The 115343-nt window shown below is 48.4% G+C and carries 104 protein-coding genes and 1 pseudogene (1 of these 105 running past the window's edge); 90 read left to right on the top strand and 15 right to left on the bottom strand.

The features are described from left to right. The 4 genes in view from MUB35_RS18670 to MUB35_RS18655 are tightly spaced (at most 54 nt apart) and all read left to right on the top strand, a layout consistent with a single transcriptional unit that may run on beyond the window. On the top strand, positions 1 to 747 hold the 3' portion of the coding sequence (locus tag MUB35_RS18670) for a hypothetical protein (RefSeq protein ID WP_244806611.1). It extends 552 nt beyond the left edge of the window; the window shows 747 of its 1299 coding nt (coding positions 553-1299); its start codon lies off the left edge, out of view; its stop codon occupies positions 745 to 747. 32 nt (positions 748 to 779) lie between these two features. Further along, on the top strand, positions 780 to 1454 hold the full coding sequence (locus MUB35_RS18665; protein ID WP_244806610.1) for a PHP domain-containing protein: 675 nt from the start codon (positions 780 to 782) through the stop codon (positions 1452 to 1454). Further along, positions 1451 to 2005, top strand: coding sequence for a GNAT family N-acetyltransferase (locus MUB35_RS18660; protein WP_244806609.1), 555 nt, complete (start codon positions 1451 to 1453; stop codon positions 2003 to 2005). The genes MUB35_RS18665 and MUB35_RS18660 overlap by 4 nt, the downstream gene beginning before the upstream one ends. A 54-nt stretch (positions 2006 to 2059) precedes the next feature. Then, on the top strand, positions 2060 to 2800 hold the full coding sequence (locus MUB35_RS18655; RefSeq protein ID WP_244806608.1) for a DNA alkylation repair protein: 741 nt from the start codon (positions 2060 to 2062) through the stop codon (positions 2798 to 2800). Here the strand turns inward: MUB35_RS18655 and MUB35_RS30500 are convergent. The 4 genes from MUB35_RS30500 to citC form a co-directional block, all read right to left on the bottom strand. Further along, positions 2797 to 2931 (bottom strand): hypothetical protein, encoded by a 135-nt coding sequence (locus MUB35_RS30500; protein WP_255611251.1) that lies wholly within the window; start codon positions 2929 to 2931, stop codon positions 2797 to 2799. The genes MUB35_RS18655 and MUB35_RS30500 overlap by 4 nt on opposite strands. A 67-nt stretch (positions 2932 to 2998) precedes the next feature. Beyond that, positions 2999 to 3517, bottom strand: a complete 519-nt coding sequence (locus MUB35_RS18650) for a GNAT family N-acetyltransferase (RefSeq protein WP_033143922.1) — start codon at positions 3515 to 3517, stop codon at positions 2999 to 3001. 25 nt (positions 3518 to 3542) lie between these two features. After that, positions 3543 to 5003 (bottom strand): citrate lyase holo-[acyl-carrier protein] synthase, encoded by a 1461-nt coding sequence (gene citX, locus MUB35_RS18645; RefSeq protein ID WP_244806607.1) that lies wholly within the window; start codon positions 5001 to 5003, stop codon positions 3543 to 3545. Continuing rightward, positions 5000 to 6046, bottom strand: a complete 1047-nt coding sequence (gene citC, locus MUB35_RS18640; RefSeq protein WP_244806606.1) for a [citrate (pro-3S)-lyase] ligase — start codon at positions 6044 to 6046, stop codon at positions 5000 to 5002. Before citC ends, citX begins: the two co-directional genes overlap by 4 nt. A 205-nt stretch (positions 6047 to 6251) precedes the next feature. On the opposite strand from citC, the gene MUB35_RS18635 reads away from it, so the two are divergent. From MUB35_RS18635 to MUB35_RS18595, 9 genes are all read left to right on the top strand, one after another. Beyond that, positions 6252 to 6716: a (2Fe-2S)-binding protein gene (locus MUB35_RS18635; protein WP_033143933.1), complete on the top strand. Its 465-nt coding sequence runs from the start codon at positions 6252 to 6254 to the stop codon at positions 6714 to 6716. Continuing rightward, complete coding sequence (locus tag MUB35_RS18630; RefSeq protein WP_244806605.1) at positions 6713 to 7573, top strand: FAD binding domain-containing protein; 861 nt, start codon at positions 6713 to 6715, stop codon at positions 7571 to 7573. Before MUB35_RS18635 ends, MUB35_RS18630 begins: the two co-directional genes overlap by 4 nt. Further along, positions 7573 to 9840 (top strand): xanthine dehydrogenase family protein molybdopterin-binding subunit, encoded by a 2268-nt coding sequence (locus tag MUB35_RS18625; protein WP_244806604.1) that lies wholly within the window; start codon positions 7573 to 7575, stop codon positions 9838 to 9840. The genes MUB35_RS18630 and MUB35_RS18625 overlap by 1 nt, the downstream gene beginning before the upstream one ends. A gap of 1 nt (position 9841) precedes the next feature. Next, on the top strand, positions 9842 to 11338 hold the full coding sequence (locus tag MUB35_RS18620; protein ID WP_033143927.1) for an HAL/PAL/TAL family ammonia-lyase: 1497 nt from the start codon (positions 9842 to 9844) through the stop codon (positions 11336 to 11338). Between the two features lie 106 nt (positions 11339 to 11444). After that, positions 11445 to 13052: a BCCT family transporter gene (locus MUB35_RS18615; RefSeq protein WP_054353703.1), complete on the top strand. Its 1608-nt coding sequence runs from the start codon at positions 11445 to 11447 to the stop codon at positions 13050 to 13052. 74 nt (positions 13053 to 13126) lie between these two features. Continuing rightward, entirely contained in the window at positions 13127 to 13447 is a 321-nt protein-coding gene (locus tag MUB35_RS18610; RefSeq protein ID WP_033143993.1) for a hypothetical protein, read from the top strand. Then, entirely contained in the window at positions 13416 to 14000 is a 585-nt protein-coding gene (locus tag MUB35_RS18605; protein ID WP_244806603.1) for a HutD family protein, read from the top strand. The genes MUB35_RS18610 and MUB35_RS18605 overlap by 32 nt, the downstream gene beginning before the upstream one ends. Before the next feature lie 127 nt (positions 14001 to 14127). Further along, positions 14128 to 17112 carry an AAA family ATPase gene (locus MUB35_RS18600; protein ID WP_244806602.1) on the top strand — a complete coding sequence of 995 codons (2985 nt, stop codon included), beginning with the start codon at positions 14128 to 14130 and terminating at the stop codon, positions 17110 to 17112. 148 nt (positions 17113 to 17260) lie between these two features. Beyond that, positions 17261 to 19303: a urocanate hydratase gene (locus MUB35_RS18595; RefSeq protein ID WP_186971063.1), complete on the top strand. Its 2043-nt coding sequence runs from the start codon at positions 17261 to 17263 to the stop codon at positions 19301 to 19303. A gap of 147 nt (positions 19304 to 19450) precedes the next feature. Here the strand turns inward: MUB35_RS18595 and MUB35_RS18590 are convergent, their stop codons facing one another. Continuing rightward, on the bottom strand, positions 19451 to 20323 hold the full coding sequence (locus MUB35_RS18590; protein ID WP_033141359.1) for an AraC family transcriptional regulator: 873 nt from the start codon (positions 20321 to 20323) through the stop codon (positions 19451 to 19453). Between the two features lie 321 nt (positions 20324 to 20644). Between MUB35_RS18590 and MUB35_RS18585 the strand changes: the two genes are divergently transcribed. From MUB35_RS18585 to MUB35_RS18575, 3 genes are all read left to right on the top strand, one after another. Further along, positions 20645 to 21988, top strand: coding sequence for an ABC transporter substrate-binding protein (locus tag MUB35_RS18585; protein WP_033141360.1), 1344 nt, complete (start codon positions 20645 to 20647; stop codon positions 21986 to 21988). 78 nt (positions 21989 to 22066) lie between these two features. Then, positions 22067 to 22915 (top strand): carbohydrate ABC transporter permease, encoded by an 849-nt coding sequence (locus tag MUB35_RS18580; protein ID WP_052099451.1) that lies wholly within the window; start codon positions 22067 to 22069, stop codon positions 22913 to 22915. Positions 22916 to 22936: 21 nt separating this feature from the next. Next, entirely contained in the window at positions 22937 to 23785 is an 849-nt protein-coding gene (locus MUB35_RS18575; RefSeq protein ID WP_033141362.1) for a carbohydrate ABC transporter permease, read from the top strand. Positions 23786 to 23852: 67 nt separating this feature from the next. Here the strand turns inward: MUB35_RS18575 and MUB35_RS18570 are convergent, their stop codons facing one another. From MUB35_RS18570 to MUB35_RS18540, 7 genes are all read right to left on the bottom strand, one after another. Next, complete coding sequence (locus tag MUB35_RS18570; RefSeq protein WP_244806601.1) at positions 23853 to 25280, bottom strand: HAMP domain-containing sensor histidine kinase; 1428 nt, start codon at positions 25278 to 25280, stop codon at positions 23853 to 23855. 17 nt (positions 25281 to 25297) lie between these two features. Further along, positions 25298 to 25990, bottom strand: coding sequence for a response regulator transcription factor (locus MUB35_RS18565; protein ID WP_033141364.1), 693 nt, complete (start codon positions 25988 to 25990; stop codon positions 25298 to 25300). 24 nt (positions 25991 to 26014) lie between these two features. Continuing rightward, a complete protein-coding gene (locus MUB35_RS18560; protein WP_244806600.1) occupies positions 26015 to 26794 on the bottom strand; it encodes a lantibiotic immunity ABC transporter MutG family permease subunit in 780 nt (259 codons plus the stop codon). Further along, positions 26791 to 27561, bottom strand: a complete 771-nt coding sequence (locus MUB35_RS18555; protein ID WP_033141366.1) for a lantibiotic immunity ABC transporter MutE/EpiE family permease subunit — start codon at positions 27559 to 27561, stop codon at positions 26791 to 26793. The genes MUB35_RS18560 and MUB35_RS18555 overlap by 4 nt, the downstream gene beginning before the upstream one ends. Then, entirely contained in the window at positions 27542 to 28261 is a 720-nt protein-coding gene (locus MUB35_RS18550; RefSeq protein ID WP_033141367.1) for a lantibiotic protection ABC transporter ATP-binding protein, read from the bottom strand. The genes MUB35_RS18555 and MUB35_RS18550 overlap by 20 nt, the downstream gene beginning before the upstream one ends. A gap of 88 nt (positions 28262 to 28349) precedes the next feature. Beyond that, the gene (locus MUB35_RS18545) at positions 28350 to 29891 is read right to left on the bottom strand and encodes an ABC-F family ATP-binding cassette domain-containing protein (protein WP_244806599.1); all 1542 of its coding nucleotides are present in this window, start codon (positions 29889 to 29891) and stop codon (positions 28350 to 28352) included. A 594-nt stretch (positions 29892 to 30485) separates the two neighbouring features. Beyond that, entirely contained in the window at positions 30486 to 30875 is a 390-nt protein-coding gene (locus tag MUB35_RS18540) for a hypothetical protein (RefSeq protein ID WP_103731430.1), read from the bottom strand. Between the two features lie 278 nt (positions 30876 to 31153). On the opposite strand from MUB35_RS18540, the gene MUB35_RS18535 reads away from it, so the two are divergent. The 18 genes from MUB35_RS18535 to trxB all read left to right on the top strand — a co-directional run bounded on the left by MUB35_RS18535 (position 31154) and on the right by trxB (position 51729). Then, entirely contained in the window at positions 31154 to 32698 is a 1545-nt protein-coding gene (locus tag MUB35_RS18535) for an alanine/glycine:cation symporter family protein (protein WP_227210027.1), read from the top strand. A gap of 252 nt (positions 32699 to 32950) precedes the next feature. Further along, a complete protein-coding gene (locus MUB35_RS18530) occupies positions 32951 to 33919 on the top strand; it encodes an ATP-binding protein (protein WP_244806598.1) in 969 nt (322 codons plus the stop codon). A 29-nt stretch (positions 33920 to 33948) separates the two neighbouring features. Next, a complete protein-coding gene (locus MUB35_RS18525; protein WP_244806597.1) occupies positions 33949 to 36804 on the top strand; it encodes an AAA family ATPase in 2856 nt (951 codons plus the stop codon). A gap of 151 nt (positions 36805 to 36955) precedes the next feature. Beyond that, on the top strand, positions 36956 to 37336 hold the full coding sequence (locus MUB35_RS18520) for a RidA family protein (protein ID WP_227247049.1): 381 nt from the start codon (positions 36956 to 36958) through the stop codon (positions 37334 to 37336). A 14-nt stretch (positions 37337 to 37350) separates the two neighbouring features. Next, positions 37351 to 38742: a trimethylamine methyltransferase family protein gene (locus MUB35_RS18515; RefSeq protein ID WP_227210024.1), complete on the top strand. Its 1392-nt coding sequence runs from the start codon at positions 37351 to 37353 to the stop codon at positions 38740 to 38742. Positions 38743 to 38811: 69 nt separating this feature from the next. After that, positions 38812 to 40233, top strand: coding sequence for a sodium:solute symporter family protein (locus MUB35_RS18510; protein WP_033141373.1), 1422 nt, complete (start codon positions 38812 to 38814; stop codon positions 40231 to 40233). Positions 40234 to 40245: 12 nt separating this feature from the next. Then, positions 40246 to 40524 carry a hypothetical protein gene (locus MUB35_RS18505; RefSeq protein ID WP_033141374.1) on the top strand — a complete coding sequence of 93 codons (279 nt, stop codon included), beginning with the start codon at positions 40246 to 40248 and terminating at the stop codon, positions 40522 to 40524. Positions 40525 to 40663: 139 nt separating this feature from the next. Next, positions 40664 to 41200, top strand: coding sequence for a hypothetical protein (locus MUB35_RS18500; protein WP_033141375.1), 537 nt, complete (start codon positions 40664 to 40666; stop codon positions 41198 to 41200). A gap of 12 nt (positions 41201 to 41212) precedes the next feature. Continuing rightward, on the top strand, positions 41213 to 42745 hold the full coding sequence (locus MUB35_RS18495; protein ID WP_244806596.1) for an HAL/PAL/TAL family ammonia-lyase: 1533 nt from the start codon (positions 41213 to 41215) through the stop codon (positions 42743 to 42745). A 19-nt stretch (positions 42746 to 42764) separates the two neighbouring features. Beyond that, the gene (locus MUB35_RS18490) at positions 42765 to 43973 is read left to right on the top strand and encodes an aconitase X catalytic domain-containing protein (RefSeq protein WP_033141377.1); all 1209 of its coding nucleotides are present in this window, start codon (positions 42765 to 42767) and stop codon (positions 43971 to 43973) included. Between the two features lies 1 nt (position 43974). Beyond that, positions 43975 to 44400, top strand: a complete 426-nt coding sequence (locus MUB35_RS18485; RefSeq protein WP_033141378.1) for an aconitase X swivel domain-containing protein — start codon at positions 43975 to 43977, stop codon at positions 44398 to 44400. Further along, positions 44397 to 45698, top strand: coding sequence for an aconitase X (locus MUB35_RS18480; protein ID WP_033141379.1), 1302 nt, complete (start codon positions 44397 to 44399; stop codon positions 45696 to 45698). Before MUB35_RS18485 ends, MUB35_RS18480 begins: the two co-directional genes overlap by 4 nt. Continuing rightward, positions 45686 to 46114, top strand: coding sequence for an aconitase X swivel domain-containing protein (locus MUB35_RS18475; RefSeq protein WP_148393618.1), 429 nt, complete (start codon positions 45686 to 45688; stop codon positions 46112 to 46114). Before MUB35_RS18480 ends, MUB35_RS18475 begins: the two co-directional genes overlap by 13 nt. 68 nt (positions 46115 to 46182) lie before the next feature. After that, positions 46183 to 47568: a trimethylamine methyltransferase family protein gene (locus MUB35_RS18470; protein WP_148393619.1), complete on the top strand. Its 1386-nt coding sequence runs from the start codon at positions 46183 to 46185 to the stop codon at positions 47566 to 47568. A gap of 48 nt (positions 47569 to 47616) precedes the next feature. Then, positions 47617 to 48645 carry an Ldh family oxidoreductase gene (locus MUB35_RS18465; protein WP_244806595.1) on the top strand — a complete coding sequence of 343 codons (1029 nt, stop codon included), beginning with the start codon at positions 47617 to 47619 and terminating at the stop codon, positions 48643 to 48645. A 54-nt stretch (positions 48646 to 48699) separates the two neighbouring features. Continuing rightward, positions 48700 to 50223, top strand: coding sequence for an HAL/PAL/TAL family ammonia-lyase (locus MUB35_RS18460; protein ID WP_148393621.1), 1524 nt, complete (start codon positions 48700 to 48702; stop codon positions 50221 to 50223). A gap of 248 nt (positions 50224 to 50471) precedes the next feature. Continuing rightward, positions 50472 to 50798 (top strand): thioredoxin, encoded by a 327-nt coding sequence (trxA, locus tag MUB35_RS18455; protein ID WP_033141384.1) that lies wholly within the window; start codon positions 50472 to 50474, stop codon positions 50796 to 50798. Between the two features lie 19 nt (positions 50799 to 50817). After that, positions 50818 to 51729 (top strand): thioredoxin-disulfide reductase, encoded by a 912-nt coding sequence (trxB, locus tag MUB35_RS18450; RefSeq protein WP_227210019.1) that lies wholly within the window; start codon positions 50818 to 50820, stop codon positions 51727 to 51729. A gap of 68 nt (positions 51730 to 51797) precedes the next feature. On the opposite strand, the gene glsA is transcribed toward trxB, so the two are convergent. Beyond that, complete coding sequence (gene glsA / locus MUB35_RS18445) at positions 51798 to 52718, bottom strand: glutaminase A (RefSeq protein ID WP_052099447.1); 921 nt, start codon at positions 52716 to 52718, stop codon at positions 51798 to 51800. Positions 52719 to 52957: 239 nt separating this feature from the next. Here glsA and MUB35_RS18440 point away from each other — a divergent pair, with 239 nt between their 5' ends. The 32 genes and pseudogenes from MUB35_RS18440 (at position 52958) to MUB35_RS18290 (ending at position 88491) form a co-directional block, all read left to right on the top strand. Next, positions 52958 to 53677, top strand: a complete 720-nt coding sequence (locus tag MUB35_RS18440) for a DUF5058 family protein (protein ID WP_244806594.1) — start codon at positions 52958 to 52960, stop codon at positions 53675 to 53677. 13 nt (positions 53678 to 53690) lie between these two features. Further along, complete coding sequence (locus tag MUB35_RS18435; protein ID WP_052099449.1) at positions 53691 to 54455, top strand: hypothetical protein; 765 nt, start codon at positions 53691 to 53693, stop codon at positions 54453 to 54455. A gap of 11 nt (positions 54456 to 54466) precedes the next feature. Continuing rightward, entirely contained in the window at positions 54467 to 55642 is a 1176-nt protein-coding gene (locus tag MUB35_RS18430; RefSeq protein ID WP_033141387.1) for a M20 metallopeptidase family protein, read from the top strand. An 83-nt stretch (positions 55643 to 55725) separates the two neighbouring features. After that, on the top strand, positions 55726 to 57036 hold the full coding sequence (locus MUB35_RS18425) for an HTH domain-containing protein (RefSeq protein ID WP_103732965.1): 1311 nt from the start codon (positions 55726 to 55728) through the stop codon (positions 57034 to 57036). A 12-nt stretch (positions 57037 to 57048) separates the two neighbouring features. After that, entirely contained in the window at positions 57049 to 58839 is a 1791-nt protein-coding gene (locus MUB35_RS18420; protein ID WP_227247058.1) for a S9 family peptidase, read from the top strand. Positions 58840 to 59016: 177 nt separating this feature from the next. Then, positions 59017 to 61059: a urocanate hydratase gene (locus tag MUB35_RS18415; protein WP_118743533.1), complete on the top strand. Its 2043-nt coding sequence runs from the start codon at positions 59017 to 59019 to the stop codon at positions 61057 to 61059. 23 nt (positions 61060 to 61082) lie between these two features. Then, positions 61083 to 62336, top strand: a complete 1254-nt coding sequence (gene hutI, locus MUB35_RS18410; RefSeq protein ID WP_054352853.1) for an imidazolonepropionase — start codon at positions 61083 to 61085, stop codon at positions 62334 to 62336. 35 nt (positions 62337 to 62371) lie between these two features. Beyond that, positions 62372 to 63265 (top strand): glutamate formimidoyltransferase, encoded by an 894-nt coding sequence (gene ftcD, locus MUB35_RS18405; protein ID WP_033142736.1) that lies wholly within the window; start codon positions 62372 to 62374, stop codon positions 63263 to 63265. 56 nt (positions 63266 to 63321) lie between these two features. Further along, complete coding sequence (locus tag MUB35_RS18400; RefSeq protein WP_033142737.1) at positions 63322 to 63957, top strand: cyclodeaminase/cyclohydrolase family protein; 636 nt, start codon at positions 63322 to 63324, stop codon at positions 63955 to 63957. Positions 63958 to 64089: 132 nt separating this feature from the next. Then, positions 64090 to 64362 (top strand): citrate lyase acyl carrier protein, encoded by a 273-nt coding sequence (gene citD / locus MUB35_RS18395; protein ID WP_033142738.1) that lies wholly within the window; start codon positions 64090 to 64092, stop codon positions 64360 to 64362. Then, positions 64359 to 65237 (top strand): HpcH/HpaI aldolase/citrate lyase family protein, encoded by an 879-nt coding sequence (locus MUB35_RS18390; protein WP_033142739.1) that lies wholly within the window; start codon positions 64359 to 64361, stop codon positions 65235 to 65237. Before citD ends, MUB35_RS18390 begins: the two co-directional genes overlap by 4 nt. Beyond that, positions 65230 to 66633 (top strand): citrate lyase subunit alpha, encoded by a 1404-nt coding sequence (citF, locus tag MUB35_RS18385; RefSeq protein WP_244806593.1) that lies wholly within the window; start codon positions 65230 to 65232, stop codon positions 66631 to 66633. The genes MUB35_RS18390 and citF overlap by 8 nt, the downstream gene beginning before the upstream one ends. A gap of 20 nt (positions 66634 to 66653) precedes the next feature. Beyond that, entirely contained in the window at positions 66654 to 67091 is a 438-nt protein-coding gene (gene glmS, locus MUB35_RS18380) for a methylaspartate mutase subunit S (RefSeq protein ID WP_018594830.1), read from the top strand. A gap of 15 nt (positions 67092 to 67106) precedes the next feature. Then, positions 67107 to 68495, top strand: coding sequence for a methylaspartate mutase accessory protein GlmL (gene glmL, locus MUB35_RS18375; protein WP_033142741.1), 1389 nt, complete (start codon positions 67107 to 67109; stop codon positions 68493 to 68495). After that, complete coding sequence (locus MUB35_RS18370; protein WP_033142742.1) at positions 68479 to 69927, top strand: methylaspartate mutase subunit E; 1449 nt, start codon at positions 68479 to 68481, stop codon at positions 69925 to 69927. The genes glmL and MUB35_RS18370 overlap by 17 nt, the downstream gene beginning before the upstream one ends. Before the next feature lie 90 nt (positions 69928 to 70017). Next, positions 70018 to 71268 (top strand): methylaspartate ammonia-lyase, encoded by a 1251-nt coding sequence (locus MUB35_RS18365; RefSeq protein WP_033142743.1) that lies wholly within the window; start codon positions 70018 to 70020, stop codon positions 71266 to 71268. An 89-nt stretch (positions 71269 to 71357) separates the two neighbouring features. Continuing rightward, on the top strand, positions 71358 to 72296 hold the full coding sequence (locus tag MUB35_RS18360) for an alanine-tRNA synthetase second additional domain-containing protein (RefSeq protein ID WP_033142744.1): 939 nt from the start codon (positions 71358 to 71360) through the stop codon (positions 72294 to 72296). 33 nt (positions 72297 to 72329) lie between these two features. Further along, the gene (locus tag MUB35_RS18355) at positions 72330 to 73175 is read left to right on the top strand and encodes a fumarate hydratase (RefSeq protein WP_033142745.1); all 846 of its coding nucleotides are present in this window, start codon (positions 72330 to 72332) and stop codon (positions 73173 to 73175) included. Positions 73176 to 73207: 32 nt separating this feature from the next. After that, positions 73208 to 73744, top strand: a complete 537-nt coding sequence (locus tag MUB35_RS18350; protein WP_244806592.1) for a Fe-S-containing hydro-lyase — start codon at positions 73208 to 73210, stop codon at positions 73742 to 73744. Between the two features lie 216 nt (positions 73745 to 73960). Continuing rightward, complete coding sequence (locus tag MUB35_RS18345; RefSeq protein ID WP_244806591.1) at positions 73961 to 75568, top strand: sensor domain-containing diguanylate cyclase; 1608 nt, start codon at positions 73961 to 73963, stop codon at positions 75566 to 75568. Between the two features lie 161 nt (positions 75569 to 75729). Continuing rightward, positions 75730 to 76596, top strand: a complete 867-nt coding sequence (locus tag MUB35_RS18340; RefSeq protein ID WP_244806590.1) for a hypothetical protein — start codon at positions 75730 to 75732, stop codon at positions 76594 to 76596. A 12-nt stretch (positions 76597 to 76608) separates the two neighbouring features. Then, positions 76609 to 77433, top strand: a complete 825-nt coding sequence (locus MUB35_RS18335; protein WP_244806589.1) for an MBL fold metallo-hydrolase — start codon at positions 76609 to 76611, stop codon at positions 77431 to 77433. Between the two features lie 276 nt (positions 77434 to 77709). Beyond that, on the top strand, positions 77710 to 78501 hold the full coding sequence (locus tag MUB35_RS18330) for an SseB family protein (protein WP_244806588.1): 792 nt from the start codon (positions 77710 to 77712) through the stop codon (positions 78499 to 78501). 14 nt (positions 78502 to 78515) lie between these two features. Next, positions 78516 to 79322 (top strand): amidohydrolase family protein, encoded by an 807-nt coding sequence (locus tag MUB35_RS18325; protein ID WP_033142749.1) that lies wholly within the window; start codon positions 78516 to 78518, stop codon positions 79320 to 79322. A gap of 45 nt (positions 79323 to 79367) precedes the next feature. Next, positions 79368 to 80201 (top strand): PHP-associated domain-containing protein, encoded by an 834-nt coding sequence (locus tag MUB35_RS18320; protein ID WP_033142750.1) that lies wholly within the window; start codon positions 79368 to 79370, stop codon positions 80199 to 80201. A 2-nt stretch (positions 80202 to 80203) separates the two neighbouring features. Next, positions 80204 to 81496, top strand: a complete 1293-nt coding sequence (locus MUB35_RS18315; protein WP_033142751.1) for a homoserine dehydrogenase — start codon at positions 80204 to 80206, stop codon at positions 81494 to 81496. Positions 81497 to 81498: 2 nt separating this feature from the next. Continuing rightward, entirely contained in the window at positions 81499 to 82704 is a 1206-nt protein-coding gene (locus tag MUB35_RS18310) for an alanyl-tRNA editing protein (protein WP_244806587.1), read from the top strand. 7 nt (positions 82705 to 82711) lie between these two features. Next, positions 82712 to 82843: pseudogene (locus tag MUB35_RS31035) on the top strand (hypothetical protein); the annotation flags it as partial. Further along, positions 82794 to 83858, top strand: a complete 1065-nt coding sequence (locus MUB35_RS18305) for a phosphotriesterase (RefSeq protein WP_353964000.1) — start codon at positions 82794 to 82796, stop codon at positions 83856 to 83858. The pseudogene MUB35_RS31035 and the gene MUB35_RS18305, both read left to right, overlap by 50 nt. Positions 83859 to 84248: 390 nt before the next feature. Then, positions 84249 to 85226, top strand: a complete 978-nt coding sequence (locus tag MUB35_RS18300) for an Rpn family recombination-promoting nuclease/putative transposase (protein WP_244806586.1) — start codon at positions 84249 to 84251, stop codon at positions 85224 to 85226. Positions 85227 to 85620: 394 nt separating this feature from the next. After that, complete coding sequence (locus tag MUB35_RS18295; RefSeq protein WP_244806585.1) at positions 85621 to 87423, top strand: ABC-F family ATP-binding cassette domain-containing protein; 1803 nt, start codon at positions 85621 to 85623, stop codon at positions 87421 to 87423. A 132-nt stretch (positions 87424 to 87555) separates the two neighbouring features. Beyond that, a complete protein-coding gene (locus MUB35_RS18290; RefSeq protein WP_244806584.1) occupies positions 87556 to 88491 on the top strand; it encodes a tocopherol cyclase family protein in 936 nt (311 codons plus the stop codon). On the opposite strand, the gene MUB35_RS18285 is transcribed toward MUB35_RS18290, so the two are convergent. Beyond that, on the bottom strand, positions 88461 to 88844 hold the full coding sequence (locus tag MUB35_RS18285; protein WP_225305343.1) for a winged helix-turn-helix transcriptional regulator: 384 nt from the start codon (positions 88842 to 88844) through the stop codon (positions 88461 to 88463). The two genes, MUB35_RS18290 and MUB35_RS18285, sit on opposite strands and share 31 nt — an antisense overlap. 234 nt (positions 88845 to 89078) lie before the next feature. Here MUB35_RS18285 and lon point away from each other — a divergent pair, with 234 nt between their 5' ends. Together lon and MUB35_RS18275 are read left to right on the top strand one after the other, a co-directional pair. Then, positions 89079 to 91346: an endopeptidase La gene (gene lon / locus MUB35_RS18280; protein ID WP_244806583.1), complete on the top strand. Its 2268-nt coding sequence runs from the start codon at positions 89079 to 89081 to the stop codon at positions 91344 to 91346. A 116-nt stretch (positions 91347 to 91462) separates the two neighbouring features. After that, positions 91463 to 92089: a flavodoxin family protein gene (locus tag MUB35_RS18275; RefSeq protein WP_033142757.1), complete on the top strand. Its 627-nt coding sequence runs from the start codon at positions 91463 to 91465 to the stop codon at positions 92087 to 92089. A 51-nt stretch (positions 92090 to 92140) separates the two neighbouring features. Here MUB35_RS18275 and MUB35_RS18270 read toward each other — a convergent pair whose 3' ends face one another. Continuing rightward, on the bottom strand, positions 92141 to 94603 hold the full coding sequence (locus MUB35_RS18270) for a cation-translocating P-type ATPase (protein ID WP_118594059.1): 2463 nt from the start codon (positions 94601 to 94603) through the stop codon (positions 92141 to 92143). A 289-nt stretch (positions 94604 to 94892) separates the two neighbouring features. On the opposite strand from MUB35_RS18270, the gene MUB35_RS18265 reads away from it, so the two are divergent. The 22 genes from MUB35_RS18265 to MUB35_RS18160 all read left to right on the top strand — a co-directional run. Further along, positions 94893 to 95423: an aminoglycoside 6-adenylyltransferase gene (locus tag MUB35_RS18265; protein ID WP_244806582.1), complete on the top strand. Its 531-nt coding sequence runs from the start codon at positions 94893 to 94895 to the stop codon at positions 95421 to 95423. 16 nt (positions 95424 to 95439) lie between these two features. Further along, complete coding sequence (locus MUB35_RS18260) at positions 95440 to 96162, top strand: YobA family protein (protein ID WP_244806581.1); 723 nt, start codon at positions 95440 to 95442, stop codon at positions 96160 to 96162. Between the two features lie 56 nt (positions 96163 to 96218). Next, a complete protein-coding gene (locus MUB35_RS18255) occupies positions 96219 to 96485 on the top strand; it encodes a DUF1905 domain-containing protein (RefSeq protein ID WP_033142759.1) in 267 nt (88 codons plus the stop codon). A gap of 189 nt (positions 96486 to 96674) precedes the next feature. After that, positions 96675 to 97760, top strand: coding sequence for a hypothetical protein (locus tag MUB35_RS18250; RefSeq protein ID WP_244806580.1), 1086 nt, complete (start codon positions 96675 to 96677; stop codon positions 97758 to 97760). A gap of 287 nt (positions 97761 to 98047) precedes the next feature. Next, entirely contained in the window at positions 98048 to 101101 is a 3054-nt protein-coding gene (locus tag MUB35_RS18245; RefSeq protein ID WP_244783574.1) for an SrtB-anchored collagen-binding adhesin, read from the top strand. 234 nt (positions 101102 to 101335) lie between these two features. Beyond that, a complete protein-coding gene (locus MUB35_RS18240) occupies positions 101336 to 101662 on the top strand; it encodes a YdcP family protein (RefSeq protein WP_005339720.1) in 327 nt (108 codons plus the stop codon). A 15-nt stretch (positions 101663 to 101677) separates the two neighbouring features. Beyond that, positions 101678 to 102061 (top strand): YdcP family protein, encoded by a 384-nt coding sequence (locus MUB35_RS18235; RefSeq protein ID WP_008787611.1) that lies wholly within the window; start codon positions 101678 to 101680, stop codon positions 102059 to 102061. A gap of 116 nt (positions 102062 to 102177) precedes the next feature. After that, positions 102178 to 102819 (top strand): DUF3796 domain-containing protein, encoded by a 642-nt coding sequence (locus tag MUB35_RS18230; protein WP_017143883.1) that lies wholly within the window; start codon positions 102178 to 102180, stop codon positions 102817 to 102819. Between the two features lie 3 nt (positions 102820 to 102822). After that, entirely contained in the window at positions 102823 to 103026 is a 204-nt protein-coding gene (locus MUB35_RS18225) for a helix-turn-helix transcriptional regulator (protein ID WP_008787613.1), read from the top strand. Between the two features lie 68 nt (positions 103027 to 103094). Further along, a complete protein-coding gene (locus MUB35_RS18220) occupies positions 103095 to 104489 on the top strand; it encodes an FtsK/SpoIIIE domain-containing protein (protein ID WP_008787614.1) in 1395 nt (464 codons plus the stop codon). Between the two features lie 183 nt (positions 104490 to 104672). Then, the gene (mobT, locus tag MUB35_RS18215) at positions 104673 to 105869 is read left to right on the top strand and encodes a MobT family relaxase (RefSeq protein ID WP_008787615.1); all 1197 of its coding nucleotides are present in this window, start codon (positions 104673 to 104675) and stop codon (positions 105867 to 105869) included. A 12-nt stretch (positions 105870 to 105881) separates the two neighbouring features. After that, entirely contained in the window at positions 105882 to 106016 is a 135-nt protein-coding gene (locus MUB35_RS18210; RefSeq protein WP_017143882.1) for a DUF3789 domain-containing protein, read from the top strand. Next, positions 106017 to 106238: a hypothetical protein gene (locus tag MUB35_RS18205; protein ID WP_002323342.1), complete on the top strand. Its 222-nt coding sequence runs from the start codon at positions 106017 to 106019 to the stop codon at positions 106236 to 106238. Positions 106239 to 106327: 89 nt separating this feature from the next. Further along, a complete protein-coding gene (locus MUB35_RS18200; protein ID WP_008787617.1) occupies positions 106328 to 106948 on the top strand; it encodes a hypothetical protein in 621 nt (206 codons plus the stop codon). 109 nt (positions 106949 to 107057) lie between these two features. Continuing rightward, complete coding sequence (locus MUB35_RS18195) at positions 107058 to 107354, top strand: hypothetical protein (RefSeq protein WP_008787618.1); 297 nt, start codon at positions 107058 to 107060, stop codon at positions 107352 to 107354. Continuing rightward, positions 107273 to 107776 (top strand): antirestriction protein ArdA, encoded by a 504-nt coding sequence (locus tag MUB35_RS18190; protein WP_008787619.1) that lies wholly within the window; start codon positions 107273 to 107275, stop codon positions 107774 to 107776. Before MUB35_RS18195 ends, MUB35_RS18190 begins: the two co-directional genes overlap by 82 nt. A 17-nt stretch (positions 107777 to 107793) precedes the next feature. Next, the gene (locus MUB35_RS18185) at positions 107794 to 108297 is read left to right on the top strand and encodes an antirestriction protein ArdA (RefSeq protein WP_002323345.1); all 504 of its coding nucleotides are present in this window, start codon (positions 107794 to 107796) and stop codon (positions 108295 to 108297) included. Between the two features lie 116 nt (positions 108298 to 108413). Further along, the gene (locus tag MUB35_RS18180) at positions 108414 to 108812 is read left to right on the top strand and encodes a conjugal transfer protein (RefSeq protein WP_009243016.1); all 399 of its coding nucleotides are present in this window, start codon (positions 108414 to 108416) and stop codon (positions 108810 to 108812) included. Further along, the gene (locus MUB35_RS18175; protein WP_008787620.1) at positions 108790 to 111240 is read left to right on the top strand and encodes an ATP-binding protein; all 2451 of its coding nucleotides are present in this window, start codon (positions 108790 to 108792) and stop codon (positions 111238 to 111240) included. The genes MUB35_RS18180 and MUB35_RS18175 overlap by 23 nt, the downstream gene beginning before the upstream one ends. Continuing rightward, positions 111240 to 113444 (top strand): CD3337/EF1877 family mobilome membrane protein, encoded by a 2205-nt coding sequence (locus MUB35_RS18170; RefSeq protein WP_008787621.1) that lies wholly within the window; start codon positions 111240 to 111242, stop codon positions 113442 to 113444. Before MUB35_RS18175 ends, MUB35_RS18170 begins: the two co-directional genes overlap by 1 nt. Continuing rightward, the gene (locus MUB35_RS18165; RefSeq protein WP_244806579.1) at positions 113441 to 114448 is read left to right on the top strand and encodes a C40 family peptidase; all 1008 of its coding nucleotides are present in this window, start codon (positions 113441 to 113443) and stop codon (positions 114446 to 114448) included. The genes MUB35_RS18170 and MUB35_RS18165 overlap by 4 nt, the downstream gene beginning before the upstream one ends. Before the next feature lie 17 nt (positions 114449 to 114465). Further along, on the top strand, positions 114466 to 115343 hold an 878-nt coding region (locus MUB35_RS18160; protein WP_244806578.1), incomplete at its 3' end, for a conjugal transfer protein.

Here is a 115343-nt window from a genome sequence, read left to right as displayed (position 1 = left end):
TTTATTGAAAATATTGCGTGTGATCATTTTAAAAAGACTTATGAAGCGGAGGCGTTTCAGACAGAGTGGAGTGAAACAAAGGAGAACGGAACCGAAGGATACCATCTTATTGTGAAAAAGGAATCGGAGATAAAGCAGGCGTCAAAAGAAGCTGCCGCGATGATCTCCGATGCCATGGAAGACCCCATATTTGAGAAATTTACCGGTGATCTGCAGGTACAGATCGAGGTAAAAGAGAATAAAAGAGTATGCAGCCTGTACTTCGGAGGTACATCGGAATCTTCGGATCAGGAAAAACGCAGTGATTATTATACGGATGCCGAAAATATCGGAAAAACGCTGGCGCAGACTTACAATGAACTGCTGGAATCCCTGGAAGAAAGTGAAAGGATAGACCAGATCACAGAAGACACGGAGGATGAAAATAAAGAATATTTTGACCGGATGGAGCGCTCCTATGACCTTCTGTATGAGAAAAAACTGTCAGAGCAGTATACAACATCAGAAAAAACGTATAATGCAAAAGGAAACTTTTACGCTATTTTGGGAGGCGATACTGCTGAGTACGAAAATGAGGCGGACAGGCCATACGAAGTGACGGTAGTGTATGACAGAGTTTCAGATGACGGGAAGTCTCTTCTGTTTGTCATGTATAAAAAGTATCATGAAAAATCGGATACAGCTACAGGGTATTCTGTTGATCTGGATGCGGAGAAGGTGGAGGAGTATGATGTTCCGTGGTTTTGATCATGATATTATACTGAAAAGGAGGACGTTAAATGAAATTGGAAATGCACACCCACACAGCAGAAGGAAGCCCCTGCGCCCGGATTTTGGCAAGGGAAGTAGTAAAGGCGTACAGCCAGACGGATTATGACGGTATAGTTATAACGAATCATTTTGATAAGGATCTTTTAAAGAATTTCGGAAGTACGGACCGTGAGCGTATGGAGCGTTACCTCCTGGGATATGACATAGCACATGAGGCAGGCAGAGAGTGCGGACTAACGGTGATACTGGGAATTGAAATCCGGCTGGAGCCTTATGCCGAGGATTTCCTTATCTATGGGGCGGATAGAGAGTTTTTGTTTGCCCATCCCAATCTGTGCTTTCTCACTCAGCAGGAATTGTACGAGTTATGCCATGAAAATGGAGCACTTCTGTATCAGGCACATCCATTCCGTCCACCATGCAGTCCGCAGAATCCTGCATATCTGGACGGAGTGGAATTTAATCAACGACCGAATGGAAATAATCACAATGACCTACTGGAGAAATGGATCTGTGACCATCCTGATTTGAAACGGGTGTCCGGCAGTGATTTCCATGTTATGGACAATCTGGGATTTGGGGGCATTATACTGGAACAGCAGGTGAAGGATTCCGGAGAACTTGCAGATTATCTGAAACACCACAAACCACATCTGATCATAGAAGGGAAAGAAAGTTCATGAATAGAAAGAATATCTACATAAGAATGGCAGTACCGGAGGATGCCGGAACACTGCTTAAAATTTACGAGCCATATGTAAAAAATACCTGCATCACATTTGAATATCAGGTACCTTCTGTGGAGGAATTTACACAGAGAATCCGGGAAACCCTGAAAAAATATCCATACCTTATAGCAGAGCAGAATGGCGAAATCCTGGGCTATGCCTATGCATCACCTTTTAAGGGAAGGCCGGCTTATGACTGGGCTGTGGAGACAACGGTATATCTCAAGGTAAATGTAAGAGGAAATGGAATAGGCCGGCAGCTCTATACTGCTCTGGAGGATATTCTCAGAAGACAGAATATAACAAATGCCAATGCCTGCATCACATATCCGAATCCCGAGAGTATAGGATTCCATGAAAAAATGGGGTATCGGACAGTGGGACATTTTACGAAATGCGGATATAAGGGCGGACACTGGCTTGATGTGGTGTGGATGGAAAAATTTTTGCAGGAACATTCAGATAAACCGGGGGCGGTGATCCCGGTGGGGGAACTGCAGTTGTGAAAATCTCAGACAAAAACCTGTCGAAAAACTACATATCAAAGGGGGAACAAAAGCATGACAAGTGATGAAATCCTGTCAGAATTAAGAGCAATGAGTTCAGAAAAATACAAAGCCAACGTGGTGAAACTGGGCATACCGGAGGCGTGCAGCATAGGCGTATCCACTGCGGATGTGAGAAAACTTGCAAAAAAGGCGGGCAAAGACAATGCTCTGGCTCATGAATTGTGGAACACAGGTTACCATGAGGCGAGGCTGCTTGCCGTATTGGTAATTGACAAAAAGAAGTTTACACTGCAGGAGGGAGAGGCATTCATGCATGATGTCATCTCCTGGGATTTGTGCGACCATCTGTGCAAGAATCTGCTGATCAAGCTGAAAGGATACGAGGATCTCATTGAAAAATGGTGCGACGCGGAGGCAGTATACGTCAAACGTGCCGCCTATACCCTTATGGCATCCGCTGCCATCCATGAAAAGAATCTGGAAAACGAGACACTGGACCATTACCTTTCCCTCATCCGCACATATTCGGATGATGAGAGAGAGCATGTGAAAAAATCCGTATCCTGGGCATTGAGAGAGATCGGAAAAAGAGATTTTGATTACCAGGAAAAAGCAGTGCTGCTGGCCCATGAGCTGATAGAAAACGGAGACAAGGCCCAGAAATGGATAGGAAAAGATGCCCTGAAAGAATTGGAAAAGCTGGTCAAAGTGGAGGGGCGCGGCCGTCTGATCGCTTCCGATTCAAAGATGGGGAAGGAAAACGCAGCGCCTCTTCCGGCACAGCAGCTTTAGTCGTCTGCTTTAGACTGATAAGCGATAAGTACAATATCCTTATCCGTCTCTTTATTTAATCTGTTCTGAAGCTCATTGATTTCAGAGACACAGTCCTCTGAAATAGAAGCTACCTGATAATCATTTTCCATTTGTGATCACCTCCATGCATATAGTTTGCGGAGAATGTGATAAATTATAACAAATGCGGAATGAAATTTACAATATTTTTTGAAGCACATGCCTTGGCAGGCCGCCGTATAGGCGGGTGGTCTTTACAATCTCATAGCCACTATTCAGCATATTGTTCAGACTGAAACGATTGTCAGGATGTACGGTTGCCAGAAGCCGGTTCCTCAAAACAGGGGAGCCGGCAAGAACCTCCTCAGCTTTATGAAGCATACGGGACTGAAGGCGGTTTCCCTGATATGCCGGATGCACCACCGCCATATCCATATGAACGGTTTTCTCCAGTTCTTCTTTCGTATAGCCAAGTAAATGACCGAGGTTTTCCTCTGCAAGCCCCGGGAATTTTATAAGAAAGAATCCTGCCAGGGAAGACTGGGAGATAGGTTCTGCGACAATGGTAAAGCCGCATGTCTCAATGTGTTTTTTCATATATTCTTCACAGTCGGAACAGAACCACTCCGGGTGTTCCATGGCCTTCTGAGCTTCGGCCATCACCTGCATAATGGCAGGAATATCACGGTAATCTGCTTTTCTTATTTGAAACTCCATTTCATTTTCCTTTCTGCGCAGCCTCTCAATTCCATCTGCAGGGCAAAATGCCTGTAAAATATAAAAAATATGTGAGGGCCAGCATATCCGCGCTTCCGCCCGGACTGATATGGTTTGATACAAAATGATCATCCAGCCGGGGAAGAACGGCAAGCTGTTCTTCGTAAGAGGCATGTTCTAAGAATCGTTTTAATTCTCTCCGGATTTTCGCCGCTGTTTCATAGCCGGAGCGGGTGATCAGATTGGAATCTTCTGTCTCTGCCATATAGTGCAGAAGTGTGATGCATCCCGCCTCATTCAGGGAACCGCCATGGGCCAGTACCCGGAGAAAGAGGGGATATCCCATGTGAAAGAGGGATGGGAAACCAAGATGAGCCTCCCCGCGGATTCCGGTGATGCCATACTGTCTGTACAGCCGCTCTCCGTGGCTTGCGGCATGGGAGGTGTCAAGCCTCTGAAAGTCATCCGGAAGATGAACCAGCATCTGCCGCACTGTGGTTTCCAGATGGGGAAAGGCCTCCCCGGGATTGGCGTATTTCAGGCGGAAAGAGCCGCCCGCGTCTCTGGAAACCATATCATAGCCAAGCGCACAGCAGAGAATGCCCCCGGAAAAGATCATGCCTTTATGGGTGTTGACCCCGCCCGTAGCCTGTTTCATAGCCGTCTCCGCAGCTATGCCCAGCGGACGGATGGATGCGAACAGCTCCGGCAGGTCCTCCTCCTTTCCCTCCTTAAGGGCGAATTCCATCCCCTGCCTGGTCACCTCAATAAAATAAGAAGTAAGAGCATAGGCACTGTCACGGAAGGTATACCGGTCCATATCTGTGTGCGCACCGTTATGCATAAGGTCCACAAGGCCGGGCTTTAAAGTGGTATTGACCTCATAAAAAAGCGCTTTCTGCATCAGCAGTCCGATATGGACGGAAAAACGTTCCACAAAAAAATTTCTCATAAGAGAAATCTCCCGCTCCACCAGCTCCTGAGCTGTATGTGTCCGGGAGCGTCCGCACAGAAAGGCAGGTCTGTCACAGAGCAGACAGGTGCGCCCGGCATATCCGAGGGATTCCCTGGAGACTTTAGTTCCGTCGGGCATCAGCACGTCAATGTCAAAGAGACGTCCGAGAGGATGGGTTTCCTCCAGTTCTGTGAGATGTGTTTTACATATACGGGCAAGACCGGACTCCTTTTTAACAGAAAAGAATGCCTCATATCCTGTAACTTCCCGAACCTCCCGAAAAGCGGTGATATCCGCTTCCAGCCAGAGAAGGCATTCCCGGATGGCTTCCAGACCTGCTTCAAAGGCCAGAATGGTATAGGGGAAGACCTTGATTGGCCCTACGATATTCAATGTAAAGCTGATCAGAGCAGTGTTATCACGCTGTATATCTTTCAGCATTTCTCTTTGAATGGCTGCCCGCCGTTCTCTGGCATCCAGCACCTGATCCAGGGTAATGGGAGTGCCGGAGCATAAATCTGTATGGTTCATGACTGTCTCTCCAATAGTTGTTTTCTGAGGGCAATCCCCTCCTGTGATACCAGATAGCGGTAAGTATTGTCCGGCACCAGCGGACGAAGGGATTCCATATGGCCTGCCAGGAATTTCTCCCGAACAAGGGTTGCACTGATAATTGTATCTCCGCATGTCTTCCGTGGAATTTCCACAACCTCGATCCCACAGGCCGGAAGGGTCTGCTTCATCTGTTCATTATACGCTCTTGTGACCGGGGAAAAGGGTTCCTCCCCAACAAAACGCTTTTTAATATGAAAGGCATCCCTGAAATAGTCTGCAAAAATTTTCAAATCCAGCTCCGCGGCTTTGTCCGAAGCCCCTGCCTTATCTTTCAGGAAATAGTCGGGAAAGGTGGCATGGGAGATGAGATATTCGGAACTGCCGTGGACCATGACATTTTCAAGATCCCTGCATCCCTCCCTGACAAGGCGAAGCCTGACATCAGCGGGAAACTCCGAAGCGTCAGCGGAGAGCACAAAGACATGGAGCACGTCACACGCCTGTGCCGCGGTTTCGATCAGATAACGGTGCCCCCTGGTGAAGGGATTGGCATTCATGACAATGGCACCCGCGTCTTTGCAGGGAGGGAGAGGAAATTTGGCAAGCTCCTCCTCCAGATAATGGGAGATACCATCCTTTCTGTTCTCCAGCAGCAGCATGGTATCTGTTTCCGTTATGGGGTAGAAGCCCATATCCTCAAAAACAACCCGGTATTTTGGTTTGGTAAATAAAAACAGATGCGGAATGCCGCAGGTATAAGCCTGTTTGATAAGCTGTGTGACGATTCGCTGCAGAAGCCCTTCCCCCTGATAAGTTTCATCCACAGCAATGCATTTCAAAATATTTTCATGTCTGGAACCGCAGCCTATGATCTCCCCGTCCCCCCTGCACAGCAGGACAGAGTAGATGATCTGCGCGTCATAGGTCAGGCCGCTTTTTTCCAGAAACTGTTCCATTTTTTTTCTCTTTCGGCCCCGGAAGGGAAAGCCCTCCTCCAGGTAACTGTTTGCCAGTTCCATAGTAAAACCTCCTGTCTGTTACTCATTATTTAAGAAAAAACCATTTCCGTCAAGAGTTTCTTGGAAAATAGACAAAAAACCAGAGGGATTTCAACGGTTTTTCAACGGAAGTGATATACAATAGACTCATCAGACAATGGACAGACTGAAAAACGCACAAAGAGGCGTAAAAGATATAAGAAAAAAGCAGGAGAGGGTGAATAGAATGCTGCTCAGATGTATGATCAACGGAGAACAGGTAGAGAAAGAGACAGAGCCGACAAAACGTCTGCTCGATTTTCTGCGTGAGGACTGCGGACTGACCGGTGTGAAGGAGGGCTGCAGTGAGGGTGAATGCGGTGCCTGTACGGTACTGCTGGACAGAAAAGCTGTGACAAGCTGTACGGTTTTTGCAGGCCAGGTCATGGACCGGGAGATCACCACCATTGAGGGCCTGGAGCAAAACGGTGAGCTGGACGCGCTGCAGAAGGCGTTTATCCGGATGGGAGCTATCCAGTGCGGTTTCTGCACACCGGGTATGATATTGTCCTGTAAGGCACTGCTCTATGAGAATCCCCACCCCACAGTGGAGGAAATCAAGAGAGCCATCGAGGGAAATCTGTGCCGCTGTACAGGGTATGAGAAAATCGTGAAGGCTGTGAATGCCGTGGGAGAGGGGGAAATCAAGTGAGTTTCCGAATACCGCAAAATCTGGATGAACTGGCTGCTGCCCTCAGGGAAAAAGATGAGAATACTTATCTCTGCGCAGGGGGAACAGACCTTGTCATCCACTTGAGAAAAGAAAAAAAATTTCATTATTCATTGATTGACCTGACACATCTGCCGGAGCTGTCACAGATCACAGAGACAGAGGATTCTGTGATCATCGGCGCAGGTGTCACCATGACAGAGCTGGAACAGTGTCCCCTTGTCAGGACATGGATACCGGCTCTTTCTAAGGCCGCATCCATGGTAGGCTCCACCCAGATCAGGAACCGGGCCACCCTGGGAGGAAATGTGGCAAACGCATCCCAGAGTTCAGATACTACCCCGGTGCTGCTTGCCTATGGCGCAGAGGCAGAGATTCTGGACGGGACAGGTGCAGTGACAAAACGTCTGGTGGATGATTTTGTGGAAGGCCTGGAGAAGACCACCCTGGGAGAAAGAGAAGTCATCCTTAAGTTTATTGTGAAGAAACAGCATGTGCTTTCAGCATTTGCAAAAGTAGGTGCCAGAAAAGCAGTTACCATTTCAAAGATAAACGGCTGTATCTGTACAGAGATAAAAGAAGGATGTATGATGCACCCTGTGGTATATCTGGGGGCCGTGGGCGCAAAAGCGGGCCGTGCCCGTCTGATTGAAGCGTGCCTGGAGGGACAGACACTTTCCGGCTGTGACGAGGAAAAGATTCGGGATGCCGTGTACGCCCAGATAGAGGAGAATATTCCGAACCGGCCGTCAAAGCATTATAAAAAATCAGCCGCTTTCGGGGTTATTGACCAGATACTGGATGACCTTCGCAGGGCAGAAGAGGAGGTGGGCAGATAATGGATACAAATAAAAGCGATTTGAAATATGTGGGAAAGAGCTATATCCGTGAGGATGTGTATGACAAGGCCAGGGGAAAGACAAAGTACACCTGTGACAGGCAGATTGCCGGCATGCTCTATGCCAAGCTGGTTCTGAGTGAAAAAGCCAATGCGGATATTTCAATCCGTACGGAGAAGGCAAAACAGGTACCGGGCGTCCGGGCAGTGTTTACCCATGCGAATGTGCCGAAAATACCTTACAACCCGCACAACTGGTCTGCCTGTCTGGATGCTCCCATGGACCAGTATATTTTAAGCGAAAAGGCCCGTTATGTGGGAGACCATCTGGCCCTTGTCGTAGGGGAAACCAAGGCAGCCGTGGAGGAGGCAGTCAGTCTGGTGGAGATCGATTATGATGAAGCTGCCCCCGTCATCGGCCTTAATGCTGCCAGGAAAACAGAGGGTATGCTTGCATTTGAAAAAGAGGTTAGCTGCGGGGATTATGAGGCGCTTACCGGAGATGGGGAAGCAAAAGATGAGCTGATCGTGGTGAGCACAGAGGGAAGTACCCAGAAAATCCACCACAGCGCCATCGAACCCCATATTGCACTGAGTGAGATTGACGAGAACGGCAATCTGGTACTCTGGACCCCGTGCCAGACGGTTTACCAGGTCAGATACCATATCAGCCATCTGCTGGGCATCCCTTATACAAAGGTCCGTGTTATAAAAGCTGTGATGGGCGGTTCTTTTGGAGGAAAGGGGCAGACCGTGGTGGAGCCGGCCTGTGCATTTGCCACATGGATACTGAGATGTCCGGTCATGCTGTATATGGACAGGCAGGATGCAGTCATGGGAACCAGAAGCAGAAATGCCACGGAAACCCGTGTAAAAACAGCGGTTACCAGAGATGGCGTCATTAGAGGACGCAGAATAGATGCGGATATTGACGGAGGTGCCTATTATACCAATGCTTCGGCAATTGCCATGGCGTACTGTAAAAAACTGTTCCGCATGTATCATGTTGAGAACCAGACCTGCCATGTGCGGACCTTCTATACAAATACCATTTCCGGGGGCGCCTGCAGAGGCTACGGTTCTCCCCAGGCTCATGCTGTCACGGAGGTAAATCTGGACCAGGCAGCAAATGCCATCGGTATGGACCCTTGTGAACTCAGGCTGAAAAACATTGTACATCCTATGGATGATGACCCCACAGGGGGAACGAATCTGGGAAATGCCAGGATAAAGGAATGTATCCGGAAAGGCATGGAGGCCTTTTCCTGGAAAGAAAAAAGAGAACATATCCATGAGAAGGATACCAGACGGTACGCGTATGGAGTAGGCATGGCCTGCGGTGCCCATGGAAATGGCTATAAGGGCGCGTATCCGGAGTTTACAAATGTGACCATATCCCTGCATCCGGACGGAACCGTGGAGGTGCAGATCGGAATCCATGACCAGGGCTGCGGAACGGTTATGACCATGCAGCAGATAGCAGCAGAAGCGCTGCATATGGATGTATACCGGATCAAGATCCACGAGGCCGACACTTTTATCACCCCATATGACGCGGCAGGAACACAGGCCAGCCGTGTCACCTATGTGTGCGGACGGGCAGTGCAGAAGGCAGGAGAACAGCTTCTGGACAAGATGAAACAGGCTTGTGTGGAGATGTATCAATGGGATCAGGACAAGATAGAGGCCGATGACGGAATCCTTCGCTGCGAAAAGGAGGAGAAGTCTTATAAACAGATAGCGCTTGACTATGAACTTAAGTGCTGCCGTTACATGCACACAGAGCTGGAATACGAGCCGCCGTCCAACCCGGGAACTTACTGCTGTGCCTTTGCTGAGGTGCGGGTGGATAAGTATACGGGGCAGACAGAGGTGCTGGACCTGCTCTGCGTACATGATGTGGGACAGGTCATGAACCGGACGCTGTCTGAAGGCCAGGTGGAGGGCGGTGCCCAGATGAGTCTGGGGCAGGCTCTCTTTGAAGAGATTTCCTATGATGCAAAGGGAAGGGTCAAGACCAAAAACTTCTCCAAGTATCATATTATCAATGCGCCGGATATGCCAAAGGTGCGCTCCATCTTTGTGGAGGATGGGGAGCCGGATGGCCCATACGGAGGAAAGAGTTTGGGAGAGATCGCAGCCGTGGCACCGGCGCCGGCAGTGGCCAATGCCATAAACTACGCGCTGGGGAGCTGCTTTGCAAGTTATCCCATCACACCGGAGAAGGTAGTGGCATATCTGGAAGAGAAACGTAAGGAGGGCAATTAACATGCAGGAGAAGGTAATTCGGCTGACCGGAAGTGAGCTGACGATTTCCCAGATCAAGGAAATCGCATTTGAAAATGCAAAAGTGGAAGTGGATGCAGAAGCCATGGACAAGGTCAGGAAAGCCAGAGAGCTGATTTTTGAGCTGGATAAACGCGGTGTTGCAGTTTACGGGCTGAATACAGGTGTGGGCTGGAACAAGGACAAGGTGGTGTATGCAGACCGATACGACGCCTACAACAAGAATCTTTTGAGAAGCCATATGATCGGTGTGGGGCCGGAGTGCAGCATTCCGGAGACAAGAACCATCATGGCTGTCCGTTTGAACGGTTTTCTCTGCGGTCACACAGGTGTGGCCCCGGAGATTGTGCAGTATTATGTGGAATTTTTAAACAGAGGCGTCCATCCGGTCATGAAGAGCCGGGGCAGCGTGGGGGAAGCAGATATCGCAACCCTTCCCGCCATTGGACTGACAGCCATCGGGGAAGGCGAAGCTTATTACCAGAACCAGCGCATGGAAAGTGCGAAAGCGCTGGAGCTGGCAGGTTTGGAGCCGCTGAAGCTGGGACCAAAAGACGGCCTGGGCATTGTCTCCTCCAATGCCCAGGGAGCCGCTTTCGCAGCCATGGGAGTCATTGAGGCGGAACAGTTTATTGAGCGTTACAGAAGGGTATTCTGCCTGGCGCTTGAGGGGCTGAACGGCGTGCTTGACCCCATGGACGAGAGCGTGAACCGGGAGAGGGGCTATCAGGGCCAGATAGAATCAGCCAGAAAATGTAAGGAGCTCTTAAAGGGCAGTTATCTGGAAAAACCCTGGGAGGGCAGAGCCCTTCAGGACCCATTGAGCTTCCGGTGCCAGAGCGCCATCACAGGTTCTGTGATGGATGCCCTGGGCTACCTGAAACAGCAGCTTAGTGTGGAGTTAAATGCCACAGATGACAATCCATGCCTGCTTCCTGAGGAGGACAGAATGTGCGGAAGCCCTAACTTTGAACCGCTTACCTGGGTACTGGCTGTGGAGATGGCGAGCACGGGACTGGCACATATGTCAAAGATGATCTCCCAGCAGATTTTAAGGATCGGTGACCCGGGCTTTACAAAGCTGAACCGTTTCCTGACACCTGTGGAGGGCGCGGTCATTGCCTACGGAACCATTCAGAAGACCGTGTCTTATCTGGATACGGAGAACCGCATGTATGCCAATCCATGTTCCCTTGATTTCCTGAGCATGGCAGGCCATATAGAGGATACCGCAAGCAATTCCACCATGGCAGCGGCAAATATGCGCAGGATCATTGACAACCTGTACTACATGGCAGCCATTGAGCTGATGCATGCAGCCCAGGCCGTGGATTTAAGAGAGAATCCCATGCTTGGGGAGGGGACAAAGCCATTGTTTGAGTCCTACAGGAAAGTGGTCCCCTATCTGGACAATGACAGGAACATGTCGGTGGACATCCAGAAGACTTATGAGTTCCTGAAATCTTATAAGACAGAGTAAATAAGACTGCAGTAAAGCGGAAAGACCAATCCGCATTACATAAGCGGCTGTCCGGTCATATACCGGGGAGCCGCGGGAAAAAATTATATCACCAGGAGGGTATTCTATGAGTGGAGAAAAGAAACAACAAAAAGCTGTTCGATGGAGTGTGTTTATTCCTGCGTTCATTATCATCGGCGGCGGAGCACTTCTGGGAATCCTGAAAAATGAGTGGCTGACGGAAGTCTGCTCAGCTATTTTCGGATGGTCCCTGAAGAGCTTTGGATGGCTGTATCAGCTGGTAGCTATTTTCTGTCTGGTTGTGGTAATGATACTTACATTTTCCAAACTGGGCAAGGTCAGGTTCGGAGGCCGCAATGCCAAGGCAAAGCACTCCTTTGGTTCATGGTTCGCCATGACGCTGACAGGCGGTATCGCTACAGGATGTATCGTGTACGGTGCCAATGAGGTAATGATTTATTACGGCAGTATTTACGGGGAACTGGGAGGCTACGGCATTGAGCCGCTGACCCAGGAGGCTGCCATGTTCGGTATGGGCCGTGTGTTCTACAACTGGACATTTATCCCTTACGCAATGTACTCCATCGTTGGATGTGCAATGGCTTACATTTATTTCAACAAGAAGGAAGAACTGTCTGTGGCAGCTTCCCTGACTCCTCTATTTGGACAGAGAGTCAAATACGGTGTACTGAGAAGCATCATCGACGTAATTTCCATCGTGGCTCTGGCACTGGGACTTTCCAGTAATCTGGGTATGGGACTGGCTCTGATCGGTTCCGGTCTGGAGGCAGCTTACGGTATCAAGCAGGGACCGGTTGTGTGGATCACCTTGTTCGTGATCATTACGGCCACCTTTACCATTGCCTCTGTGGCTGGCCTTGATAAAGGTATCAAGTGGCTGGCGAACGGAACTTCCAAGATCTTCTATGTGCTTCTTGTATTCCTGTTGATCGCAGGACCGACGGTGTACATACTGAACATGATGAATACAGGTATCGGATACTGGGGCGACCACTTCCTCTCATGGGGACTTGACCCCGGAAATGTAGGCGGTGAGGCACTGGTTACCTGGTGGACCATGTTTGACTGGGCGTGCTGGATCGCTTATGCGCCGCTGATGGCTATCTTCTTTGCTATGATTTCCTACGGAAGAACCATTCGCCAGTTCATGATCGTAAACTGGATCATGCCGTCTACCTTTGGCCTTATCTGGTTCTCCGTATGGAGCGGAACTGCACTCAACTGGCAGGATATCGGAAAGGCGGATCTGATTGGGGCGATCCAGAACGGCATTGCGGTGTCCGGTCTGTGGGAGCTGCTTAAGAAGATGCCGATCAGTTTTATCCTCATTCCTCTTATCATGATCACCATGATAGCGGCGTTCTCAACCACGGCGGATACCATGTCCACCACCATCTCCCAGATTTGTACGGAGGGTTCCAGCTACGATGAGGAGCCTGCAAACTGGCAGAAGATCGTATGGGGCGTTTCTATCGGTATCATTTCCGTGATCATGGTAATCTTCGGCGGAGGACAGCAGGGCGTGGAAGGCGTGAAATATCTGTCGGGTGTAGGCGGATTCTGCGTACTGCCTATCTTCATCCTGCAGCTTGCGTCCACCTTTAAGATTTTCTTTATTGATAAGATCATTGAGGATGTGGATGATGTGGTCGATGTGGAGCCTCAGGTGCTTGAGGAACATGCAAAAGCCTGAACTTGAGTTTTTGTCTGCTGCTTTACAGATAAGATTTTTTGCGGTATAGTTTAAAGGATAGGAGTAGTGAGCGTATGAAAAAAGAACCGGAAAGAGTGGAGATGGATCTCCAGAAGATATTTTTGACACCGCCTAACACCATGAAAGAAAAGATAACGCTGGTGATCATGATGGTTGTCGTATTTGTGATGTTTTTCGGGCCGGTTACATTTACGGAAATATCTCCCGTAAAAGGGATTATTTTATCAGCATTTCCCGCCCTTACAATTTCCTGGGGCTGGATGGTGCTTTTAAGAAGCCTGTTTCGGAAGAGGGAATTCTGTAAGAACCCTGAGCCGAAGGCAAAGAAAGGGGAAAAACGTCATGAATGCCAGTATCACTGTAAGAAACGCTGAGCAGTATCAGACTTCTGTCTGGTCAGGAGGAACCACAACACAGCTCTTTATCTATCCTGAGGATGGGGATTACAAGGAGGGCACCTTTCAGGCACGCATCAGCAGTGCCACAGTGGAACTGCAGAAATCCAGTTTCACAAGCCTTCCCGGAGTAAAACGCTATCTGATGACTCTGAAGGGACATCTGGATATGATTCACGGTGTCAACACCAAAGCAGAGCTGGAGCCATATGAGGTAGACTGCTTTGACGGAGGTGTGCCCACAGTCAGCTACGGGAAAGTGACAGACTTTAACCTGATGCTGAAAAACGGCGCGGACGGCAGGATGGAGGCCGCTATACTGGAGGCCGGACAGTCCTGTATGCTGGAGCCGGAAGGCATGTTTGACCTGCTGGCTGTCTACGTGGGTGAGGGATGTATCTGTGTTTCGGATCATACGGTGAAAGAGGACGAACTGCTTCTGTGCCAAAACTGGGAAGAAGCGCTTGCCGTACAGAGTACGGGTGATACCGCCGCAAAACTCGGTATCTGTAAAGTAAAAAAAGCAGAATAAAGATGATCGGCAGCAGGGCCGCCGCTTTGGTGAATTTCCGAAGCGGCGGCCTTTTTGCTTTACTTTATGTCGGATTTTGTATAAAATGGAGTGCAGAAGCAACAGGTTTTTCGGAAAGGAGAAAATTGTGTCAACAGTTCAGATATATGTGTTACAGACACCGCAGATTTTACTGGATGGGGAACAGGTCATACTGCCTTATAAGAAGGCAGAGGCGCTTCTGTTCTATATGGCCATTGAGAAAAAGGCCACAAGGGACCAGATTGCGGCCCTTCTCTGGGATTCCTGTGATGAGGCCACCGCAAAGAAGAATCTGAGGCATGCACTGTACACCATTCGCAAAATATTTCATACAGATCTTGTCTCCTCACCGACAAGGCAGACCCTGGAGCTGAATCCGGAACTTATGTTTCTTGTGGATTACGATGCATTCATGGAAAAAAGAGATCCGTCTCTCTACCGGGAGGAGCTTCTGGGCGGATTTTATATAAAAAATGCGTACCCTTACGAAGAATGGCTGACCATGAAAAGAGGGCTGGCAAAAGAGGCATTTTTGAGAGCCATTTATGAGAAGATGCAGAGCGAAGCAGATCTTTCCGTGGCGGAAGGGGAAACCCTGTTCGAGCGCTATGTACAGGAGGACCCTTTAGACGAGCGGGTATATCTGCGCATGATGGAGATATATGAGAGTGCGCATCTTTACTACAAGGGCATCCGCCTGTACCAGCAGCTTGTGAATCTGCTGAATACAGAGCTCAGGGTGGCGCCCCGCAGGGAAATACGGGAACTTTACAGGAAGCTTCTCCACGTCTGGTCAGAGGAGGGGGAGAAGGAGGAGGAACATTCAGGGGAAGTATGTACAGGCCGCGAGCGCGAACTGCAGCTTCTCCAGGCCTCATACCGTCAGTTCTTGTCCGGTTCGCCCACCTCTGTTCTGCTTTCCGGCAAAAGCGGTGTGGGCAAAACTTATCTGGCAGAGCGGTTCCTGGAAGAGATCACAGAGGAAAACACAGTCATTTTACGGGCCGTCTGTCTGGAAAATGAACAGAATATCGTGCTTCAGCCATGGAATACCATTATGATGCAGGTAAATTCCCTTCTGAAAAAGCAGGATTTTGCTCTGGACAAAAAATATCTGCAGGCAGCAGAGCTTTTGTTTCCGCTTTTCGATACCCAGGATGTGAAAGAACCGGTATTGGGTGATACCACGATTTCCTACAGCTACCGGGCAACCAGGAATCTGCTCATAAAATTATTTGAGGAGATCGGGGAACAGGTGCTGGTGGTACTTTTTTTCGACAATATACAGTTTATGGATGAGACGAGCCTGGAATTTCTCTCCCTGCTCATACGGGCCAAGAATCCCAATATTATGGTACTGGCCACCAGTCCCTGTATCTTTACCCAGCCTTTGCGGACAGCCCTGAAGCCTCTTTTGAAGGAGGAATGTCTTCAGGAGATCACGCTGTTTCCTTTTACCAGGGAGGCTGTCAGAAAAATTCTGGCAGGGAGACTGGGGGAGGAGCGGGTCAGCGAAGAGTTTTTAGACACTATTTACAGCGAGACATCCGGAAATGCCCTGTATCTGAAGACGCTGCTGGACTGCTGCGGGGACGGAAGGCTGGAGGCCGGTGATATCACGCCTCTGAACCAGGTGTGGGAGCAGAAGATGGCAGCGCTGCAGAAAAAGACAAGACAGGTGCTGGAACTCATATCCTCCTGCCAGGCCTGGGCGGATATGGATGCCTGCATGCAGATTCTTAAATGTGATGAGATGGAGATCCTGGATGCTGTGGATGAACTGAAGGAGCAGGGATTTATAAAAGAACAGCAGGACAGTGAGAAAGTGCGGTTCTTTTTCTGCCATGACAGCATACAGAAGTTTGTACATACAAAAATGTCCCCCTCCAAACGCCGTGTATTCCACAGAAAACTGGCAGAATATATTGAGGGGCTGCCGCTCTATGAAGCCAACAGATACGAGCGTCTGATTTACCACTATACTCTCTGCGGGGACAGGGAGAAGGCGCTGGAGTACAGGATTCGGGCACTGACAGAATATTCTTACAGGTATTATGAGCTGTATCCTCTCTTCCCTGCCGGAGGGAAAAAGGAAGTGCAGATGGATTCCGTGCTGGATTACTGCAGGCAGCTTGAGGAAGAACTTCTGGAGCTGAGCCAGAGAAATCCCCAGAAGGAGTCATATCTGAAGCTGCATGTGAGCCTTATGCAGGCTACAGCCCAATACTGCATTCCTCAGGGATATTACGAGGAGGGGGCACAGTATATTGAAAAGGCCCTGAAGTCCAATGTCCTTGCAGGAGATGACCCGGCAGAAAAGATCAGATGTCTGCGTTTTCTCATATATCAGCAGACCAATCTGTGGAAGGTAGAGCACACGGAAGAGTATCTGGAGGAAAGCCTTGTGCTGGCAAAAAAGAACGGACTGCAGGAGGATCATGCCATAACCTGCCGTCTCTATGGACTCTATCTGTCTATGAAGGGCAGGTTTGAGGAGGGGATGGAGTATCTGGTAAAATCCCTGGAATTTTTTAAGAATGCTCCGCTTAAGTCCAGAATTTATGCGCTGAATATTGCTGCGTGCTATAATTACATGGGCGAAATACGGAGAAAACAGAGGGATTTTGAGGAGGCAAACAGATATTACAGACAGGCGGTTGCCACCTGCGACAGCAACCACTGTCCCTGCAACGCCACGTTCTATTCCAATATGGGGCGCTCCTATCTGGCAATGGGGAAGACGAGACAGAGCGAGGAAGCTCTTTATCAGGCAGACCGTGTGTACGAGGAGTCCTTTACCCTTATCGGGCGTTCCATTACCAAAGGGTATCTGGCGGTTTTGGAGGCAGAAAAGGGAAATAAGGCGGAAGCGGTCCGGTATCTGGAGGAAGCCATGAAGAGCGCGCACCAGTTTGCCTCACCCTATGCGAAAGGGCTTCTGGCACTGACTGAGGCAGAACTGCTGGTACGTTTTCCGGAGGATTTCAGGGATATCCTGACAGAGCCTGTGGAGGTGTACAAAGAGAGGGCAAGACGGTGTCTGGAGGAAATACCGGGGGCCTATGAAATCCGCTGGCTGGAGGATATTTGAAAAATTCGACGAAATTAAGGCAAAAATAGTTGATAATTCACAAAATTTTAATAGTTTCGGCGTCTTCTTCGACGCTTTCTTGACTAACTGTATGGTAAAGTCTATATAAAGATTCGATGTAATAAACAGGAAAAGGAGAAGATGAGAGATGAACAATGCGGAAATCGGAAAAGCAATGGTAATCAAACTGGATCCCGTTCTGCCGGAGTACCCGACCTTTAAAGAAGGTGTCAGAAGAGCCCCGAAAAGAGAGCTGACCCTGAACAAAAGAGAGATCAAGCTGGCGGTAGCAAACGCCCTCAGATATGTGCCGGAAGAGCTGCACGAACAGCTCGCACCGGAATTTTTAGACGAACTTCTGACAAGAGGACGTATCTACGGATACCGTTTCATGCCGAAGGAAAGGATCTACGGAAGACCGATCGATGAATATAAAGGAAAATGTGTGGAAGGAAAGGCATTCCAGGTCATGATCGACAACAACCTGGACCATGATGTTGCCCTTTACCCCTACGAGCTTGTTACATACGGAGAGACCGGCCAGGTATGCCAGAACTGGATGCAGTACCAGCTCATCAAGAGATACCTGGAGGAGCTCACAGACGAGCACACCCTTGTGATGATGAGCGGCCATCCCATGGGCCTGTTCAAATCCCACAAGACCAGCCCCCGTGTCATCGTGACCAACGGCCTGATGGTGGGAATGTTCGACAACCCGGAGGACTGGGCAAAGGCCACAGCCATGGGCGTATCCTCCTATGGACAGATGACAGCCGGCGGCTGGATGTACATCGGCCCGCAGGGCATCGTGCACGGAACCTTTAATACTATCCTGAATGCAGGACGTAAGTTCTTAGGCGTACCGCAGGACGGGGACCTGGCAGGCCATCTGTTCGTTACGAGCGGCCTGGGCGGCATGAGCGGTGCACAGCCAAAAGCCATAGAGATCGCAAGAGGAGTGGGTATCGTAGCAGAGGTGGATGCCTCCCGTATCGAGACCCGCCACAGCCAGGGCTGGGTGAGCCTGGTGATCGAGGATGCCGCTGAGGCATTCCGTGTGGCAGAGGAATATATGGAGAAGAAAGAGACCGTATCCATTGCCTACCATGGAAACATCGTTGACCTGCTGCAGTACGCAGTGGACAACAACATCAAGATAGAGCTGTTATCTGACCAGACAAGCTGCCATGTGCCGTACGACGGAGGCTACTGCCCGCAGGGCCTGACCTTTGAGGAGCGCACGGAGATGCTGGCAAACGATAAAGAGAGATTCTGCGAGCTGGTGGACCAGACCCTGGTAAAACACTACCACCTGATCAAGACCCTGGTGGAGAGAGGCTCCTACTTCTTCGATTACGGAAACTCCTTCATGCGTGCCGTGTTCGATGCGGGAGCAAAGGACATCGCCAAGAACGGCGTGGACACAAGCGAAGGATTCATCTTCCCGTCCTATGTGGAGGATATCCTGGGACCGGAGCTGTTTGACTACGGATACGGCCCGTTCCGCTGGTGCTGTCTGTCCGGCAAGCCGGAGGACCTGCGTGCCACAGACCATGCAGCCATGGAAGTGATCGACCCGAACAGAAGGAGCCAGGACAGGGATAACTACATCTGGATCCGTGACGCAGAGAAGAACAAACTGGTAGTGGGCACCCAGTGCCGTATCCTGTACCAGGATGCCCTGGGAAGAAGGGACATCGCGCTGAAGTTCAACGAGATGGTAAGGAAGGGAGAGATCGGACCGGTGATGCTGGGCCGTGACCACCACGACACAGGCGGAACAGACTCTCCGTACAGAGAGACCTCCAATATCTATGACGGATCCAACATCACAGCGGACATGGCAGTACACTGCTATGCAGGAAACGCAGCCAGGGGAATGAGCCTGGTAGCCCTGCACAACGGAGGCGGAGTCGGCATCAGCAAATCCATCAACGGAGGATTCGGAATGGTGCTGGACGGAAGCGAGAGAGTGGATGAGATCTTACGGGCAGCGATCCCGTGGGATACCATGATCGGTGTATCGAGAAGGAGCTGGGGAAGATGCGAGCACTCCATCGAGACCGTAGCAGAGTACAACAAGACAAGGGAAGGGCAGGATTACATCACCATGCCGTACCTTGCAGATGAAGATATGATCGAGAGAGTATGCAAAGACGTTGCAGTGGAAGAGCATCACGCACACCACTGATTTGAAAAATAAAGGCCACAATATTCATTCCTAAATAAACAAAAGAGGCTGCCGGCTTGCCGGCGGTCTCTTTTGTTTATGGTCAGCACTACATCAACAAAAACCGCACCGGATACGAGGCGTAGGAGCCAACGGAGAATCAGGCTGTCATAGCTTATTCTGCTTCCGCCACGTACTCGGTGATATACCCATCTGTTTCTTAAACGCTCTTAAGAAGTTCAATTCATTTTCATATCCCACATGATAAGCAATCTGGTAGACCGGAAGATTGGTACTCGCCAGGAGATCCAGAGATTTGTTGATCCGAAACTGGATCAGATATTCCTGCAGGGACATATGCAGGTTGGCGCGGAATAATTTGGTCAGGTGGCTTCTGCTCACATTACAGTAGTTGGATATTTCGTCCAGAGAGCGGATGCCGGCGTATTCTGCGCCTATGTAGCGTACCGCCTCGGATATGTATAGGTCGGCGATGCGGATATTGGCGTGCCCGGATTTGATGGAGCCTGCCGCGTTTTTGATCAGGGTGTCAAAAAACAGGTGCAGATGCCCTATGATAAATGCCTTGGAGGCGTGGGGATGCTGCAGGATGGCGGACAGATGCTCTTTTATGCTTGTGGTGGTCTGTGCGCTGTAATCCTTGGGATGATAGACGGGCGAACCGTGGTTCAGTCCGCAGGCACGCAGGTACTGGGGAACGCATAACCCCTTGAAGAGAATCCAGATGTAATGCCACGGTTCCTTCTCATCCGCATGATATATGTGTTTGCTGTGCGGCTCAAAAAGAAATCCCTCCCCTGCATTGATCTCGATACTGCCGGATATGTCTGCCAGGATCTTGTTGTCAGAGCAGGTGGACGGCGCGTAAGAGATATAGCCTTTTCCGGAAAGCACATAATGGAAAATATATTCATTCCTGATGTACGGACCAAAAGAATAAAGCGGGGTACATTGCTGGTCGCCGATTTCCAGTAAATTTAAGTCCTGGTATTCATTAAAGTTAAAGATGTAGCTTTCCATATGTATGCCTCCTGAGTAAAAATGAATTTTCGCAAAAGCGGAGATTGCATTGTTATTTTATAGACTGAAAAGAAAACTGTAAAGTAGAAAAAAATAATGAAAAAATGCGAAAAATAGAGGCTGTAATTTAAATATACTATCAAAATCGCGCATGTATATACAAAATACTACTTTGTACATCCAAATTGTACACATATTGCCAGCTTATGATGTTTTGTGGAAAATGACGAAATGTTATAATGATAAACATCATATATGAGACATATTTCCTTAATGCAAAAAGAAATGTGTAAAAAATAATGACATATGGGAGGAAAAGTTATGAGAAACAAAAAACGTTATTGGGCATTAGGTTTAACAGCATGTATGCTGGCGTCCGTCATGGCCGGATGCGGCTCCGGGGGAGGTACGGATTCCAAGGGAAGTTCCGGCGGCAGCAAGGACAGCGGTACTGAGGCATCGGGAACCTCTTCCGACAAAGAAGTGAAGCTCACCATGCTGGGCTGGGAGATCTACCAGCAGGCAGGTATGGAGGCACTGGCAAAGGCTTATCACGAGCAGCATCCCAATGTGACCATTGACGTACAGATTTCCACATGGAGTGAATACTGGACAAAACTGGAGGCAATGGCAAACAGCAACTCTCTCCCCGACATTTTCTGGATGCACACAAATGAATTCAGCAAATATGCGGAAGCAGGCATTCTGGCAGATCTGACAGACCTGTACGATGAGGGAAAAGATTATTACACCAAGAACTTTGCAGAGAATCTGGTCCAGAACTTTACCTATGAGGACAAGGTTTACGGTGTTCCGAAAGATGTAGATACTGTGGCGCTTGTCTACAATAAGGACATTTTCGATGAGGCAGGTGTCTCCTATCCGGATGATACATGGACATGGGATACGTTGGTGGAAGCATCTCAGACCATTCACGACAAGACAGGAAAATACGGTATTATGGCTGATCACAACGAGCAGGAGGGCTGGCTGAATACCATTTACCAGGCAGGCGGTTTCTATGTAAATGAGGACAAGACAAAAGCGGGCTTTGAAGACCCGGGTACCCAAAAAGGCTTAAAAGAGTACATGGACTGGCAGCTTGCCTATGATTTCTCACCGAATCAGTCAGAGCTTTCCGACCTGGGAAAGGCAGAGCGCTTCTTTGCAGGCGAGGGTGCCATGATGTATTTCGGAAGCTGGGGCATCAACAACCTGTATATCAATTATCCTGACCTGAACTGGGATGTGGCAGTGCTTCCAAAATGCCCGGATCCGGTCAAAGGCGACGGACGTGCCAGCATTTCCAACGGACTTGCATACGCCACAGCAGCAGATAACCCGAACCTGGATGTGGTAAAAGATGTCCTGAAATTCCTGGGAACCGAGGAGGCAGCCATTATCCACGGAGAAAACGGAGCAGCGATCCCGGCCTTCAACGGAACAGGCGAATCCTGGTCCAAAAACTATGAGGGTAAGAATGTACAGGCATATGTAGACCAGCTTGCGTACAGCGTACAGTATCCCTATTCCAAGACAAAATCCACCTGGTTCCCGGAGGTTGAGGCAACACTTCTGGAGGTATACAGCGGAAATATGAGTTTTGAGGATGCATGTAAACAGTGTCAGCAGCAAGTGGATGAGAGCCTGGCTACAGAACACTGAGAATGAGAGGTGGACGAGGTGGCAAGACAGCAGAAAACAAAGACAAAATACAGCAAAGGTGCGGCAACGGGATTCTTTATGGTGATGCCAACCGTCATCGGATTGATCATCCTGAACATTTATCCGCTGCTTCGGACGGTTTATATGAGCTTTTTCAAATCAGGAGCCTTCGGAAAGTGGACATTTGTGGGACTGGACAATTATATTAAAATGTTCCAGAGCGCCGGCTTCTGGACCATCACGAAAAATACACTGGTATTTATGGTCCTTACGGTTCCGGTGACCGTGATCTTCGGCCTTATCATCGCGGTTCTGCTGGACCAGAAGATCAAGGGAAAAACAGTATTCAGAGCCATTTACTTTCTCCCCATGGTAGTTGCTCCGGCGGCGGTAGCCATGGTGTGGAAGTGGTTGTTTAACTCTGAGTACGGAATCATCAATACCGTACTTGGGGCGCTGCATCTTCCCTCGGATATCAACTGGATCGCAGACCCTAAGACAGCGCTTCTGACCTGCGCCATCGTGACGATTTGGAGCAGCGTGGGATATGATGCCATCCTGCTTCTTTCAGGGCTGCAGAGTATATCCAGAACCTATTATGAGGCGGCAAGGATAGACGGCGCCACAGGATTCCAGCAGTTTCGGAAGATCACGGTTCCCCTGGTTTCACCAACCCTGTTTTTTGTCCTGATGATGCGTGTGATGGCATCCCTGAAAGTATTCGATATTGTCTATATGATGATTGAGAAGACAAACCCTGCGATCCGCAGTGCGGAGACAATCCTTTATAATTTCTATCAGGAAACATTTGTGAAAAATAATAAGGGATACGGTTCTGCGCTGGTTGTCTGGTGTGTGATATTGATCGCCGTTATAACGATCATTCAGTTTATCGGACAGAAAAAATGGGTTACTTACGATGTGTGATGCAGGAGGAGGTTACAGGTGATGGCTGGAGCAAGCAGAAATGGCAGAAAGATCAGCAAAGCCAATATTTTTATATATCTTGTGCTGATACTCGGCAGTGTAATAATGATTTTTCCATTTTTATGGATGATTTTGACAAGTTTTAAGAGTGTACCGGAGACGACATTGGTGCCGCCTACATTTTTCCCGGAGTCGTTTCAGAATACAGCGGCATATATACAGGTGACGAACAGTCTTCCGTTTTTGAAACTGTATTATAATACGCTGATGATGATCTTCATCCGCGTGGTCTGTGCAGTCGTATTTTCGTCCATGGCGGCATACGCCTTTGCAAAAGTACATTTTCCCATGAAGAATCTGTGCTTTGCGCTGGTGGTATCACAGCTTATGTTCCCGGCGCAGGTGTTTATTCTTCCCCAGTATGAAATGATCTCTGCCATAGGCAGGACGGATTCCATCTTCGCGCTGGTGTTCCCGGGACTTGTGAGTGCCTTTGGTACTTTTTTCCTCAGGCAGACGTATATGGGAATCCCGGATGATCTGATCGAGGCAGCCAGAATAGACGGATGCGGGCAGTTCAGAACCTTTGTGAGCATTGCATTTCCGCTTACGAAGACGGCAATCGCGGCACTCGCAGTGTTCACGGCATTGTTTGCCTATGCGGACCTGATGTGGCCGCTGATCGTAAATACCAAGCTGGATATGCTGACGCTTTCCTCAGGATTGTCGACGCTTCGCGGACAGTTTTCCGTGAATTACCCCAACCTGATGGCAGGGTCTGTGCTGGCTATGGTGCCTATGATCGTGATCTATCTGATTTTCCAGAAACAGTTCATTGAGGGCATTGCGCTGACAGGTACAAAAGCATAAAAATATCTGCGCACAGCAGAACAGAAAAAGAAGGCTGGTCTCGCGAAGATCAGCCTTCTTCTTATGATTAAATGCTGTGCCAGAAGGTCACACATGCGCCGCCGGCTTTGGTGTTTCCGATTTCAACAGATCCGCCAAGCTGCCCGGCCAGCTGCGCGGCAATGTACAGGCCCAGGCCGGAGTGGCCTCCTTTACTCTGCCGGGATTCGTCACCGCGGTAAAATTTATCCAGCGCCTTTTTCAAATCTTTCGGGGCAAAGCCGCTTCCTGTATCGCAGACAATATAGCGCAGCCGGTCTTTTTCCGCCTTTACGGAAATGTCTATTCGGCCGCCCTGCGGGGTATACTGCAGGCTGTTGGAGATGACGTTGTCAAGGATACGTGCCAGTTTATCCGCGTCAGTGCAGACAGAACGTGGTATCCGTTCAGGCAGGTGAAGGGAGAGGGTGATCCCCTTTTGGCGGGCAGGCAGTTGGTAGTCCTGAATTTTTTGTGTGAGAAATACAGCGATATCAAGTGGGGACGGTTCCAGTCGGAGGCCGGATCTTTCAAGATCGGAGGCATACTGCATCTGCTGGACCAGGGCAGTGCTTTTCTTTGTGTTGTTCCTGATGACAGTCAGGTATCTGCGGAGCTTTTCCGTGTCGTCCGGTGTGTTTTCAAGCAGGGAGTCTGTATACCCCAGTATGATCGAAAGGGGGGATTTTAAATCGTGCGCCAGGGATTCCGCCATCCAGACACGTTCCTGTTCCATTTCCCACTGGGCGGACAGGGATTTTTTCAGTTCCTCCTTCATCTCTGAAAAGGCACTGCACAGCCTGCCAAGTTCATTGTCTGAAGAATAGTTGATTTCAAAATCCAGATTTTTTTCTTTGATCTTTTTAGAGGCTTCCGTCAAAAGCTGCAGAGGCGCATTTACATTTTTAGCAAAGATTCTTGAAAACAGCAGGGTAAAACCAATCATGTAGAAAAACGGAGAGAGCAAAGCCAGAAGAAGAACGGCAGAGACCATCCATCCTTTATGATTGGCAAATGTGGGGCTTATATGGTAGAAGAGGAGTACAGCACCTGCATATTCTCCGCTTTCCTCTGTGATGGGGACTGTATAAATGTAATACCCCTGACGGATGACGGTTTCATCCGCGAAGCTGTCAAAAAGTTCCTCAGCTGAGGCAAAGGGTTTTTGGACATTGGTGCCGTACAGGAGATTACCCCGGCAATCCACCACCTGATAGAGCATGCCGTCCCCCTGAAAAGAATGTTTTAATCCACTTTCCTCTGATGGGGACAGCAGTGCCCTGTTTTTTTCACGAACGTATGCGGCCACATCGGAAACCTGCTGCTGATAATAATTTGCCGGTAAAATATACCTGTCAAGAGCATAGGCAAACAGGGCGGCAGCCAGCACATAAGTCAGCACGGTGGCTGTCAGGCAGGCTGCCAGGGTCATAAGAAATGTATGCCTGAACTGGGCGGCAAGTGATTTGTTCTTCATTTTATTTTCCCGCCTTTTCACATTTTGTTCCATTTATATCCGATCCCCCAGACTGTGGAAATGTATTCTCTGCCGGGGGTCACTGCGGCAAATTTTGCGCGTATATTTTTGATCCGCTCCACAACCGTTGCGGAATCCCCCTCGGAATCATAGCCCCAGACTTTTTCATAGATCTGTTCTCTTGAGAAGACCTGGCCTGCGTGGAGGGCAAGGAGCTCCACAATGTCGTATTCCCGTCTGGTCAGATCGATCCTGCTGCCCTCAATTTTGACAGCGCGTTCTTTCAGGTACAGGCAGAGCGTTCCGAAATAGAGTTTGGAGCGTTTATGCTCTGCATTGATATATTGTGAGCGCTTTTCCCTTCGCAGATTGGCGTCAATCCGTGCCATCAGTTCCCGAAGACCAAAGGGTTTTGTCACGTAATCGTCACCGCCAAGGGTCAGTCCCCTGACTTTATCCGTCTCGGACTGTCTGGCACTCAAAAAAATAATGGGGCACAGGACCTCGTCCCGGATTGCCCGGCAGACTTCAAATCCATCAGTTCCGGGCATCATAATGTCCAGTATAATAAGATCAGGCTGTTTTTTGGAGAGCTCTATGCCGGTCTGTCCGTCATAGGCAGTGAGTACGTCATGGCCTTTTGCGCGCAGCTCGTCCTCCAGCAGCATGACCAGGTCTGTTTCATCGTCAATGATCAGTATTCTGCTCAAGATAGTTTTCCTTTCTTTTTTTGGTTACTCGCAGTTTTTCCTTCCTTCCCATAAATGAAACCACATCATTCCGCCTGCCAGGAAGAGAAGCAGGCCGGCTGCGGCTGCACTGAATCCCACGGCGGCTGTGTGCATGATACCGGAAAAAATCTCTGTGGATCGGATGGCAGCGCTTTCTTCCGGAATCAGAGCACCCGGCAGCATACCTAATTTTACCGGCCATGTCCAGGGAATCAGGGGCCAGATCCGGGATCCCATGCCGGTGAGTCCCAGAATGGCTGCCATGAGCAGACCGCCCATGCTGATGCCGATGGAAGCGCCCATGCCCCATGCAAAACTTATCCACAGGTGGAGGGCAAGGAGGGGAAGTGTTCCCACCACCATAAGGGCAGCAGCCGGAAGAAACAGCCGGAATGAGACAACTTCCGGCATTATCGGCTTTACGCAGACGCAAAGTGTCAGCACCGCTGTAAAGGTACAGGCGGTCAGGCAGAACAGCAGAAGCGAGAACTTTCCCATATAAAGTTTGATTCTGGAAATACCGGTTCCTAAAAATCCGTTAAAACTGCCGGCAAGCTCTTCCTCATGTACAAGAAATCCTGCGAAGACACCTGCCCCTATGGGAATGAAAAATACGGTCCATATGGTAAAAAATCCTTCAAAGGCAAATGCCTGTGTACTGCCGGGATGTGATATGAGGTAGGCGGCTGCACAAAGGGAAAAAAGGACCGGCATACAGAATGTGAGAAAACGGATCGCCGTCCGTTTTGTCCTGAGCCATTCTGAACATAAAAAGCGCATCATTTCGCCTCCCTTCTTGCGAACCAGGCTGCAGTGAGCAGTGTAAATGCAGAAAACGCAGCCAGAGAGACAGCAAGTCCCACAGGAATCACAGAAAAATCCAGAAGGGGATCACCTGCATGTAAAAGGATGCCGTTTGGATGTACACCGATCAGGGGACACATCATTCTTGTGGCCCAGCTCCAGGGAACTGCCATCCAAAAAGACATTGGCGCTGCCAGGACTCCTGTGATCATACCCAGGAATCCGATTCCCATACTGAGAAATAATCCCTTCCACACAGCAGCCCATAGCTGGATGGGAATCAGTGTGAGGGAAGAGAGCCAACAGACCATGCCGGCTGTAAAAATCTTCCCGAAGGGCAGGGCTCCCGCATTTGTAAGCAGGCCGGCCGTGACAGCCGCAGCCATGAGGACAAGAGTGGAAAGCAGGCCAAAGAAAGCCATAGCTGTGATCTTATTGATCCAGAGTGCCATAGGATGGATATTGCGGGCACGCAGAGCACGGTAATCTCCGGATTTTTTTTCCTGGGCAGCAGCCAGGGCGGCGAAGAGCGCATAGCCCAGGGGCAGGAACACAAAGGGCCACCAGTTAAAAATAAGGGCTAAAAGACTCTCCCATTTCCAGGAACTGCTCTCAGACATGGGATTTTCCATAAGGGATGTCTGGGTGACCAGGGCGTATACGGCGAAAAATACAGGAATGAATATAATCAGTTTCCCCATAAATGTTCTTTTATATTTTAAAAGCTCAGATTTCAGTCCACTCACAGTTTTTCCCTCCTTTCAGTATAACCTCTGTGAAGAAGTTCTCCAGATTTTCATCGGAATCCGGCATTCCCTGAAATAAAAGCTTTCCGCCGCTGATGATGCCGATGGTGTCCGCAACCTGGGCAACCTCTGACAAAATATGGCTGGAGAGGATTACGGTCATTCCTTTTTCGGAAAAAGAGATGATCAGTTCCCTCAGCTCCTGAATGCCGAAAGGGTCAAGCCCGTTGGTGGGCTCATCCAGGATCAGAAGTTCCGGGTCACTGAGAAGGGCGGCTGCAATGCCAAGCCGCTGCTTCATACCCATGGAAAACTGCGAGACACGCTTTTTGCCGGTGTTTTTTAAATTGACGGTTTCCAGAACCTCTGTGATCTTAGTTTTGGGAATCTTCAAAAGTCTGGTATGCACCAGAAGGTTTTCTTCCGCTGTCAGGTTGCCGTACAGGGCAGGGGACTCAATGAGAGAACCGATTTTGGAAAGGGATTCCCTTTGCCACGGCCTGCCGTCCAGGATAATCCGGCCGCCTGTGGGGCGGAGAAGGCCAACCAGCATTTTCAGCGTTGTGGATTTTCCGGCGCCGTTCGGTCCGAGGAGACCGTAAATACTGCCTCGTTCAATTTGCAGGGAAACATTGCGGACAGCCATTTGTTCTCCATATTGTTTGGATAAGTTTTCAGTTTCAAGAATTAAATTTTTCATGTGTATTTATCCTTTCTTGTAATGGGGCTGTTTCTTTTACAGGAAGAATCGTAGCATGAAAAGATAACGTTTCTATAACGCTTTGGCATTATTTTTTACGCATGATTTTTTCAATGTCAATGGTTCTGTGGACCAGGCCCCCATAGAAGGATTCTTCGTGGGAGACAAGAAGAATACTGCCCGGGAAGTCGAGAAGGGCAGTTCGCAGGGATTCTTTGGCCTGGATATCCAGATGATTTGTGGGCTCGTCCAGGATCAAAAAATTGCAGGGGGTGAGGGTGAGCAGGCATAGTTTGACCTTAGCCTGTTCGCCGCCGCTCAGTGTCCCGATGGCCTGGGATGCGTGTTTGCTTGTAATGCCGCAGAGGGAAAGGTGTTTTCGGATCTCTTTTACGTTCATGGCGGGAAACGCGTCAGATACGATCTGGACCGGAGTGAGAGTGCTGTTTGGCCAGAGCAGGTCCTGTTCAAAATATCCGGTCTTTACCTGTTCGGAAAAGGTATAGCTGCCCTTTTTTGCGGGGATTTGTCCCAGCAGTGTTTTGAGCAGTGTGGATTTACCGATACCGTTGAATCCTGTAATTACGGTTTTCTGTCCGCCTGTAATGGAAAAATCCAGATTAGATAAAAGGGGATAATGGTATCCCACGGACAGGCGATGTACAGACAGATGCTCCGCTGCAGTGAGCGGAAGGCCGGAAAAACGGAAATATGGTTTCAGTTCTTTTAAATCAAGCGCTTCCATTTTATCCATACGGTCCAATTGTTTTTGTCTGCCCCGGGCCATCCGGGATTTGCGGCCGGCTATATTTTTCCGGATAAATTCCTCGGTCTTTTTGATCTCTTTTTGCTGTGCGGAATACTGACGGATATAATCCTCACGGAGCAGAATCTTTTTCTTCAAAAACTCAGAATAGGTGCCATAGTATTTGGATATTCTGCTGTTGTCAATATCACAGATCCGGTTTGCTGTCTTTTCCAGAAAATCATAGTCGTGTGATACGATCAGGAAGGCATTATCAAGGGCTGAGAGATAGTCTGCCAGCCAGGCAACATGTTCTTTGTCAAGAAAATTGGTGGGTTCATCCAGAAGGAGGACGTCCGGTTTTTGGAGCAGCAGTTTTGCCAGAATGACCTTTGCACGCTGACCGCCGCTCATCTGTGACACCGGTCGGGAAAGGCCCAGGGATAAAAGGCCGAGGCCGGAGGCTACCTGTTCGATGCGGGTATCTATGGTATAGAATCCGCTTATTTCAAGTTCTTCCTGGCAGCCTGCTGCTGCCTTTAACGCGTCCATGTCCCCGGCAGCCTGCTCATAGAGGCTGTTCATTTTATCTTCCAAAACATAAAGGGAGTGAAACGCGGAGCGGAGAAAATCCTCCATGGTCATGCAGGGGTCGATCTGTGCATACTGGTCCAGATAGCCCACGGTTGTCTTCGGGTGCCAGGTGATCCGGCCTGCGTCTGGGATGAGCTGTTCTGTGCAGATTTTGATCAGGGTACTTTTCCCGGCACCGTTTTGGCCGACGATTCCTATGTGCTCTCCTTTGTTGAGTGTCATTTCGGCATCTTTAAACAGCCGGCCTTCGCCGAAGGTGTGTGTCAGGCCGGTGATTTCCAGTAAACTCATGGTTATATGTTTCCTTTCTTTTTTTACAGTCTGAAATTCTAAGTTGTGTGATCCGGTCTGTCTGCAGCCGTGTTTGGGTGACAAAAAAGCAGAGGGCAGTGATACATTCTCATGTATCCGCCTTCTGCTGATGACACAGATTGTGGGAAGCAGAAATGATCTGCTTGCGTCTGCACGCATATCTCTGTAAAACAGCAAAAGGCTACAGACAAAACATTGTCCATAGCCTTTTACGCAGTATATAACGGGAAATAAAGCAATAAAACAAGAGAGCGCTGACCCAGCAGGGCAGTCCCTTCTTCTGAAATTTTATTCTTTTATTTCCCGATGAAATCTATAGCGTATATGATATGCCATACTCTGTACAATGTTTCATCGGTGCGGATGGTACAGAGATGGTCTTGGCAACTGGTTTTGGTTGGTTTGATAAATGATAACCCATTTTGAATCTCCTTACTGTTGATGCGGACAACTATAGCATATGCGTGCAGCTTTGTCAAATGAAATTTGGACGGTGTGCATGGTGGCGCTGTGTCATAATGGGGCGGCATGGGTGTAACTTGATTGTTTGGGTGTAGCCGGATATTCATGAGCCTAATCGGAGAATTTTTTGTTGTATTGGAAGATGGGAACGAAGTCCTGAGTCCGGTTGGAAAACCTATCATTGTAATCCATGAGAGGAACGAAGTCCTGTACCTGACCGGAGAACGTATTGTTGTAATCCGTGAGAGGAACGAAGTTCTGTATCTGGCCGGAGAACGTATCATTGTATTCTGCAATAGGAACGAAACTGTGCTCCAGGGATGAAAATTGTCTATTATAGTTATTGATGGGGATTAAAATCTGTTCCTGGCCGGCAAACTGTTCATTATATTCCGATAAAGGTACAAATTTTTCCGTCGTTCCGGAGCTGACGGAAGAAAATCCTGCTGCAAGCAACAGAAAAGCACTGGCAGCCAAAGCAAATTTCTTTGATTTATTCATATATACGCACCTCCTATATTTCCCTGTGTTTCTATCTATATTGTACGATGTTTGTGTTTGTCTGTCAATAAATCGTGGACTCTGCACACTGTTTCTGCCAAGTCTGAAAATTCCGAACACGCAACACGATATGCAATAAAATAAACACACAAAAGGTTTACATTGCAAAAAATATCCCATATACTTGTAGTAACAACAGATTTATACGCCTGACAGAAAATACCCCTTCCATAATCACAGAAGGGTTCTGCAGTGCTGACAACTTAGGAGGGTAAAGTATGGAAGCAGTATTTGAAGGAATCAACAGTGTCTTCGGTTTTATCGGGCCGCTGTCTGATTTTTTGTGGGACTTTCCCACGAACTTTGCGTGGTATGCCAACATCCCTGTTCTGGGAAGTTTTTCGTTTGCGATCATCCTGCTTTTAGGGTCCGGTATCTTTTTCAGTTTTAAACTTGGATTTATGCAGGTCACGCATTTTAAAAAGGCAATTAAAATTCTTACCGAAAAACGTTCCGTGGAGACAGGAATTTCCCCGCTTGCGGCATTCTTCCTGAGCTCAGCCATGCGTGTGGGACCCGGCAATATTATCGGTGTGACAGGAGCCATCGCCGTTGGCGGACCCGGAGCCTTGTTCTGGATGTGGGTATCTGCTTTTTTCGGAATGGCAGTTGCCTATATGGAGGGTGTGCTGGCACAGATATTCAAGGAGAAAAAAGAAGAAGAGTTCGTAGGCGGTCTGCCTTTCTATGGAAGAAGACTATTGGGCAATAAGGTCTGGGTCGGTATATTTCTCTCTGTATTGTATATACTCTACGCTCTGTGCTGTCTTCCGGCCCAGGGATTTAATGTGGTATCATCTGTGGGGCGGATGGCAGAAATCGTGACGAATACCACCATTTCAACAGATTCCCTGTTCTATTATCTGGTGGGGGCAGGCATTATTCTCCTGACAGCAGCGATTGCTTTCGGAGGCATCAGGAAGGTGACGAAGTGGACAGACAAGATGGTGCCTGTCATGGCAGTTTTATATATTGTGGTGGTGCTGGTTTTAGTTGTGATGAATGTTAAAACCATTCCCTATTTCTTCCGGGCAGTGTTTGCCGGTGCCTTTAAGCCGGATGCCTTTTTCGGCGGTGTCTTCGGAACTGTTCTGGCGCAGGGGGTAAAGAGAGGACTGATGTCCAATGAAGCCGGACAGGGTACCATCACCATGTCAGCAGCAGCCGCAGATGCAAAGCATCCCTGCGAGCAGGGTATGATCGCCTCCATGGGTGTGTTCCTGGATACCATGGTCATCTGTACACTGACAGGCTTTGTAGTGGTCATGGCTCACTGTTGGAGCGGTGCAGGGGCGGAGTCATGGGCAGCGCTTGATAAGCTTCCGAAATTCACGGAATCCATTGCCGTGCTGACACCGGGGACAGCCATGAATGCTGTCATGACATTTCTGGTGACGCTGTGCTTCTGTCTGTTTGCCTTTACCTGTCTGCTGGGGATGATCAGCTTCTCCGAGATAGCGGCAAACAGGATCAGGAAAGATAAAATCTGCATGAATACCGTGCGGTGTATCGCGCTTTTTGTGGCAGCTTTCGGAATCCTCTGCAACATTGCAGGGCTGGAGCTGGGAAACCTGTGGGCATTCTCAGATCTGGGGAATATTTTGATCGTGTATTTCAACGTTCCCATTGTATATGTGGGGGCAAAGTATGTATTCCGGGCAACCAGGCATTATAAGAAACATGACGGGACACCCTTTACTTCAAAGGTGATCGGAAGGGATGACTGTGAGTTCTGGGATAAGAAAGCAGAGGCAGAAGAATAAAAAGAACCGTGCAGGGCCGGGGAGACATCAATAGGAGGTTTCCCCGGCTTTTTCTGCCCATGGGCTATGCTGTAGACACAGGTGCTGATATCAGGTAGAATAGAGTAGATTTCCAACCGACGCCAGCCGACATTTTTCCGACAATCGGGCGGTACGCTTTTGTTAACTTTTTCTAACTATTTGTAACTATTCAGTCGGCTGAATAGTTACAACTGTATTTACGGATGAAAAACAGGAATTGGGGGATGAAGCATGAAAGATAATTACAAAAAAGCAATGGAAGTCTGGGAAGTCCCGGAAGAGTTTTATGAGGCAGCGGTTCCCATGTACCGCGGTTATGAAGCGGAGCTTGCCGTCATGTTCGGAAGAAATCCCGTATCCGGACAGGAAATCTGCCGACTGCTGAAGGAATGGGGGAAAGCGGAGCCGGAGAGGCTGCTTTTCGAGAGTTATCAGAGAAATGTACTGGAAAAATGCGAGGGGAACGAAAGCGGCAGCACATTTTACAAAATGACGGATTTTTATACCCGGTATCCGTATTTTGCCCAGTATGAACCGGAAGCTTACGGGAAATTCTCCCAGGAGACAGTGGACCGGTTAAATGCCTGGGATCTGAAGGTATACATGGATTGCACCTCACAGGCGGCCCTTGACATAGCGGCAGGAAAGGATGTGCCCATGCACCAGACACAGTACCTGACTCTGCAGGAGTCCTATGACATGATGGATACCCTGGGGGAGGAAATTTTGATCCTTCCGTGTAACTGCAAAGCCATGGGCAGATGTACGGAAAAGCCTGTGAATGTGTGTATCAATAAGCTGGAAAAGGGACCGAACACTCCCTATGACAGAAAACTGGGCAAAATTCTGACCCTGGAGGAGACCAAGGAACTCATCCGCCAGATTAACAAAAAAGGACTGATGCAGTCAGGGGAAAATAACGTGCTGTGCAACTGTGACGGCGTGTACTGTTATCCCACGAAAATGGCCAGGATACTGGGAACAAGGCTTCACTATCCCACATCCCACTATGAGACCCTGTGGGATGAAAGCATTTGTATTCAATGTGGGAAATGTACGAAGATCTGTAATTTCGGAGCGTTTTATAAAGACAAAGAAGGGAAAGTGAAGTTTGACCCTGAAAAATGCTGGGGCTGCACCATCTGTTCCGCAAACTGTCCCAAAGGCGCAATTACATTGAAGAAGAGAAGCGGGAAGTAATCTTACGGAAAATAGGTAAAGGTGAAAACATGGATAGAAGATATTCTCATGACATAGAAGTTCAGCTTTTAGGACGGCCGGGTGTACTGCTTTTGGGGGAAAAGGTCTCTTTTCCTTATCAAAAGGTGGAGGGCCTGTTTTATTATTTATGTGTGAATAACCAGATATCCAGAAGCCAGGCGATCAGTGTTTTGTGGGCAGGGAGCAGTGAGGCAACAGCCAGGAAAAACCTGCGGGATGCTGTCTATAATATAAGAAAAGTGCTGGGGCAGGACATTCTGACTATGGAAGGCAACACCTTGATTGTCCTGAACCGCCAGATGGATATTGATATCGACATTGAACATGTCACAAGGGAAAACCTGCTGGAAAGCTGGAAGGGAGAATTCCTCCAGTTTTTCTTTGTGAAGAACTGCTATGAGTTTGAGGCGTGGGCGGAGGGAGAGCGTTTTGAGCGGAAACGGACTTATCTAAAAGCGCTGCAGCTTAAGATCATGGGGCAGAAGACGGGACAGGGCCTTGATTTTCTGGAGGAGAGCGGCAGGATCCTCATACAGTCTGAAGTCCTGGATGAAGAACTGTACCGCAGCATCATGAAAAAACTGGCGGAGGCGGGAAGATATGTCCAGGCAATGGAGATTTTCCAGTCTTTGAAAGTATTTCTGGAAAGGGAAGTGGAGGAACTGCCGGAGGAGGAGACACAGGAGCTTTATGAGAAAATATCTGATATGAAAAACAGGCTGAAACGCCTGCCGGAAGAGAGAGGAGAGTATTTTTTCGGAAGAGCGGATATTCTCTATGATATTTACTCCAGAATCAACACAAAAGACGGGGATTCGGAGAGGCGCTGCCGTTCTTTTTTGATCACAGGGGAACCAGGCGTGGGGAAGAGCATGCTCCTGGAACAAATCCAGCGGATGGTGGAGGACTCAGACTATCTGGTGTTTACCTGGGTCTGCTGTGAGACGGAGAAGGACCTGTATCTGATGCCCTGGCATGGGATCATGGCGAAGGTGGATGAATACTGTAAGCGAAACGGGCTGGATGTAGAGTCCCCGACCGATATCCTGCTTCGGCAGAATGCCTCAGACGTGCAGTTTTTTATGACGCGATTTGAGATCCTGACAGAGTCCGTGTTCCGGTACCTGACAAAATATTTCCGGGACAGAAAAATCCTCTTATTTATTGATGATATCCAGTGGATGGATTCCATGAGCATGCGGCTTATGAGTAATCTCCTGTTCCGGATGGGGCAGGGGCAGATACTTGTGGTGGCTGCCAGCCGGGAGGATGACGGTGATGATATCAAGAGTTTTAAGATTCCGCTTATCGGAAGGGGAATCTTAAAGGAGATCGAGTTAAAGCCATTTACCCTGGAGGAGTCCAGGCAGATCATAGAGGAGACAGATGCGGGTCTTTTAAACAATCCGCAGCTTGTGGAGCAGATATACAGGAAGACTCAGGGGAATCCTTTGTTTTTTATGGAGTCCCTGCGGCTGTTTGCACGGCAGGAGGACGGCGCTGCATTTACAGACAGGATGACAAATGTGATCCAGAGCCGTCTGTTGAGCCTTTCAAGGCGGGAGCGGGTCATGCTGGATATTATCTCTATCTTTTCCATGCCCGTGACAAAAGAGGAGATCAATCAGATTCTGGGGATGGAGGAGCAGCAGCTTTTGCAGATACTGGAACCGCTGCTGGATAAAAAGCTTCTCTATGAAAAATTGGCGGGCGGAGAGGTGCATTATGGCTTCCGCCATCAGATCATCCGGGAGTATGTATACAGCAGCCTGTCAAAAGAGAAGAAGGACATATACCACAATTACATAGCCAGATATTACGAACAGGAGTATGGGAAGGACAAAAATCTGGGAACCTGTTCCCTGGTCATCCATCACTATGAGTGCTGTCATGACCGGTATAAAATGTACTGGTATAAGGTGGAATATCTGGAGGCGTTCTACCGGATCTCCTACGATTTCTATCCCATGCTGGCCAGAAAAGCCGTGTTCAGCGGCAATATCGACGGTTTTTCGGCTAAGGAAGATGAACTTGTGGAGCTGGCAGAGGAGATTCGGGCACTGCAGGAGACGGATTCCGGGATGACACCCATACGCATGCGGGTGGAATACCTGCTGGGGCGTTATGAGATGTTCGTCAGGGACTCTCAGAGAGGACGAAGCTGCATTGAGAAAAGCCTTGAACTGGCAAAGGAGATCCCGGACAGGGACTACATTTTCTATAATTACCTGCAGCTCATTCTGTATGGGGACCTGACAGGGCAGAACGCGTATATGCGTCAGGTGATCGAGACCTGTATGGAGTTTATGAAAGACTGCACCCGCCACCATTTGGAGGAGGAGTGTATGCTCATACGGTATCTGGGCATCTGTATGATGAAAGATGGTGAGTATGAGAAGGCGGAGAAGCTTTTTATGGAGGCTGTAAAACGTCTGGACCATACGGATGGCAGTACGGAACGCTACAGAAGGGAGCTGTCGGCCTGCCACCACGATATGGGCATCTGCTATATCCGTCAGAAAAAGTGGGAAAAGGCCTGTGTGTGCCTGAAACGAGCCGTGGAAATCGGGGAAAAATACATGATTTCCGGTGAGGCGGGGGTATTCTACTCGGATATGAGCCTTGCGCTGTGCCACATGGGAGACTTGAGCGGGGCAGAGCGATTTGCCGAAAAAGCCCGTACCTGTTTTGTCCGGGCAGGATCCCTGTGGGGAGAGGCGAAAACGGAGCTTTGCTGTGCGCTGATCAAGGAGGCCCAGGGGGAACCGGAGGAGGGAAAACGCCGCCGGGAACTTGCGGACAGGATAGCAAGAAAACTGGACAGCAGATTTTTGTGGGAAGAACTGAAGAGCATGGAAAATTAAGAAAGGCACGGGGAGAAGATCCTCGTGTCTTTTGTTAGATAAACTTAAGATTATGAAAAAAATATTGGACAGCAGACGGTTTTCCGACGAATTGCTGGTACAAATAGTTTATCAGTCAGATGACAAAAAACGGAAAGGAGTAACAGCAGAAATGAAGAAAGAAGTATTCACCCCAAAAGGAATGAAGGTGTTCGGGGGACCTGTGGCTGAGGCAGCCATTGCAGGAGGATTTGCATTTGTTTCGGGACAGATCGCCCTGAATCCTGAGACCGGTGAGATCATTCACGGAACCATCCGGGAGGAGACGAGAGCAGCCCTCAGTAACCTGAAACTGTTGGTGGAGGAGATGGGAGCTACGCTGGAGGATGTGGTGAAATGTGATGTGTTTTTATCTACAATGAAAGACTTTGATGCCATGAATGAAATATATACAGAATTTTTCGGCACCGAATGCCCCCCTGCCAGATGCGGCGTTGCCCTTGAACTGTGGGGCGGTATGAAGATTGAAGTGGGAGCCATTGTAAAATTGTAAACGGAGGATGGCATATGTTAATAAACCAGATAAAACAAACAGACCTGGAAACGATTCATGAAAAGACCCTGTATCTGCTGGAACATATGGGTGTGGATTTTGAACATCCCGAGCTTTTGGAGCTGTACAGAAAACAGGGCATCCGCACAGAGGGAAACCGTGTGTATTTCGACAGAAAGACAGTGGAGCGGGCACTGTCCACAGTACCGCCCAGTTTTGTGCTGAAAACACCTTTTGAGGAACTGAAGATCGGGGAAGGCGGACAGGCTATCAGTTCCGCGTCAGGGGCCAGGAAGATTCTTAGGGACAATCAGGTATACGACCCGACTCCTGAGGATTATGTGAATATCCGCAAACTGGATGCGTCAAGCAGCATGATCAATCTGTCAAGCTCACCGCTTACCTATATCCCTGCATTTCCAAAGGAGAGGGCAGAGGTGATCAAGGGAGCACTTACGCTTAAATATTCCACGCATCCTGTCATCATGTCCTGTTTCGGAAAGACAGACGCGGAGGAGACCATACAGCTCGCCCGAGATTTTTACGACACGGACGAGGGGTACTATACCATCGGTGTGGGAAATGTGATCTCACCCATGCGCTATGCAAAGGATGACATAGAAGGACAGCTTGCCTATACAAAGAGAAATCTCCCTGTGGTGATCGCCTGCTGCGCGATTCCCGGCATGACAAGTCCTGTGACTCTGGGCGGCACCATTGTCCAGAATAATGCAGAGGTACTTGCAGGTGTCATCATGACCCAGCTTGTCAACCCCGGCGCCCCGGTTGTCTACGGAAATACCACCTATGTCTCCAACATGAGAAAGGCCATGCCGGTTTCCTGGGGTTGTGAGGAGGCGCTGTTTATCCAGTACGCAAAGGCAATGGCGGATTATTATCACGTGCCCTGCCGTACCGGCGGTTCCCTGTCCATGGGAAAAGAACTGGATTACCAGAACGGCGCGGAGACAGCCATGTCCCTTATGACCAGCCTGGATGTAAAGGCAGATTTTATTTTCCACTCCTTCGGCGAGATGGACGGTCTGAATGTGTTCAGCTTCGAGAAATATGTGCTGGATGAGCAGATCATGGAAGCCAGAAAGTCCGTGGAGCGTATCGACATTTTCTCAGAGGAAGATATGGACCTGGAAACCATTCAGGAAGTAGGACCGGGAGGAAATTACCTGGCAGAGGAGGAAACCATTCTGCGCTACCGCACGGAAATTTACTATCCGGAGCTTTACAGCATGGAAAACTATGCGGAGTGGGAGCGCAGCGGAAGAGTGTCCGTGGAGCAGAAAGCAAAGGAACGGGTGGAAAAACGCCTGAAAGAATACACGGCGCCGGAGTATACAGAAAAACAGAAGGCTGTGCTTAAAAAAGCTCTTGAGGGATTTGACCTGTAACAGAATGAGAGCATACAGCCTGTCGCTGTGTGCTGAAAAGGAAAAGCAAAAGAAGAGGGAGGTTGTTCTATGACCATTATTGATAATGTAGTAGTTGTTGTATGCTTCATCGGCATTCTGCTGGTAGGGTATTATTTTTCCAAAACATCCCAGGATATGGACAGTTTCTATAAAGCGAACCGGGCCCTGCCCTGGTCACTGGTAGTCGGCACGCTGATGGCATCCTGGTACGGCGGCGCAGGTGTTGTGGGTACGGTTGGATATTCCACTACAATGGGCTTTGCGGGATTCTTTATCTGGTCCATCGGTGCCCATGCGGTGCGTTTTCCGCTGGCTCTGTGGGTGGCGCCCAGAATCTCCGTAAAGGCAAAGGGGACCATTCCGGACCTTCTGCGGGTTAATTACGGTAAATTTGCTGCTGTTTTAGGTGCTGTTGTTATTGTTATCAGTTGTCTTTCTATAGGCGAGATCGCAGCAGTCGGGTATGTAGGAGAGGGTGCATGGCACGCAAATAAGATTCTGGTTGCAGCTATCGTGGTAGCCCTTTCCATTGGGGTTACCTGTCTGGGTGGTCTGATGGGGGTAGCTGTAACGGATATGATTTTCTTCTTCCTGATGGTTACCTGTGTATCGGCTGCATTTCCAAAACTGTTTTTCAGTGTCGGAGGACTGGATGGCATCAAGGCAGCACTGAGCGGTCCGGCTCCCGAGATGCTCACTGCATTCGGCGGAATTCCTATTCCGCAGGCGGCAATCCTCATCATTCTCTGTATCAACCTGTATAAAGACCCAACATTTTATCAGAGGTTTGCAGCAGCCAACTCTCCGAAAACAGGTAAAAGAGCCATGCTTTTATGCTTCTCTATCTGGCTGTCTTTTGATGTTGTAACTATTATGACAGGAACCATTATCCGCGTGCGTGATACTGCACTGGCTGTTCAGCCGGAGGTTACCTATGTGGCAACTGTTGTGGAATACCTGCCTGTAGTGGCAAAAGGATTGTTCATTGTAGGTATTCTGGGAGCCATTATTTCAACTCTGGACAGTTACTATCTGATTGGCGGTGAAATCATCTCCAATGATATTATTTACATGCTCAGAGGAGACAGAAAGCTGAAAGATAAGGTCAGTATTACAATAACGAGAATAGCAGCAGTGATCTTTGGTATTATCGGTCTTTTCACTGCATTCAGATTTGACCGGGTGTATGATGCGTATCTGTTTTTAAGCAGTATCAGTATGACACTATTATTTGTGCCTATTATTGCAGCTCTTATGTATGACGGCAAAAAGACTACGGTGGCAGGTGTTGCCAGTATGGTCGTGGGCGGTGTCATCTGGATTTTGTTCCAGTATGTATGCCCTGTGTCTATATCAGGAGTAGCGATCGATCCCGTTCTCATCGGTCTGCCTCTTTCCTTTGTGGCTTTCCTGATCGGAAACCGTTTTGGAAAGGATCTGAACGCAGAACGCAGGCTGAAAGGGTTGTAAGGAGGAAAAAATATGAAAGATTCTAAAAAAGATATGAGTGAATTGACTGAGCAGGAAAAATCAGAACTGAAAGTGGAATGGCTGGGAGTAGACGGTGCCCTGGTATTGCTCTATATTGCGCTGGCATGTATCTACGGATACGGAATGCTGAACAGCATTGATTTTATCATTGGAATTATGGCCCCGGGAATTGCAATCCTCATCACAGTGGGGGTTTTCCTGAAATATTGTACAGAGGTATTTTCTTTTGCCACAGGCAAAAAGGGCGGCGATAAGTCAAAGAAAGAATAGAGAAAACACAAAACAAAGATGCTTCGTGCAGGGCTGCAGTGCAAAGAAGGCGCAGCCCTGTACAGGATAAAGAACGTAACAGAGGAACGGCGGCTCATGGCGGGCCGGAAGATAAGGATTTGCACGGAGGTATGGCTTTATGAAAATAGAATGTTTTCCTGTAAAAATGAAAGAGGAAGAGGCTCTCAGAATCGCAAAAGGAGGAAAGAACCCTATTGTACGGGCGCTGTTTGGCAGAAAGAAGATCAACCTCCGTGTTATGTATCTGGAGAGCCGTTATATCACTTATGAAATGACATACAAAGATAATATTATTGTAAAGGCGATCAAGAAGAAAAAAGAAGAGGACAGACAGAAGATCCGTGTTATGGTGGAAGCTACCACCTGCAGTGCATCTTATGTAGAAGATGACATTGAAACTGAAGTAAAAGAAATAGAAGAAAATGATATCCAGCCCACGTATTACGAAGACAAGAGACTCACCGACTGCGGCGCCATTATGGCAACCCGGATGGTGAGGCGTCATATGGGCAGGAATTTATCTATAAAGCCCGTTGAGGAGCGCAAGGTCTACCGCCCATTTTACATTGCTATCTATGGAGATATGGTGGAAGGGACAAAGGCAAGATATATGCCCATAGCGGCAGATGGAAATATAGTGTGCAGAAATTTTTAAAGGGGAAAGCAGATGAAAGCAGAAGAGATAAAAAAAGTAGTATTAGGCGAAAAACTGACCATAGAAGAGTTCATGGCAGTGGCACGTTTTCACGCGGAGGTGGAATTTTCGGAAGCGTACAGAGAGCGTGTGGAAAAATCCAGAAAGATCGTTGAGACATGTGTGAATGAGGCGCGGGTAGTGTACGGCACCACCACAGGCTTCGGTGCTCTGGTCACAAAGACCATAGGAAAAGAGGACGCGGAAAAATTACAGAGAAATATTATTCTGACACACTCTACCAGTGTCGGAGAACCTTTTAAGGAGGAGGAGGTAAGGGCTATTATCCTGATGGTCCTGCAGAGTCTCGGCATGGGAGTCAGCGGTGTACGGATAGAGCTTCTGGAGCATTACCGGGATTTCCTGAACAAGAATCTGATTCCCTACACGCCCAGGGAAGGCTCTGTGGGATATCTGTGTGCGGAGGGCCACATTGCGGCGGTATTACTGGGAGAGGGAAGGGCCTATTACAAAGGAGAACTCTCAGACAGTAAAACAGCGCTTGGCAAAGCGGGAATGGCGCCTTTTGCCCCCAGTTACAAGGAGGGCCTGGCACTTCTTAACGGGACTTCTTCCCCCACTGCCCTTGCTGCCATCGGTATATATGACCTGTTAAAAGCCGTGGAATCCGCTGACGTGGTGGCTGCCATGTCCTTTGAGATGCTGAACGGACTTCTGCGCGCCTATGACGAGAGAGTATTGAACTGCCGTCCCCAGAAGGAGCTTCTGGAGACTGCGGATATCATCAAGCGTATGCTGCGCGGTTCCCAGGTGACGAAAAAGGCAGAGGGGACTCATGTACAGGACCCCTTATCCCTCAGATGCATCCCGCAGCTTCACGGCGCGGTGAAGAAAACCCTCAGGGATGCCTGGGCAGCCATTGAGGTGGAGATCAACGGATGCGCGGACAATCCGATCGTATGCGGAGAGCCGGACGATCCCCAGGTGTTCTCCAATGGGAATCCGGATGCCTCCTATGTGGGGATTGAGATGGATTCCGCCTGTATTGCAGCCACAGCGGCAGCGAAAATGTCAGAGCGCAGAAATGTCCGTTTCCTGGACGAAAAACTGTCTGCGCACCCTTATTTCCTGATCAAAAAGCCGGGCCTGAATTCCGGCCTTATGATACCCCAGTATACGCAGGCAGGTCTGCTGAATGATATGAAGATCTTATCCGCCCCTGCATCTGTGGACAGTGTGACCACAAGCGCCAACCAGGAGGACTATGTATCCATGGGATACAATGCCTGCAAAAAGGCGCTTAGCATAGCGGAAAAATTTGAGTATATCCTGGCCATCGAACTGCTCTCCGCTTATCAGGCGCAGCAGTTTGTGGATGCTTCCCTGGCAAGGGGTGAGGGAACAGCAGCCGTACTGGAAGTGATGAAAAATCTGGTTCCTGTCATGGAGGAGGATATCTATATCTATCCTTACCTGGAAAAATTAAAAGACTGGATTCACGACGGCGGACTTTTAAACAGCGCCCGCGTTGTACTGGAAAAGTAAAATAAACGGAGGTTTTTAAATGCAGTTAACACAGCACCAGCAGGATATGCTGGATGGAAAATACGGAAAAGGGACAGCGTACGCCATGAAAATACAGGCGGCCATCGGTGAGTCCTTCGGAGCAGAGAGGATGGTTCCCATCACCAGGGCACATGTGGCCCTGTCAAATCAGGAGGCAGACCTGTGGTTTGCGGAGAAAATGCTGGCAGGAGGCGCAAAATGCCGCGTGACACCTACCGTCAATCCGGGTTTCTGTCTGGAATTTTTCAAAAACAGGGATATGGTAGCACCGGAGTATGCGGATCTGATGCAGAGAACGCACAATGCCTACAAAGCACTGGGCGCACAGCTTTCCTACAACTGTACCCCTTATATTGACACCAATGTACCGAATTACAGGGAAGTGATCGCCTTTTCTGAGTCCAGCGCCACACCTTATGCCAATGCCGTGTGGGGTGCCAGGACAAACCGGGAGGGCGCAAACAGCGCGCTCTGTGCAGCCATCACAGGCTATGTGCCGGAGTACGGCCTTTTGCTGGATGAGAACAGAAAGGGCGATATTCTGGTGGAGATCCGGGCAGATGTGAAGAATGATTTTGACTATCATATCATCGGCATGCTGGGCAAGAAGATCGGGGAGGGGATTCCCGTATTCACCGGCTTTCCGAAAGAGACTATCACCAAGGAAGCACTGAGAAATCTGGGTGCCCAGCTCAATACTTCAGGTGCCTACGGCATGTATCATATTGTGGGATTTACACCGGAAGCGCCTGATCTGGAAACTGCGTTTGGAGGCAGGACACCAAAGAGAACCGTTGTGATTACCAATGAAGATAAGGAAGCGATTTTAAAAGAAATCTCTCTGGACGGCAGCAGAAAAATTGATTTTGCCATGTTCGGATGCCCCCACTTCACCCTGGAGGAAGTAAAATATATTGCGGAGAAGCTGGCAGGAAAGAAACTGGAAAAGGAAATGTGGATCCTCACATCCAGCCATGTAAAGGAAATGGCAGTCCGTATGGGATTTGATGATATTATCACGAAAGCAGGGGGCTTTATCGTGCCGGACAGCTGCCCGGACCAGCCCTGCTGGCGTCACCTGACGGGCAAGGTGGGCATCACGGAATCACCGAAATGTGCTTACTATCCCCAGCGAAGAGGCATTCATTTTGTCATCCGCGACCTGGATACATGTATCGAAGCAGCACTCACAGGGGAGGTAAAATAACATGGGAAAAAGATTTACATGCCATAAAATTTCTGAGGGCCGCGCAGAGGCGCAGGCCGTTGTGTCAAAAGACCATATTATGTTCTATCTGATAGACCCTGCCACAGGCACCGTCATAGAGAAGGCCCATGATCTGGAGGGAAGATCCGTTGCCCATAAGGTGCTTATCTTCCCGGGCGGTAAGGGCAGCTCCGTGGTACAGGCAGACGGCCTCTACCAGTTAAACCTGAAGGAAAACGCACCGGCTGCTATGATCATTGAGCACCCCGAAACCGTTCTGGTATCCAGTGCCATCATCATGGAGGTGCCCATGGTGGACAGAGTAGAGCCTGCATTTTATGAAACTGTGAAGGACGGAGACAGGATCGTGGTAGATGCGGACCGGGGGTTCATTGAGATCCTGGAGGAAACGGAGGAGAGCAAGTGATTCAATTGACGAAGGAAGAGCAGGATATCCTGGACGGCAGAGAGGGAAGGCTCCGTCAGACAGCACTGGAGAATATTGTGCGCTATGCTCAGGTGCTCGGCGCCGAAAAGCTCTGTAAAGTGACGAAAGCCACTGTATTCTGCGGTAATCACAATTACCTGAATGTCTGTGAGTGCGGGGATTTCCATGATGTATTTACCAGGATGAATCTGGCACGCGATGAGAGAATCGTTTTTGACAGCGTGGATAAGGACTGTTATGTGCAGTCCTGCGTGGCTGCCAGCGATCAGTTTGACTATGAGATCTTTGACCAGCCGAAGGAGGAGTTTGACAAGAACAGCTATTATCTGGAGGAATCCAGAAAAGCGGGGGTCACCATAGCCGGCTCCTGTTCCCCTTATCTGATGGGGTGGCTGCCTGTTCGCGGAGAGCATTTTGTGACGACAGAGTCAGGGGTTACCATTATAGGCAACTCCATCTGGGGCGCATGCTGCAACGCGGATGGGATAGAGGCGGCTTTCTGGTCAGCAATCTGCGGCAGGACACCATACTGGGGATACCATGTGAAGGAAAACCGTTACGGCACCCATCTCATACATGTGGATGCAGCGCTTGACTCTCCCCTTGAATGGGAAGTGCTCGGCAAGGCCATGGGAAAACGCCTGCCTCTGACCGGATGTACACCGGTGCTCACCGGCAATTTTGAGGGCGTGGATTTTGTGAAGCTGAAAAGCTTTTTTACGGCCCTTGCCATTACCACCAACTGCCGGATGTGCCATATTGTGGGAATCACGCCGGAAGCCAATACACTGGAGGAGGCTTTCATGGGACATGAGGTGCAGGAGGAATTTACTTTGACAGAAAAGGATATCCGCACAGCCTATGAGGCGCTCTGTGAGACGGAAGAAGGTTCTGTGGATCTGGTCAGCCTGGGCTGTCCCCACTATGATATCCATCAGATCAAGGAAGTCGCTGATTATATTTGTGGAAAAAAAATACACGATGGTGTAAGATTTATGGTATGGACCGTGTATCCGATCAAGGCCATGGCGGATTTAAACGGATATACGAAGATCATCGAAGATGCCGGGGGAACCATACAGACAAGTACCTGTCCGGTCACCATCGGAGACTGTTTCCTGAAGCACTACAAAGGCCAGGCTTACGACAGCCTGAAGCAGTCCGGAAGCGTGCGTTCAGACGGCTGTGCCGAGCGTGTTTATTATACGGATAAATACCGCTGCATGGATGCGGCAGTTTCCGGTGTGTGGAAGGAGGAATACCGGTGGAAAAAATAGTTCTGCAGGGCAGAGGCGTCATACCGGGCATTGTGGAAGGGGAAGCACTGGTGTGTGCCGACAGTATTACGGGATGGGGCGGCATTGACCCTAAAACCGGTGTGATAAAAGATTATGAGAACATCAACAAAGGGAAGAGCATAAAAGACAAGATTCTGATCATGCCGGGCAGCAAGGGGTCCAATGGATGGTCCTGTTATTTCGGGGCTGCCAGGGCTGCCGGTTCTGCGCCAAAGGGCTGGGCATTTTCCAGAATAGACAGCAGCGCAGGGGTGGCAAGCGCTGTTATGCAGATTCCCACCGTGGTGGATTTTTCCAAGGAGGATGACCCCTGCGTGCGGGTGAAGACAGGAGACTATGTGAGGCTTGACGGAACAAAAGGCACGCTGGAGATCCTGAAGACGTCTTTGCAGTGAAGAAAAAGTGATAGATTGAAGGCCGGGACCATGGCAGAGCCGGCACAGGAAGAGAGGAATAACCTGCTATGCTCGTGAAGAAGATTAAAGATTCAGAAGTGCAGATGATTCATGAGAAGTCTCTGGAAATTCTGGAGAGTGTGGGCGTGAATTTTGAACACCGGGAAATTCTGGAGGTATTCAAAAAAAGAGGAATCCGGGTGGATGGACAGAGGGTGTATTTTGAACGCTCTCTAGCAGAGGAGATATTGAGAGGACTGAAACCCAGCTTTACCATAGAGACACCTTTTGCCAGCCTGAAAATAGGGGATGGAGGAAAGGCCATCTCCACTGCCTCAGGTGCTATGACCATATTGAGAGACGGGGATATCTGTACCCCGACAGTAAAAGATTATATTGATGCCACGAAGATGGATGAGACCAGCCGTTTTGTCAATCTGTGCTGTGTGCCGGGTATCTATGCCTCGGGCCTTCCGGACGGCAAGGTGGAACTGTTAAAGACGGTCCTGAGCCTGAAATACTCCAAAAAGCCACTGATCGCGTCCTGCGAAACAGGAAAAAGCGCTGCGGAGTCCATTGCATTCATCCGGGACTTTTACGGTGAGACGGGAGAATATTTTACGATCGGTGTGGAGAATGTCATCTCCCCGCTTCGATACAGCAGGGAGGACGTGGCAGCGACCCTGGCCTATGTCAAGCAAAACCAGCCGGTTGTCATCACCTGCTGTTCCGCACCCGGCATGACTAGCCCTATCACGGTGGGCGGGACTGTAGTGCAGAACAATGCGGAAGTACTGGCAGGCATTATTATGACCCAGGTGGTAAATCCCGGTGTTCCGGTGGTCTACGGCAATGTGACTTACAGCGCGGACATGCGCAAGGCAGTTCCCATTTCCTGGGGGCCGGAGGTTGCGGTGTTTATGCAGTACGCTAAGGCCATGGCTGATTTTTACGGTATTCCCTCCCGGGTGGGAGGCTCCCTGTCAGGCGCAAAGCAGCTTGACTGGCAGGACGGCGCGGAGACTGCCGTGTCACTCATGACCACCTTTGACTGTGATACGGATTTTATTTTCCATGCGTTTGGTGAGATGGACTGTTTAAATGTATTCAGCCTGGAAAAATACGTGCTGGACGAGGAGCTGCTGGAAGCCAGATTCTCCGTGGAGAACTGCGATTATATAACAGAGGAAGCCATTCATATGGACATGATCAAACGAGTGGGACCGGGGGGGACCTACATGCTGGAGGATGAGACACTGGAGCTGTATCAGAAAGAGCTGTTTCACCCCAGGCTGTTCAACAGTGAGATCTACCACAACTGGAAGCAGCTCGGCATGCCCTCTGTCATCTTAAAAGCCCAGGATATGGTGAGAGAGCGTCTGGATGCCTACTGTCTGCCTGTCTATGATAAACGGCAGACACAGATGCTGGATGAGCTTCTGGCAATTCTGTGAGAAGAGTAACTGTGAGGGTACGATACAGTTACAGAGAGGATAAATGTTATGGGTGTTACAGTAAAAATAGAAGAGATAAAAGAGCTGATGAGAAAGGCTCTGGCTTTAAGGGGGATTACGGGGGAATACGCGGAATTCATGATCTCCGATTATCTGGAATCAGAGCTGGAGGGGCACAGGACCCATGGCCTGTCAAAATTCCTGACGGTGGATGCAGGCCTTTCCAGGAGAAGCGGAGAGATGAAGCTGTTAAAACAGAAGGGCTGTTATGCCCAGGTAGATGGTAACGGAGAACTGGGCCATATCGCGGCACTGTATTCCACCAATCTGGCCATCGCCGCGGCAAAGGAACACGGCGTGGGAATCACGGCGCTGAAAAATGTGGGCCGCTATTCAAGGATCACCCCTTATGCCAGAAAGATATCGGGGGAGGGTCTTGTGGGTATGATCACCAACAACGGAGGCCCGGCCTGTGTGGCTCCCTTTGGAGGGGCAAAAGCCATGTTCGGTACAAATCCCCTTTGTTTTTCTTTCCCAAGCGGCAGGGGAAAGCCCTATGTATTTGACTTTGCCACCTCCCAGAAGGTCTGGGGAGAAGTGCGTCAGGCGATTGTGGAGAACCGCCCTCTGCCGGACAACTGTTTTATAGACGGGGAGGGAAATTTTACCACAGACCCGGAGAAAGCGGAGGCAGGCGTGCCCTTCGGCGGACCGAAAGGCTATGCCCTATGTTATGCGCTGGAGGTGATGACCGGTGCTTTTGTGGGGGCGAAAATGGGTTACAACGCCAGGGATGAGTATGATCTGGGTTACCTGTTTGTGGCATTTTCCCCGGAGATGTTCACAACTCTGGATGCCTTTACAGAGGAGGTGGATGCCCTGGCCGGCGATGTGCGCGGCTGCCCGCCTATGAGACCGGGCGGTCAGGTGTTTGTACCGGGTGAAATATTCGGGAGCAGGCCGATAAGCCAGATTCCGTCGGATGAGGCGGAAGTGGAGGAAGATGTCTACCGGAGGCTGAAGATCATGAGCGTGTCCCTGGAAGGCGGATACGAGAACAATAAAAAACTGAACTGAAATGCGCACGCAGCGGCTTGTCCCTGCGTGCGTCATTTAGCAGCGGAGGTATATATGGAACTTGTTACATTAGGAGGAAAAAATTCCCTGGAGCAGGTAGTGGCAGTAGCCAGATACGGGGCAAAGGTGGAATTTTCCGCAGAATACAGAGCGAGAGTCAATGCGTGCAGAGCACATGTGGAGCGTTTCAGCAGGGAAGGAAAAGCAATCTACGGTATCACTACGGGCCTGGGGGACAACTGCAGGAAATTCATTCCCGAGGAGGACAGAGTCAAGATCCAGAGAAACCATATTCTGGCCCATACGGTTTCCGTGGGGGAGCCGCTTGGTAAGGAGGGGGTCAGGGCCATGATGTTTGTCATGCTCCTTCACTTTGGAAGCGGCCACACCGGTTTTCGTCTGGAAACCCTGGAACTGATAAAGGAACTGCTGAACAGGAACATCACGCCCAGGGTGCCGAAGCACGGTTCTGTGGGCTACCTCGGCCTGGAATCACACATCGGCATGGTACTGATCGGGGAGGGAAGAGCCTGGTATGAAGGAGAACTTCTTTCCGGCGCGGAAGCCTTAGAACGCGCAGGCTTACAGCCCGCCGTCCTTGGCTCAAAAGAAGGCCTTACCCTTGTATCGGGAACCACATCCGTGACAGCCCTTGCCTGTCTGGCCTATTACGACGGCACGGTTCTTGCCAGGACAGCGGATGTGTCGGGGGCGTTCTCCCTGGAAATGCTCAAGGGAACGTTAAAGGCTATGGATGAAAGGCTCATGCGCGCCAGGCCCCATCCGGGCCAGATGCAGACAGCCGAGAATATCAGACATATCTTGTCCGGCAGCCGGATCGCGGAAAAATACAGAGATTACCGCGTCCAGGACGCCCTGTCCCTGCGCTGCATGCCCCAGCTTCACGGCGCAGTGAAAAAGACATTGAAGGACGGCCTGGAGTCCATTGATATTGAATTGAATTCCTCTGTGGACAATCCTCTTATTTTTGAGGAGAACGGGGAGGCAGAGGCCCTTATGGGATGCAACGCGGACGGCACATACCTGGGCATGGCTTCAGATTTTCTCTGCATCGCCCTCACAGATCTGACCAAAATGGCAGAGCGCCGTACAGACCGGCTGGTCAACCGGCATCTGAGCGAACTGCCGCCTTTTTTAAATGCCAGTGCAGACTTCAATGACGGCCTTATGATGATCCAGTACACGGCAGCCGGCCTTGCAGGGGAGATGCGCCTTCTTTCCCATCCGGCTGTGGTAGACAATGTGCCTACCTGCGCCAACCAGGAGGACTATGTGAACATGGGATACAATGCCGCCAGAAAAGCCTGTGACGCGGTGGAGACTGCCCGGTATATCCTTGCCATTGAGCTGATCTGCGCTGCCCAGGCCAAAGAATTTTACCCGGCTGACCAGTCTTCCCCGGCTATCGAGGCGGTCTACGCGAAGATCAGGGAGGTCATGCCGCCGCTGAATGAAGATGCCGCACTGGAGCCTTATATCGAGGCTGTGCAGAACCTGATTTTAGAAGGTGAGATCCTGAAGGCAGTGCAGAATGCAGGTGTGGACGTAAAATTGTAAAACTGCAAAACGCGAATAGAGAAACAGACAGGCAAATCGGCTGGTTTGCCTGTCTGTTTTCGTATGCCATGGTTCTGCCCTGACAGGAGAACAGACAAATTACCACAGCATTCAAAAAAATGTATGCTGCCTATTGACAAATTTAACTGTAACTGATATAGTGACAGTAAAGGAACTGTAAACAATATCAATACAGATAAAACAATCTCCGGTACTCCCGGAAATCAAATACGAAAGGATGATAGAGCATGTCAGTAAACGCAATCGAAAAAACAAAATTCCAAACAGAGGTATTAGAATCCGAAAAACCGGTAGTCGTGGACTTCTGGGCTCCATGGTGCGGCTACTGCCGCAGGCTTGCCCCTGCGGTGGAAAGGCTGGAAGCTGAAATCGGCAGCAAAGTCACAGTGGCAAAAGCGGACATCGACGAACTGCCTGAAATTGCCCGGCAGTACGAGATAGACACCATCCCTACCCTGATCCTCTTTCAAGACGGAAAGGAAGCAGACCGCGTGGTCAATCCTCCCTCCCAGGACGCGGTAGAAGAGTGGTTAAAAACAAATCAGGTCATCTGACAAACAGGGAGGAATACAAATGAAACGGGATATATACGACGTGGCAGTTATCGGCGGAGGACCCGGCGGATACACCGCTGCCCTCTACTGTGCCAGAAGCGGGCTTTCTGTCCTGGTTCTGGAAAAAATGTCACCGGGGGGACAGATGGCAACCACCAGTGTTGTGGATAACTACCCCGGATTTGAAGAGGGAATCGACGGATTCGAGCTTGGAGAAAAAATGCAGCGCCAGGCCGAGCGGTTCGGCGCTGAGACATCTTTTGTAAATGTGACAGCAGTTGATCTGAAACAGGATATCAAGACCATTGAGACATCCAAAGGCCAGGTAAAAGCCAGAGCGGTTGTCCTCGCCACAGGCGCATCCCCAAGAGAGATCGGACTGCCTGAGGAACCATCCCTGCGCGGACGTGGTGTTGCCTACTGTGCCACCTGTGATGGGATGATGTACCGCGATAAGACGGTAGTTGTGGTGGGCGGAGGCAACAGTGCGGCAGCAGATGCCCTGTACCTGTCAAAAATATGTAAGAAGGTCTATCTGGTCCACAGAAGAGACACGCTGCGGGCCTCCAAAGTTTACCTGGAACCTCTGAAAAACAGCAGCGTGGAGTTTATCTGGAACAGCCAGGTAAAAGAAATCCTCCACGAGAAAAAAGTGACAGGTGTTGTGGTTGAGGACAAAAAAGGGCACCGGAAAGAAATCCCCTGTGACGGTGTCTTTGCAGCCATAGGCAGGATTCCCGACACCAAACTGTTTATCGGCCAGACAGAGCTTGACAGCCAGGGGTATATCCTGGCGGATGAGACGACCAGAACGAATCTGCCGGGTGTGTTTGCAGTAGGGGATGTGAGAACAAAACCTCTGCGCCAGGTTGTGACAGCAGCATCAGACGGAGCTGTGGCCTCCCATTTCATAGAGGAATATCTGGCATAAACCATTTTATGAAAAGCCTTCTGCAGGTATGGAAATCATATCTGCAGAGGGCTTTTTTCAAACACGCTCTAAAAGAGACTGCAGTCAAGCTTATCAGCCAGATATTCCAGGATTTTAATTCCCCCGATACTGTTTCCCTTCTCATCCAGCGCCGGTCCGTACACTCCGATACCCATCCGGTCCACAACCACAGCCGCGATTCCGCCGCCCACGCCGCTTTTGGCGGGAAATCCCACCTTCATGGCAAACCTTCCGGAACCGTCATACATGCCGCAGGTGAGCATCAGCGCACGGAGCGCTTTGGCGCAGGAAGGTTCAATGAGATTCTCCCCTGTAAAAGGATTCGTCCCATGGTTTGCCAGCACAGCGCTGAGATTGGCAATGTCAAGGGCCGTCACATCTACAGAGCACATCCGGAAATAAAAATCCAGACATTCCTCTACATCTCCCTCCAAAATCCCCGATGCCTTCAGGTAGTAAGCCAGGGCACGGTTCCGGTCCCCGGTGCTTTTTTCGGACAGATAGACATTTTCGTTGAGGCAGATCTCGTCATTGTTGCACAGATGCCGGATGTAGGTGAGGAAACGTTCAAACCGCTCCTCTGTATCCTTACCGTCAATACAGCTGGCCACGGTGATGGCACCTGCGTTGATGAAAGGATTGAAGGGGCGTGTCTTTGTTTCCAGCTTGATGATCGAATTAAACGGATCACCGGTAGGCTCCACACCCACCTTGTCCTGAAAGAGGTATTCCCCACCCCTGTCGTGCAGGGCAAGGATCAGAGAGACCAGTTTGGAAATGCTCTGAATGGTGAAGGGCCTGTCATAATCCCCCTCTTTTAAAATCTCCTGATCCAGATTTACAATGCAGACACCGAGCTGGTGTTTGTTTACCCGGGCAAGTTCCGGGATGTAATCTGCCGGCTGTCCGAGTCCTGTAAAGCATTTTCCGTAGGACAGGGCATCGTGCAGACAAGCCTGTGATATCATGTGTTTTGTCTCCTTTATCAAATCGTTCTTTATTTCCATTGTACATCAAAAAAGATTTCTGGCTACCCCGCAAATGCCACGAAAAAAACACCTGAAAATTGTATATTATTCACGAAACAGAAGAAAAATATAAAAACATATTGACTAAAATGCCGGAATGATTTATTGTACAATTAACGTACGTTCTTTAAATGTTCTTTTAATAAAAAAGAGAACCCAATACAACAGGAGGAAAAATAATGAATTATTTTGACGTGGCGAACAGCAGACTGCTCTACGTGCTGGTGGGCATAGGGCTGCTGTACATTTCCGGACTTGTGGTGGTGTTTATGCGCAAAGCCTGGAGGCGGGCACTGGAACTTGGAATCCCCAAAAAAACGATCCTGGAGGTTGTCAAATCCTCTGCCGTGTTTACCGCGATCCCATCCATCTCTGTAATTATCGGACTCTTCTCCCTCTCCGCAGTGCTGGGAGTTCCCTGGTCCTGGTTCCGGCTCTCCGTGGTGGGCGCTGTGAGCTATGAACTGACAGCAGCGGAAATGGTGTCAGACGCGCTGGGATTCCAGTCAGCAGGAGCCATGGCTGCAGCCAATAATTACCAGGTGTTCGGGGCAATTATGTTCGTAACCAGTATATGCATTTTGGCGGGAATGATAACAAATATTTTCTGCGCGAAAAGAATTCAGGTGAGCATGACGAGATACAGAAAAAGCAAAGGCGCCTGGGGAGCTGTTTTCAATTTCTCATTTGCCGCGGCCCTGGTCGCTGCTTTTATCCCCTACATCATTCTGGGCGGTTCTGTGGGAATCGTGGTGCTGATCGTAAGCGCCTGCGTGTCGGCTGTCATGTTCTATATTGTGGGAAAATACAAAATACAGTGGCTTGGCAGTTTTATCATGTCAGCGGCTCTCATCATGGGGATGATCGCTGCGGTCATGGCCACCAACATTCTGGGATAAAGGAGAATTGAGAATGAACAAAAACGGATTAAGCGAATACACCAATTCGGTCCATCGGATCGGCAGGATCGGAACCGTGATCGCCATTGCGGTCATGCTGGGAATTCCGGTTACCATGTGTACATATTTTGACATGTGGCCAAAAGCAGCAGATCTGCTCATGTTCTGCGGCGGCCTTCTGGCTCTGTATGTTCCCACGGGGATTGTGGAGTCTGTCACTTACACTCCCATTTTAGGCTCCTCCATTTACATGAGCCTGATCACCGGAAATGTGTCAAATATTAAGCTGCCCTGCGCACTCAATGCCCTTGATATCGCCAAAGCAGAGCAGAATACCGACGAGGGGGATGCGGTCTGTACCATAGCCATTGCCGTCTCCTCTCTGATCACCATTGCTGTTGTCATTGTGGGCGTGCTGATGCTGGTTCCGCTGCAGCCGCTTTTAAGCTCCCCCACAGTTCAGGTGGCAACCTCTTATATGCTGCCGGCACTCTTCGGATGTATGTTCATCCGCCTTATGGTGACGAACCCGGCAGGCGGCAGGATCACGGGAAAGTGGAAGATGATGATACCGCCCATTCTGTTTTTGCTGGCTATTCTGGTGTTTGTGACAAAGTTAAACAGGGGAATCGGTGTGCTGATCACCATTCCGGTCATGATCCTCTCCTCCTGGCTGCTCTTTAAGTCAGGACAGGTCAAGGTCATACAGGAAGGACAGCCATCTGCAGAGGAAAAGCAGCCAAATGCCGTAAAAAATGAAACGATCACAGAGAAATAAAGGAGAAAAAAATGAACGATTTAGAGAGAGCAAAAGCAATACTTCCGGAGATGACCGCAAACAGAAGATTTCTGCATCAGAATCCGGAGCTTGGTATGAACCTGAAGGTTACCACAGAATTTGTCATGGAGAAGCTGCGTGAAATGGGCATTGAGCCGAAGCTCTGCGGAGGATGCGGCGTCACTGCCCTTATCGGCAAAAAAGAGGATGGCCCGGTGTTCCTTTTAAGGGCGGATATGGATGCCCTGCCCATGAAGGAGGAGAGCGGCCTTCCCTTTGCGGCTAAAGGCGATACTGCTCACTGCTGCGGCCATGACATGCACACGGCCATGCTTTTGGGTGCTGCAAAAATATTAAAAGAGCAGGAGGAAGAACTTCCCGGACGTGTTAAGCTCATGTTCCAGCCGGGCGAAGAGACCCTGGAAGGGGCAAAAGCCATGATCGCAGACGGAATCCTGGAAAATCCCCATGTAGATGCTGCCATGGGAGTACATATGGCGCCTCTGGCTCCTGCCGGATTTGTGGGATACAATGCGGGAGTCGTGTGTAATTCCAGTGACCTGCTGGAAATTTCCATTGAGGGAAAAGGCGGGCACGGAGCAAGCCCTCATCACTCGGTGGATCCCATCAATGTGGGCCTGCATATCCATCTGGCCCTTCAGGAGCTGATCGCCAGGGAGGTAGACCCCCAGGATCAGGCGGCCCTGACTTTCGGAGAGTTCCACAGCGGGGATGCCAAGAACATTATCCCGAAGACGGCATACATGGGCGGCACTTTAAGAACCGTGAGACAGGAGACAAGGGAATATCTGCTGGCAAGGATCAAAAACTGTGTGGAGATGACCGCCGAAATGTTCCGGGCAAAGGCAGAACTGAAAATACCCGCCTCAGTCAGCGCGCTGACAGTGGATGAGGCATGCGCGGATATTGTTGGAAAAGGATTTGCCGAAACACTGGGAAAGGCAGCCGTCCGTGTCAATCAGACGACCTCCGGCTCAGAGGATTTTGCTGAGGTGAGCCGTCTGGTACCCTCCATGTTCTTTGCAGTGGGCGGCGGGGACCGGAAACACGGCTATGAATTCTCAGCACACCATCCGAAAGTCCGCTATGATGAGACCAGCCTTGTAAGCGGCGCTGCGGCCTTTGCCTGCGGTGCGAAAGCATATCTTGCGGCGAAGGTGAAGTAGTAGTAAACTGAATATAACGATAGCAGGTCTGTGCGGTTACTGCGCAGGCCGCAGGAAAATATTCTTTGGAAAGGTGGCAGACGATGAAATACAGAACAGCAATTATCAGTACAGAATTTATGGATACCAGGGTGAAGGAGGCAGTCCTTCCCTTTGAGGAGCACTGTACGTTTACCACCTATTATTATAAAAAATCATCGGAGATTCCGGAAATCTATAAAAGCATTGAAGACAAGTATGACGGATTCATTGTAAACGGCATTATTTCAAGAGCCATGCTGCGCGCAGCCTGCCCGGATACAAAGAAGCCCATTGAGACCTTTCATGTGGATATGCTGGCTTATTATCAGGAGCTGTTTCGCCTCATGACGCTGAAGCCGGATCTGAAGGCAGAGCGCCTCTATGCGGATTTCATGATGGGGAAAAATATCAGGGAAGCTGTGGAGAACGGCACGCTGGATGCGGAGGGAGAGAACTTCTGCAGTCTGGTGGCACATATGAGTCTGGAGGAGTTAAAAGAACTCCGCTTTAAGATGGTGGAGGATGTGCGCGGAAAATGGGAGGCAGGCCGGATCGACCAGGTCATCACAAGGCTCAGTACAGCAGCAAAGGATTTTGAGGAGATGGGGATTCCCTGCCACTTTGTATATCCGGGCATTCCTTACATGCGGGATGTGATAAAGCAGCTCCTCATGACCCTTGAGATGGACAGGATGAAGGAGAGCATGCCTGCAGTCATCAATATCACTGCGGACAGAGGCGGACAGGAGCGGGATGAGCTGGGAGAGCTTGCTATGCAGACTGCGATCCTGCAGTTCTCAAAGGAATATGACTGCGATTTTATGCTCCAGAGACATGCCTCTGTGTATGAGGTCTATACCAGTGCCGGTGTGGTAGACAGGATCACGGAAACATATTCTGTCTGCATGCTGAAAATATATCTTGAGAAAAAAACAGGAGCCCGGGTATGCATCGGATACGGACTGGGAAGAGATACCACGCGCGCCAGACTGGAGGCCATGAACGCCAACCAGGAGTCCATGATGCATCCTCAGGGCGCCAGCTATGCCATCGATGAAAACGAAAACCTGATCGGCCCTCTGGTCTCAGGAAACTGTATGGTACTGTCCACAACCCCTTCTGAGAAGTATGCCGAAATGGCAGAAAAGACAGGGGTATCGGCACTGACCCTGCAGAAGATCTGCACAGTGGCCCGGAAGCAGGAGGAAGGAAGCGTAACCGCCCAGCTCCTTGCGGACAGCCTGGGTGTCACAGTGCGCGCAGCCAGCAAATACCTTCAGAAGATGGTGACCGCAGGCGCCGCGCAGGTGGTGGGCACCAAACAGCGGAAGACAAGAGGAAGGCCGGAACAGATCATCCGGATCTCCGACTAACGGAGATGGATTATGGGAAATGTAAGAGATTATCTGACAGCATCAAAATGCAGCTGCCCTGTATGGGGAGAGGAGGATACCATTTATTTCCTGGATACCAGGGATGGTGCACCTCAGATCTGGGAAAAGGACCTGCGTACGGGAAACAGCAGAAAAAGAACACATAACAGCGATAAGATCAGCCGGATGCAGTTTGGCAGAGGGCAGATATTCTTCGCCATGGATATGGACGGGGATGAAAATGAACAGATATACAGCATCGGCGCAGACAGCGAAGAGGTCACGCCTGTTGTATATCATCCGAGAAACGTGCGCAGCCATCTGGGGGATGTGGGCAGTGAATGGGTGTACTATGCCTCCAACAAAAGGCTGCGCTGTATTTTTGACATCTGCAGAAAGAATCTGGAGAACGGAAAAACAGATATATTAATAGAAGGAAAAGACGCAGTCTGTCTTCCTCTTTGTGTAAGCCCGGATGAAGAACTCCTTTTATATAGTAAAAGAACTTCATTTGCTGACATGCAGATATACTGCAGGAACCTTTTGACCAATCAGGAGACAAAGGTGAGCCCCAAACGTCAGTGCGCCATGGAGGACAGCCCGGTGTGGCTGGGGGACGGAAGCGGCTTTTATTTTATCAGCGACAGGGAGCGGGAGTTCAAACGAGTTCTGTTCTGGGACAGGGAAACAGGCCGGACGGAGGAGGTATATGAGGTAAACTGGGATGTCACGCATATAGCCGTGTCGGGAAAGGACCGGTATCTGGCTGTTGTGGTCAATGAGGACGGAGATTCCGGAATCCATATTCTGGAGACAGAGACAGGAAAAGAGATAGAGATTCCCCGGATCCCCAGGGGAACCATTGGGGATGAGGAGCCTGTCACATGGTCAGAGGAAGGATACAGGCTGCTTTTTTCCTTGGAAAGCGGCAGCAGGATCCAGAATATCTGGCTGCTGGACATAGAAAAGGGAATTTTGGAACAGGTGACGGAAAATGAACATATGACTGTAAGGCAGGAGGATTTGACAGAGCCTGTGTTGTGCCGTTACAAGAGCTTTGACGGCCTGGAGATCCCATACTGGCTCTATGTCCCCAAGGGGATACCCGCCGGGAATCTGCCGGTGGCTGTCTATATCCACGGAGGACCGGAATCTCAGATCCGACGCTTTTACGAGGAGACCATCCAGTACCTGGTCAGCGAAGGCATTGCAGTGGCAGCCCCCAATGTGCGGGGAAGCACAGGATACGGCAAGACCTATCAGGATCTTGACAATAAGGAAAAGCGTCTGGACGCAGTGAGAGACATCGAGGCGCTGGTGAAGCATCTGACAGAGAACGGGACTGCGGATCCAAAGCGGATGGCAGTCTTCGGAAGAAGCTACGGGGGTTATATGACCCTTTCCTGCGCGGCCAGGATGCCGAAGCTCTGGGCCTGTGCAGTGGAGGTTGTGGGTATGTTTAATCTGGTAAGCTTCCTGAAGCATACGGCAGGATACCGAAGAGCTGCCAGGGAGGCTGAGTACGGAAGCCTGGAACAGGACAGACAATTGCTGGAAGACATCTCCCCGGAGGCAGTCATTGAGAATCTGGAATGTCCGCTTCTCATCGTGCACGGAGCCAATGACACCAGGGTGCCTGTGAGCGAGGCGGAGCACGCGGCAAAACGTCTGAAAGCCCTTGGAAGAGAGGTGGAATACCTCTGCTTTGAGGACGAAGGACACATGATAATTAAGCAAAAAAACAGAATAAAGTATATTTTGACCGCAGCAGAATTCCTGAAATCGCATTTGTTGCAAAAATAGCCAAAATACTTTCTGGTGTATTAGTACATTTTCCCTTTATCAGACTAAAATGGAGAAGGGATTTCGGTTAAATTATCTAAAAAAAATTCAAAGCATCGTAGAACTTTATCAGAAATAGACGTTTTTTAGACTGTCCCAATGATAAAATCATAAAAAAAGTAAAGGAGACGATGTGAAATGAACAATGCGGAAATCGGAAAAGCAATGGTAATCAAACTGGATCCCGTTCTGCCGGAGTACCCGACCTTTAAAGAAGGTGTCAGAAGAGCCCCGAAAAGAGAGCTGACCCTGAACAAAAGAGAGATAAAGCTGGCGGTAGCAAACGCCCTCAGATATGTGCCGGAAGAGCTGCACGAACAGCTCGCACCGGAATTTTTAGACGAACTTCTGACAAGAGGACGTATCTACGGATACCGTTTCATGCCGAAGGAAAGGATCTACGGAAGACCGATCGATGAATATAAAGGAAAATGTGTGGAAGGAAAGGCATTCCAGGTCATGATCGACAACAACCTGGACCATGATGTTGCCCTTTACCCCTACGAGCTTGTTACATACGGAGAGACCGGCCAGGTATGCCAGAACTGGATGCAGTACCAGCTCATCAAGAGATACCTGGAGGAGCTCACAGACGAGCACACCCTTGTGATGATGAGCGGCCATCCCATGGGCCTGTTCAAATCCCACAAGACCAGCCCCCGTGTCATCGTGACCAACGGCCTGATGGTGGGAATGTTCGACAACCCGGAGGACTGGGCAAAGGCCACAGCCATGGGCGTATCCTCCTATGGACAGATGACAGCCGGCGGCTGGATGTACATCGGCCCGCAGGGCATCGTGCACGGAACCTTTAATACTATCCTGAATGCAGGACGTAAGTTCTTAGGCGTACCGCAGGACGGGGACCTGGCAGGCCATCTGTTCGTTACGAGCGGCCTGGGCGGCATGAGCGGTGCACAGCCAAAAGCCATAGAGATCGCAAGAGGAGTGGGTATCGTAGCAGAGGTGGATGCCTCCCGTATCGAGACCCGCCACAGCCAGGGCTGGGTGAGCCTGGTGATCGAGGATGCCGCTGAGGCATTCCGTGTGGCAGAGGAATATATGGAGAAGAAAGAGACCGTATCCATTGCCTACCATGGAAACATCGTTGACCTGCTGCAGTACGCAGTGGACAACAACATCAAGATAGAGCTGTTATCTGACCAGACAAGCTGCCATGTGCCGTACGACGGAGGCTACTGCCCGCAGGGCCTGACCTTTGAGGAGCGCACGGAGATGCTGGCAAACGATAAAGAGAGATTCTGCGAGCTGGTGGACCAGACCCTGGTAAAACACTACCACCTGATCAAGACCCTGGTGGAGAGAGGCTCCTACTTCTTCGATTACGGAAACTCCTTCATGCGTGCCGTGTTCGATGCGGGAGCAAAGGACATCGCCAAGAACGGCGTGGACACAAGCGAAGGATTCATCTTCCCGTCCTATGTGGAGGATATCCTGGGACCGGAGCTGTTTGACTACGGATACGGCCCGTTCCGCTGGTGCTGTCTGTCCGGCAAGCCGGAGGACCTGCGTGCCACAGACCATGCAGCCATGGAAGTGATCGACCCGAACAGAAGGAGCCAGGACAGGGATAACTACATCTGGATCCGTGACGCAGAGAAGAACAAACTGGTAGTGGGCACCCAGTGCCGTATCCTGTACCAGGATGCCCTGGGAAGAAGGGACATCGCGCTGAAGTTCAACGAGATGGTAAGGAAGGGAGAGATCGGACCGGTGATGCTGGGCCGTGACCACCACGACACAGGCGGAACAGACTCTCCGTACAGAGAGACCTCCAACATCTATGACGGATCCAACATCACAGCGGACATGGCAGTACACTGCTATGCAGGAAACGCAGCCAGGGGAATGAGCCTGGTAGCCCTGCACAACGGAGGCGGAGTCGGCATCAGCAAATCCATCAACGGAGGATTCGGAATGGTGCTGGACGGAAGCGAGAGAGTGGACGAGATCTTACGGGCAGCGATCCCGTGGGATACCATGATCGGTGTATCGAGAAGGAGCTGGGGAAGATGCGAGCACTCCATCGAGACCGTAGCAGAGTACAACAAGACAAGGGAAGGGCAGGATTACATCACCATGCCGTACCTTGCAGATGAAGATATGATCGAGAGAGTATGCAAAGACGTTGTAGTGGAAGAGCATCACGCACATCACTGAGAAGCAGGAAAAGGAGATAAGACATGAAGAAACGTTACATCCGCCATGCCTCCGAGCTTGTGACCTGTAAGGGCAAAGCGCCGAAGCATGGAAAAGAAATGTCAGATATCGGCCTGATCTATGACGGCGCAGTGATCATCCATGACGATAAGATCATCGCTGTGGGCACCACAGAGGAACTGGATAAACAGGTAAATTCGGAAGAATACGAAGTGATCGACGCAGCGGGCAAAACCGTTATGCCGGGATTCGTGGATTCCCATACACATTTCATTTTCGGCGGATACCGTGCAGATGAATTCTCCTGGAGACTGAAAGGTGACAGCTACATGTCAATCATGGAACGCGGCGGCGGCATCAACGCCACCGTGGTTCCCACCAGAGAAGCTTCAGAGGAAGAACTGATGGAAGCCGGCAAAGAGCGCCTGAACCGCATGCTGGAATTCGGCGTGACAACCGTGGAAGGCAAGAGCGGCTACGGCATGGACTGTGAGACAGAGCTGAAAATGCTCCGTGCCATGAAGAAGTTAAATGAGACCCATCCGGTGGACATTGTATCCACATTTTTGGGCCCTCACAGCGTACTTCCCCAGTGGAAGGGAAAAGAAAGAGAATTCCTGGACGAACAGTTAAACCATGTAATGCCAAAGGTAAAAGAAGAGAATCTGGCAGAATTTGCGGATATCTTCACAGAGAAGAATGTGTTTACCGTGGAGGACTCCGAGTATTATATGACAAAAGCAAAGGAGATGGGCTTTAAGCTGAAGATCCATGCAGATGAGATCTACCAGCTTGGAGGCTCTGAACTGGCGGCGAGAGTGGGAGCGGTTTCCGCAGACCATCTGCTGAAGGCATCCGATGAGGGCATCCGCCAGATGCGGGATGCCGGTGTGATCAGCACCATCCTGCCCCTGACTGCTTTTGGCTTGAAGGAGGAGTATGCCCCCGCAAGGAAGATGATCGACGAGGGCTGCGCAGTTGCACTGGCTTCTGATCTGAATCCGGGAAGCTGCTTTTCCAACTCCATCCCCCTGATGGTTGCCCTTGGATGCATTTACATGAATATGTCCATAGAGGAAGTCATCACAGCTCTGACCATCAACGGCGCAGCCGCTGTTGACCGCGCTGACAAAGTGGGAAGCATAGAGCCGGGGAAAGCTGCGGACATTATTTTCCTGAAATTCCCGTCCATTCATTTCATGCCGTATCATACCGCCATCAACCTGGTGGAGACGGTCATCAAGAATGGCGATACTGTTTATCATAAAGAGTGGTAACCCTAAATTCATTAAAACATAAAGGAGAAAATATCATGGATAGAATTATCGAATGCGTACCTAATTTCAGTGAAGGAAGAGACAAAGAGAAAGTCGAAAAGATCGTTGACTGCTTCCGTAACAGAGAGGGCGTTAAACTTTTGGACTACACTTCCGATGAAGACCACAACAGAAGCGTTGTAACCGTTATCGGTGAGCCGGAGCCATTAAAAGACGCAATGGTTGCAGCAATCGGTAAAGCAGTGGAACTGATCGACATGACAAAACATCAGGGCCAGCATCCCCGCATGGGCTGTGTGGACGTTGTTCCGTTCATCCCCATCCGCGGCGTGACAGTGGAAGACGCTGACGCAGTGGCAAAAGCAGTGGCAAAAGAGGCATCTGAGAAATTCGGACAGCCGTTCTTCTTATATGAAAAATCAGCGACAGCTCCTCACAGAGAGAATCTGGCAAAGGTTCGCCAGGGACAGTTTGAGGGTATGGCTGAGAAAATGAAAGACCAGGAAAAATGGAAACCGGACTTTGGCCCGAACACCATCCATCCTACCGGCGGTGTGACAGCGATCGGCGCAAGAATGCCTCTGATCGCCTACAACATCAACCTGGATACTCCAAATGTGGAGATCGCACAGAAAATCGCAGATAAGATCCGTCACGTAAAAGGCGGCTTCCGTTTCTGCAAAGCTATGGGCGTTATGCTGGAAGACAGAAATATCGCACAGGTATCCATGAACCTGACAGACTATACAAAGACTTCTGTTTACACTGTATTTGAAACCGTACGCATGGAAGCCAGACGCTACGGTGTCAATGTACTGGGCAGCGAGGTAGTAGGACTGATCCCGCTGCAGGCTATCGTTGACTGCGCAGAATACTACTTAGGCTTTGAAGGCTTTGATTCCAAACAGGTTCTGGAGACACGTCTGTAAGAAAACGGCAGGACACTGCACGTAATATAGAGTGGAATAAAGAGAGGTTATACGACATGAAAAATATGACAGTAGAACAGTTTGCCATGCAGACAGCCTCCAATGAACCAGTACCGGGGGGCGGAAGTATTTCCGCCCTTGCTGGTGCCCTGGCGGCAGCGCTGACAGAGATGGTGGCAGGACTCACCATCGGCAAGAAAAAATACGCGGAAGTGGAGGAGGAGATGAAGAAGGCAGTTGCTCCCATGCATGAGATCTGTGAGCACCTTCTGGATGACATCAAGCGCGACAGCGAATCCTTTGACCTCTACATGCAGGCCCTGACCCTTCCAAAGGAGACAGAGGAGGAGAAAGCAGCCCGTACGAAAGCCATGCAGGACGGCTTAAAGGCAGCCGTTGCGGTTCCTTTATCTGTGGCAAAACGTGCCTATGAGGTTATGCCCTACGCGGAAGTTATGGTGACAAAAGGCAACAAGACAGCAGTGACCGACGCACTGGTAGCCACTATGATGGCCAGAACTGCAGTCCTTGGAGCCCTTTTCAATGTAAAGATCAATCTGGAATCCATCAAAGACGAGGCTTTTGTGGAAGAGACCGCCAAAGAAGTCGCAGTCATAGAAAAAAATGCTCTGGCATACGAGAAAAAGATTCTGGCACAGGCCGGTGTCTCCAAGAGCACAGTGGAGGAATGAGAAAAAGCCGATTGACTTCGGCTTTTCCAGAAGGTTCCGTGTACGCGGAGGTTTCTGCAAAAGCCGGAGTCGACGGATTTTTGCGCGGAGGAAAGAAAGAAAAGAATATGTAATGCAGAAAGGAGAAAACCTGTGAAGATTCTCAAGAATGCAGTAGCAGGAACCCTGGAATCCAGTGATTTGTTCATTCAGATCGAACCGGATGACAAAGAGCTGATCCTGGAAATTGACTCTGTAGTAGCCAACCAGTATATGGATTCCATTCGGGCCGCTGTACTGGACACACTGAAAGAATTTGAAGTGTCTACAGGGAAAGTTTTTATCAAGGACAAAGGCGCATTGGACTGTGTGATCCGTGCGCGTATGGAGACCGCATTAAAAAGAGGGGGAGTTGAACAGCCATGAGACGAACCATGTTGTTTTTGCCGGGAAATACGCCGAACATGCTGATTAACGGTGACACCCTGGGAGCTGATACCATCATCTTTGATCTGGAGGATGCGGTATCTCCGGATGAAAAGGACGCAGCCAGAATACTGGTGAGAAACGCCCTTCGCTACCAGTCCTATCCGGGCTGTGAGACTGTGGTGCGGATCAATCCCACAGACACCGCGTTCTGGAAAGAGGATTTGAGAGCTGTCATTCCCCTGAAACCGGATGTGATCATGCCCACAAAAGTAAACGGCGGTGCCATGATCCGGGAAGTATCTGCCTGTATGGCAGAGGTGGAACGGGCAGCAGGAATAGAGGAGGGAACTGTTAAGATCCTTCCGCTCATTGAAACTGCTATGGGTGTGGAGAAGGCTTTTGAGATCGCGACTGCGGATGCCAGAGTGATTGGCCTGTTTTTAGGCGGTGAGGATTTTACCGCTGACCTGCACTGTAAGCGGACAAAAGAGGGAAATGAGATTTTCTATGCCAGAACCAGGCTGGTGTGTGCAGCCAGGGCCTGCGGCATCGAAGCATACGATACACCGTTCACGGATGTGGAGGATATGGAGGGCCTTGAAAAAGACACAGAGTTTGCCAAGAGCCTGGGATTTGCCGGCAAGGCAGTCATCTCACCGCGCCATGTGGACATAGTCAATGCCGTATTTTCACCCACAGAGGCGGAGATCGCCTATGCCCACGATGTGATGGATGCCATTGAAGAGGGTAAGCGTCAGGGCAAGGGCGTGATCTCCCTCCGCGGCAAAATGATAGATGCCCCCATAGTAAAACGCGCCTCCCAGGTGCTGGAAATGGAGAAAGCCATTTATGGAGGTGCGCAGTATGAGTAAATTACTCGGCTCATTAAAAGAAGCCATTGAAAAGACAGGTTTGAAGGACGGAATGACGATTTCCTTCCATCATCATATGAGAAACGGGGACTATGTGCTGAACATGGTGCTCGCCCAGGCTGCCGAGATGGGAATCAGGGATCTGACCGTGAACGCAAGTTCCATATTTGATATCCATGAACCCATTATCGGACACATTGAAAGCGGTGTTGTCACTGGCCTGGAGTGCAACTACATGGGCGGCAAGGTGGGAAAAGCCATCTCCCGGGGAATCCTGGAAAAGCCCGTGATCTTCAGAAGCCATGGCGGAAGGGCCGGGGACATGGAGAACGGTTCCTCCAAGATTGACATTGCGTTCATCGCCGCACCCTGTGCGGACAATATGGGAAACTGCAGCGGCAAGTACGGACCGTCTGCCTGCGGTTCCCTGGGCTATGCCTTCTCTGATGCCATGCATGCGGACAAGGTGGTGGTTCTGACTGATAATCTGGTGCCCTACCCACTGAAAGATACCTCTATTGCGGAAGGATATATCGACTATGTGGTGGAAGTGGAGCAGATCGGCGACCCCACAAAGATTGTCTCCGGAACAACCAAGATCACCCGTGACCCGGTGGGACTGCGCATCGCAGGACTGGCCGCGCAGGTGGTAAAGAACTCCGGATACTTAAAAGACGGATTCTCCTTCCAGACAGGAGCCGGCGGTGCATCCCTGGCTGTTGCCAAATACGTGGAGGAGATGATGGAAAAAGACCATATCAAAGGCAGCTTCTGCATGGGCGGGATCACCGGATATCTGGTCGATATGGCGAACAAAGGGTATTTTGAAACCATTCTGGATGTGCAGTGCTTTGATTTAAAAGCTATCGAATCCATCCGTGAGAATCCTAAGCATCAGGAGATATCCGCTATGCGCTATGCTTCTCCGGCAGCGAAAAGTGCCGTGGTAGACAGCCTGGATGTGGTGATCCTGGGAGCTACCCAGGTGGACACGGACTTTAATGTAAATGTACATACAGACTCCAATGGTTACATTATGGGCGGCTCCGGCGGACACTGCGATACAGCGGCAGGCGCCAAGCTGGCGATCGTGGTGGCTCCCCTGATAAGGGCAAGACTTCCCCTTATCGTGGACCAGGTGCTCTGTAAATCCACACCGGGCAGCACCGTGGATGTGATCGTAACGCAGAGGGGCATTGCAGTCAATCCGGCCCAGAAGGAACTGAGGGAGAAATTAGAAAAAGCCGGACTTCCGGTAAAAGATATCAAAGAATTAAAGAAGATCGCAGAAGAGATTGCGGGCGTACCGAAGGCCGTAGAACGGGGAGACAGGGTCGTTGCGAAAGTCCTGTACCGCGACGGCACACTTTTGGATACCATTAAAAATACTATATAACTGGAAGGGAGCGGTTTACAGTGGATAAGAAAAAATTAGTCATCGGTGTTATCGGAGCCGATGTGCATGCGGTAGGCATCAGTATTCTGGAACATGCATTTACGGGTGCAGGGTTTGAGGTGATCAATCTGGGGGTTATGGTTTCCCAGGAAGAGTATATTTCAGCAGCCATCGAGACCAATGCTGACGGCATTATGGTTTCCTCTCTCTACGGACACGGAGAGCTGGACTGCAGAGGTCTTCGCGACAAATGTGATGAGGCCGGATTAAAAGGCATCCTTCTCTATGTGGGCGGCAATATCGTAGTGGGAAAACAGCCCTTTGACGAGGTGGAGAGACGCTTCAAAGCCATGGGCTTTGACCGTGTATTCGGGCCGGGCACTGCACCGGAGACAACCATTGCAGCGCTTTATGAGGACCTGGGAATCCCGGAAGAAGACCAGCAGGCAGCAGAATAAAAGGGGCGATGGAAAATGAAACCAGTTCTTTTGGTGGACTTTGGAAGTACCAACACCAAAGCGACAGCTGTTGACGTGGAGAATTGCGAGATTCTGGGAACGGCGGCGGCATATACAACAGTAGAGACAGATATCAACAATGGTCTTCATGATGCCATACAGATTCTGGAGAAGACCACAGGCCATCTGGAATTCGGTGAGACGTACGCCTGTTCCAGCGCAGCCGGCGGACTGAAAATGATTTCCTGCGGACTGGTTCCCGAGCTCACAGCCCAGGCTTCCAGGGAGGCATCTCTGGGTGCAGGCGCAAAGGTATGGAAGACCTACTCCTTCCAGCTCACAAAAGGCGACATGAAGGAGATTGAGGAATACCATCCGGATATTATCCTGCTTACAGGGGGAACGGACGGCGGAAATACAGACTGCATCCTGTACAATGCCAAGATGCTGGCAGGACTCAGCTATGACTGTCCTGTGGTCATTGCAGGCAACCGCTGCTGTGCGGATGACTGCCAGGAGATCCTGGCCGGTAGGACCACTTACATCTGTGAGAACGTGATGCCGAGGCTGGGCGAGCTGAACATTGAACCCACGCAGAAGCAGATACGGGAGATCTTCCTGAACCGCATTGTGCAGGGAAAGGGACTGACCCAGGCCATGGATCTGATGTCCGGCATTATCATGCCCACACCGTCAGCCATGCTGACAGCCATGGAACTTCTCTCAGACGGCTGGGACGAGATTCCCGGGATCGGAGAACTGGTGGGCGTGGATCTGGGCGGAGCCACCACGGACGTATATTCTGTGGCAGAAGGAAGCCCGGCCAACACTATGACCGTTATCAAGGGACTGCAGGAGCCTTACACCAAGCGGACCGTGGAGGGTGACATAGGGATGCGATACAGCGTCAGGGGCATCATGGAAGCAGCAGGAGACAGAAAGCTTGCCAAGATCGCGGGACTTGCCCGGAACAAGGTAAACGAGCTTGTGGACTATCTGGAACACCACACAGATTACATTCCTGACAGCGAAGAGATGGAAAAGATGGATTATGCACTGGCATGTGCAGCCGTTGAAACCGCGGTTGCCCGCCATGCCGGTTCTCTGGAACAGGTCTATACCCCCAGCGGGCTGACCTTTGTACAGAGCGGAAAGGATCTGCGCCGCGTAAAATACGTGGTAGTTACGGGGGGCGCATTGATCCATGCAAAACACACAGAAGAAATTGCAAAGTATGCACTATTTGATGAAAGCAGTCCTGCCTCATTAAGGCCGGAAAAAGCGGAAATCTTAGTGGATAGAAAGTATATCCTGGCTGCCATGGGACTGCTATCAAAACAGTACCCCCAGGCTGCCCTGGAAATCATGAAGAAGGAGATTGCTTATTATGGACATAAGGAATAAGAAATTATCTGATGATGAGTTCTATGGAATACGGAAAGAGGTTATGGAACAGTGGCCTACCGGAAAAGAAGTAAACTTCGAGGAGGCCATAGATTACCATAAAGCGATGCCGGAGAGCAAGAGCTTTTCACGGAAACTGGCAAATGCCAAAAAAGAGAGAAAAACACTGATCCAGCCAAGAGCCGGTGTGGCACTGATCGACGAGCATATCAAACTGCTGCAGTATCTGCAGGACAAGGGCGAGGCAGATTTACTGCCCACCACCATTGATTCCTATACCCGTCAGAACCGCTACGAAGAGGCTGAGGTGGGGATCAAAGAATCTATCCACACACAGAAATCCATGCTGAACGGTTTTCCGGCTGTAAACCATGGCGTATTCGGCTGCCGTTCTATTATCGAGAATCTGGATACCCCGGTACAGGTACGCCACGGCACACCGGATGCCAGACTGCTGACAGAGATTTGTTATGCAGGCGGCTTCACAAGCTATGAGGGAGGCGGTATTTCTTATAATATTCCCTATGCCAAAGATGTGCCCCTGGAGAGAACGATTTATGACTGGATGTATGTTGACCGTCTGACAGGCATCTACGAGGAAGCAGGTGTTTCCATCAACCGTGAGCCATACGGCCCTCTGACCGGAACACTGGTTCCGCCCTCCATGTCCAACGCAGTGGCTATCATTGAGGCCATGCTGGCGGCAGAACAGGGTGTAAAGAACGTGACAGTAGGCTATGGCCAGTGCGGTAACCTGGTTCAGGACGTTGCAGCCCTCAGAGTTTTAGAGGAGCTGACAGAGGAATATCTGGAAAAATACGGCTATGAGGACGTGACCGTTACCTCCGTGCTCCATCAGTGGATGGGCGGTTTCCCGCAGGATGAGTCCAAAGCATTTGCGGTTATCTCCTGGGGAAGCTCTGTGGCAGCCCTGGCAAAAGCTACAAAGGTGATCGTAAAGACACCTCATGAAGCTATGGGCGTTCCTACCATGGAAGCCAATGCACAGGGACTGCGCTGTACCAAACAGGCTATCTCCCTTTTGGCAGACCAGGAGCTGAAAAGCTCTGCCTTAGAGCTTGAAAAAGCCATCATCAAAGGTGAGACCTGTGCGATCGTGGACAAATGCTTTGAGCTTGGCATGGGAGATCTGGCACTGGGCGCCATCCGCGCAGTGAAGGCAGGTGTCCTGGATATTCCGTTTGCACCCAGCAAATACAATGCAGGTAAGATGCTTCCGGCCCGTGACTTTGAAGGCGCTGTGCGTTACCTGAACGTAGCCAACGTGCCGCTGCCAAGAGAGCTTAAAGACTTTAACCAGGGCAAGATTGAGCACAGAGCGAAAATGGAGAAGAGAAAAGCATCCTTCCAGATGGTCATTGATGACGTATATGCCATCAGCAAAGGCAGACTGGTTGGTAAACCAAAATAAAATCACAGCATAACCCGGAATATAGAAAATCAGAACTGCCCGGACATTCCGGGCGGTTACAGAAAATCACAATAATAGGAGAAGTGTATCATGAAAATTGTAGACGTTGTTTGTTCCAAAGCAAGAACAGGTTTTTTCTTTGATGACCAGAGAGCGATCAAAAAAGGTGCTGTAGCAGACGGTTCCGCGTACTTTGGCGAGACTGTGACACCGGGGTTCAAATCCGTAAGACAGGCAGGAGAAGCCATCTCCGTTATGCTGATCCTGGAAGACGGACAGATTGCATGGGGAGACTGCGCGGCTGTTCAGTATTCCGGCGCAGGCGGAAGAGACCCGCTGTTCTTAGCAGAGGACTTTATTCCGATCATTGAAAAATATATCAAACCGGAACTGGTAGGCAGAGAGGCAGACAGCTTTAAAGACCTGTGTGCAATGCTGGAAAACCTGCAGGTTGACGGTAAGAGACTGCACACAGCCATTCGCTACGGTGTAAGCCAGGCAATTTTGGATGCTGTTGCAAAATCCTCCAAGAGACTGATGTGTGAGGTAGTGGCAGATGAGTACGGCACAACCGTTTCCGAGGAGCCGATTCCCATCTTTACCCAGTCCGGTGACAACAGATATGACAACTCTGACAAGATGATCTTAAAGGGAGCGGCAGTTATGCCTCATGCCCTCATCAATAATGTAAAGACAAAACTGGGCGAGCACGGTGAGCTTTTGAAAGAGTATGTAAAATGGTTAAGTGACCGTGTGCTGAAACTGCGCAATGACGAGAATTACATGCCTGTATTCCACATTGACGTATACGGCACCATCGGCGCTATCTTCGGCGTGGACAACTACACCGCAATGGCAGATTATCTGGCAGAGCTTGAGGAGGCCGCAAAACCTTTCCACTTGAGGATCGAAGGACCTATGGACGCAGAGGAGAGAGAAAAACAGATGCTCTGCTTAAAGGGATTAAGAGAAGAAGTGGACAGAAGAGGCATTGACGTGGAGCTGGTTGCCGACGAATGGTGCAACACTCTGGAAGATGTAAAATACTTTGCAGACAACAAAGCAGGCCATATGGCTCAGATCAAAACACCTGACCTGGGCGGCATCAACAACATTGTGGAAGCTGTTCTTTACTGCAAGGAAAAAGGCTTCGGCGCTTATCAGGGAGGTACCTGCAACGAGACAGACCGTTCCGCACAGGTCTGCGTAAACTGCGCAATGGCTACCAAACCGGACCAGATCCTGGCAAAACCGGGTATGGGTGTTGACGAAGGATACATGATCGTCTACAATGAAATGCAGAGGATCATTGCCCTTAGAAATGCGAAAAAAGCAAATTAAATGAAAATGAATGACTATGCCAGACGGTTCTGCGGGCTTCTGCCTGCAGGATTGTCCGGCTATTTCAGCATTTTGGGAAGGAACAGTCTATGGCATATTCAAAACAGATGCAGGAAGGAAACCTGTACAGCTTTTATTTTGCGCCCAGAGGAAACCGTCGTATGGCGGATCTGGGAATGCAGCTCAGTCAGATGTATTTGAGCCCTTTTGACCATATTATAGGAATCATAGGAGATGCCGGAGCGGGAAAGAGCCTGCTCATAAAAGGTATGTTTCCCGGTATTGACCTGACCAATGACGATGAGGGCGTGAATATCAGGCCCCTGCCCCTGCTGCATGAGGACCTGACGGACCCGTTCTCCCCGCATACTTATCATCTGGATATCCGCTTTGAATCCGCATTTACCCAGATGCATGTGCTGGCGGACACCATTCTGGATGCCGCCAATCACGGGAAACAGGTCATTGTGGAACACTTTGATCTGATCTACCCCATGCTGCACAGAAATGCGGATCTGCTTGTAGGCATTGGCGAGGAGATCATCATCACCAGACCGAACATGTTCGGCCCTCTGCCGGAGAATATAGCGAATATTGTGCACAAATCCGTAAAATACAGGAAGATGGCCCATACCCTGGAGGATCTGTGCGTGTACTATATGGGAGACGGCTTTGCCCAGGACGGCCCGCGCTCGGATGTGCGCCACGGATTCGTGCTGGAGTTTGAGGAAAAGCCGGATGTGGATTTATATGAGCTGGAGAAAAAGGTGAAGGATGCAGTGAAGCAGGATTTATCTGTATCCTACTATGATGAGAACCACGTGCAGATCGGCGAGATGGTCCTGGAGTGTCTGGGGCCGCGTATGCATGTATCCAGCACAGGAAAAATAGAGGATTTCACCCTGGTAAAAGACTATCCCATTGATCCCAGAACCGGTTATTATATGCTGGTGGGACTGATCGGTAAGCACAGGTCTGAGGATTTGTCAGACTTTAACCGCATTGACGTGAAGCGGCAGTTAAGCTGAGCAGGGAAGAAATAAGATTTGGAGGAAAAAGGCATGGTTCGTAGTGTAAACGTTGAACTTTTAACAGATAACATCAAAGAGATGTGCATTCAGGCCAACCACTATCTTGCCCCGGATATGGACAGGGCAATGAAGAATGCCTGTGAGCGGGAGACAAAACCGCTGGCAAAACAGATTCTGGGACAGCTTCTGGAGAATCTGGATATTGCGGGAAAAGATATGATCCCCATCTGTCAGGATACAGGCATGGCGGTGGTTTTTCTGAAGATCGGACAGGATGTGCATTTTGAGGGCGGCAGTGTGGAAGAGGCTGTAAATGAAGGTGTGCGCAGAGGGTATGAGGAAGGATATCTTCGGAAATCCGTTGTGGGGGATCCTCTCATCCGTGTGAACACAAAGGACAACACCCCTGCTATCATCCATTATGAGCTGGTCCCCGGTGATCAGGTGGAGATCACGGTGGCACCTAAGGGCTTCGGAAGCGAGAACATGAGCAAGATCTATATGCTGAAACCGGCGGACGGCGTGGAGGGTGTAAAGGACGCCATTATAAACGCTGTGCGGGAAGCCGGGCCAAACGCATGTCCGCCTGTAGTTGTGGGTGTGGGCATTGGCGGCACCTTTGAAAAAGCGGCCATTCTGGCAAAGAAAGCCCTCACAAGAGAGGTGGGAACCCATTCAGAGCTGGAGCATATCAAAGCGCTGGAGGAGGAACTGCTGGCAAAGATCAATGGTATCGGTCTGGGACCTGCAGGTCTGGGCGGAGACACCACTGCCCTTGCCGTGAATATCAATACATATGCCACCCATATTGCGGGCCTGCCTGTGGCAGTGAACATCTGCTGTCATGTAAATCGGCATATTGTGAGGACAATCTGATCAGAATCTGATGAGAGTAAGGAGGTTACGCTATGGATAGATATTTGAAAGCGCCGCTTGACAGGGAAGAAGTGAAGACACTCCAGGCAGGCGATTATGTGTATATTACGGGAACTATTTATACAGCAAGGGATGCGGCCCATCTCCGCATGGACCAGACACTGGACAGAGGGGATAAGCTTCCCATTGAGATGGAAGGCAATGTGATCTATTACATGGGCCCCACACCTGCCAGGGAGGGACGTCCCATCGGTTCCGCGGGACCGACCACGGCCAGCCGCATGGATAAATACGCGCCCAGGCTTCTTGACCTGGGCCTTACCGGAATGATCGGCAAGGGAAAGAGGAAAAAAGAGGTGACAGATGCCATTGTCAGAAACGGAGCTGTGTTCTTCGCAGCCGTGGGCGGGGCAGGAGCTCTGCTCTCCAAATGTATCAAGAAAGCAGAGGTCATCGCTTATGACGATCTGGGAACAGAGGCTATCCGCCGGCTTGAGGTGGAGAATTTCCCTGTGATCGTAGTCATTGATTCCCAGGGCAGGAATCTCTATGAGGAAGTAATGAAATAGTATAGGAACCGGTACAGCGGAAGGAAAATACACCTTCCGCTGTTTTTGTATATATCTCACAGTTACATGACAAAAATATACAAAAAAGAACAGAACGGGACAACGCTTCACCTTTACCTCTTCCTTTGTTATATGATATAATTACATAAAATGCAGGAAAAGTAAAAAGGATATAAAAGTGTAATGGAAGACTACATACCTGGGGGGAATACGTTTATGCAGCGGAAAAAACTGGAGGGCCGGAAAAAGACGGCGGTTATGGCAGCCGTCTTTCTTGCGGTCAACATACTGGCAGTCTGTCTGATCGGCAGAGGAGAGATAAGAGCAATTGACGGAAATCTGGCAGAACATGCAGGTGACACGGGAAGGGCTTTCCATGAGATTATGGAGAATTACAAGCACTCCTTCCGGCTGTTTGCAGAGATGATGACCCAGGAGATCGGAAACCATCCCGAGCCTGACTCCATCTGGGATTATTTAAAAAGCATGGATTCTAAAATGCTGGAGATTGAGGGAGACACTTTTGACGGGCTTTATATGTATTACAAAGGCCGCTATCTCTATAGCTGGGACACGCCATATTCCCAGTACGAGGAAACCGGGTATGTTGCAACTGAGCGTCCATGGTACAAAGCTGCTGTGGAGGGAAAAGGAGAGATTGTATTCACACCCCCTTATATGAGCTACGCAAACCATTACATTCTGACTACGATCTCACAGCTTCAGCCTGACGGGGAGACTGTCTTTGCCTATGATATCAAAATGGGGGATATCCAGAATCTGGTATCCGGACTCGACCGCTATGAGAAGGAACAGGTAATGATATTCGACGGCAGCGGAACCGTTATAGGAAGCACGGAAGAAAAGTATCTGGGAGGCAGCCTGTACGCGTCTTTGGATGAAACGGCAGACAGTGTGGAGGCTGCCAAAAAAGAGATGGAGGATGCCGCATCCGGTGACCCGGAGGAACTGGCAAAGGCCAAAGATAAGAAGGAAGCAGCAGAGGCTTTCTATGCTTTCAGGCAGGATCTGGGGAACGGGATGGAGAAGCTTCTTGATAAACAAGAAGAGACGGTCCGTCTGAACCTGAACGGCAGGTCACAGTTCGGATATCTGCACAGGGAGCAGGATTTTAACTTTCTTGTTCTGGTGCCTGCCATGTCCATTGTGAAGGCCACCATGACGGTATGGCTGATTCCTCTGCTTCTGACGGAACTTCTGCTCATCTACGTCATAGGACGTGTCAGCAAGGGAATAAAGAACCGGGAGCTGAGAGATGCCTATGTGGAGCTTGGACAGACACAGAGAAGACTTGAAATAGCCCTGAGCGCGGCCCAGAAGGCTGCGGCAGTGGATGACCTGACCGGAATGATGAATTTCAAGTCCTTCCGCAAGGAAATCACCTCAGCCCTGGATGATATGGAGGAAGAGGAGAGAGGTATTCTGGTCATGATAGACGGAGACCATTTTAAAAGCATCAATGATAACTACGGACACAGTGTGGGGGATGAGGTGATCAAACTGACCGCACAGATGATCATCGGACGAATCAGGACCGTGGATCTGGCTTCCCGTCTTCACGGCGATGAGTTCGCAATCTTTATTGCCAACACCTCCGATTATTCGGTTGCCAGACGGATCATGGAGGATATCAACAACACCATCGGCAAAGAGGCAAAACGCCGCAATATGCCGTCCATCACCCTGTCAGCAGGCGCTGTGATCGCCGGACACGGGGATACCTATCTTTCCCTGGCAAAGGCGGCAGATGAAGCGCTCTATGAAGCAAAGGTCACCCACAACGGCGGATTTGCTTATCAATAAAAGAATATCTGACCTGTGAAAAGAAAAGCACAAAGGCTGCAGGCTCCGGCGGAGAAGGAGCGGCAGCTTTTGTGTTTTTATTGTTTTATGGTTATATCTGTCATTGGAATAAACGGAAACTTAGGGTATAATATGGAATAGAAACAGGAAAGGAAAACGCCATGAAAAAAAAGACATTGATTATAATTGCAGTAACAGGTGTGCTGGCCGCTGCTGCGGCTGTTTCGGTTTTCTGGTTTGGAAAGGAAAAAAGGGACAGGGAGGCAGAAGCTGCGGCTTTGGAAGCCCTGTTTTTGCGGGACGGGACCGGTGAGACGGTGGGAAACTATCTGTTCGTAGATACCAGAAACGGAACCCCTTTTACAGGCCCTCTTCCGGAGGGTGCTGTTCTGGATGAACGGGGAGATGAGCTGGAATCGTGGGAGCTTGAAAACGGCGACGTGGTAAAAATCTACGGCAACGGCGCTATGACCATGTCCTATCCGGGTCAGTATCCGGGTATCACCAAAATCGTAAGGATGGAAAAAGAGAACCGGGAGCTGCTGGAACAATACGGTGAACTTCTGAAGCAGTTCAGTTTCCAGGAAGAAGCCTCCTCCCTGCCTTTTTTGAATCTGGAGTACAGCCAGCCTCAGGCAAATGTCACAGCAGCAGTAAACACTGTCGGCGGCTACCGCTGGGAATATGAAAATGAGGACGGTGAGACGGTCAGTGAAACCACAGACGCACCTTCCATTCTGCAGTGGAGCCAGTATGAGGAGATAAAGATACAGGAGCATACGGAAGTAAAACTTGTGTTTTCAAAAGAACCGGAAGAGATCACGGTGATCCGGTACGACTCTTCCATGCAGGGACAGGCAGGGGAGTCAGGGACAGAACCTGAGGGGGAATCCGTGGCGGTCTCTGCGGGGGAAGAGGGCAGTGTCCTGCAGGCAGAACCGGGATTTATCTACAGTGTAAAAGTGAAATGGGACAGCGGGGAAGCGGAATACGGATTTCAGACCTTCCCCATGCCTTCCCTGCAGTAGAGGAGGCAGCAGATGAAGATAACGATATTGAATGAAAATACAGTTTACAGACAGGGGCTTTTTGCAGAACACGGGCTGTCTGTTCTGATCGAGGAGAATGACAGAAGGTTTCTGATGGATACAGGGCAGAGCGATGTGTTTTTAAAAAATGCGGAGACCCTGGGTGTGGACCTGACAAAACTGGACGGTATCATACTGAGCCACGGCCATTATGACCACTGCGGAGGCATGGAATATCTGGATGGCAGCGGCGGGATGCCTCCTGTGTACATACAAAAAAGCGCCTTTGAAAAGAAATACAGCGGTATGGAAGAAGACAAGCGCTTCATCGGCATTCCGGACAGCCACGCTGACTGGATGGCCCATGTCCGCTATACCAAAGACCTGGAAGAGATTGCCCCAGGCTTCTGGCTGATCGGGAAGATCCCGTACCGCACGGATTTTGAAAAGCGGCCTGCCGGCTTCTGGATCCGGGACAAAAAAGACGGAGGGCTTTGCTGGCGGGCAGATGAGATGGAAGATGAACAGATACTGGCCGTGAGCACAAAAAAAGGACTGTGCCTGTTCATGGGCTGCAGCCACAGAGGTGTGGTCAACTGCATTCTGCGGGCAGAGGAAGCCTTGCCGGATATACCTGTTTACAGTGTATTTGCAGGTATGCATCTTGGCAGGGCAGGGGAAAAACAGATCACAGGGACGATTGAGAGCCTGCAGAAGATGAACATCCCGGTGCTCATGCCGGTCCACTGTACGGGAAAAAGGGCAGAAGGCATGATGGCAGCGGCATTTGGAGATTCCTGTATCCTGCCGGAGACCGGACAGGTGCTGGAGTTTTGAGGTTACTGTTCCCTGCGTGCCCAGCAACCCGCTTTGCGATGCACAGATATGGAGCATTCTGCTCCATATCGCGCTGGCTGTCTCGGGATTTTCATGCCTTCGGCCTGAAAACACCTCGCGGGACAGTGGCGTGTGAACAGTAATTTGTAAATTTCCTGCCATAACACAGAATGCAAATTTTTGAGGACAAGAACGGGATTTGGGTGTATACTAAAAGAAGAAAAAGCTGGCAGATTTCTGCCGTTAAAAAAATATACAACAGGAGAACATAGAACAATGGACAAAGTAAGAATGGAGACAATTAAGAAAATTCAGCAGATGGAAGCCTTTTACGTGCTTTTTTCCAGAGGAACCAACAATCCTTTTATCATCTGCGATCCGGAGACATATAATGATCAGGTGTGGGTCTTTGAGGACAGCAAGGATTTGGAGGAAAAGGCAAAACCGTATATGGAGCAGAAAAATCCTGTGGCCTCCATCAAGGTGGAAAACAAAAGTTTCCTGAATTTTTATTCCACACTTTTTACACTGGGTGTCAATGAGGTGGTTTATGTGGAAAAGGATAAGACCACGGAATTTGACCTGGAGGAGATCGTGCGCAGACCGGATTTTTCCCAGCTCCCGGAGAACCAGAGACCGCTGTTTAATCCCCAGCTTCAGCTCACAGGCATTTATTTCATGCAGGAATTCAGAAGGGGCGTGGAAATGTCTGAGAAGGCGAACATCAATGAGCTGGAAGAAGAGATGGCAGCCAATCTGGTAAAGAGCAAATTTCTGGTGGCAGTGGAGAAGCAGGAGGAAGGCCAGGAAAATGTCCAGGTCCCCTATATCAAGAACAAGAACGGCGATGTATTCCAGCCTATTTTTACAGACCCGGGCGAATTCGCAAAGTTCAACAAAGATAAGAAGTTTAAGGCTGTCGTGGTAGAATTTAAAAATCTGGACAAAATATTAATTCCGCTGGCAAAAGGCGTTGTGGTCAATCCCCAGGGCTTTAATCTTATTGTCATGAGTGAACAGTTTGAAAATCTGCTGAAGCGTTTCGGAATCCAGAAAGAAAGCAAATAGGCGGGGCATCCAAAATGATCATAGATTTCCATACACATATATTCCCGGATAAAATAGCCGGGGCTACCATAGAAAAGCTTTCAAAAGCATCCGATTCTCCGGCATATACTGACGGAACCAAGGACGGACTTAAAAGATCCATGGAAGAGTCCGGGGTGGATATATCCGTAGTCCTGCCGGTGGTGACAAAGCCGCAGCAGTTTTCGTCCATTAACCGCTACGCAAGGAAGATCACTCCGGAAGAGTTCTGCGGCGGCGGTGAGTTTCTCTCCTTTGGCGGCATCCATCCGGACACGGAGAATTATAAGGCAGAGGTGGACCAGATCGCGGATATGGGTCTGAAGGGGATCAAGCTGCATCCGGACTATCAGAGAGTATTTATTGACGATATCAGGTACATGCGTATTATGGACCGGGCGGCAGAGCGGGGACTCATTGTCGTTGCCCATGCAGGGGTGGACGTGGGGCTTCCTGAAGTGGTACACTGTACACCAAAACGTGTGGAACATGTGCTTCGCCAGATAGACGGGGGAATCCTGGTAATGGCACACATGGGCGGCTGGAACTGCTGGGAGGATGTGGAGAAGTATCTGGCAGGCAGCAGGCTTTATTTTGATACCGCTTACAGCCTGGGACATATGGAGGATGAACAGTTCATACGTCTGTCCCAAAAACACGGCGTGGATAAAATTTTGTTTGCCACGGACAGTCCATGGGATGGTCAGAAGGAATTTTTATCCCGTTTACGGGAAATGAATATGAAAGAGGATGAAAAAGAAGCCATTTTGGGGGAGAATGCGAGACGAATTTTAAAGCTGTAGATTTGTTTTGAGATCTGCAGCCTGTTGGGAAGGAGATGTTTTGTCGTGAAAATTGACATGCACTGCCATACAAAAGAAGGATCTATAGACGGCAAAGTGAGCATCGAAGAATATATCCGTATGCTGAGAAACCAGGGATTCGGCGGAATGCTCGTGACGGATCATGATTCTTATGGGGGATTCCGCCATTGGAAAAAGAATATCAAGGGTCAGAAATACTCGGATTTTGTGGTGCTCAAAGGAATCGAGTATGACACGCTGGATGCAGGACATATTATTGTCATTATGCCGGAAAGCATCAAGCTTCGTCTGCTGGAGCTGCGGGGGATCCCCATCCAGATGTTGATTCCCATAGTACACAACTATGGCGGAATCCTGGGACCGGCTCATCCCTGTGGGGAAAAATATATGAGCTTTATGAATGCCAAGGCCTATAAGAGGAATCCTGATATTTTAAAAGAATTTGATTTTATTGAGACCTTTAATGCCTGTGAATCCTTAGAGGTCAATGAAAGGGCAGCCAGGCTGGCAGAGAAGTACAATCTGACAGGCACGGGCGGAAGTGACGCCCACAGGGCTGACTGCGTGGGAAAAGCATACACAGAGGTGCCGGACACCATTACCTGTGAATCGGATCTGATCACGGAGATCATCAAAGGCACCAAGTTTGAGTGCGGCGGCGAGATCTATAATAAGACCACCAAGGACAAAATAGGTAAGGCCAATGCGGTTCTGGTCCATTCCTTTTGGGTCTACAACAAGATTGGTGGATGGAGCAAGGCCTTTAAACGGAATAACAAGATGAAAAAAGGGTTTATCGAGAGGGTGGAGCAGGTTGTGAAACCCAAAAAGGAGGAGCCGGAGGACGGAGAAGAATAGTTATGAGTGAAAAAGTGATAAAAGCTGCCCTGCTGGGGCTTGGAACCGTTGGAAACGGTGTATATAAAGTTCTGAAAAACCAGAGAGAAGAGATGGAGAAAAAAATCGGAGCCGTGGTGCAGGTGGAAAAGATCCTGGTCCGCAATCTGAAGAAAGCGGCTGCCAAGGTGGAAGATCCTTCCATACTGACCAATGACTGGAAGGCCATTCTGGAGGATCCGTCCATTGAGATCGTGATCGAGGTCATGGGTGGATTTGAGCCTGCAAGGACTTATATTCTGGAAGCGCTGCGGGCAGGCAAGCATGTGGTGACGGCAAACAAGGATCTGGTGGCCTCCAATGGCGGGGAGCTGTTAGACTGCGCGGCTGAGCACCAGTGTGATTTCCTTTTTGAAGCAGCAGTGGCCGGGGGCATACCCATTATCCGGCCGCTGAAGCAGTGTCTGGCCGGCAATCATATTGAGGAAGTCATTGGCATTGTAAACGGCACTACCAACTTTATCCTGACCAAAATGACCCAGGAGGGGATGGAGTTCTCTGAGGCGCTGGCTCTGGCCACAGAGCTTGGCTATGCGGAGGCGGACCCGACTGCGGACATCAGGGGATATGACGCAGGGCGCAAGATGGCGATCATGGCATCTATTGCCTTTAACTCACGGGTGACTTTTGAGGATGTGACCACTGAGGGCATCACCCATATCACAGCAAAGGATATCCGCTATGCAAAAGAGCTGGGCTGTCTGATCAAGCTGCTGGGACTTGCAAGGAACACAGAGACGGGAATCGAAGTGCGGGTACAGCCCATGCTGATTTCCGAGAGCCACCCCCTGGCTTCTGTGAATGACTCCTTCAATGCGGTCTTCGTAAGAGGAGACGCTGTGGGAGATACCATGTTCTACGGCCGAGGTGCCGGCGAAATGCCCACAGCCAGTGCCATTGTTGGGGATGTATTTGATATTGTAAGGAATATCCGGTTCGGCTGTACCGGAAGGATAAGCTGTACCTGTTACAAAGAGCTGCCTGTGAAGAAGGCAGATGACATGGACAGCCGCTTCTTCCTGCGCCTGCAGGTGGATGACAGACCTGGTGTGCTGGCCAGCATCGCCAGTGTGTTAGGCAATAACGACGTGAGTATTGCGCAGATGATACAGAAAAATAAAGACGGGGATCTGGCTGAGATCGTGGTCGTGACATCAAAGGTGCGGGAAGGCAATTTCAATGATGCCATGATGATAATCGAGGGCATGAGTGTGGTACATAAGGTTTCGGCCCTGATCCGCGTGTATGGAGACTGAACATGACTGAAAAATTATTTTACAGAGACAGCATGATAAAAGAATTTCAGGCGAAGGTGGTTTCCTGTAGCCCGCTGTCTGAGGAAGAATATACAAATAGAGGAATAAACTATGAGGTGGTTCTTGACAGAACCGCCTTTTTCCCGGTGGGGGGAGGCCAGTATGCGGATACCGGTGTTCTGCGCCTGGCGGATTCGCAGATCCGCGTTCTGGATGTGAGAGAGCAGGATGGCATTGTCCTTCATTGTACGGACAGACCGGCAGAGCCCGGGACTGCTGTTACGGGGGTACTGGATTTTGAGGAGCGTTTTTCAAAAATGCAGCAGCATACGGGAGAGCACATTGTATCCGGGATCGTAAACCGGCATTTCGGTTACCGGAATGTGGGATTTCATCTGGGAGATGAAGCTGTGACCATGGATTATGACGGCCCTCTTTCCGGGGAGGAGCTGCGCAGGATCGAGTGGGAAGCCAATCGGGCAGTGGCAGAGGATATCCCCATAGAAGTCCTGTATCCCACTGAGGAGGAGCTGGATACCATGGTCTACCGCAGTAAGATCGAGATCGAGGGTCAGGTCCGCATTGTCCGTATTCCGGGATATGATACCTGTGCCTGCTGTGCGCCCCATGTAAAGACAACCGGAGCGGTGGGAATGATCAAGATCACCGGTGCTATTCATTATAAAGGCGGCATGCGGGTGAATATGCTCTGTGGTTTCCGGGCGCTTGAAGATTATAACAGAAAAGAGGAGAGCGTGGCAGCCATATCGGTCAGACTTTCAGCCAGACAGGAGGAGGTCGTGCAGGCAGTTTCCCGCCTGGAGGAAGAGATTGCCGGACAGAAAGAGAAGATCAAACGTCTGCAGGAACACTATCTGAAACGCCGTTTGTCAGAGGTCACACCTGATACACCGGCAGTGCTTCTGTTTGAGGAGGAGCTGGACCCGGCCGCCATGCGTCGTTTTGTCAATGATGCCATGGAGATCACTGAGGGTATTTGCGGAGTATTTGTAGGCAGTGACAAGGCGGGCTACCGCTATGTTCTGGGCAGTTCAGGAAGAGATATCACTGCTCTTGCAAAAGAGATGAATCAGGCCTGCAGCGGAAAAGGCGGCGGCAGACCACCCATGGTACAGGGGTCTTTGACAGGGAAACGGAAAGATGTAGAGAAGGTGCTTTTGGGCCGGAAAATCTCCAGCAAAGCGTGACGTACAGGCTGCTGAAAGCAATTTTCAGACACGCTCCGGCGTATATTTATGGATTGGAGGGTTTTACATTTATGAAACGAGTAACAACCGTGTGCGGGGATATTGCTCCGGAAGAATTGGGATTTACGGATATGCATGAACACATTATGTTCAACGGCGCAGATATGGGGGCAATCTGCAGACCGGCCATGCCCACGGACCTGCCGGTCAAATACGAGGATAAGGTCTCCCTGGAGAATATCGGATTTTTGAAGAGAAACTTTCCGCTGGTGCAGGATGCCATGGATCTGAACGACGAGGCCGCCATGACCCGGGAAGTGCAGGAATATAAAGATTCCGGCGGAGATTCCATGGTGGAGCTGAGTGTCCCCGGAATCCGTCTGGATGTGGAAGCAGTCAGACGAATCTCAGAGAAGACAGGCGTCCATGTCATTACCGCTGCCGGTTATTATGTGGAGACTTCCTGGAATGGAAAATATGACGGATGGAGTATCCGGCAGTTTTATGACCATCTGATGGATGAGATCGAAAACGGAATCGAGGATACGCAGATCCGGCCGGGCTGTGTAAAGATTGCACTAAACGATTTTACAGAGGCAGAGGAAAAAGCGCTGAGAGCCGGCGGCCAGGCGGCAAAAGACACGGGGATGTCCATTACCGTACATCCGGATTATGCCTTCGGCGGCACGCCGGGTGAGATCGTGGAGATCCTCATGGAAGAAGGCGTGAATCCGGAGAAGATTGTTATCGCCCACATGGAGACAACCGTGAAAAGACCCATGAAGGAAATGGTCCTCTATCCGGAAAAATGGGGACTGGATCTTGACGTGGCAAAACGTGTGCTGGATAAAGGTGCAAATTTTTCAGTGGAATTTTTATCAGGTGACATCGGCCTGGAGGCCCTCGGAACCGCGCCGATTCCGGACTGGATGAAAATGGCAGGCATTGTGCGTCTTATCCAGCAGGGATACAGCCGCCAGATCGTACTCGGCACAGACATGTGTGTAAAGACCATGTGCAGACAGTTTGGCGGAGAGGGATACTGCAGGCTGACAAAGTTCGGTGTGCCTGCTCTGAAGAAATACGGTGAGGTCTCTGACCTGGCTGTCCGCAATATGACTGTAAACAATCCGGCCAGGATTCTTGCATACTAAATCAGGGCACTGTGTTTTTTTGTTAAGGGTATAAAGAAATTACATAATGCATAGGAAACAGGGGTATCGTTCCGTCTTTGGGAATCGGATACTCCTGTTTTTTTGCTTCAAAGTGTGCTGTTGTCTATAGGAGTACCGGTATATAGTTGTTCTTAAGCAATATTAAAAACAGATATTGCAATATAACAATATGCATTATATAATAGGAGTATAAGCAGAAGAAATAATGTTTATTTGTTCTTATTAAATTTTATAGAAAGTTCATTTGCTCTTTTTTTCTCCGCATGATATTCTGGAAACATCAAATCACTGCATCCAGCAGCATATGTATCCATTCCGGCCGTTCGGCCAGACGATTTCCAGAAATTAAAAATGATATAAGGAGGAAAAATGGGAGTAAAAGATAATATCATTACGCCGTATTTTGAGGACTCTACTGTGTTCTGTGATTTTATAAACGGTGCTGTTTTTAAAGGAAAACAGGTATTGCGGCCGGAAAACATAGAACAGTTACCAAGAGAATTGATCATGCAGCTTCCCTGGGAAACGGATGGCAGATCAAATCAAAAGACCTTGATAAGAGATACAGTGAAACAGGCATATTTTCATACAATGTACGTGATCTTTATTTGTGAAAATCAAAGTGAGGTGCATTATGGAATGCCGGTGCGTATGCTTCTATACGATTCTGTCCAATATGGGGAACAGATGAAAAAGAGGCAGAGAGAAAATAAGAAAATCGGAGACTTGAAAACATCAGCGGAGTTTCTGTCTGGTCTTCATAAAGGAGAGAAACTTATGCCGGTAGTAAGCGTTGTTTTTTATTATGGAGACAGTCCCTGGGACGGACCGCTCAGCATGGAGGAAATGATTCTGCTGCCGGATGATACGGCAGAATTAAAGGAGTATCTGCCGGGGTATAAAGTGCATTTGATCGATGCCAGGAACACAGACCCGGATAAATTTTCGGGTGATTGGAAAGTGATCCTGGAAACATTGAGATGCGGAAACTGTAAGGATGATCTGATAAGATATGTAGAAAGTCATGAAAAAGAACTGGAAGAATTATCGGCGAAAGCAAGCAGAGCTCTGCTTACCATGCTGGGCCGGGATATAAAAGCAGAAAAGGATAAGGAGGAATTTACTATGTGCAGAGCATTGGAAGAATTAAAAGAAGAAGCAAAAATGGAAGAAGAGATTCATGTGATCCGCAAACTGCTGAAAAATGAACTCACTCCGGCAGCCATCAGTCATTGGCTTGATATGGACAAGGCATATATTGATAGAATTGTGGAACTGCAGAATCAATACCCTGACTACAGCAATGCACAAATCCTGGCTGAATATGAGGTATCAAATGCAAAATAATTTTACAAATGATGCAAAACCTTTCTATCCTGAACCCATATGAGGGCACAGCAGCCTGAAGTCTTCAACATCCTGACAGGAAATCCACCATGCATCCGGCGGACGTGGTGTATGCCATAGATAAGGGAAGGTTACTGTTCACGGCCAATGTCCCGGGAGGTGTTTTCCCCAAGGGGATGCTGCGCGATGCGAATCAAAATCCCGAGTTAGCCAGCGCCAAAATGCAATTTATTGCATTTTGTGTGCATCGCGAAGCGTGTTACTGATCACAGAACTGTGCTTTTGCAGGGCCGTGAACAGTAACAAGGGAAGGCTGTCCGGATAGAAGTTGACGTTCTGTTAAAAATCATTTATGATGAATATGGTCAGAATGAGAATAAGAGGAGCGTCACAAATGAACATATTAAATATAGAACATATCAGTAAAATATACGGAGAAAAGACAATCTTTGAGGATGCATCTTTCGGCATCCACGAAGGTGATAAGATAGGCATCATCGGGATCAACGGCACAGGAAAGACCACACTTCTCAGAATGGTTGCGGGAATCGAAGAGCCGGATGCAGGACAGATTGTCAGACAGAACGGGCTGCGCATTGCATATCTGTCTCAGAACCCGGAATTTCCCCAAGATGCAACGGTCTCTTCCTATGCCCTCGGAAAGTCGGCGGAGACAGACTGGAAGGTGCAGAGCAATCTGACGAAGCTTGGAATCGCGGAGTATGACACACCGCTTGCACAGTTGTCAGGGGGGCAGAGAAGGAAGGTGGCTATGGCTAAAGTGCTGGCCTCTGATTTTGACGTTCTGCTGCTTGACGAGCCTACCAATCATCTGGATGAGGAGATGATCGTCTGGCTGGAAGAGTACCTGCGGGAGTACAGGGGCGTGGTACTCATGGTGACCCATGACCGCTACTTCCTGGACAAGGTCTCCAACCGGATCCTGGAGATCAGCCGGGGAAATATGTACAGCTATGATGCCAATTATTCCAGATTCCTGGAGCTGAAGGCCGAGCGGGAGGAGATGGAACTGGCATCTGAGCGCAAACGGCAGAGTGTCCTTCGGATGGAGCTGGAGTGGGCGAAGCGCGGCTGCAGAGCAAGGAGTACAAAGCAGAGGGCAAGGCTGGAACGTCTGGAAGCTTTGAAAAACGGTAAGGCTCCGGTACAGGACCAGGCAGTGGAGATGGATTCCGTGGAGACAAGGATGGGGAAAAAGACCATCGAACTGCACCATGTGAGCAAAAGCTATGGTGAAACCAAATTGGTGGATGATTTTGACTACATTGTGCTGAGAAACCAGAGACTGGGCATTATCGGTCCCAATGGCTGCGGAAAATCCACCCTGATCAGAATGATCGCAGGTCTGATACAGCCGGACGCGGGAGAGATTGAAATCGGGGAGACCATAAAAATCGGCTATCTGGCACAGGAAGAACCGGATCTGGATACGAACCAGCGGGTGATCGACTATATCAAGGATATTGCAGAGTATGTGCAGACAAGAGATGGAAAGATCAGTGCCTCCCAGCTCCTGGAACGCTTTTTATTTACCCCGGATATGCAGTACACGCCTGTGTGTAAACTCTCCGGCGGAGAGAAGAGAAGACTGTACCTGCTCTCCGTGCTCATAAGTGGAGCCAATGTGTATATTCTGGATGAGCCTTCCAACAATGTGGATATCCCTACGCTCACCATTCTGGAGGATTATCTGAATTCTTTTTCCGGGATCGTGATCACAGTGTCCCATGACAGGTATTTTCTGGACAATGTGGTGGACCGGATCTTTGAATTTGACGGCAATGGCCATCTGCAGCAGTATGAGGGCGGATACACGGATTATCTGGAAGCCAGGAAAAACAGGTCTGCAGGTACGGACAGCGGTGTTTCCCTGAAAAAGGAGGTACCGGAGAAAAAAGAAGGGGCCAAAGAGTGGAAGCAGAGCCGTCCGGCCAAACTGAAATTTACGTTCAAGGAACAGAGAGAGTATGATACCATCGACGATGACATTGCGGCTCTGGAGGAGAAGATAGAAAAACTGGACAGAGATATGATGGCAAATGCCACCAATTCATTAAAGCTGTCTGAGATTACTGCCGAGAAGGAAAAGGCGGAGGCAGAACTGGAAGAGAAGATGGAGCGCTGGGTCTATCTGAATGACCTGGCGGAAAAAATAGAAGAACAGAAAAACGCCTGAACAAACAGCGTATAGCGTTTAGAAATGCCGTACATCCTAACTATGTCAATAAAACAGACGCAGTCATATGGGCACAGCCGGTAAAACACCGGTGCCCATGTGCAGATGAATTGAGACATAGAGGTGAAGAACATGAAAGAAACATGTATTCATAAGGGATGTGCGGCATTTTTGTTCCCTTATTTTGAAGGCTGGTATCTGAAACACCAGAACCGGGACGATACCATTGCATTTATTCCCGCAGTCCATGCGGATCAGAACGGACAGTGGACCGTATCCCTGCAGATCGTGACAGAGGAGGGTTCCTGGTATTTTACTTATCCCAAGGAGGCCTGCCGCATCAGCAGAAAGCCCTTTGGTGTAAGGGTGGGGAGAAATATTTTTACGGAAAAGGGGATAAAGCTGGATATAAAAAGCAGAGATTTGACAGTAAAGGGAAGTATTGCGTATGGGCCTTTTGACAGGCTGAAGTATGATATTATGGGATTCTTTAAATATATTCCTTTCCTGCAGTGCAGCCACGGTGTGCTGAGCATGCATCACAGTCTCAGAGGCGGACTGACGGTAAACGGCAGGAAAATCTCTATGACAGGCGGAAGAGGGTATATAGAGACAGACAAAGGCCGTTCCTTTCCGAAGTCCTATCTCTGGACGCAGTGCGGATTCGGGGAACGCAGCAGTGTTATGCTGTCTGCTGCGGATATTCCCTTTTTGGGTTTTCATTTTCAGGGGTGTATCTGTGTGGTACACTGCAGGGGCAGGGAATACAGAATGGCAACTTATCTGGGCGTCCGCATAGAGGAATACGGGGAGGGCCAAGTGACTGTCAGGCAGGGGAAGATGCGGCTCTGTGTACACAGGCTGGAGGAGGCATCCCATGACCTGAAAGCCCCCGTGTGCGGGGAGATGACCCGCACGATCCGGGAAAGCCCTTCCTGCCGCGTCAGATATGAATTCTGGCTGGGGGATGGGCTGGTATTTGATATTATTTCAGAACAGGCATCCTTTGAGCAGGCAGATGAAAGTGCGGGCAGCACCTATTTTACCTCCCTGCATTCTCCGCAGTAGGGGGATTGTGTCCGGAGTTTATCCATATGGAGTTTCCCCCATTTGGACAGGCTTTCAAGCGGCTCCAGAATGCTGCGCCCTTCTTTTGTGAGGGAATATTCCACCCGGGGCGGTATCTCATTATACTGCTCCCGGTGGACAATTCCGTTTTCTTCCAGTTCTTTTAGAGACTGGGAGAGCATCATATTAGTGATACCTACAAGCTTTCGTTTCAGGCTGTTGTACCGCACGGATTCTTCCCGTGCCAGGATACAGATAATGGGGAGCTTCCATTTTCCTCCCACCATATTCAGGGCGTACTTCAGCGGACAGACCGTGTTGTTTTCCTCTTTTTCCATGGATGATGCGTACATAAATCCTTTCCTGCAGCCATTCAGTCAGTTGAACAGCTGCCTTTTCCTTTCTATAGGATCTGAGTAGGTATGAAAAAGCATACCAGGTATGAAAATACTGCGTACTTGTAAAATAATTATTGAATGGTAAAATTATATCACAATACTTGGCGGATTCCAACGGATTCGCTATATATTTTAACTTGATGCTAGCACTCGATTGGGTTGAGTGCTGATAAAGTGAGGAGGATGCATATGATTACAATACCTATTTTTGATATGATGATACTGCCGGGCGTTACCTTTTTTTTCAAAAAAGATATTTTTACAGACCAGGAGATAACAGCAGAGCATGTGGGCGAGGATGTTCTGTTCCTGATGATGAAGCAGGATAAGAAACGGGAGGACATGACACCGGAGGATATCTGTCCCATAGGGGTTTCCGGTAAGATCGAAAGCATAGACGAGGAAGGAAATATTCGTGTCCGTACAAAGGAACGGGTCACAATCTCCGATGTGGAGGTGACCATGCAGTCCATATCCGCCTCAGCAGCCATCTGCGGTGAAGTGGAGGATATTTCCGATGAAGAGATGCAGAAGCGTTTTGAGACACTGAAAAGAGATTTACTGAGATTTGTGCAGATGTTTCAGTGGGGCGTGTGGGCAAGGAGCTTTATCCTGCACTGGAAAAATATGAATGAGATCCTCTGCGCCCTCTCCGGCTACCTGAATCTGTCCTGGCCGGAAAAATATGCTGTTTTGGAGGCGGATACCAGAGGACAGAGATGTGAACGGATCGAGAAGGCCATTTACGAGTTTATCGAGCTGTTCAAAGTCAGCGAGGAGGCCCAGAGTGCCCAGAAGGAGACGCATGAACAGGCGTACAGAGAGTCAGCCATTAAAAAACAGATTGATTTTCTGCAGAATCAGTTGGATGAGATGCATCCTGAAAACATTTCCGATGTGCGCAGATTTGAGAACAAACTAAAAGAGTCGGGTATGAACGAGGAGGCACGAAAAGAGGCTGAAAAGGTATTAAACCGTATGAAGCAGGAGGGCAAGGACAGTCACGAGTACGGTCTTCTCTACGATTATCTGGATTTTGTGACAAGCCTGTCCTGGAAAACTGGTGAGAACCCTGACATTGATCTGGGAGAAGCGGAAAAAATCCTGGATGAGGAACATTACGGACTGAAAAAAGTAAAGGACAGGATCATCCAGCAGATTGCTGTCATGGCATTGAATAAAAAACAGTCAGGCTCCATTCTTCTCTTTGTAGGCGCTCCCGGTACCGGAAAGACAAGTATCGGGCAGAGTATTGCAAAAGCCCTCCACAGGGAATATGTAAGGATCAGCCTTGGCGGTATCCGGGATGAGGCGGAGATAAGGGGACACAGAAGGACGTATGTAGGCGCCATGCCCGGTCGGATCATGGAGGGCATGAAGCGAAGCGGAGCCATGAACCCGGTCATGGTATTGGATGAAGTGGATAAGCTGGCAAAGGATTACGGCGGTGATCCGGCAAGTGCACTTCTGGAGGTGCTGGACCCGGAACAGAACAACAGCTTTACAGACCACTATATGAATGTGCCCTATGACCTGTCAAACGTATTCTTCGTCTGCACGGCCAACAGCACAGACACCATACCGGAGCCGCTTTTAAACCGCATGGAAGTGATACAGTTCCCGGGATATACACCCATTGAAAAGTCCCATATTGCAAGAAAGCATCTGCTTCCCAAGGCTATGAAGAGTATGGGCATCAAGGCCCAGAACCTGAAGGTGACGGATGAGGCCATTATGAAGATCATCAGCGATTATACGGCAGAGGCCGGTGTCCGCGGTCTGAAAAAACAGATGGATATCCTGTGCCGCTTTGCTGCGGTGAAGCTGGTCAGGGGAGAACAGAAGAGCATCACAGTCAGTGAAAAACGTGTCCCTGAATTTTTAGGAAGGAACGCCATGCATCACGAGGGGATTCTTCAGGAAGCCGTACCCGGTGTGGTGACAGGTCTGGCCTGGACCAGGGCAGGAGGAGAGATCCTGTTCGTGGAGACAACGCTGACCAGGGGAAGCGGAAAGGTGAGGATCACCGGACAATTGGGAGATGTAATGAAAGAATCCGCTGAGATAGCCCTGACACTGGTAAAGGCCATGTACCCGGAGGAGACGAAGCAGCTTGACGAGAAGGAGCTGCATATCCATGTCCCCTCAGGAGCGGTTCCAAAGGACGGCCCATCTGCGGGAATCACCCTGGTGACTGCCCTGTCCTCCCTTGTTACAGGAAATGCGGTCAGCCCGGAATATGCCATGACAGGTGAGGTTTCACTCCGCGGCGGCGTTATGCCTATCGGCGGCCTTCCCGAGAAACTGATGGCAGCCCAGAGAGCGGGTGTGAAGAAAGTATTTATCCCTTATGAAAATGTGGAAGACCTGGAGGAAGTGGCAGAGGAGGTGAAGGAAAAGCTGGAGATCATACCGGTGAAAAAAGCAGCGGAGGTACTGAAACGCGTTTTTTCATAAAAATGTGCGGAAAAGGCAGCGCCAGCAGGCATCCAGCCCATAGCAGAGGGATTTTTAAAGGCTGGATGCGTAACAGTCAAGTATCAGCGTCAGCAGACGGGAAAGAAGGCAGATAAATGAAAGTTCTTTTGATCAATGGAAGTCCAAACGAACACGGCTGTACCTACACAGCCCTCTCAGAGACAGCGGAAACGCTGCAGAAACACGGGATTGATACAGAGATCCTGTATCTGGGCAAAAAGCCGGTGGCGGGCTGCATTGCCTGCGGCAAATGCAGAGAGACAGGAAAATGTGTCTTTGACGACAAGGTAAATGAGGTGATAGACAAGCTGGACAGCATTGACGCTATTGTAGTCGGCTCTCCGGTCTACTATGCAGGCCCCAGCGGGCAGCTCACCGCATTTCTGGACCGTTTGTTCTACAGCGGCGGCGGCAGAATGGCCGGAAAGCTGGGAGCCAGCGTGGTATCCTGCAGAAGAGGCGGTGCCAGCGCGGCATTTGACCGGCTGAACAAATATTTCACCATCAGCAGCATGCCGGTTGTCTCATCCCAGTATTGGAATCAGGTACACGGATTTACGCCGGAAGATGTGAGAAAAGACGGGGAAGGACTGCAGACCATGCGTACTTTGGGAGAGAATATGGCATGGCTGCTGAAATGCATTGAGGCGGGCCGTGAAAAGGGTATTTCGTTACCGGAATATGAGGAGCGCATAGCAACACATTTCATTATGCAGAAATAAAAGAAACGAGTGCAGGATACCGGCGGTAAGCGGCGGCAGCCTGCACTCCTTTTATGATAATCCGTTTATCCCGTGCTCTTTTAGACGGAGATAAAGATTGCGGCATTTTTCGATTGCCATGGTGAGGTATCTGAGTACCGGTTCTGTGGCAATGGCAAATACCACGAAGAGCATAATACATTTGGTGGACATGCCGGTGAGGGCAAACAGGTTGTTTAAAAACAGACTGCAGAAGATAAGCCCGGCAATGGTTCCCAGCAAAATCCCCACACGGATCTTGTTCATGGGCGCGCTGATCTTGTAGAGGATCATAAATCCCACGATTGCCAGCAGCATGGTGGCTGCGGTTGAGATATCCGTGGAGTTTACTCCAAAGGTCCGCCCGAACACCACCAGCGCTCCTACTGCCAGAACGTCCGTCAGTGCCGCCGGCATGGCTTTCAGGCATACATTGGTGAGAAAATGCCCCTTGATGATATTTTTATTCGGCTCCAGCGCCAGGAAAAAGGCCGGGATGCCGATGGTGAACATGCTGATCAGGGATACCTGTGAGGGTTCCAGCGGATAGGTCAGCATAAATACAACTGAGAACAGGGAGAGCAGGAAGGAAAAAATATTCTTAACCAGGAACAAACTGGCGGAACGCTGGATATTATTTACCACCCGCCGTCCTTCCAGAACCACCTGCGGCATACAGGAAAAATCAGATTCCAGCAGTACAAGCTGGGAAGCCTGGGCTGCCGCGTCACTTCCTGAGGCCATGGCAATGCTGCAGTCCGCATCCTTCAGGGCCAGCACATCGTTGACACCGTCTCCTGTCATGGCAACTGTTTTGCCGGCTTCCTTTAAGATCTGTACAAACTGTCTCTTCTGGTTGGGAGTGACACGCCCGAAGACGGTGCTGTTCAGGACAGCCTCCCGCATTTCCGCGTCTGTCTCCAGTTCCGAGGCATCCACATAATTCTCAGCCCCGGCGATACCTGCCTGCTTTGCCACTTCAGATACCGTAGTGGGATTATCCCCGGAAATCACCTTCACCTCCACACCCTGCTCGGCAAAGTAGGTAAAAGTCTCCTTTGCCTGCCTGCGGATGGGATTTGCAAGGAGAATGTAACCTAAGGGGATGATGGGGCATTGGAGCGCTTTGCCGTCAATCTTTTCCTCGTAAGTTCCGAATACCAGGACGCGGGAACCTTTGGAGGCGTATTCTAATATTTCATCTCTGTAATCCTCATAATCCTCTTTCAGTACAAACTCCGGGGCGCCCAATACACAGGTCACATCCTCAAAGGTCACACTGCTGTATTTGGTGGCAGAGGAGAAGCCTGTTTTGCTCACGGCCTTTTTGCCGGAGGTGGTTTTGAAATGTTTTTTGATGGCAGCCATGGTGATGTTGTCACTGCTCATGGCCGCTGCAAAATCCCCAATCATCACAGACAGTGGTTCCATCTCTTCGGAATCGTAATCTTCCGTTGCAATGACCTCCTGGACTTCCATGGAGTTTTCCGTGATGGTTCCCGTCTTATCCACACAGAGCACGTTGACCCTTGCCAGCGTTTCAATGCATTTCATATCGTGCAGCAGGACTTTTTTCTGGGCCAGGCGGATGGAGCTTACGGCCAGAGCCACGCTTGCGAGAAGGTACAGCCCTTCGGGGATCATGCCGATGACAGCAGCCACCATGGAGGTGACGCTGGAACGAAACGCCTCATGCTGGAAGAAAAATGCCTGTATGAACAGCACAAGGCCAATGGGGATAATGGCGATGCCCACGAATTTTACCAGCTTATCCAGGGAGCGTATCATCTCTGACTGTTCCCCGCTCTGCATTTCCTTGGCCTCCAGAGTCAGGCGGGAGATGTAGGAATCCTTCCCCACTTTGTCAAGTCTTGCATGACACTGGCCGGATACGATGAAGCTGCCTGACATGAGCCGGTCCCCTTTTTTCTTGGTGATCTCATCCGATTCACCGGTGAGCAGGGATTCATTTACCTGCACTTCCCCGGCGCTGACCTCTGCGTCTGCGCAGACCTGGTTGCCGGCTTTGAAGATGACCATATCATCCAGCACCAGTTCCTCGGCATTAACCACTGAAGTTTTGCCGTTCCGCACCACTGAGGCATTGGGGGCATTTAACATGGTCAGATTATCCAGGACCTGTTTGGCACGCACCTCCTGAATAATACCGATCAGAGTGTTGGCAATGATGACCGGGAGAAAGGTCAAATCCCGGAAAGATCCCACGATACAGAGCAGGACTGCCAGCACTACGAAGATTAAGTTAAAATATGTGAAGACATTGTCATGTATGATTTCCTTTGTGGTCTTGGACGGCGGGTCCACCGCTTTGTTGGTCCAGCCGTGAAGTCTGTGCTCCTGCACCTGCTGGCTGGTAAGCCCGGTTTTGTAATCCGGATGATACCGGGTGGTTGGAATCCTGCGGTCCTTTTTTTCCTCTTGACTGTCAGATAGCTGGGGTTTTGTTTGTTTTTTCAGTTTTATCTGTTTTTTCACGAGTATACTCTCATTCCTTCCTGACGAAGACATTTTGTCTTTCGTATTTTCTGTATCTGATGCATATATTCTAACACAGAAGAGAGAAAAATACCAATTTATACACACAATTTTTGGACCTTTCATCCGTTTTTTGTACAGACAGTTTATTTTGATGAGTGAACTGTAAACATAGACATAATATGATCTATCATACGGAGTTAAAGCGTTTGACAAATATTATGGGGTACTCTACACTGGTTATAATATTTGGCAGCAGGTTCAGGTGTTGTGATTATTTATCGGAGGGATGGAACAGGATTTTTCCTGTTCTTATCTATGGCTTATGCTGTTTGAGGATGGTATCCGTATGGATTTGAGTATAAAGACGCCTGCGTGTGCCATGGAAGATTATCTGTCGGATACGCTTTGTATTAAGCTTTTGGATAAGGATGGTCTGCTTCCGGAGATACCGGAGTCGAATGACAGCCGGTATCATGTCAGAAAACCATCAAAGGCGCAGTATGAGAGCTGCTGTAATGAGTTTTTTGGGTGTCTTAACAACGTGGCGAAGGGGATAGTACGTGATCAGATGCCTTATGCATGGAGGATGTATCATCAGGTGGTTCATGTTGAGCTTGAAAAAATGGCTGAGTGGTATATTGCGGCGGAGCATGATTATTCTGATCTGCGGCGGGCGATTTTTGCCGGCTGTGATTTGTTCCGCAGCCTGGCGGTGAAAGTGGGTACGCACCTGGGGTATGTTTATAATGAAAATGATGAGAAGGGTATGATGCGGTATGTGTTTCTGGGTAATGTTTATTTATCTGTAAATGAGTGATACGGGGGAATTGGGTATGAAGAATTTTTTAAAAGGTGTTATGATACTGTTGTTTGTTTTACTTATCTTTTGGGCAGGATATACGGTAGGAACGAATCGTATGGATCAGGGGGATTTTGGTGATTCCGCTGCTTTTTATGCTGAGATACTGGAAATAGACGGCAGATCCATGCTGGTATCAGGGCTGAAGGAAAATGATGTGAATTACAGAGGCGAGTTTAGTTTTCAGGTTACCGCTGACACAAAGATAGAATGGCATCATACGGATATAGCCTTGACCGAACTGATGCCCGGACAGCATGTATCCATTACCTTTTCAGGAGGAGTTCAGGAAAGTTATCCTGCGCAGATACAGGATGTGAGCAGGATCATTCTGCTGGATGATGCAAATCCTTTGAGGGATAAGGCGGAGATCTCATCCGTAAAGAATTATTACATGAATGCAGAGGAGCTGGGAAAAACAGAGCAGAGTCTTCCCTGTCTGACACTTCTGGATAAGGAGAATTTTGTTTTTTCGTATGATGTCCTCAGTTCCTATATTCCCATGGGAACATATGAGATCACAGATGGGGAACTGATTGCGACGGATAAAGAAAAAGGGAGCCGGTATGTCTTTGAGGTAGTAGATGAAAATACATTGAAATTTATACAGGAGAAGTCCGCGGATGTATCTCTCACAGAGGAGAATGCGGGAGCCGTAATTACAGACGGGGCATTATTTGAACGGAAGCAAGTATGAGTATTTCTTCTGTTGGCCGGCAGGCTATATTTTAGGAAATCAGGAGGGAATGAGGCATGAATACAAGAATATATGAATTTGAGGCGGTTATAAAAAAGGTGCCGGATATAGATGGCGCATATATTGAATTTCCTTTTGATGTACGGGAAGAGTTCGGAAAAGGAAGAGTGAAAGTCCATGCAACCTTTGATGGTGAGCCGTATGACGGAAGCCTGGTGCGGATGAAAACACCAGGCCATATTATAGGAGTAAGGAAAGATATCAGGCAGAAAACAGGGAAGCAGCCGGGGGACAGGATTAAGGTTACCATACAGGAGAGATAAATGGAGAAGAACCATATGATCAGCAGGCCCGGTGTTTGGAAAATAGGACTGAAATTCATAAGCGGCTGCAAATGGTGTGCGCAATTATATTGCGTGAAATATTTGAATATGATAAAATACCTCCAACTATATTTCAGATATATTTTTAGAGCTGTGATTTAGAAGTGCTGCTATCATGGGAGGCATAAAATGCAGGTGAATTTAGAAATGATATATACCAGGATGCAGGAAGAAGCCGTTGCTGCATTTTCTTTTTATTGTGGAAACCGTACAATTACCGGTGCAGGTATATTTCCGGAGGATAATGAGATCGCCCGGGAATCCGGACATCTCCTTGTTGGAACATTGGAAGAACTGCTGGAATTAGATGGAAGGGAAAAATTAGAAGGCATCAGCGTGATCGCTGTGGATACACAGCATATTTTCCAGCAGCAGTCCGGTCCTGCTTCCTATCGAAATGCCTGCAGCAAACTGGACAGAATGAGTGAATACCTTGACTATCTGATTGTACAGGGTGGAAATGTAAGAGAATGGATATCAAAGGCTAATCGGATTATAGAGCGCTATCAGGAACAGAATCAGAATTTGATGCTATCTGTTATCCGGGAAGAACCTTTGAGTGAAATACTGGGTATCTGCAGTGAAATCATGGATAATCCTGTGATTTTATACGATTCCGGAATGAATGTCATTGCGGTTGGTGGGAATTGTGAAAAGCTGATAGAAGATTCCGAATGGAGGGAAACTCTGGAAAAGGGATACCTGAGTGAACACTTTATTAAAAATTTTAAAGAGAGCGGCGGGCTGCGCTCTGCGGGGACTACGCACAGGACAGCATATATAAATCCCGGAAACGGAGGACTTCCAAGTATCTGCTGTAACCTGTATCATGAGGATGAAAAATTTGCAGTATTTGCAGTCGTTGAGACGGATATAAAACTTCTGCCTGTTCACAGTATTCTGCTTGAATATTTAAAGGAATTGATTTATCGGAGAGTATTCAGCGAAAACAGACAGCATAAGGAAAAATACAGTCAGTTGAAAAATATGCTGACGGGCAGGCTTCAGGGACAGAGCCTGGAACCGGGAGCGCTGAACTATTCCTTGAAACAGCAAAGATGGGGGAGAGAAGATGGCTTTTACCTCCTGAAAGTACAGATGTCAAAAGAGGATGTGGCAACAGATATGCAGCTTTATGTGATAAATCTGATTGAGAAAGTCCTGAAAGGATGCATACCACTGCAGCTTGGCAGTGATTTGTACTTTATATTTTAATAAAAAACACAATAAAAATCTGATTATCCGCTAAAACACAGTATCTATCAGCATTTTCAAGAAAACAAACACATCAATTTACTACTTATTTACTACTAAAGAATGAGCCTTGATACGCAAGTTTTCTTAGATATGCAAAGATATGGTACAGCACATCCGTATTGAAACAACAAAAAATTGAATATTTCATAGACTATGGAACGCCTAAAATGACGTTCCTTTTCTATTTCCAGCCGTTCTTATTGGACGGCTATTTTATTACCTAAAATGAAAGGAGCATTAGATTTATGAAAAAGACATGGAAACGATTGTGTACGGGCTTCTTAGCTCTTGCAACTGTCGTTACTGCTTTACCGACTACACCCGTCCATGCAGAAAGTAAGCAATACTGGACGGAAAGTGCAGAGCGTGTCGGTATCATTGAAAAAGTAATGAATGACGGTTCTATCGGTTCGACATTCAATGAGGGTTATATGAAAGTCGAGGGCGAAACTGCCTATTGTATCGACATCAATACAGATTTTAAGAATGGCTACAAGACCAGAGCTGACGCAAGCTCACGCATGAGTGCCGACCAGATTTCAGATGTGGCGTTATCCTTAGAGTATGTCAAACAGTATGGCGAAACTCACAAGGAATTGAACTACAAGCAAGTCTATCTGTTGGAACAATGTGTGGTCTGGCAGAGATTGAGCGTACATCTTGGCTGGCAATGCGACAACGTGCGAGCTTCTTATGATGAAATTCCAAAAGCTACGCAGGACGAAGTTTTCTCTGGTGCAAAAGCCTTTGTTAAAGAAAACAAAGGACGCTATGAATGTGGCGGTTATATCTACTCTGGCGAGGGGCAGGAATTGGGGCAATTCTGGGCGAAATTAAATGTCGGAAATGCGAAACTGCAAAAGACTTCCAGTAATACCAGTATTACAGACGGTAACGGGAATTACTCTGTCGCTGGTGCGACCTATGGTGTCTTTTCTGATAAGGACTGCACGAAACAGCTTGCCACCCTTACGACTGATGAAAACGGAAATACAGATGTTGTAGAGGTAAAGGCTGGCACAGTTTATATCAAGGAACTTTCTGCACCAGCAGGATATAAAGTAGATAAAACTGTATATTCCTTAAAGGTTGAAGCTGGAAAGACAGCGACCTTGAAAGTATCAGATATACCAAAAGTAACGGACACTTTGATTGAGCTTTTCAAGATTGATATGGAAACACAGAAAGACAATCCGCAGGGGAACGCTTCTCTAGCAGGTGCGGAATTTACATGGAAGTATTATGCTGGCTTCTATAACAAAGACAATCTCCCTGCCGAAGCTACTCGTACATGGGTTACAAAGACAATCGCCGAAACAGACAGCGACGGGACAACCCATTACATCACAAAATTAGGGGACGCTTACAAGGTATCTGGCGACAGTTTCTATATGCAGGACGGCAAAGCGGTTCTTCCTTTAGGAACACTAACCGTTGAGGAAACAAAAGCTCCAAACGGTTACTTGCTTGATGGTGCATATATGCAGGCTGGCGATAAGTCCGAACAGATTAAGGGCTTATATGTAACACAGATTACCGAGGACGGCGACCTTGCCGTATTATCTGGAAGTAACCAGTTTTCCGTATCAGATAAGATTATCCGTGGCGGTGTGAAAATTCAGAAACGAGATTTAGAAACGGGCGATACGAAGCCACAAGGAAGTGCCACTTTGAAAGATACTGCCTTTGACATCATTTCCTTAAATGATAATTCTGTTTTGGTTGAGGGCAAGCTATACAAGAAAAATGAAGTGGTAAAAACAATCCATACAGACCTTGAGGGTGTCGCTTCTACTTCTTCTGACCTTTTACCTTATGGAAACTTCCGTATCGTTGAAAGTGAAGCTCCCGACGGTTACTTAACTGACGGTGTAAAACCGATTGATTTTACAATCACAGAAAATGGAAAAATCGTGGACTTAACCGACGAATCTCATTCTATCTACAATCAGATTAAGCGTGGGAATATTGAGGGCGTAAAAATCGGTGCAGGCACACACAAGCGTCTTGCTGATGTTCCGTTTCGGATCACAAGCAAGACGACGGGAGAAAGTCATGTTGTAGTAACTGATGATAACGGGCAATTCTCCACTTCTGCTGACTGGGCTTCTCATAAGCACAATACCAACGCAGGCAAGACCAGCGAGGACGGTGTGTGGTTTGGAACTTCTGAACCAGACGACAGCAAGGGTGCATTGCCTTATGATACTTACATCATTGAAGAAATGAAATGCGACAGCAACAAAGGTTTTAAACTTATCCCACCTTTTGAAATCGTGGTATCAAGAAATAACCTTGTGATTGATTTAGGGACTTTGACTGATGAATACGAAAAAGAAATCTCTATCCATACCACAGCGACCAGCAAGGACGGCGAAAAGACAATCCTTGCAGGAAAAGAGGTTACAATCGTTGATACTGTCAAATTAGACGGACTTACCAAAGGCACAAAATATCAGCTCAAAGGCTGGCAGATGTTAAAGGAAGAAAACGCCGAGCTTGTCATTGACGGGAAACGTGTAGAAAACGATTATACCTTTATCGCTGATGATGAAGAAATGAAAGTGGAAATTTCTTATACATTCAATGCGTCTGCTTTAGGTGGCAAGAACCTTGTTACCTTTGAAGAATTGTATGATTTGAGCAATCCAAAAGAACCTGTAAAAGTTGCGGAACACAAAGACATTGAGGACGACGGGCAGACGGTACTTATTACAGAACGTATCATCAAAATTCATACGACTGCTACGGATAAGGACGGCAACAAAGAACTTGAAGCTGGAAAAGAGGTAACAATCATTGATACCGTAACCTTAGAGGGCTTAGAAGTCGGTACACAGTACAAACTTGTAGGCTGGCAGATGTTGAAAGAAGAAAATGCAGAGCTTCTTATCGACGGAAAACGTGTGGAAAGTGATTATACATTTACCGCTGACAGCGAAACTATGAAAGTGGAAGTTGCCTTTACCTTTGACGCTACTTCTCTTGATGGCAAACAGCTTGTAACTTTTGAAGAATTGTACGATTTAAGCAATCCAGACGAGCCGAAGAAAGTTACCGAGCATAAAGACATTGAGGACGAGGGACAGACGATTACCTTTAAGGAAAAACCAGAAGTCCCAGAAGAACCAGAGAAACCCGAAACACCGCCGACACCAGAGAAGCCACACCGACCTAGCGACAGTCCCAAAACGGGCGATAACACAAACCTTTACGGACTGCTTGCACTTCTTTTAACTTCTGGTGCTGGGCTGGCAGGTATCTTCTTCTACAAACGCCGTAAAATGAAGAAATCATAAGGCGGTAACGGTATGAGGAAAGAAAAATCACGCTCTCCGCCGAAGCTGTCAAACGGCAGACTTCCGCTTATTCTGGCTTGTCTGCTACTTACCTGCAAGAACACGGATAGTCAAGGGTGCGTAAGCATTGATTTTACCCTTTACTATCGGTGGGATTGCTGGTACTTCCCAAACCGCCAGAATAAGAAATCACAATCAATTTATCAAAAATAGAAAGAAACGAGGTAAAACAATATGGAAATGAAATATGTCGTGCCAGATATGGCACAGTCTTTTGGAACTCTTGAATTTGCAGGCGAAAGTGAGCCAGTCTTTGAAAGAGATAAAAATAACCGCAGGGTCTTAGCCAGACGAAGCTATAACCTTTATTCTGACGTACAAAAAGGCGAAAATGTTGTGGTGGAAATTCCCGTGCAGGCTGGCGAAAAGAAGTTCAAGTATGAACAGAAAGTAAAACTTGTCAATCCGAAGTTATACGGCAGAGGTTACGCAATCGGGGATATGGGACATACCGATTATGTGTTAGTTGCTGATGATATTGTAGCAGTTGAAGAAAAGTAAAGGAGTGAAGAATTTATGAGATTATCAAACGGGTTTGTTATTGACAAAGAGAAAACATTTGGAGAATTAAAATTTACAGCGGTGCGTGATGTGTTCTTACAGAATGAGGACGGGACACCGAGTACCCAGCTTAAAAAGCGTATCTATGATTTGAAGTGCAGTCTGCATGGTGGAATTATCCCCGTGTCCGTACCGCCAGAAGTACCGTTAAGGGAATTTCCGTACAATGCAGTTGTGGAGCTTGTCAATCCCGTAGCCGATACGGTATCAAGAAAGACTTATACGGGTGCAGATGTGGACTGGTATGTAAAGGCAGAGGATATTGTATTGAAGAATAAAGGCAACCAGAACGCAGGCAGTCCACAGAACCCTACAACGCAGGGACAGCCGAAGAAATAAAAGTGATGTATTTGTCTTAATTTTGATTGACCAATTTTGATTGACACAAACAATGCGGAGTGATATATTTATCTCATAAAGATACAAAAACATCTCATTTGAAAGGAGAGATAAATATGTCAAAGAAACAAATTAAAAAAATTATTTTTATGGGGGTAGGGTGTGCTTTATTGCTTATTGTTGGTACAATCTACTCCCTATTATACAATAATGGACGCTGGGTCAAAAATATGGATATGTCGGAATATGTATTTTCTTACAAGGATATTCCTATGTTAGTAATTGGAGCTTTAATAGCACTATATGCTATCTATATAGTAATTATCTGCTTTAAAAATGTCTTTTCAAAAAACAGCAGGGAAAAACGATATTCAAGAACAATTTCTCCTTACTGGGGATTTTGTGGAATGTTTGGTTTTCTGGGGTTTGGCGGATTTTGGACATACTATAAATTTGGAGAAATATTTCCTTTTGCTTTTTTCATATTTTTTGGTTTTTTCAGTTTTTTCTTTGAAGGTAAACTTTCTCATATCTTAGAAGATGAGCTTTTTCAAGAAAATAAACGTAAGGCACAATTAGAAGCTTACAAGATAGGTTTTAAACTATTATTTGTAGTTATCTGGCTTATGGCAATAGGTATGTTTTCCCGTAATGTTGAGTGGTGTGCAATGTTTATGCTGATTTCTGTTTCACTTATCTATGCTCTTGTTCTTTTTCTTAGCAACTATTTATTATATCGTTATGAAAAAAGGGAATAAATTATGGAAGCAAAGTTTGTATGTAATTTAAAAAAATATCGTGTAGCACAAGAATTAACACAAGAACAACTCGCTGACATTGTAGGTGTTCGTCGTGAAACTATTATGAGATTAGAAAAAGCACAATATAATCCGTCACTTAAATTGGCAATAGATATTTCAAGAGCTGTAAAAGCTCCGATAGAAGATATATTTATTTTTGAATAAAGACAGTTTAAAGCAGTTAGTCTTAGGATTGACTGCTTTTTTCGTACACAGAAAGGAGAGATTGTTTTATGCGTAAGATTTGGAATAAAGGACACCGTATCAGAGCCAGCGACAAGCACCTTGTTTACCACTTTTCCATAGGAACGCTTCTGTTTGTATTCGTGGCGGTTCTCCTGCTACTGAATAGTAAACAGCTCATGCGTACCGATTGGGAGCATTTCAGCTTGTTAGAGAACGGCTTGACGCTTTGCCCTTACAACTTCATAACTATACTGATAGCGACTGGTGTTTGTGCATTGGTCGCTTTTGGGTATTACCGCTTCTGTTACGACAGTTTCAAGAAGCTCCTGCACCGTCAAAAGCTGGCAAGAATGGTACTGGAAAACAAGTGGTATGAAGCCGATACCGTACAAGACAGCGGTTTTTTTACTGACCTGCAAAGCAGATCAAGGGAAAAAATCGTCTGGTTTCCAAAGATTTATTATCAAATGGAAAAAGGCTTGCTTCATATCCGCTGTGAAATCACGCTGGGAAAATATCAAGACCAGCTTTTACGGTTAGAGGATAAGCTGGAAAGTGGCTTGTATTGCGAGCTGACTGACAAGACCCTGCATGACGGCTATATTGAATATACCCTGCTTTATGATATGATAGCGAACCGCATTACCATTGATGAAGTACGGGCAGAAAATGGCTGTCTTAGACTGATGAAAAATCTTGTCTGGGAATATGACGCACTCCCTCACGCTCTGATTGCTGGTGGGACTGGTGGCGGTAAAACCTATTTTCTGCTGACGCTCATTGAAGCCTTACTGCATACAAACGCTGTCCTTTACATTTTAGACCCAAAGAACAGCGACCTTGCGGACTTGGGAACAGTCATGCCAAACGTCTACCATACTAAAGAAGAAATGATAGATTGCGTCAATGCCTTTTATGAGGGCATGGTACGACGAAGCGAGGAAATGAAACGACACCCGAACTATAAGACGGGCGAAAACTACGCCTATCTTGGACTGCCTCCCTGCTTTCTTATCTTTGATGAATATGTGGCATTTTTTGAAATGCTGGGGACGAAAGAAAGCGTGGGCTTACTTAGCCAGTTAAAGAAAATCGTTATGTTAGGACGACAAGCAGGTTATTTCCTTATCGTTGCCTGCCAGCGTCCAGACGCAAAGTATTTCTCGGACGGTATCAGAGATAACTTCAATTTCCGTGTGGGACTTGGGCGTATCAGCGAATTAGGTTACGGTATGCTGTTCGGTTCAGATGTGAAAAAGCAATTTTTCCAGAAGCGTATCAAGGGGCGTGGCTATTGTGATGTGGGAACAAGTGTTATCAGTGAATTTTACACGCCTTTAGTCCCGAAAGGACATGATTTTTTACAGACTATCTGCTCTCTTGCACAAGCAAGGAAGGACGGGACGGCGACGTGCGAAGCGAAAGGCGACGGCACGGACTAGCCGTTGCTGGTGTGGCGTAAGCCACGCCAGCAGGTAAAACCCCTCGGTATCTAACAGAGGGGTACGTTTGCAAATAGACAATAGACGAAAAACACAGGAAACATAAGGCTTATCGCATGGTTTCCTAGCAAAAATCGGCTGTGAAGTCGCCTTAAAAAACTTCACACTTGACAGATTGGGGGTATGGTTCTGAATGAAGAACAATGGATAAAAGAATTACGGGAAAAACGGATTGCTTACGGTATCTCACAAGGCAGGCTGGCGGTGGCGTCTGGTATCACAAGAGAATATCTCAACAAGATAGAAAGCGGAAAAATGAAGCCGTCAAAGGAACTTCTGAATACTCTGCATAAAGAACTGGCAAAGTTCAATCCAGAAGCACCGCTTACCATGCTGTTTGATTATGTGAAAATTCGTTTTCCCACGCTGGATATACAGCACATCATCAAAGATATATTAAAACTGAATATCAACTATATGCTCCATGAAAATTACGGGCGTTACAGTTATACGGAGCATTACTCTTTAGGGGACATCTTTATCTATACGTCGGCTGACGAAGAAAAAGGTGTCCTTTTAGAGTTAAAGGGGCGTGGTTGCAGGCAGTTTGAAAGTTACCTGCTGGCACAGCAAAGAAGCTGGTATGACTTTCTTATGGACGCACTTATAGACGGTGGCGTGATGAAGCGTATCGACCTTGCTATCAACGACCATACGGGCATTTTGGATATTCCAGAGCTTGCGGAAAAATGCAGGAAACGGGAATATATCGGAAAGTCCAGAAGCTATAAGTTTTACCAGTCGGGCGAGCTTATCAAGCACAGAGAGGACGACAGAGAATATATGGGGCGTACCCTTTATCTTGGGTCGCTGAAATCAGATGTGTATTTCTGTATCTATGAAAAGGACTATGAGCAGTACGTCAAGTTAGGGACACCTCTGGAAGAAGCCGACATTATCAACCGTTTTGAAATACGGCTTCGCAATGAACGAGCCTATTATGCGGTACGAGATTTACTGACCTATTATGACGCAGAACAGACCGCTTTTTCTATCATCAATCAGTATGTGCGGTTTGTTGATGAAGAACCCGACAAGCGAAAAAATGACTGGAAGCTCAATGACCGCTGGGCTTGGTTTATCGGCGATAACAGACAGAGCTTGAAGCTGACGACAAAACCAGAGCCTTACACCTTAGACCGCACATTGCGGTGGGTACAACGGCAGGTAGCACCGACCTTAAAAATGCTGAAAAAGATTGATAAGGGAAACGGTACAGACTACATGGAAACAATCGAACAGCAGGCAAAGCTCACAGAAAAGCATGAAATGATAATCAAACAGCAGACGACCCCTGCAAAAGATTTAGTAGAAAGTTAGGAGTGATAAAAAATGTGGGTATTATTAAAAGACTTCCTGCTGGTATCTATGGGAATGGGTATCGGCGTAGTCTTGATGTGTATTTTGAATGTCGGCAAAGAAGCTGACTATGAAATGGAACAATTAAAAGAAAGCGAGGACAATTAAATGAATTTCGGACAAAATTTATATCAATGGTTTTTATCAAACGCACAGAGCTTAGTGCTTATGGCGATTGTGGTTATCGGTATCTACTTAGGGTTCAAGCGTGAGTTTTCAAAGCTCATTGGCTTCTTGGTAGTTGCCTTGATTGCTGTCGGCTTGGTATTCAATGCCGGCGGTGTGAAAGATGTACTGTTAGAGCTGTTCAACAAGATTATCGGTGCATAAAATTTTATTGTAGTGCTAATATGTGAGTGATATAATATGGATATGAAGAAAACGACAAATATGAATTTGAACTTAGGAGGAAAACTATTGTGTCAAATATAAAACTAAGAAATACATATAAGTCTTATACAGCGATATTTGTAATTGGTATATTAGTAGGGTGTATATGTAGACTGTTAGATTATTTTCCCGCAGATACACTATGGAGTTTTTCATCACCTCAAACATTGTTTGGTTTTTGGATTATTACCAATACTATCATCGTTATGTTAAGCACCTCAAATATTTGTGCAGGAATTAGTTCGTTCTTGTATATGTTTGGAATGACATTAAGTTTTTATGCTTTACAAGCAATATTAGGAATGTTTATACCTATGTTTTCCGGCGGATTCCGCTTTGGGCTATTCATATTGTTTACTGTTTGGTCAATCGCTTGTGCAATAGCAGCATTTATTCTGTACTATTGGAATAGGGAACATATTTTTAGTTCAGTATTATATTCTTTACCAGTAGGAGCATTATTTGCTGAAACAATAGCAGTTTTTATTTATTTTTTGGAACATCAAACATTCCTATTTCAGTTGTTAATGGATATTATAGGAGCTGTTGTGTTTACCATAATATTTTTCAAAAAAGTAAACTATAGAAAAATGTATATTGTCGGAATTGTATTAAGTACTTTGGTATTTTATTATATTTTTCCATGGTAGTTTATATTGATAAATCCCAGTTTGACAATTTCATATCCATACACACAAAGCAGTTAGTCTTAGGATTGACTGCTTTTTTCTTACCTAAATTTTAGATTGGAGTGATGAAATGAGCGATATTTTTAAGGATATGCAGACGAAAGTCGGCTGTGATTATATTTCCGACCTGCCCTCTTACAAGCGTAAGGTGTGGCAGGAAATGAAACGACTGAACCCTGCCGATTATGAAGAAAGACAGTTAGAAGATTTTTCTAAATATGTGTTTGGTATGTCGTACCAGACCTTACAAGATGTGATGAAACAACAGAAAGGACGTGAGGAACAATGCAGGAAACAAGGGTGCTGGTGGAAACGAAAGGAACAACTGGCGAAGAAACAACATCATACTGGTTTGACCTGCCGATAGATGTTGCAGAGTTTGAAGAAAAGTTAGGTGTCGGTGCAGAAAGTGGGGATTACCGCATTATCGAAAAGGTACTGCCCTTTGCTGATGAAGTCCACGAACATACAAGCGTGTACCAGCTCAACGAATTAGATTTTATGTACCGCCAGCTTTCAAGCGATATGCAGGAAGAATATGTATCACTTCTTACCGTGTATGAAAATTTAGAAGCACTTTATATTTGCAGGAACGTGATTACGGTTTATCCCGACTGCAAAAGCATGATAGATGTTGCAAGGCAAAAGCTGATGAACGACCCGACATTTAAGCATTTATCCGAGGACTGTCAAGAATATTACTTTGACTTTGAAGCCTACGCTTCTCACTTGCAGGAACACGGGAAATTTTTAGTAACAGAACACGGTATCTTTGAACTGCCAGAGTAGGAAATGAGGTGGTGCTTATGATTGATGATATGGCGGTTTACATTGCTAATCTTGGCAAATACAATGAGGGCTATTTAGTCGGTGCTTGGTTCACGTTCCCCATTGACGAGGAAGATGTGAAAGAAAAAATCGGCTTGAATGAACAGTATGAGGAATACGCTATCCATGATACCGACAACTTCCCCATTGCGATTGGCGAGTATGTTTCCATTGAAGAACTCAATGAGATGTATGAAATGATAGAGGAACTTCCCGACTATATTGTAGAGTGTCTGGACGAATTTATCAGCCACTACGGGACGCTGGAAGAAGTCGTGGAACACAAGGACGATATTTATTATTATCCCGACTGTGAAACTATGACAGACGTTGCCTATTACTACATAGACGAATTGCAGGCACTTGGGGACATTCCACCCAGCTTACAGAATTACATTGACTATGAAGCCTACGGGCGAGATTTGGATATGGGCGGTTGCTTTATTGAAACAAGCCGAGGTATGTGCGAGATACCATATTAACGCTGGAAGATCAGCGACAAGCATTGTTGTTACTGACAGCGTATTTCTCTTTAAGGGACAGTCTGAAAATGGCTGTCCTTTTCTATTTAGAAACTTACGAAAGGAGCTGAAAGAACTTGAAAAAGATTAAATCTTATACGGGTATCTGGAACGTGGAAAAAGTCTTGTATGCAATCAATGACTTTAACTTACCCTTTCCCGTTACCTTTACACAGATTACATGGTTTGTGATTACGGAATTTCTCATTATTCTGTTTGGGGATATTCCCCCACTTTCCATGATTGAGGGAGCATTTCTCAAATACTTTGGTATTCCCGTTGCTCTCACATGGTTTATGTCGCAGAAAACCTTTGACGGAAAGAAGCCGTACAGCTTTTTGAAATCACAGATAACCTATGCCCTGCGACCGAAAATCACTTATGCAGGAAAAGCCGTAAAACTGCATAAGCAGATACTCAATGAAACAATCACGGCAGTAAGGAGTGTGAACTATGTTCCCGATAAAATATATTGACAATAACCTTGTCTGGAATAAGGACAATGAGGTGTTTGCTTATTATGAGCTGATACCATACAACTATTCTTTCCTATCCGCAGAGCAGAAATTTATCGTGCATGACAGTTTCCGACAGCTTATCGCACAGTCCCGTGAGGGAAAAATTCATGCGTTGCAGATTGCAACGGAAAGCTCAATACGAAGTATGCAGGAGCAGTCAAAGAAGCTGGTTACGGGGAAATTAAAGGAAGTTGCCTGCCAGAAGATAGACGAACAGACCGAAGCGTTAGTATCAATGATTGGGGACAATCAAGTGGACTACCGCTTTTTTCTTGGCTTTAAGCTCATGGTTACGGAAGAACAGCTCAATCTGAAGAACATCAAAAAATCGGCGTGGCTGACATTCAAGGAATTTCTCCATGAAGTGAACCACACGCTGATGAATGACTTTGTTTCCATGCCGAATGATGAAATCAACCGTTATATGAAAATGGAAAAGTTGCTGGAAAATAAAATCTCCCGTCGCTTTAAGGTGCGTCGCTTGGAAATCCATGATTTTGGGTATCTCATGGAACATCTTTACGGCAGGGACGGTATCGCCTATGAAGATTATGAGTACCAGCTACCAAAGAAGAAATTACAGAAAGAAACGCTGATAAAATACTACGACCTTATCCGTCCGACAAGGTGTGTGATTGAGGAAAGCCAGCGGTATTTGCGATTGGAACATGAGGACAGGGAAAGCTATGTGTCCTACTTTACCGTCAATGCGATTGTTGGCGAGCTTGATTTTCCGTCGTCTGAAATCTTCTATTTCCAGCAACAGCAATTCACATTCCCCGTTGATACTTCTATGAATGTAGAAATCGTGGAGAACCGTAAAGCATTAACAACCGTCCGCAACAAGAAAAAGGAATTGAAAGACCTTGACAATCACGCTTATCAAGCAGGAAGTGAAACAAGCTCAAATGTGGTGGACGCATTAGACAGCGTGGATGAGCTGGAAACGGACTTAGACCAGACAAAAGAAAGTATGTATAAGCTCTCTTATGTAGTGCGTGTATCGGCTGATGATTTGGACGAATTAAAACGCCGTTGTGATGAAGTCAAAGATTTTTACGACGACCTCAATGTAAAGCTGGTGCGTCCTGCTGGGGATATGCTGGGGCTTCATTCTGAATTTCTTCCTGCCAGCAAGCGATATATCAATGACTACGTGCAGTATGTAAAATCAGATTTCTTGGCAGGTCTTGGTTTTGGTGCGACCCAGCAGTTAGGGGAAACTACGGGTATCTATATGGGCTATTCCGTTGATACGGGAAGAAATGTGTACCTGCAACCGTCGTTAGCTTCGCAGGGTGTAAAAGGTACAGTAACAAACGCTCTTGCTTCTGCTTTTGTCGGTTCGCTTGGCGGTGGAAAGTCATTCTGCAACAATCTTCTGGTATATTATGCGGTGCTGTTTGGCGGTCAAGCAGTCATTTTAGACCCCAAAGCTGAGAGGGGCAACTGGAAAGAAACGCTCCCAGAAATCGCCCATGAAATCAATATCGTAAACCTTACCAGCGACAAGGACAATGCAGGACTTCTTGACCCGTTCGTGATTATGAAGAATGTAAAAGACGCTGAAAGTCTGGCAATCGACATCTTAACATTCCTTACGGGTATTTCCTCTAGGGACGGCGAAAAATTCCCTGTACTTCGTAAGGCGGTACGCTCCGTTACCCAGAGCGACAGTCGGGGCTTGCTCCATGTGATAGACGAGCTACGCCGTGAAGATACACCCATATCAAGAAATATCGCAGAACATATCGACAGCTTCACGGACTACGACTTTGCACACCTGCTGTTTTCAGACGGTACGGTGGAAAATGCAATCAGTCTGGATAACCAACTCAATATCATTCAAGTAGCGGACTTAGTATTACCAGATAAGGATACAACATTTGAGGAATACACGACCATTGAATTATTGTCGGTGTCTATGCTGATTGTGATTAGTACCTTTGCCCTTGATTTTATCCATTCAGACAGAAGCATTTTTAAGATTGTAGACCTTGACGAAGCGTGGGCGTTCTTAAATGTGGCACAAGGCGAAACTTTATCAAATAAGCTGGTGCGTGCTGGACGAGCTATGCAGGCAGGCGTCTATTTTGTTACACAATCTTCTGGCGACGTGTCAAAGGAAAGTCTGAAAAACAATATCGGCTTGAAGTTTGCCTTTCGTTCTACTGACATCAACGAGATAAAGCAGACCTTAGAATTTTTCGGTATCGACAAGGACGACGAGAACAACCAGAAACGCTTGCGTGATTTGGAGAACGGACAATGCTTATTGCAGGACTTATACGGGCGTGTCGGTGTGGTGCAGATACACCCAGTCTTTGAAGAACTGCTACACGCCTTTGATACCAGACCGCCCGTACAGAGAAATGAGGTGGAGTGATGAAAGAAAGGATAAAAGGTGCGTTCACAAAAAGGAAGATACTTCACTTTCTCAAAATGGCTCTGTTTGTCGTGGCACTCTCCCTTATCCTGCTCTCACTTCTGGGGACGGTGGCTCATGCGACGGGGCTTGTGGACGATACCATAAACGCAGAAAATCTTTACTCAAAATATCCGCTGTCGAATTACCAGCTTGATTTTTATGTGGATAATAGCTGGTCGTGGTTGCCATGGAACTGGCTGGACGGTATCGGAAAATCGGTGCAGTACGGACTTTACTGCATTACCAATTTTGTCTGGACGATAAGCCTTTATTTAAGCAATGCTACGGGCTATGTGGTGCAGGAAGCATACAAACTTGATTTTATTAACGATATGGCAGACAGTATCGGACAAAGCATACAGACCCTTGCAGGCGTTACCGAGAACGGCTTTTCTTCTACGGGCTTCTATGTCGGTTTCCTGCTTCTCATTATCTTAATAGTGGGACTTTATGTTGCCTATACGGGACTTATCAAACGCGAAACCAGCAAGGCACTTCACGCTGTTATTAACTTTGTGGTGGTGTTCGTGTTGTCCGCTTCCTTTATTGCCTACGCTCCCGATTACATCAAGAAGATAAATGAATTTTCATCAGACATCAGTACCGCTTCTTTGGACTTGGGAACAAAAATCATGCTCCCTAACTCTGACAGCGAGGGCAAGGACAGCGTGGACTTGATACGGGACAGCTTGTTTTCCATTCAAGTGGAACAGCCGTGGCTCTTGCTTCAATTTGGTAACAGCAACGCAGAGGAAATCGGGACAGACCGTGTAGAAGCTCTGGTATCAGTAAGTCCAGAGGACGAGGACGGCAAGACCAGAGAGGAAGTCGTGAAAACAGAAATCGAGGACAATGACAACAACAATCTGACGATACCGCAGGTCGTAAACCGTTTAGGTATGGTGTTCTTCCTGCTATTCTTTAACTTAGGTATCACGATATTTGTATTCTTGCTTACGGGTATGATGTTGTTCAGCCAGATACTCTTTATTATCTTTGCAATGTTTTTACCTATCAGCTTTCTACTTTCCATGATACCGAGCTATGAAAGCATGGCAAAGCAGGCAATCGTGAGGGTATTTAATACCATAATGACACGGGCAGGAATAACGCTCATTGTAACGGTGGCGTTCAGCATTTCCAGTATGTTTTATAACATCTCCACAGACTACCCGTTCTTTATGGTGGCGTTCTTGCAGATAGTGTGTTTTGCTGGTATCTATATGAAACTGGGCGACTTAATGAGTATGTTCTCACTTAATGCTGGCGACAGTCAAAACATGGGACGAAGAATTTTCCGCAGACCGTATCTGTTTATGCGACATAGGGCTAGGCGTATGGAACACCGTATTGCAAGGGCGGTAAGTGCTGGCGGTATTTCGGGTGGTGTGGCTGGTGCGGTAGCTGGAAGTGCCGTTGCTGGCAAGAGAGCCGAAAGAAAAAATACGGCTTCTAAAGAAAATCGGGGCAATACCACTTCCAGCATGGGACAGCGTGCAGGCTCAAAGGTGGGTGCTGTCTTAGATACGAAAAATAAAGTGAAAGACAAGGCTAACGCTGTCAAAGAGAATATCAAGGATATGCCGACACAGACCGCTTATGCGGTGTATTCCGCAAAGGAAAAGGCAAAGTCCAGCGTATCAGACTTCAAGCGTGGCATGGTGCAGGAACAGCAGTCCAGACAGACGGGACGCTTGGAAAAGCAGGAACAGCATAGACAGAATATCGCTGACAAACGTATGGAGCTTCAAAAGGCACAAGAAGCAAGACAAAGAAAGACGGACGGATCAGCGACAACGGGAGCTACCCGTCCCCATGAGCGACCAGCCACAGCTTCAACCATTCCAAAGCCGAGTGCGGAAAAAATGCAGGAAGTGAAACGTCCTGCCACAGCGACCACTTCAAAAGCAAGTGAACCAGTCAAGACAAATGTTGTGAAAGAGCGTCCGTTATCTTCTGGTGCTTCTGATAAGAAAGCGACCCAGCCTGCACAGCCAGTACATAGGCAGAATGTAGAAAAAGTAGTATCGCAGGAAACACGCCAGAATTACAAAGCAGAGCGTACTACAAAGAAACAGACCTTTGAACAATCAAAGCGTACAACGGAACATACCGAAAAGAACCGTAACCTTGTAACGAAGAAAGGACAGAAGAAAAAATGAAACTGAAACATATCGCTCTTATTGGCAGTCTGTTTCCTATCCTCTTTTCCATAGTCCTTTTCTTTGGTGTCCTCATTAGTGCGGACAGCGACGACGAGAACAGCAACTTTTCTTCTGGCATTACGGGTATGAATTTATCCGCAGAAGTCTTGAAACATCAGCCTATGGTGGAAAAATACGCCAGAGAAAACGGTATCTCCGAGTATGTCAACGTGCTACTGGCTATCATTCAAGTAGAAAGTGGCGGTACGGCAGAAGATGTTATGCAGAGTTCAGAAAGTCTTGGTTTACCGCCCAACTCTTTAGATACGGAAAGCTCAATCAAGCAGGGGTGTAAGTATTTTGCGTCCCTGCTTTCTTCCTGTAAAAATCAAGGTATCGACGATTTGAATGTAGCGATACAGTCCTATAACTATGGCGGTGGTTATGTGGGATATGTGGCAGGAAAAGGAAAGAAACACACCTTTAACCTTGCAGAGAGCTTCGCCCGTGAGAAATCGGGTGGAAAGAAAGTAACCTACACCAACCCGATAGCCGTTGCGAAGAACGGGGGTTGGCGGTATCAGCATGGCAATCAATTTTACGTCGAATTAGTCAATCAGTATTTAACTGTTCCGCAGGTATCGGGAGAGCTGGCACAAAAGGTCATGAATGAAGCGTTAAAATATCAAGGCTGGAAATATGTGTATGGCGGTAGCAATCCCAACACTTCTTTTGACTGTTCGGGACTGACGCAATGGTGCTATGGAAAAGCTGGTATCTCCTTACCGAGAACCGCACAAGCACAGTATGACGCAACCCAACATCTTCCACTTTCGCAGGCAAAGGCTGGGGACTTGGTATTTTTCCATTCTACCTATAACGCTGGAAGTTATGTAACACACGTCGGTATTCTTGTTTCGCCGACACAGATGTACCACGCAGGCGACCCGATAGGATATGCAGACCTAAGTAGTAGTTACTGGCAACAGCACTTAATCGGTGCAGGACGAGTAAAACAATAGAAAGTGAGGATTTCATCATGTTTAGAAAGAATAAGAAACAGACAGAAACTATCAAAGAACCCAAAGAAAAAAAGGTGCGTACTTTCAAGGTAGGCACACATAAAAAATCCGTGATTGCATTGTGGGTGGTGCTTATCGCAAGCGTGAGCTTTGGGGCGTATAAGAATTTTACGGCTATCGACCAGCACACGACCCATGAAAAAGAAATCATAGAGCTTCGCTTGCAGGACACCAACGGGATAGAAAATTTTGTGAAGAACTTTGCAAAGCCCTACTACACATGGAGTAACAGCAAAGAAGCGATTGAAGCAAGGACGCAGGCAATCAGCGGTTATCTGACAAAGGAATTGCAGGACTTGAATGTGGATACCATTAGAACCGATATACCGACCAGCTCCACAGTTACAGATGTGATTGTATGGAGTATTGAACAGTCGGGAACGGACACTTTTTCTGCTACCTACGAAGTGGATCAGCAGATAAAAGAGGGAGAACAGACAAGCAATGTGAAAGCAACCTATACCGTAAAAGTCCATGTAGACGCTGACGGGGATATGGTAATCGTTCAGAACCCTACCCTTGCACCAGCAATCGAGAAATCAGATTATGAGCCTAAGACACCAGAAGCAAATGCAAGTGTAGACGCTGATACCGTCAATGACGCTACTGCATTTCTTGAAACATTCTTTAAGCTGTACCCGACAGCCACAGAAAAAGAGCTTGCCTACTATGTATCGGGAAATGTGCTTGAGCCTATCGGCAGGGACTACATTTATGCTGAACTGGTAAACCCTATCTTTACAAAGGACGGGGACAATGTGAAAGTCAAAGTTGCTGTGAAATTCCTTGATAATCAGACAAAGGCTACACAAATATCGCAGTATGAACTTGTGCT

This window comes from Blautia sp. NSJ-175 (genome assembly GCF_022867815.1).
GTDB classification, from domain to species: domain Bacteria; phylum Bacillota; class Clostridia; order Lachnospirales; family Lachnospiraceae; genus Blautia; species Blautia celeris.
This window is presented reverse-complemented; position numbering and strand designations above follow the sequence as displayed.

What these genes read in the sequence shown, in the direction of transcription:
- MUB35_RS18665 (WP_244806610.1), top strand. Translation starts at nt 780, where the DNA reads ATGAAATTGGAAATGCACACCCACACAGCAGAAGGAAGCCCCTGCGCC.
- MUB35_RS18660 (WP_244806609.1), top strand. Translation starts at nt 1,451, where the DNA reads ATGAATAGAAAGAATATCTACATAAGAATGGCAGTACCGGAGGATGCC.
- MUB35_RS18655 (WP_244806608.1), top strand. Translation starts at nt 2,060, where the DNA reads ATGACAAGTGATGAAATCCTGTCAGAATTAAGAGCAATGAGTTCAGAA.
- MUB35_RS30500 (WP_255611251.1), bottom strand. Translation starts at nt 2,931, where the DNA reads ATGGAAAATGATTATCAGGTAGCTTCTATTTCAGAGGACTGTGTCTCT.
- MUB35_RS18650 (WP_033143922.1), bottom strand. Translation starts at nt 3,517, where the DNA reads ATGGAGTTTCAAATAAGAAAAGCAGATTACCGTGATATTCCTGCCATT.
- citX (WP_244806607.1), bottom strand. Translation starts at nt 5,003, where the DNA reads ATGAACCATACAGATTTATGCTCCGGCACTCCCATTACCCTGGATCAG.
- citC (WP_244806606.1), bottom strand. Translation starts at nt 6,046, where the DNA reads ATGGAACTGGCAAACAGTTACCTGGAGGAGGGCTTTCCCTTCCGGGGC.
- MUB35_RS18635 (WP_033143933.1), top strand. Translation starts at nt 6,252, where the DNA reads ATGCTGCTCAGATGTATGATCAACGGAGAACAGGTAGAGAAAGAGACA.
- MUB35_RS18625 (WP_244806604.1), top strand. Translation starts at nt 7,573, where the DNA reads ATGGATACAAATAAAAGCGATTTGAAATATGTGGGAAAGAGCTATATC.
- MUB35_RS18620 (WP_033143927.1), top strand. Translation starts at nt 9,842, where the DNA reads ATGCAGGAGAAGGTAATTCGGCTGACCGGAAGTGAGCTGACGATTTCC.
- MUB35_RS18615 (WP_054353703.1), top strand. Translation starts at nt 11,445, where the DNA reads ATGAGTGGAGAAAAGAAACAACAAAAAGCTGTTCGATGGAGTGTGTTT.
- MUB35_RS18610 (WP_033143993.1), top strand. Translation starts at nt 13,127, where the DNA reads ATGAAAAAAGAACCGGAAAGAGTGGAGATGGATCTCCAGAAGATATTT.
- MUB35_RS18605 (WP_244806603.1), top strand. Translation starts at nt 13,416, where the DNA reads ATGAATGCCAGTATCACTGTAAGAAACGCTGAGCAGTATCAGACTTCT.
- MUB35_RS18595 (WP_186971063.1), top strand. Translation starts at nt 17,261, where the DNA reads ATGAACAATGCGGAAATCGGAAAAGCAATGGTAATCAAACTGGATCCC.
- MUB35_RS18590 (WP_033141359.1), bottom strand. Translation starts at nt 20,323, where the DNA reads ATGGAAAGCTACATCTTTAACTTTAATGAATACCAGGACTTAAATTTA.
- MUB35_RS18585 (WP_033141360.1), top strand. Translation starts at nt 20,645, where the DNA reads ATGAGAAACAAAAAACGTTATTGGGCATTAGGTTTAACAGCATGTATG.
- MUB35_RS18580 (WP_052099451.1), top strand. Translation starts at nt 22,067, where the DNA reads ATGGTGATGCCAACCGTCATCGGATTGATCATCCTGAACATTTATCCG.
- MUB35_RS18575 (WP_033141362.1), top strand. Translation starts at nt 22,937, where the DNA reads ATGGCTGGAGCAAGCAGAAATGGCAGAAAGATCAGCAAAGCCAATATT.
- MUB35_RS18570 (WP_244806601.1), bottom strand. Translation starts at nt 25,280, where the DNA reads ATGAAGAACAAATCACTTGCCGCCCAGTTCAGGCATACATTTCTTATG.
- MUB35_RS18560 (WP_244806600.1), bottom strand. Translation starts at nt 26,794, where the DNA reads ATGATGCGCTTTTTATGTTCAGAATGGCTCAGGACAAAACGGACGGCG.
- MUB35_RS18550 (WP_033141367.1), bottom strand. Translation starts at nt 28,261, where the DNA reads ATGAAAAATTTAATTCTTGAAACTGAAAACTTATCCAAACAATATGGA.
- MUB35_RS18545 (WP_244806599.1), bottom strand. Translation starts at nt 29,891, where the DNA reads ATGAGTTTACTGGAAATCACCGGCCTGACACACACCTTCGGCGAAGGC.
- MUB35_RS18540 (WP_103731430.1), bottom strand. Translation starts at nt 30,875, where the DNA reads ATGAATAAATCAAAGAAATTTGCTTTGGCTGCCAGTGCTTTTCTGTTG.
- MUB35_RS18535 (WP_227210027.1), top strand. Translation starts at nt 31,154, where the DNA reads ATGGAAGCAGTATTTGAAGGAATCAACAGTGTCTTCGGTTTTATCGGG.
- MUB35_RS18530 (WP_244806598.1), top strand. Translation starts at nt 32,951, where the DNA reads ATGAAAGATAATTACAAAAAAGCAATGGAAGTCTGGGAAGTCCCGGAA.
- MUB35_RS18525 (WP_244806597.1), top strand. Translation starts at nt 33,949, where the DNA reads ATGGATAGAAGATATTCTCATGACATAGAAGTTCAGCTTTTAGGACGG.
- MUB35_RS18520 (WP_227247049.1), top strand. Translation starts at nt 36,956, where the DNA reads ATGAAGAAAGAAGTATTCACCCCAAAAGGAATGAAGGTGTTCGGGGGA.
- MUB35_RS18515 (WP_227210024.1), top strand. Translation starts at nt 37,351, where the DNA reads ATGTTAATAAACCAGATAAAACAAACAGACCTGGAAACGATTCATGAA.
- MUB35_RS18510 (WP_033141373.1), top strand. Translation starts at nt 38,812, where the DNA reads ATGACCATTATTGATAATGTAGTAGTTGTTGTATGCTTCATCGGCATT.
- MUB35_RS18505 (WP_033141374.1), top strand. Translation starts at nt 40,246, where the DNA reads ATGAAAGATTCTAAAAAAGATATGAGTGAATTGACTGAGCAGGAAAAA.
- MUB35_RS18500 (WP_033141375.1), top strand. Translation starts at nt 40,664, where the DNA reads ATGAAAATAGAATGTTTTCCTGTAAAAATGAAAGAGGAAGAGGCTCTC.
- MUB35_RS18495 (WP_244806596.1), top strand. Translation starts at nt 41,213, where the DNA reads ATGAAAGCAGAAGAGATAAAAAAAGTAGTATTAGGCGAAAAACTGACC.
- MUB35_RS18490 (WP_033141377.1), top strand. Translation starts at nt 42,765, where the DNA reads ATGCAGTTAACACAGCACCAGCAGGATATGCTGGATGGAAAATACGGA.
- MUB35_RS18485 (WP_033141378.1), top strand. Translation starts at nt 43,975, where the DNA reads ATGGGAAAAAGATTTACATGCCATAAAATTTCTGAGGGCCGCGCAGAG.
- MUB35_RS18470 (WP_148393619.1), top strand. Translation starts at nt 46,183, where the DNA reads ATGCTCGTGAAGAAGATTAAAGATTCAGAAGTGCAGATGATTCATGAG.
- MUB35_RS18465 (WP_244806595.1), top strand. Translation starts at nt 47,617, where the DNA reads ATGGGTGTTACAGTAAAAATAGAAGAGATAAAAGAGCTGATGAGAAAG.
- MUB35_RS18460 (WP_148393621.1), top strand. Translation starts at nt 48,700, where the DNA reads ATGGAACTTGTTACATTAGGAGGAAAAAATTCCCTGGAGCAGGTAGTG.
- trxA (WP_033141384.1), top strand. Translation starts at nt 50,472, where the DNA reads ATGTCAGTAAACGCAATCGAAAAAACAAAATTCCAAACAGAGGTATTA.
- trxB (WP_227210019.1), top strand. Translation starts at nt 50,818, where the DNA reads ATGAAACGGGATATATACGACGTGGCAGTTATCGGCGGAGGACCCGGC.
- glsA (WP_052099447.1), bottom strand. Translation starts at nt 52,718, where the DNA reads ATGATATCACAGGCTTGTCTGCACGATGCCCTGTCCTACGGAAAATGC.
- MUB35_RS18440 (WP_244806594.1), top strand. Translation starts at nt 52,958, where the DNA reads ATGAATTATTTTGACGTGGCGAACAGCAGACTGCTCTACGTGCTGGTG.
- MUB35_RS18435 (WP_052099449.1), top strand. Translation starts at nt 53,691, where the DNA reads ATGAACAAAAACGGATTAAGCGAATACACCAATTCGGTCCATCGGATC.
- MUB35_RS18430 (WP_033141387.1), top strand. Translation starts at nt 54,467, where the DNA reads ATGAACGATTTAGAGAGAGCAAAAGCAATACTTCCGGAGATGACCGCA.
- MUB35_RS18425 (WP_103732965.1), top strand. Translation starts at nt 55,726, where the DNA reads ATGAAATACAGAACAGCAATTATCAGTACAGAATTTATGGATACCAGG.
- MUB35_RS18420 (WP_227247058.1), top strand. Translation starts at nt 57,049, where the DNA reads ATGGGAAATGTAAGAGATTATCTGACAGCATCAAAATGCAGCTGCCCT.
- MUB35_RS18415 (WP_118743533.1), top strand. Translation starts at nt 59,017, where the DNA reads ATGAACAATGCGGAAATCGGAAAAGCAATGGTAATCAAACTGGATCCC.
- hutI (WP_054352853.1), top strand. Translation starts at nt 61,083, where the DNA reads ATGAAGAAACGTTACATCCGCCATGCCTCCGAGCTTGTGACCTGTAAG.
- ftcD (WP_033142736.1), top strand. Translation starts at nt 62,372, where the DNA reads ATGGATAGAATTATCGAATGCGTACCTAATTTCAGTGAAGGAAGAGAC.
- MUB35_RS18400 (WP_033142737.1), top strand. Translation starts at nt 63,322, where the DNA reads ATGAAAAATATGACAGTAGAACAGTTTGCCATGCAGACAGCCTCCAAT.
- MUB35_RS18390 (WP_033142739.1), top strand. Translation starts at nt 64,359, where the DNA reads ATGAGACGAACCATGTTGTTTTTGCCGGGAAATACGCCGAACATGCTG.
- citF (WP_244806593.1), top strand. Translation starts at nt 65,230, where the DNA reads ATGAGTAAATTACTCGGCTCATTAAAAGAAGCCATTGAAAAGACAGGT.
- glmL (WP_033142741.1), top strand. Translation starts at nt 67,107, where the DNA reads ATGAAACCAGTTCTTTTGGTGGACTTTGGAAGTACCAACACCAAAGCG.
- MUB35_RS18370 (WP_033142742.1), top strand. Translation starts at nt 68,479, where the DNA reads ATGGACATAAGGAATAAGAAATTATCTGATGATGAGTTCTATGGAATA.
- MUB35_RS18365 (WP_033142743.1), top strand. Translation starts at nt 70,018, where the DNA reads ATGAAAATTGTAGACGTTGTTTGTTCCAAAGCAAGAACAGGTTTTTTC.
- MUB35_RS18360 (WP_033142744.1), top strand. Translation starts at nt 71,358, where the DNA reads ATGGCATATTCAAAACAGATGCAGGAAGGAAACCTGTACAGCTTTTAT.
- MUB35_RS18355 (WP_033142745.1), top strand. Translation starts at nt 72,330, where the DNA reads ATGGTTCGTAGTGTAAACGTTGAACTTTTAACAGATAACATCAAAGAG.
- MUB35_RS18350 (WP_244806592.1), top strand. Translation starts at nt 73,208, where the DNA reads ATGGATAGATATTTGAAAGCGCCGCTTGACAGGGAAGAAGTGAAGACA.
- MUB35_RS18345 (WP_244806591.1), top strand. Translation starts at nt 73,961, where the DNA reads ATGCAGCGGAAAAAACTGGAGGGCCGGAAAAAGACGGCGGTTATGGCA.
- MUB35_RS18340 (WP_244806590.1), top strand. Translation starts at nt 75,730, where the DNA reads ATGAAAAAAAAGACATTGATTATAATTGCAGTAACAGGTGTGCTGGCC.
- MUB35_RS18335 (WP_244806589.1), top strand. Translation starts at nt 76,609, where the DNA reads ATGAAGATAACGATATTGAATGAAAATACAGTTTACAGACAGGGGCTT.
- MUB35_RS18330 (WP_244806588.1), top strand. Translation starts at nt 77,710, where the DNA reads ATGGACAAAGTAAGAATGGAGACAATTAAGAAAATTCAGCAGATGGAA.
- MUB35_RS18325 (WP_033142749.1), top strand. Translation starts at nt 78,516, where the DNA reads ATGATCATAGATTTCCATACACATATATTCCCGGATAAAATAGCCGGG.
- MUB35_RS18315 (WP_033142751.1), top strand. Translation starts at nt 80,204, where the DNA reads ATGAGTGAAAAAGTGATAAAAGCTGCCCTGCTGGGGCTTGGAACCGTT.
- MUB35_RS18310 (WP_244806587.1), top strand. Translation starts at nt 81,499, where the DNA reads ATGACTGAAAAATTATTTTACAGAGACAGCATGATAAAAGAATTTCAG.
- MUB35_RS18300 (WP_244806586.1), top strand. Translation starts at nt 84,249, where the DNA reads ATGGGAGTAAAAGATAATATCATTACGCCGTATTTTGAGGACTCTACT.
- MUB35_RS18295 (WP_244806585.1), top strand. Translation starts at nt 85,621, where the DNA reads ATGAACATATTAAATATAGAACATATCAGTAAAATATACGGAGAAAAG.
- MUB35_RS18290 (WP_244806584.1), top strand. Translation starts at nt 87,556, where the DNA reads ATGAAAGAAACATGTATTCATAAGGGATGTGCGGCATTTTTGTTCCCT.
- MUB35_RS18285 (WP_225305343.1), bottom strand. Translation starts at nt 88,844, where the DNA reads ATGTACGCATCATCCATGGAAAAAGAGGAAAACAACACGGTCTGTCCG.
- lon (WP_244806583.1), top strand. Translation starts at nt 89,079, where the DNA reads ATGATTACAATACCTATTTTTGATATGATGATACTGCCGGGCGTTACC.
- MUB35_RS18275 (WP_033142757.1), top strand. Translation starts at nt 91,463, where the DNA reads ATGAAAGTTCTTTTGATCAATGGAAGTCCAAACGAACACGGCTGTACC.
- MUB35_RS18265 (WP_244806582.1), top strand. Translation starts at nt 94,893, where the DNA reads ATGGAACAGGATTTTTCCTGTTCTTATCTATGGCTTATGCTGTTTGAG.
- MUB35_RS18260 (WP_244806581.1), top strand. Translation starts at nt 95,440, where the DNA reads ATGAAGAATTTTTTAAAAGGTGTTATGATACTGTTGTTTGTTTTACTT.
- MUB35_RS18255 (WP_033142759.1), top strand. Translation starts at nt 96,219, where the DNA reads ATGAATACAAGAATATATGAATTTGAGGCGGTTATAAAAAAGGTGCCG.
- MUB35_RS18250 (WP_244806580.1), top strand. Translation starts at nt 96,675, where the DNA reads ATGCAGGTGAATTTAGAAATGATATATACCAGGATGCAGGAAGAAGCC.
- MUB35_RS18245 (WP_244783574.1), top strand. Translation starts at nt 98,048, where the DNA reads ATGAAAAAGACATGGAAACGATTGTGTACGGGCTTCTTAGCTCTTGCA.
- MUB35_RS18240 (WP_005339720.1), top strand. Translation starts at nt 101,336, where the DNA reads ATGGAAATGAAATATGTCGTGCCAGATATGGCACAGTCTTTTGGAACT.
- MUB35_RS18235 (WP_008787611.1), top strand. Translation starts at nt 101,678, where the DNA reads ATGAGATTATCAAACGGGTTTGTTATTGACAAAGAGAAAACATTTGGA.
- MUB35_RS18230 (WP_017143883.1), top strand. Translation starts at nt 102,178, where the DNA reads ATGTCAAAGAAACAAATTAAAAAAATTATTTTTATGGGGGTAGGGTGT.
- MUB35_RS18225 (WP_008787613.1), top strand. Translation starts at nt 102,823, where the DNA reads ATGGAAGCAAAGTTTGTATGTAATTTAAAAAAATATCGTGTAGCACAA.
- MUB35_RS18220 (WP_008787614.1), top strand. Translation starts at nt 103,095, where the DNA reads ATGCGTAAGATTTGGAATAAAGGACACCGTATCAGAGCCAGCGACAAG.
- mobT (WP_008787615.1), top strand. Translation starts at nt 104,673, where the DNA reads ATGGTTCTGAATGAAGAACAATGGATAAAAGAATTACGGGAAAAACGG.
- MUB35_RS18210 (WP_017143882.1), top strand. Translation starts at nt 105,882, where the DNA reads ATGTGGGTATTATTAAAAGACTTCCTGCTGGTATCTATGGGAATGGGT.
- MUB35_RS18205 (WP_002323342.1), top strand. Translation starts at nt 106,017, where the DNA reads ATGAATTTCGGACAAAATTTATATCAATGGTTTTTATCAAACGCACAG.
- MUB35_RS18195 (WP_008787618.1), top strand. Translation starts at nt 107,058, where the DNA reads ATGAGCGATATTTTTAAGGATATGCAGACGAAAGTCGGCTGTGATTAT.
- MUB35_RS18190 (WP_008787619.1), top strand. Translation starts at nt 107,273, where the DNA reads ATGCAGGAAACAAGGGTGCTGGTGGAAACGAAAGGAACAACTGGCGAA.
- MUB35_RS18185 (WP_002323345.1), top strand. Translation starts at nt 107,794, where the DNA reads ATGATTGATGATATGGCGGTTTACATTGCTAATCTTGGCAAATACAAT.
- MUB35_RS18175 (WP_008787620.1), top strand. Translation starts at nt 108,790, where the DNA reads ATGTTCCCGATAAAATATATTGACAATAACCTTGTCTGGAATAAGGAC.
- MUB35_RS18170 (WP_008787621.1), top strand. Translation starts at nt 111,240, where the DNA reads ATGAAAGAAAGGATAAAAGGTGCGTTCACAAAAAGGAAGATACTTCAC.
- MUB35_RS18165 (WP_244806579.1), top strand. Translation starts at nt 113,441, where the DNA reads ATGAAACTGAAACATATCGCTCTTATTGGCAGTCTGTTTCCTATCCTC.